Annotated in this window: 105 protein-coding genes, 1 other RNA gene and 3 pseudogenes (1 of these 109 running past the window's edge); 43 read left to right on the top strand and 66 right to left on the bottom strand. The window is 49.8% G+C overall.

What is annotated here, in order from left to right:
• The 7 genes from bamA to frr form a co-directional block, all read right to left on the bottom strand.
• On the bottom strand, positions 1-1392 hold the 5' portion of the coding sequence (bamA, locus tag ACTHS4_RS03930) for an outer membrane protein assembly factor BamA (RefSeq protein ID WP_070826747.1). Its footprint begins 1011 nt before the window's first position; the window shows 1392 of its 2403 coding nt (coding positions 1-1392); the start codon lies at positions 1390-1392; the stop codon falls past the left edge of the window.
• Positions 1393-1395: 3 nt separating this feature from the next.
• Positions 1396-2736 carry an RIP metalloprotease RseP gene (rseP, locus tag ACTHS4_RS03925; RefSeq protein ID WP_440365523.1) on the bottom strand — a complete coding sequence of 447 codons (1341 nt, stop codon included), beginning with the start codon at positions 2734-2736 and terminating at the stop codon, positions 1396-1398.
• Between the two features lie 85 nt (positions 2737-2821).
• The gene (gene ispC, locus ACTHS4_RS03920; RefSeq protein ID WP_070826795.1) at positions 2822-4048 is read right to left on the bottom strand and encodes a 1-deoxy-D-xylulose-5-phosphate reductoisomerase; all 1227 of its coding nucleotides are present in this window, start codon (positions 4046-4048) and stop codon (positions 2822-2824) included.
• Positions 4049-4165: 117 nt separating this feature from the next.
• Positions 4166-4915, bottom strand: a complete 750-nt coding sequence (locus ACTHS4_RS03915; protein WP_070826743.1) for an SIMPL domain-containing protein — start codon at positions 4913-4915, stop codon at positions 4166-4168.
• Between the two features lie 33 nt (positions 4916-4948).
• Positions 4949-5743, bottom strand: a complete 795-nt coding sequence (locus ACTHS4_RS03910) for a phosphatidate cytidylyltransferase (protein ID WP_070826742.1) — start codon at positions 5741-5743, stop codon at positions 4949-4951.
• 5 nt (positions 5744-5748) lie between these two features.
• Positions 5749-6495 (bottom strand): isoprenyl transferase, encoded by a 747-nt coding sequence (locus ACTHS4_RS03905; RefSeq protein WP_003686603.1) that lies wholly within the window; start codon positions 6493-6495, stop codon positions 5749-5751.
• 57 nt (positions 6496-6552) lie between these two features.
• The gene (frr, locus tag ACTHS4_RS03900; protein WP_063068560.1) at positions 6553-7110 is read right to left on the bottom strand and encodes a ribosome recycling factor; all 558 of its coding nucleotides are present in this window, start codon (positions 7108-7110) and stop codon (positions 6553-6555) included.
• Positions 7111-7687: 577 nt separating this feature from the next.
• Between frr and ACTHS4_RS03895 the strand changes: the two genes are divergently transcribed.
• Positions 7688-8140: a hypothetical protein gene (locus ACTHS4_RS03895; protein WP_036493924.1), complete on the top strand. Its 453-nt coding sequence runs from the start codon at positions 7688-7690 to the stop codon at positions 8138-8140.
• 91 nt (positions 8141-8231) lie between these two features.
• Here ACTHS4_RS03895 and ACTHS4_RS03890 read toward each other — a convergent pair whose 3' ends face one another.
• From ACTHS4_RS03890 to truC, 19 genes are all read right to left on the bottom strand, one after another.
• The gene (locus ACTHS4_RS03890) at positions 8232-8531 is read right to left on the bottom strand and encodes a DUF2818 family protein (RefSeq protein WP_070826738.1); all 300 of its coding nucleotides are present in this window, start codon (positions 8529-8531) and stop codon (positions 8232-8234) included.
• 219 nt (positions 8532-8750) lie between these two features.
• On the bottom strand, positions 8751-10193 hold the full coding sequence (gene nuoN / locus ACTHS4_RS03885; protein ID WP_070826735.1) for an NADH-quinone oxidoreductase subunit NuoN: 1443 nt from the start codon (positions 10191-10193) through the stop codon (positions 8751-8753).
• A 9-nt stretch (positions 10194-10202) separates the two neighbouring features.
• Positions 10203-11699 carry an NADH-quinone oxidoreductase subunit M gene (locus ACTHS4_RS03880; protein ID WP_070461043.1) on the bottom strand — a complete coding sequence of 499 codons (1497 nt, stop codon included), beginning with the start codon at positions 11697-11699 and terminating at the stop codon, positions 10203-10205.
• A 94-nt stretch (positions 11700-11793) separates the two neighbouring features.
• Complete coding sequence (gene nuoL, locus ACTHS4_RS03875) at positions 11794-13818, bottom strand: NADH-quinone oxidoreductase subunit L (RefSeq protein ID WP_070826734.1); 2025 nt, start codon at positions 13816-13818, stop codon at positions 11794-11796.
• A 2-nt stretch (positions 13819-13820) separates the two neighbouring features.
• Positions 13821-14126, bottom strand: a complete 306-nt coding sequence (gene nuoK / locus ACTHS4_RS03870; protein WP_003759427.1) for an NADH-quinone oxidoreductase subunit NuoK — start codon at positions 14124-14126, stop codon at positions 13821-13823.
• Positions 14123-14794 carry an NADH-quinone oxidoreductase subunit J gene (locus ACTHS4_RS03865; RefSeq protein ID WP_049332989.1) on the bottom strand — a complete coding sequence of 224 codons (672 nt, stop codon included), beginning with the start codon at positions 14792-14794 and terminating at the stop codon, positions 14123-14125. The genes nuoK and ACTHS4_RS03865 overlap by 4 nt, the downstream gene beginning before the upstream one ends.
• Before the next feature lie 11 nt (positions 14795-14805).
• Positions 14806-15285 carry an NADH-quinone oxidoreductase subunit NuoI gene (gene nuoI / locus ACTHS4_RS03860; RefSeq protein ID WP_002218650.1) on the bottom strand — a complete coding sequence of 160 codons (480 nt, stop codon included), beginning with the start codon at positions 15283-15285 and terminating at the stop codon, positions 14806-14808.
• A gap of 80 nt (positions 15286-15365) precedes the next feature.
• Positions 15366-16442, bottom strand: a complete 1077-nt coding sequence (nuoH, locus tag ACTHS4_RS03855) for an NADH-quinone oxidoreductase subunit NuoH (protein ID WP_003676991.1) — start codon at positions 16440-16442, stop codon at positions 15366-15368.
• Positions 16443-16444: 2 nt separating this feature from the next.
• Entirely contained in the window at positions 16445-18706 is a 2262-nt protein-coding gene (gene nuoG, locus ACTHS4_RS03850) for an NADH-quinone oxidoreductase subunit NuoG (RefSeq protein WP_070826732.1), read from the bottom strand.
• 58 nt (positions 18707-18764) lie between these two features.
• The gene (gene nuoF, locus ACTHS4_RS03845) at positions 18765-20060 is read right to left on the bottom strand and encodes an NADH-quinone oxidoreductase subunit NuoF (protein ID WP_070826731.1); all 1296 of its coding nucleotides are present in this window, start codon (positions 20058-20060) and stop codon (positions 18765-18767) included.
• A 65-nt stretch (positions 20061-20125) separates the two neighbouring features.
• A complete protein-coding gene (locus tag ACTHS4_RS03840; RefSeq protein WP_070826729.1) occupies positions 20126-20551 on the bottom strand; it encodes a hypothetical protein in 426 nt (141 codons plus the stop codon).
• Between the two features lie 40 nt (positions 20552-20591).
• Positions 20592-21065, bottom strand: a complete 474-nt coding sequence (gene nuoE / locus ACTHS4_RS03835; protein ID WP_049332996.1) for an NADH-quinone oxidoreductase subunit NuoE — start codon at positions 21063-21065, stop codon at positions 20592-20594.
• A complete protein-coding gene (gene nuoD, locus ACTHS4_RS03830; RefSeq protein WP_070826728.1) occupies positions 21065-22321 on the bottom strand; it encodes an NADH dehydrogenase (quinone) subunit D in 1257 nt (418 codons plus the stop codon). Before nuoD ends, nuoE begins: the two co-directional genes overlap by 1 nt.
• Positions 22311-22904 carry an NADH-quinone oxidoreductase subunit C gene (locus ACTHS4_RS03825; RefSeq protein ID WP_440365522.1) on the bottom strand — a complete coding sequence of 198 codons (594 nt, stop codon included), beginning with the start codon at positions 22902-22904 and terminating at the stop codon, positions 22311-22313. The genes nuoD and ACTHS4_RS03825 overlap by 11 nt, the downstream gene beginning before the upstream one ends.
• A gap of 12 nt (positions 22905-22916) precedes the next feature.
• A complete protein-coding gene (locus ACTHS4_RS03820; RefSeq protein WP_002215610.1) occupies positions 22917-23399 on the bottom strand; it encodes a NuoB/complex I 20 kDa subunit family protein in 483 nt (160 codons plus the stop codon).
• Entirely contained in the window at positions 23390-23746 is a 357-nt protein-coding gene (locus ACTHS4_RS03815) for an NADH-quinone oxidoreductase subunit A (protein WP_070826726.1), read from the bottom strand. Before ACTHS4_RS03815 ends, ACTHS4_RS03820 begins: the two co-directional genes overlap by 10 nt.
• A gap of 334 nt (positions 23747-24080) precedes the next feature.
• Positions 24081-25538, bottom strand: a complete 1458-nt coding sequence (locus ACTHS4_RS03810; RefSeq protein ID WP_070826725.1) for an oligopeptide:H+ symporter — start codon at positions 25536-25538, stop codon at positions 24081-24083.
• 199 nt (positions 25539-25737) lie between these two features.
• Positions 25738-26841, bottom strand: a complete 1104-nt coding sequence (prfB, locus tag ACTHS4_RS03805; protein ID WP_070826724.1) for a peptide chain release factor 2 — start codon at positions 26839-26841, stop codon at positions 25738-25740.
• 97 nt (positions 26842-26938) lie between these two features.
• A complete protein-coding gene (truC, locus tag ACTHS4_RS03800) occupies positions 26939-27655 on the bottom strand; it encodes a tRNA pseudouridine(65) synthase TruC (protein ID WP_440365521.1) in 717 nt (238 codons plus the stop codon).
• A gap of 140 nt (positions 27656-27795) precedes the next feature.
• Between truC and ACTHS4_RS03795 the strand changes: the two genes are divergently transcribed.
• Positions 27796-28524 (top strand): TIGR00730 family Rossman fold protein, encoded by a 729-nt coding sequence (locus ACTHS4_RS03795; protein ID WP_003747857.1) that lies wholly within the window; start codon positions 27796-27798, stop codon positions 28522-28524.
• Positions 28525-28634: 110 nt separating this feature from the next.
• Here the strand turns inward: ACTHS4_RS03795 and ACTHS4_RS03790 are convergent, their stop codons facing one another.
• The 4 genes from ACTHS4_RS03790 to ACTHS4_RS03775 form a co-directional block, all read right to left on the bottom strand.
• Complete coding sequence (locus tag ACTHS4_RS03790; protein WP_440365520.1) at positions 28635-30491, bottom strand: ABC transporter ATP-binding protein; 1857 nt, start codon at positions 30489-30491, stop codon at positions 28635-28637.
• A gap of 114 nt (positions 30492-30605) precedes the next feature.
• Positions 30606-31895: an ISL3-like element ISPpu12 family transposase gene (locus tag ACTHS4_RS03785; RefSeq protein ID WP_049331821.1), complete on the bottom strand. Its 1290-nt coding sequence runs from the start codon at positions 31893-31895 to the stop codon at positions 30606-30608.
• 21 nt (positions 31896-31916) lie between these two features.
• Positions 31917-32429, bottom strand: a complete 513-nt coding sequence (lspA, locus tag ACTHS4_RS03780) for a signal peptidase II (protein WP_003821921.1) — start codon at positions 32427-32429, stop codon at positions 31917-31919.
• A 3-nt stretch (positions 32430-32432) separates the two neighbouring features.
• The gene (locus tag ACTHS4_RS03775) at positions 32433-33329 is read right to left on the bottom strand and encodes a cation transporter (protein WP_440365519.1); all 897 of its coding nucleotides are present in this window, start codon (positions 33327-33329) and stop codon (positions 32433-32435) included.
• Between the two features lie 95 nt (positions 33330-33424).
• On the opposite strand from ACTHS4_RS03775, the gene cadR reads away from it, so the two are divergent.
• On the top strand, positions 33425-33832 hold the full coding sequence (cadR, locus tag ACTHS4_RS03770; RefSeq protein ID WP_440365518.1) for a Cd(II)/Pb(II)-responsive transcriptional regulator: 408 nt from the start codon (positions 33425-33427) through the stop codon (positions 33830-33832).
• Positions 33833-34098: 266 nt separating this feature from the next.
• On the opposite strand, the gene sstT is transcribed toward cadR, so the two are convergent.
• Positions 34099-35322 (bottom strand): serine/threonine transporter SstT, encoded by a 1224-nt coding sequence (gene sstT, locus ACTHS4_RS03765; RefSeq protein WP_101755695.1) that lies wholly within the window; start codon positions 35320-35322, stop codon positions 34099-34101.
• A gap of 447 nt (positions 35323-35769) precedes the next feature.
• On the opposite strand from sstT, the gene ACTHS4_RS03760 reads away from it, so the two are divergent.
• Together ACTHS4_RS03760 and ACTHS4_RS03755 are read left to right on the top strand one after the other, a co-directional pair.
• Positions 35770-37611 carry an autotransporter assembly complex protein TamA gene (locus tag ACTHS4_RS03760; protein ID WP_440365517.1) on the top strand — a complete coding sequence of 614 codons (1842 nt, stop codon included), beginning with the start codon at positions 35770-35772 and terminating at the stop codon, positions 37609-37611.
• 78 nt (positions 37612-37689) lie between these two features.
• Positions 37690-41838: a translocation/assembly module TamB domain-containing protein gene (locus tag ACTHS4_RS03755; protein ID WP_440365516.1), complete on the top strand. Its 4149-nt coding sequence runs from the start codon at positions 37690-37692 to the stop codon at positions 41836-41838.
• 239 nt (positions 41839-42077) lie between these two features.
• On the opposite strand, the gene ACTHS4_RS03750 is transcribed toward ACTHS4_RS03755, so the two are convergent.
• The 9 genes from ACTHS4_RS03750 to ACTHS4_RS03710 all read right to left on the bottom strand — a co-directional run bounded on the left by ACTHS4_RS03750 (position 42078) and on the right by ACTHS4_RS03710 (position 48898).
• A complete protein-coding gene (locus ACTHS4_RS03750) occupies positions 42078-42251 on the bottom strand; it encodes a zf-HC2 domain-containing protein (RefSeq protein WP_141745160.1) in 174 nt (57 codons plus the stop codon).
• Between the two features lie 12 nt (positions 42252-42263).
• Positions 42264-42842, bottom strand: coding sequence for a sigma-70 family RNA polymerase sigma factor (locus ACTHS4_RS03745; RefSeq protein WP_070826719.1), 579 nt, complete (start codon positions 42840-42842; stop codon positions 42264-42266).
• Positions 42843-42984: 142 nt separating this feature from the next.
• Positions 42985-43671, bottom strand: coding sequence for an HvfC family RiPP maturation protein (locus tag ACTHS4_RS03740; protein WP_070826718.1), 687 nt, complete (start codon positions 43669-43671; stop codon positions 42985-42987).
• Entirely contained in the window at positions 43661-44503 is an 843-nt protein-coding gene (locus ACTHS4_RS03735; RefSeq protein WP_070826717.1) for an HvfB family MNIO-type RiPP peptide maturase, read from the bottom strand. Before ACTHS4_RS03735 ends, ACTHS4_RS03740 begins: the two co-directional genes overlap by 11 nt.
• 86 nt (positions 44504-44589) lie before the next feature.
• Positions 44590-44907: an HvfA family oxazolone/thioamide-modified RiPP metallophore gene (locus ACTHS4_RS03730; RefSeq protein WP_003686668.1), complete on the bottom strand. Its 318-nt coding sequence runs from the start codon at positions 44905-44907 to the stop codon at positions 44590-44592.
• Between the two features lie 83 nt (positions 44908-44990).
• Positions 44991-45440 carry an HvfX family Cu-binding RiPP maturation protein gene (locus tag ACTHS4_RS03725; RefSeq protein ID WP_070826716.1) on the bottom strand — a complete coding sequence of 150 codons (450 nt, stop codon included), beginning with the start codon at positions 45438-45440 and terminating at the stop codon, positions 44991-44993.
• Between the two features lie 223 nt (positions 45441-45663).
• Positions 45664-47973 (bottom strand): DNA helicase RecQ, encoded by a 2310-nt coding sequence (recQ, locus tag ACTHS4_RS03720; RefSeq protein WP_070826715.1) that lies wholly within the window; start codon positions 47971-47973, stop codon positions 45664-45666.
• A 214-nt stretch (positions 47974-48187) separates the two neighbouring features.
• Positions 48188-48523, bottom strand: a complete 336-nt coding sequence (locus ACTHS4_RS03715; RefSeq protein WP_070734955.1) for a zinc ribbon domain-containing protein YjdM — start codon at positions 48521-48523, stop codon at positions 48188-48190.
• Between the two features lie 60 nt (positions 48524-48583).
• Complete coding sequence (locus tag ACTHS4_RS03710) at positions 48584-48898, bottom strand: hypothetical protein (protein WP_440365515.1); 315 nt, start codon at positions 48896-48898, stop codon at positions 48584-48586.
• A gap of 466 nt (positions 48899-49364) precedes the next feature.
• Between ACTHS4_RS03710 and ACTHS4_RS03705 the strand changes: the two genes are divergently transcribed.
• Positions 49365-50321, top strand: a complete 957-nt coding sequence (locus ACTHS4_RS03705; RefSeq protein ID WP_070606476.1) for a DUF2167 domain-containing protein — start codon at positions 49365-49367, stop codon at positions 50319-50321.
• A gap of 65 nt (positions 50322-50386) precedes the next feature.
• Here the strand turns inward: ACTHS4_RS03705 and gltX are convergent, their stop codons facing one another.
• Positions 50387-51781, bottom strand: a complete 1395-nt coding sequence (gene gltX / locus ACTHS4_RS03700) for a glutamate--tRNA ligase (protein WP_070584445.1) — start codon at positions 51779-51781, stop codon at positions 50387-50389.
• Between the two features lie 159 nt (positions 51782-51940).
• On the opposite strand from gltX, the gene ACTHS4_RS03695 reads away from it, so the two are divergent.
• Together ACTHS4_RS03695 and ACTHS4_RS03690 are read left to right on the top strand one after the other, a co-directional pair.
• A complete protein-coding gene (locus ACTHS4_RS03695) occupies positions 51941-53035 on the top strand; it encodes an ABC transporter substrate-binding protein (protein WP_070826713.1) in 1095 nt (364 codons plus the stop codon).
• A gap of 117 nt (positions 53036-53152) precedes the next feature.
• The gene (locus ACTHS4_RS03690) at positions 53153-53404 is read left to right on the top strand and encodes a hypothetical protein (protein WP_070826712.1); all 252 of its coding nucleotides are present in this window, start codon (positions 53153-53155) and stop codon (positions 53402-53404) included.
• Positions 53405-53474: 70 nt separating this feature from the next.
• On the opposite strand, the gene ACTHS4_RS03685 is transcribed toward ACTHS4_RS03690, so the two are convergent.
• Together ACTHS4_RS03685 and arsC are read right to left on the bottom strand one after the other, a co-directional pair.
• Entirely contained in the window at positions 53475-54131 is a 657-nt protein-coding gene (locus ACTHS4_RS03685; protein ID WP_070826711.1) for a YdcF family protein, read from the bottom strand.
• A 25-nt stretch (positions 54132-54156) separates the two neighbouring features.
• Entirely contained in the window at positions 54157-54516 is a 360-nt protein-coding gene (gene arsC, locus ACTHS4_RS03680) for an arsenate reductase (glutaredoxin) (protein ID WP_070826710.1), read from the bottom strand.
• 169 nt (positions 54517-54685) lie between these two features.
• Here arsC and ACTHS4_RS03675 point away from each other — a divergent pair, with 169 nt between their 5' ends.
• Positions 54686-55168: a TlpA disulfide reductase family protein gene (locus tag ACTHS4_RS03675; RefSeq protein ID WP_049349226.1), complete on the top strand. Its 483-nt coding sequence runs from the start codon at positions 54686-54688 to the stop codon at positions 55166-55168.
• Positions 55169-55243: 75 nt separating this feature from the next.
• Here ACTHS4_RS03675 and ACTHS4_RS03670 read toward each other — a convergent pair whose 3' ends face one another.
• The 4 genes and pseudogenes from ACTHS4_RS03670 to ACTHS4_RS03655 all read right to left on the bottom strand — a co-directional run bounded on the left by ACTHS4_RS03670 (position 55244) and on the right by ACTHS4_RS03655 (position 62372).
• Positions 55244-58264: a type I restriction endonuclease subunit R gene (locus tag ACTHS4_RS03670; protein ID WP_070826709.1), complete on the bottom strand. Its 3021-nt coding sequence runs from the start codon at positions 58262-58264 to the stop codon at positions 55244-55246.
• Positions 58265-58358: 94 nt separating this feature from the next.
• Positions 58359-59645, bottom strand: coding sequence for a restriction endonuclease subunit S (locus ACTHS4_RS03665; RefSeq protein ID WP_070826708.1), 1287 nt, complete (start codon positions 59643-59645; stop codon positions 58359-58361).
• Positions 59646-59779: 134 nt separating this feature from the next.
• Positions 59780-59998 (bottom strand): annotated as a pseudogene (locus tag ACTHS4_RS03660) (hydroxyacid dehydrogenase); the annotation flags it as partial.
• Positions 59991-62372, bottom strand: a complete 2382-nt coding sequence (locus ACTHS4_RS03655; RefSeq protein WP_440365514.1) for a type I restriction-modification system subunit M — start codon at positions 62370-62372, stop codon at positions 59991-59993. The gene ACTHS4_RS03655 and the pseudogene ACTHS4_RS03660, both read right to left, overlap by 8 nt.
• A 342-nt stretch (positions 62373-62714) precedes the next feature.
• Here ACTHS4_RS03655 and ftsE point away from each other — a divergent pair, with 342 nt between their 5' ends.
• From ftsE to ACTHS4_RS03610, 9 genes are all read left to right on the top strand, one after another.
• Positions 62715-63365, top strand: a complete 651-nt coding sequence (ftsE, locus tag ACTHS4_RS03650; protein ID WP_003681151.1) for a cell division ATP-binding protein FtsE — start codon at positions 62715-62717, stop codon at positions 63363-63365.
• Positions 63362-64279, top strand: a complete 918-nt coding sequence (gene ftsX / locus ACTHS4_RS03645; RefSeq protein ID WP_003747810.1) for a permease-like cell division protein FtsX — start codon at positions 63362-63364, stop codon at positions 64277-64279. The genes ftsE and ftsX overlap by 4 nt, the downstream gene beginning before the upstream one ends.
• 196 nt (positions 64280-64475) lie before the next feature.
• Positions 64476-65729 carry a UDP-N-acetylglucosamine 1-carboxyvinyltransferase gene (murA, locus tag ACTHS4_RS03640; protein WP_070504121.1) on the top strand — a complete coding sequence of 418 codons (1254 nt, stop codon included), beginning with the start codon at positions 64476-64478 and terminating at the stop codon, positions 65727-65729.
• Between the two features lie 115 nt (positions 65730-65844).
• Positions 65845-67542, top strand: a complete 1698-nt coding sequence (locus ACTHS4_RS03635; RefSeq protein WP_070826705.1) for a type IV secretory system conjugative DNA transfer family protein — start codon at positions 65845-65847, stop codon at positions 67540-67542.
• A 608-nt stretch (positions 67543-68150) separates the two neighbouring features.
• Positions 68151-68627 (top strand): hypothetical protein, encoded by a 477-nt coding sequence (locus ACTHS4_RS03630; RefSeq protein WP_440365513.1) that lies wholly within the window; start codon positions 68151-68153, stop codon positions 68625-68627.
• Positions 68628-68887: 260 nt separating this feature from the next.
• A complete protein-coding gene (locus ACTHS4_RS03625; protein ID WP_070826703.1) occupies positions 68888-69571 on the top strand; it encodes a hypothetical protein in 684 nt (227 codons plus the stop codon).
• A 20-nt stretch (positions 69572-69591) separates the two neighbouring features.
• Positions 69592-70635, top strand: a complete 1044-nt coding sequence (locus ACTHS4_RS03620; RefSeq protein ID WP_070826702.1) for a hypothetical protein — start codon at positions 69592-69594, stop codon at positions 70633-70635.
• Between the two features lie 156 nt (positions 70636-70791).
• Positions 70792-72849, top strand: coding sequence for a methionine--tRNA ligase (metG, locus tag ACTHS4_RS03615; RefSeq protein WP_070826701.1), 2058 nt, complete (start codon positions 70792-70794; stop codon positions 72847-72849).
• A gap of 23 nt (positions 72850-72872) precedes the next feature.
• A complete protein-coding gene (locus ACTHS4_RS03610) occupies positions 72873-73067 on the top strand; it encodes a virulence regulator (RefSeq protein WP_070826700.1) in 195 nt (64 codons plus the stop codon).
• A gap of 108 nt (positions 73068-73175) precedes the next feature.
• Here ACTHS4_RS03610 and rsgA read toward each other — a convergent pair whose 3' ends face one another.
• A complete protein-coding gene (gene rsgA, locus ACTHS4_RS03605; protein WP_070826699.1) occupies positions 73176-74042 on the bottom strand; it encodes a ribosome small subunit-dependent GTPase A in 867 nt (288 codons plus the stop codon).
• Positions 74043-74193: 151 nt separating this feature from the next.
• Between rsgA and ACTHS4_RS03600 the strand changes: the two genes are divergently transcribed.
• From ACTHS4_RS03600 to ACTHS4_RS03580, 5 genes are all read left to right on the top strand, one after another.
• Complete coding sequence (locus tag ACTHS4_RS03600; RefSeq protein WP_049349212.1) at positions 74194-74811, top strand: tellurite resistance TerB family protein; 618 nt, start codon at positions 74194-74196, stop codon at positions 74809-74811.
• 99 nt (positions 74812-74910) lie between these two features.
• Complete coding sequence (locus ACTHS4_RS03595; RefSeq protein WP_070826698.1) at positions 74911-75831, top strand: patatin-like phospholipase family protein; 921 nt, start codon at positions 74911-74913, stop codon at positions 75829-75831.
• Between the two features lie 108 nt (positions 75832-75939).
• Positions 75940-77796, top strand: coding sequence for a ribonuclease catalytic domain-containing protein (locus tag ACTHS4_RS03590; RefSeq protein ID WP_371460203.1), 1857 nt, complete (start codon positions 75940-75942; stop codon positions 77794-77796).
• A 136-nt stretch (positions 77797-77932) separates the two neighbouring features.
• Positions 77933-78160 carry an exodeoxyribonuclease VII small subunit gene (locus ACTHS4_RS03585; RefSeq protein ID WP_440365512.1) on the top strand — a complete coding sequence of 76 codons (228 nt, stop codon included), beginning with the start codon at positions 77933-77935 and terminating at the stop codon, positions 78158-78160.
• A complete protein-coding gene (locus tag ACTHS4_RS03580; protein ID WP_440365511.1) occupies positions 78144-79040 on the top strand; it encodes a polyprenyl synthetase family protein in 897 nt (298 codons plus the stop codon). The genes ACTHS4_RS03585 and ACTHS4_RS03580 overlap by 17 nt, the downstream gene beginning before the upstream one ends.
• Positions 79041-79196: 156 nt before the next feature.
• Here the strand turns inward: ACTHS4_RS03580 and ftsY are convergent, their stop codons facing one another.
• Positions 79197-80717, bottom strand: coding sequence for a signal recognition particle-docking protein FtsY (gene ftsY / locus ACTHS4_RS03575; protein ID WP_141761487.1), 1521 nt, complete (start codon positions 80715-80717; stop codon positions 79197-79199).
• Between the two features lie 145 nt (positions 80718-80862).
• Here ftsY and msrAB point away from each other — a divergent pair, with 145 nt between their 5' ends.
• Complete coding sequence (msrAB, locus tag ACTHS4_RS03570) at positions 80863-82431, top strand: bifunctional peptide-methionine (S)-S-oxide reductase MsrA/peptide-methionine (R)-S-oxide reductase MsrB (protein WP_440365510.1); 1569 nt, start codon at positions 80863-80865, stop codon at positions 82429-82431.
• Between the two features lie 130 nt (positions 82432-82561).
• Here msrAB and purB read toward each other — a convergent pair whose 3' ends face one another.
• A complete protein-coding gene (purB, locus tag ACTHS4_RS03565) occupies positions 82562-83932 on the bottom strand; it encodes an adenylosuccinate lyase (RefSeq protein ID WP_070826694.1) in 1371 nt (456 codons plus the stop codon).
• A gap of 210 nt (positions 83933-84142) precedes the next feature.
• Here purB and ACTHS4_RS03560 point away from each other — a divergent pair, with 210 nt between their 5' ends.
• On the top strand, positions 84143-84583 hold the full coding sequence (locus tag ACTHS4_RS03560) for a surface-adhesin E family protein (protein ID WP_070826693.1): 441 nt from the start codon (positions 84143-84145) through the stop codon (positions 84581-84583).
• A gap of 385 nt (positions 84584-84968) precedes the next feature.
• Here ACTHS4_RS03560 and ACTHS4_RS03555 read toward each other — a convergent pair whose 3' ends face one another.
• Entirely contained in the window at positions 84969-85538 is a 570-nt protein-coding gene (locus ACTHS4_RS03555; RefSeq protein ID WP_039861929.1) for an L-threonylcarbamoyladenylate synthase, read from the bottom strand.
• Between the two features lie 72 nt (positions 85539-85610).
• Positions 85611-86882 carry a phosphoribosylamine--glycine ligase gene (gene purD / locus ACTHS4_RS03550; protein WP_070826692.1) on the bottom strand — a complete coding sequence of 424 codons (1272 nt, stop codon included), beginning with the start codon at positions 86880-86882 and terminating at the stop codon, positions 85611-85613.
• A 140-nt stretch (positions 86883-87022) separates the two neighbouring features.
• Here purD and ACTHS4_RS03545 point away from each other — a divergent pair, with 140 nt between their 5' ends.
• Entirely contained in the window at positions 87023-87334 is a 312-nt protein-coding gene (locus tag ACTHS4_RS03545; protein WP_003747758.1) for a DUF4298 domain-containing protein, read from the top strand.
• Positions 87335-87388: 54 nt separating this feature from the next.
• On the opposite strand, the gene ACTHS4_RS03540 is transcribed toward ACTHS4_RS03545, so the two are convergent.
• The 5 genes from ACTHS4_RS03540 to ACTHS4_RS03520 form a co-directional block, all read right to left on the bottom strand.
• Complete coding sequence (locus ACTHS4_RS03540; protein ID WP_070826691.1) at positions 87389-88000, bottom strand: IMPACT family protein; 612 nt, start codon at positions 87998-88000, stop codon at positions 87389-87391.
• A 61-nt stretch (positions 88001-88061) separates the two neighbouring features.
• Positions 88062-88994: an electron transfer flavoprotein subunit alpha/FixB family protein gene (locus ACTHS4_RS03535; protein ID WP_070826690.1), complete on the bottom strand. Its 933-nt coding sequence runs from the start codon at positions 88992-88994 to the stop codon at positions 88062-88064.
• Positions 88995-89004: 10 nt separating this feature from the next.
• On the bottom strand, positions 89005-89754 hold the full coding sequence (locus tag ACTHS4_RS03530; protein WP_070826689.1) for an electron transfer flavoprotein subunit beta/FixA family protein: 750 nt from the start codon (positions 89752-89754) through the stop codon (positions 89005-89007).
• A 184-nt stretch (positions 89755-89938) separates the two neighbouring features.
• A complete protein-coding gene (gene waaC, locus ACTHS4_RS03525) occupies positions 89939-90907 on the bottom strand; it encodes a lipopolysaccharide heptosyltransferase I (protein WP_440365509.1) in 969 nt (322 codons plus the stop codon).
• Between the two features lie 46 nt (positions 90908-90953).
• Positions 90954-91589 carry a nicotinamidase gene (locus tag ACTHS4_RS03520; RefSeq protein ID WP_440365508.1) on the bottom strand — a complete coding sequence of 212 codons (636 nt, stop codon included), beginning with the start codon at positions 91587-91589 and terminating at the stop codon, positions 90954-90956.
• Between the two features lie 170 nt (positions 91590-91759).
• Between ACTHS4_RS03520 and tsaA the strand changes: the two genes are divergently transcribed.
• Positions 91760-92434 carry a tRNA (N6-threonylcarbamoyladenosine(37)-N6)-methyltransferase TrmO gene (gene tsaA / locus ACTHS4_RS03515; protein ID WP_440365507.1) on the top strand — a complete coding sequence of 225 codons (675 nt, stop codon included), beginning with the start codon at positions 91760-91762 and terminating at the stop codon, positions 92432-92434.
• A gap of 95 nt (positions 92435-92529) precedes the next feature.
• Here the strand turns inward: tsaA and gap are convergent, their stop codons facing one another.
• The gene (gene gap / locus ACTHS4_RS03510) at positions 92530-93534 is read right to left on the bottom strand and encodes a type I glyceraldehyde-3-phosphate dehydrogenase (RefSeq protein ID WP_003747744.1); all 1005 of its coding nucleotides are present in this window, start codon (positions 93532-93534) and stop codon (positions 92530-92532) included.
• A 649-nt stretch (positions 93535-94183) separates the two neighbouring features.
• On the opposite strand from gap, the gene lpxC reads away from it, so the two are divergent.
• Positions 94184-95098, top strand: a complete 915-nt coding sequence (gene lpxC, locus ACTHS4_RS03505; protein ID WP_070606547.1) for a UDP-3-O-acyl-N-acetylglucosamine deacetylase — start codon at positions 94184-94186, stop codon at positions 95096-95098.
• Positions 95099-95333: 235 nt separating this feature from the next.
• On the opposite strand, the gene ggt is transcribed toward lpxC, so the two are convergent.
• Positions 95334-97103 carry a gamma-glutamyltransferase gene (ggt, locus tag ACTHS4_RS03500; protein WP_070825742.1) on the bottom strand — a complete coding sequence of 590 codons (1770 nt, stop codon included), beginning with the start codon at positions 97101-97103 and terminating at the stop codon, positions 95334-95336.
• 482 nt (positions 97104-97585) lie between these two features.
• Here ggt and gnd point away from each other — a divergent pair, with 482 nt between their 5' ends.
• The 5 genes and pseudogenes from gnd to ACTHS4_RS03475 all read left to right on the top strand — a co-directional run bounded on the left by gnd (position 97586) and on the right by ACTHS4_RS03475 (position 102719).
• Positions 97586-99034: a decarboxylating NADP(+)-dependent phosphogluconate dehydrogenase gene (gene gnd, locus ACTHS4_RS03495; protein WP_070825741.1), complete on the top strand. Its 1449-nt coding sequence runs from the start codon at positions 97586-97588 to the stop codon at positions 99032-99034.
• Between the two features lie 537 nt (positions 99035-99571).
• A pseudogene (locus ACTHS4_RS03490) lies at positions 99572-100226 on the top strand (IS1595 family transposase).
• A 118-nt stretch (positions 100227-100344) separates the two neighbouring features.
• The gene (locus tag ACTHS4_RS03485) at positions 100345-100812 is read left to right on the top strand and encodes a CinA family protein (RefSeq protein ID WP_070826392.1); all 468 of its coding nucleotides are present in this window, start codon (positions 100345-100347) and stop codon (positions 100810-100812) included.
• Positions 100813-100947: 135 nt separating this feature from the next.
• Positions 100948-101634 (top strand): hypothetical protein, encoded by a 687-nt coding sequence (locus ACTHS4_RS03480; RefSeq protein WP_070826393.1) that lies wholly within the window; start codon positions 100948-100950, stop codon positions 101632-101634.
• A 23-nt stretch (positions 101635-101657) separates the two neighbouring features.
• Positions 101658-102719 carry a hypothetical protein gene (locus ACTHS4_RS03475; protein WP_070826394.1) on the top strand — a complete coding sequence of 354 codons (1062 nt, stop codon included), beginning with the start codon at positions 101658-101660 and terminating at the stop codon, positions 102717-102719.
• 72 nt (positions 102720-102791) lie between these two features.
• Here the strand turns inward: ACTHS4_RS03475 and efeB are convergent, their stop codons facing one another.
• The 3 genes from efeB to efeU form a co-directional block, all read right to left on the bottom strand.
• Entirely contained in the window at positions 102792-104057 is a 1266-nt protein-coding gene (efeB, locus tag ACTHS4_RS03470; protein ID WP_107848557.1) for an iron uptake transporter deferrochelatase/peroxidase subunit, read from the bottom strand.
• A gap of 135 nt (positions 104058-104192) precedes the next feature.
• Positions 104193-105359: an iron uptake system protein EfeO gene (gene efeO, locus ACTHS4_RS03465; RefSeq protein WP_049335642.1), complete on the bottom strand. Its 1167-nt coding sequence runs from the start codon at positions 105357-105359 to the stop codon at positions 104193-104195.
• A 12-nt stretch (positions 105360-105371) separates the two neighbouring features.
• Complete coding sequence (gene efeU, locus ACTHS4_RS03460; RefSeq protein WP_440365506.1) at positions 105372-106196, bottom strand: iron uptake transporter permease EfeU; 825 nt, start codon at positions 106194-106196, stop codon at positions 105372-105374.
• 383 nt (positions 106197-106579) lie between these two features.
• Here efeU and ACTHS4_RS03455 point away from each other — a divergent pair, with 383 nt between their 5' ends.
• From ACTHS4_RS03455 to ACTHS4_RS03445, 3 genes are all read left to right on the top strand, one after another.
• Positions 106580-107755, top strand: a complete 1176-nt coding sequence (locus tag ACTHS4_RS03455; RefSeq protein ID WP_049333127.1) for a cytochrome-c peroxidase — start codon at positions 106580-106582, stop codon at positions 107753-107755.
• Between the two features lie 138 nt (positions 107756-107893).
• Positions 107894-108223, top strand: coding sequence for an FKBP-type peptidyl-prolyl cis-trans isomerase (locus ACTHS4_RS03450; RefSeq protein ID WP_094192864.1), 330 nt, complete (start codon positions 107894-107896; stop codon positions 108221-108223).
• Positions 108224-108349: 126 nt separating this feature from the next.
• On the top strand, positions 108350-108598 hold the full coding sequence (locus ACTHS4_RS03445) for a BolA family protein (protein WP_003686612.1): 249 nt from the start codon (positions 108350-108352) through the stop codon (positions 108596-108598).
• A gap of 145 nt (positions 108599-108743) precedes the next feature.
• On the opposite strand, the gene ACTHS4_RS03440 is transcribed toward ACTHS4_RS03445, so the two are convergent.
• Positions 108744-109538 carry a class I SAM-dependent methyltransferase gene (locus ACTHS4_RS03440; protein WP_296183998.1) on the bottom strand — a complete coding sequence of 265 codons (795 nt, stop codon included), beginning with the start codon at positions 109536-109538 and terminating at the stop codon, positions 108744-108746.
• A gap of 55 nt (positions 109539-109593) precedes the next feature.
• On the bottom strand, positions 109594-110340 hold the full coding sequence (gene bioH, locus ACTHS4_RS03435) for a pimeloyl-ACP methyl ester esterase BioH (RefSeq protein ID WP_070646425.1): 747 nt from the start codon (positions 110338-110340) through the stop codon (positions 109594-109596).
• On the opposite strand from bioH, the gene ACTHS4_RS03430 reads away from it, so the two are divergent.
• The 7 genes from ACTHS4_RS03430 (at position 110339) to rnpB (ending at position 114459) form a co-directional block, all read left to right on the top strand.
• Positions 110339-111055 (top strand): ComF family protein, encoded by a 717-nt coding sequence (locus ACTHS4_RS03430; RefSeq protein WP_440365505.1) that lies wholly within the window; start codon positions 110339-110341, stop codon positions 111053-111055. The two genes, bioH and ACTHS4_RS03430, sit on opposite strands and share 2 nt — an antisense overlap.
• Positions 111056-111119: 64 nt before the next feature.
• Complete coding sequence (gene trmL, locus ACTHS4_RS03425; protein WP_070461542.1) at positions 111120-111584, top strand: tRNA (uridine(34)/cytosine(34)/5-carboxymethylaminomethyluridine(34)-2'-O)-methyltransferase TrmL; 465 nt, start codon at positions 111120-111122, stop codon at positions 111582-111584.
• A gap of 48 nt (positions 111585-111632) precedes the next feature.
• Positions 111633-112352: a septal ring lytic transglycosylase RlpA family protein gene (locus tag ACTHS4_RS03420; RefSeq protein WP_250581134.1), complete on the top strand. Its 720-nt coding sequence runs from the start codon at positions 111633-111635 to the stop codon at positions 112350-112352.
• Between the two features lie 98 nt (positions 112353-112450).
• On the top strand, positions 112451-113035 hold the full coding sequence (gene ruvA, locus ACTHS4_RS03415; RefSeq protein ID WP_188211324.1) for a Holliday junction branch migration protein RuvA: 585 nt from the start codon (positions 112451-112453) through the stop codon (positions 113033-113035).
• 13 nt (positions 113036-113048) lie between these two features.
• Positions 113049-113282 (top strand): methionine-binding protein, encoded by a 234-nt coding sequence (locus tag ACTHS4_RS03410; RefSeq protein WP_070587853.1) that lies wholly within the window; start codon positions 113049-113051, stop codon positions 113280-113282.
• Positions 113283-113336: 54 nt separating this feature from the next.
• Positions 113337-114044 (top strand): hypothetical protein, encoded by a 708-nt coding sequence (locus tag ACTHS4_RS03405; RefSeq protein WP_440365504.1) that lies wholly within the window; start codon positions 113337-113339, stop codon positions 114042-114044.
• Between the two features lie 53 nt (positions 114045-114097).
• Positions 114098-114459: RNase P RNA component class A (rnpB, locus tag ACTHS4_RS03400), an RNA gene on the top strand.
• Between the two features lie 363 nt (positions 114460-114822).
• Here rnpB and ACTHS4_RS03395 read toward each other — a convergent pair.
• A pseudogene (locus tag ACTHS4_RS03395) lies at positions 114823-115135 on the bottom strand (carboxylating nicotinate-nucleotide diphosphorylase); the annotation flags it as partial.
• On the bottom strand, positions 115136-115279 hold the full coding sequence (locus tag ACTHS4_RS03390) for a hypothetical protein (RefSeq protein WP_371460598.1): 144 nt from the start codon (positions 115277-115279) through the stop codon (positions 115136-115138). It lies immediately after the preceding pseudogene.
• Between the last annotated feature and the right edge of the window lie 64 nt (positions 115280-115343).

The following is a 115343-nucleotide window of genomic DNA, read 5'->3' as shown; positions in this document are numbered from 1 at the left end:
TTTACTGCGGGAAGCGCGCAGGGCAACGGATTTACCCGTACCGAACAGGTTGTCTTGAGCCACGCCGGCAGACATTACCAAACCGGTATCCTGAACCCAACCCGCGCTCAAGTCGAGCGATCCGGTAGAACGTTCGGTCAGGCTCATGTTCAGGTCAACTTGGTCAGGCGTATTGGCCACAGGAACCGCATCAAATTGAACGTTGTCGAAGTAGCCCAACAACTCAACGCGCTCTTTAGAACGTTGCAGTTTGGCAGAGTCGTAAGGCGCCGATTCCATTTGACGCAACTCGCGGCGGATGACTTCGTCACGGGTTTTGTTGTTGCCGGTAATATTGATTTCGTTTACATAGATTTTGCGGCCCGGTTGAACGGTCAGAACAAAATCAACGGTATGCGTTTCGGCATTTGGAATCGGTTGGACATTGATTTCGCTAAATGCGTAACCTGCCTGACCCATGCGGTTTTGAATGGCTTCGAGCGAATTGGACATTTGCGCGCGCTCGTACCATTTGCCCGGCTTCATGGTCAGCAGTTTTTCCAAATCTTCTTTCGGCACTTCCAGCGTATCGCCTTCGATGCGTACATTGCCCCAGCGGAAGCGGTCGCCTTCGCTGACGGTTACTTTAATGGTTTGCTTGGTTTTGTCTTCGTTGGTTTGGATGTCGGTATCCAAAATACGGAAGTTGAAGTAGCCGTTGTTTTGGTAGTAATTGGTGATTTTTTCCATGTCCTGAGCAAATTTTTGCTCATTGAACTGGTTGCTCTTAGTGATCCAAGTCCACATACCGCCTTCGCTCAGGGACATTTGTTTCAGCAGGCGGCGGTCGGAATAAACTTCGTTGCCTTCAAATGAAATATCGGTAATCTTGGTAGATTTGCCCTCTTCGATGGCAATATCGATAGATACGCGGTTACGGGCGAGTTTGGTTACAGTCGGAGTGATTTGGACAGACTGTTTGCCACGGCTCAAATACTCTTCTTTCAAACCGGCAACGGCTTGGTTTAGCGTTGCTTGGTTGAAGTATTGGGATTGCGACAAACCAAATGCTTCAAGGTTTTTCTTGATGGCATCGTTTTGCAGCATTTTTGCGCCGGTAATATTGAGCGAGCTGATGGTCGGACGCTCAATCACGGTCAGCAGGACTTGATTGTCCATGGTTTCGACGCGTACGTCGTCAAAGAAACCGGTTGCGTAGAGTTTTTTGATGATTTCTTCACTGCGCGCATCATTGAAATTATCACCGACTTTAACGGGCAGGTAGTTGAAGACGGTACTCGGCTCGGTGCGTTGCAGGCCTTCGACGCGGATGTCCTGAATGGTAAAGTCAGCCAATGCCATTGGCGACAGGCTCAATACCATTAAAGCGGAAGCAATCTGGTTCAGTTTCATAAATTATCCAAACAAACGGTTGATGTCATTAAAGAAAGCCACAGCCATCATCAAAAGCATGGCTGCCAGTCCGAAGCGCAGGCCGACTGCCTGTATGCGCTCGCTCAAAGGCTTTCCGCGTATCCATTCGGCGGTATAGAAAACCAGATGTCCGCCGTCTAAAACGGGCACGGGCAAAAGGTTCAACACGCCTAAGCTGATGCTGACCAAGGCCAGAAATTCGAGGTAGCTCTGCAATCCGAGTTTGGCGGATTGTCCGGCGACATCGGCAATGGTCAGGGGGCCGGAAATATGGTTTAAAGAGGCATTGCCTGTAACCAGTTTTCCAAAAAATTTGAGGGTCGTCCACGAATAGTTGACGGTTTTGTTCCAACCCAATTCAAAGGCTTGGGCAACGGAAGGCGTATAACGGTAGCGGATGGTTTTATCCCACTCTTTATCCGCCTGGGCGGCAAGCCCGGCTCTACCCACCAGCACGCCTGCCGACTGCTCGACGCTGTCCGGCCGGATAGCGGTCGCCAGTATTTTACCGTCGCGCTCGTAAGTCAGTTCGATTCGTTTGCCGGGGCTGGCGCGGAAGAGTTCCGTCCATGCCTGCCAGCTTTCGATGGACTTCCCATCGGCGGTCAGCAGTTTGTCGTTTTCCTTCAAACCTGCTTTTTCGGCCGGACTATTGGCCAAGACTTTGCCGATACGGTTAGTAATTCTAAAAGGCAAAAGGCCGATGTTGCCTTGGCTTTTCGCAACTTTACCTGCTTCAGGCGTGCCGGCGGCATCAATTATGCGGATGGCTTGGGTATTTGAGGCCGTCTGAACAGCGACTTTTACAGGGCCGGCTTCAAGGTTCAACACCATCTCGGTTTGCGCATCGCTCCAGTCTTTAACGGCGATTCCGTTAACCGATACAATTTTATCGCCCGCCTGAAAACCTGCTTTGGCGGCAATACTACTAGGCTCAACCATGCCGACATAGGGGCGCAACTCGGTCACGCCAAAGGAAAAGCTCAAACCGTAAAGCAAAACGGCCAAAATCAAATTGGTCAAAGGGCCGGCGGCGACAATGGCGATGCGCTTGGCCGGATGCTGCTTGTCAAAGGCGTACGGCAAATCTGCCTCTGCCACCTCGCCTTCGCGCGTATCGACCATTTTAACGTAACCGCCCAGCGGAATCGGGGCAAGACACCACTCGGTATCGCCACGTTTTCGGGTAAAAAAGGGCTTACCGAAGCCGACAGAAAAGCGCACGACTTTAACGCCGCACCAGCGGGCAACAATATAGTGTCCGAACTCATGCAGGCTGACCAAAATCAGAATGGCGACGATAAAGGCTAAAAAGGTTTGCAAAAAAATCCCCTGAGTGGAATGTAATAATCAGCGGATAAGGCCGTCTGAAAACCGATTATAAAGGCAGTTGTTCCATTTTGTCTGCCTAAATGCCAAGCGGTTGGCGTTTCAGACGGCCTGTCATTGAAGCCTTATATTTACCGATAAAGGCTTCTGCCTGTCTGCGTGTTTGCGCGTCTTGCGCCAGCAGGCCTTCGATACCGTGACGGCCGTCTGAAAAATCCTGGGCAAGGCAGTGGGCTACGATTTGGGCAATATCGGTAAACTTGATGCGTTTATCCAAGAAAGCGGCCACGGCCACTTCGTTTGCGGCGTTCAACACGCAAGGCGCGGCGCCGCCTGCATTCATGGCCTGATAGGCAAGTTTCAAACACGGGAAACGGTCAAAGTCAGGCTTTTGGAAGGTCAACGCGGACAATGCGCCGAAATCCAGCTCGCCCACGCCGGAATCGATACGTTCGGGCAGACCCAAACAATAAGCAATCGGCGTACGCATATCGGGATTGCCCAATTGCGCCAATACCGAACCATCGCGATAACGCACCATGCTGTGTATCACAGATTGCGGATGAATGACGACTTCCAGCTTTTCCGGCGGACAGTTAAACAGCCAATGCGCCTCAATCAATTCCAAGCCCTTATTCATCATTGACGCGGAATCGACGGAAATTTTGCGCCCCATGCTCCAATTCGGATGCTTGACCGCCTGCTCGGGCGTAATGCTGTCAAATGTACTTAAATCGGCGTTAAGGAAGGGTCCGCCCGATGCGGTCAGGATAATCGAATTGATACCGTGCTCATTCAGACGGCCTGTGTAATCCCTTGGCAATACTTGGAAGATGGCGTTGTGTTCGCTGTCAATCGGCAAGATGGTGGCGCCGTTTTGACGGGCGGTTTCCATAAACAATGCGCCGGAAACCACCAGCGTTTCTTTGTTTGCCAGATAAATGGTTTTGCCTTTTTGAGCGGCAGCCAAAGCCGACGGCAAGCCGGCCGCGCCGACAATGGCACACATCACGCCGCTGACTTCATCGGCGGAGGCGACATCAATCAGGGCTTGAGAACCATATAAAACCTGCGTATTGATGCCTTCTTGTTTGAGTTTCTTTTCCAGCTCGGCAGCATGGCCGGCATCGCCGACAACGGCATATTCCGGGCAGAACTGTTTGCATTGCGCCGCCAGCTTGTCCACCTGCCTATGCCCTGCCAGCGCGAACACGCGGAATTTTTCGGGATGGCGGGAAACAACGTCTAAAGTGCTTTCGCCTATGCTGCCGGTACTGCCTAATATGGTCAGAACTTGTTGTGTCATGGTGTGTTCTTTGTGTGCTGTGCAAACGGTATTCATTGTGTTTGAAATAGATTTCTTTGCCGTTTCCAATTTTCAGACGGCCTTTTACCTCCCGGCTAAACAGGCCATCTGAAAGAATTACTCAATGCCGTATTCGATGGTAACAACCAGTCGGACTTGTTTGCCGACGGTGCTTTTATCGTAAGAACCGCCGTATTCATCATCCTCGCTGCTGCCGGTGTCGGCATAGATGTTGAACGAACCTTGCGAAGCAGAACGCATGGCGCCCACTTTACCGCCGCCGGTTTTGGCAAATTCGACCGCGCGTTTCTGCGCATCCTCAGTCGCCTGCGTAATCAAATCACGTTTGATGGTTTCCAAATTGCCCAGCAAATATTGCGGATTGTCGAAGCGGATGAATTCATTTTGCGCACGGAAATTCAAAATGGCACGCTGGGCGGCTTGGATTTTGTCCAATTTTTTGGTGTTGACCACAATATTGAGGTCGCCATCGTAGCCGTTGGGCGTGCGGGTTACGTTGCCCAGTTCGTCACGGGTTTCATTGAAAACGCGCGACACTTCGGGCAGGCCCACTTTCATTTCAGCCGCCGCAAAGCCTTGCTCACCCAAAAACTTAGACAGCTTCTTGCGTCTTGCCGTCAGTAAATCCAAAACTTCCTGATAGCTCTCGCCGTGCGCGTTCACCCCCGTATTCCACGTCGCGCTGTCGGATTGGAAGTTTTTCTCCGCCAGACCTTTTACAGTAATCGTCCCCGGCTGGCGCAGATTCTTAAACTGCACGCCCAAAATAAACGCCGCAGCCATCAATCCCAATGCCAACAATACGCCCAAGATCGATAAAGATGAAATCTGTTTTTGTTCGGACATAATCAGCTCCCTCAACCACGTCAGACAGGCGGTTTAAAACAAATATACAAAAGCGGCATAAATGCTGATAACGGCAATCAGGCTGTCCACACGGTCGAACACGCCGCCGTGTCCCGGCAACAGATTGCTGCTGTCTTTGATACCGGCCGCACGTTTGAGCCAGCTTTCCAGCAAATCGCCGCACACGCTGACAACGGTCAGAATCAAGCCGATCAAAATCGTTTTGAACCACCCGGCTTCAAAAGCCAGCCAACCGGCTTTCCATACGATGGTCATGTACACGACAACGCACAATGCACCGCCGATCGCACCTTCCCAGCTTTTACCCGGGCTGATGGTCGGCGCAATTTTGCGCTTGCCAAACGACTTGCCGCAGAAATACGCGCCAATATCGGCCACCCACACCAAACCCATAATCGCCAATAAAGACAGCGCGTCTTCAGGCTGAGGGCGCAGGTAAACCAGTGCGAACCAAAACGGCATCACCAACAACCAACCGACTGTGTAAGCCTGCCAGCCGCCGTTTAACTTCCATTTTGCTTTCAGCCACCAAGGCATGACAATCAGCCAAAACGCCAATACGACATACCAAACCAAATCAGGCAACTGCCAACCGCCGGCATAGGCAATCACGCCGAACACCAGCGTTGAAGCCAAATAATGGTTGATTTTCAGCTTGTCCAAGCCACTCATGCGGGCATATTCCCACAAAGTTAGCATGGCAATCAGGCCGCAAAACGCAGCCCACAGCCACATAGGTGCATAAAACAGCATACCCAGCATCAGCGGCAAAAGCCACAGCGCTGTCAAAATCCGTTGTTTCAACATAGTCCTCAACCCCGTTGCTGCTCAACCGGCAGCTGCTCGGAAGTCCGCCCGAAGCGGCGCTCCCGTTTTTGGAACGAAGCAATCGCCTCGTTCAGCGATTTTTCATTAAAATCAGGCCACAGCGTATCCGTAAAATACAATTCCGCATACGCCATCTGCCACAGCAGGAAATTACTGATGCGCGTCTCGCCACCGGTTCGGATAAACAAATCCGGCTCGGGTGCATCGCCCAACATCAAGTAACGCGACAACGCCTCTTCCGTAATCTCAGTTACACCTTCGGCAATCAACTGATTTGCCGCCTGCAAAATATCCCAGCGGCCGCCATAATCGGCGGCAATGCTCAAAGTCAAACCGGTATTATTTGCCGTCAACGCCTCGGCCGCCTCAATCCCCTTCAGGATTTCAGCATTAAACCGCTCGCGGCTGCCGATGATCCTCAAGCGCATATTGTTATCGTGCAAACGGCGCACCTGCTTTTGCAAAGCCTGCAAAAACAGCCCCATCAGAAAAGAAACCTCTTCCTCGGGGCGTCGCCAGTTTTCAGTCGAAAAAGCAAACACGGTCAAATACTGCACACCCAGTTCAGCACAATGCTTCACCATGTTCTCCAGCGCATCCAAGCCGCGCTTATGCCCCATTACACGGGGAAGAAAACGCTTCTTTGCCCAACGTCCGTTGCCGTCCATAATCACAGCAATATGTCGGGGGATGGCAGAGTGTTCCAAAATCGTCTGCGTACTGCTTTTCATGTCTGCCTTTCAAGGAGCAAACCGTCCAAAGGCCGTCTGAACGGTTTGCACACAGGATTAAATCGCCATCAAATCTTCTTCTTTGGCAGCCAAGAGCTTGTCTGCCTCAGCAATGTATTTGTCGGTCAACTTCTGAACCGCTTCCTCGCCACGGCGGGCTTCATCTTCAGAAATCTCTTTGTCTTTCAACAATTTTTTGATATGGTCGTTTGCATCACGGCGCACATTGCGGATAGACACACGGCCCTCTTCCGCCTCACCGCGCACTACTTTGATCAAATCCTTACGGCGTTCCTCAGTCAGCATAGGCATAGGGACACGGATCAAATCACCGACAGAAGCAGGGTTCAGACCCAAATTGGAATCACGAATCGCTTTCTCAACTTTTGCAGCCATATTGCTCTCGAAAGGTTTCACACCAATCGTACGCGCATCCAAAAGCGTCACGTTTGCCACTTGGCTCACAGGCACCATACTGCCCCAGTATTCCACTTCCACTTGGTCGAGCAGGCCGGTATGCGCACGGCCGGTACGCACCTTAGCCAAGTTTTCTTTCAACACTTCCAGAGAACGCTGCATTTTGCCTTCAGCTGTCTTTTGAATATCATTAATCATCTTATACTTTCAATTTCATAGGAATAAAACAGGATTAACCGAGAATAGTACCGTTAAACCGCCCCCACGACAAGGCTTTACGCCCCAACAGCCTTGTTTTCTAACCGATATTTAACATCAAACAAAATAAAGGCCGTCTGAAAATCTTTCAGACGGCCTTTATTGTTTCAAGCAACTACATCAACTCGGCCTTTTCCTGAATTTATTTGGAAACTAAGCTTCTATCTTGAGACCATTGTTTCCATCCACACAAAGAACGAATTTTATTGCTAATAGATATAAACAACTCTACTCTTTTCAATCGAAATGAATTTCCTCGGGAAATATACCGATAATCGGTTATAATGACCGATTATCTAAATTGATTAAACATATCAAATAACTGTAGCATTGAATTTACTATGTTACAATGTTTGCAAATGTTACACATAACTACGTAAAGAAATCTCGATATGAGATTTCTTTTTAATCACTTTTAAAGACTTATATTTCATTCAACCATTGAGAGATAAAAAATGAAAAAAGCCTTTTCTATCTTTTCCATCAGTCTTCTGACTCTAAATACGGGGTATTAATTATGCGAAAACTTATTTTTACAGTTCTATTCATCCTCCCCTCTTTTTCTTTGGCTGGAAACTTACATTGTAAAAAGCCCGTAGAAGAAATGATTGGGGAAAGCCAAAGATGCTTTTACCAAGGGGGACTAAGCGATGCCATTACTGCTTTTAGCAAATATTCTGCTCAATGGAATAAAAAGAAAGGTGAGTCCATCCCTTTTCTTTGGTTTCCCATTTTAAAAAACGGCATACCCAAAACAACCGTAACAATGGCACAATTACCAAAATCTCGTTCTGTAACGCCTTTCTCAGAAACTAAAGACTATCCTTTGGAGACCATTGTTGCCGGTATTGAATGGAAAAACAAAAATAAAGTCAAAATTATGGGATGTGTTTATGAGACAGATTATTGTCTCTCCGCTACTTTTATCCAAAAAGAAGATAAAGTCTTTATTGAATCCATATCTACCTAACTCAAAGATGTAGTCATTGCCACCTACATTCTCAAATACAAGGCCGTCTGAAAATCTTTCAGACGGCCTTTTCCTTATTTAAATCCAATTCCTACTCTCTATTTCGCTCATTCCAAAAGTAACGCCATACGAAGCATGGGAAGGCAAAAATCAGGTAGAGGCAGACAACGGTCGCGTAAAACTCCCAATCTTGGGCATGTACGGCTCCTGCGCGCGATTCGAGGATATAAGCGAGGATTGCAGTAAGAAGGAAGCCTGCCAGCAATTCGATCAAGTGATGGCCGATGTGTTTGCGTTTCAGGGCGATGATGCCGAAGAATTTGGTGGTAATAAATGGTGCGTTGGCAAAGATAATTGCCAACAGCAAAAGAATGTACATGGATGCGGTCATGATGGTCTTTCTGTTTTCAGACGGCCTGTATGTGATTTTAACATGTTAAATGGGCATTCTTGCCCATCATTATCCGTGGAATATTCAATATCTTGATGATACCCGCTTGATGATTGTTCAAAGGCTTGAGGCCGTCTGAACTTGGGTATTTTTCATCCGAATGCGAATCCTAACAAAAACGGCGACTTTGGAACAGCCGCCGTTGGTTTTGTTTGAAGTTTACAGGGTATTTTCCAATGCTTTGGCACACCAGTCGATAACGGTTTGCGGCATGATACCCCACAGGAGCAGCAGGAAGGCATTGACCGTCAGGACAAATTTGGCGGCATAGTTGCTGCCGACCGGCTGATCATGGTCAGGCGCATCGAAGTAGATGACTTTGACCACGCGCAGGTAGTAGAACGCGCCAATCAGCGACATGATGACGGCAAACACTGACAACCAAACATGACCTTGTTTCAAGAGTGCCATAATCACGCCGAATTTGGCGTAAAAACCCATCAGCGGCGGAATACCCGCCATGGAGAACATGGACAGCAACATCAAGAAGGCAAACCATGCATGGCGTTGGTTAAGGCCTGCGAGGTCTTTGATGTCTTCACACTCAATGTCTTTGGTAGACAATACCATCAAAACACCGAAGCTGACTGCCGCCATCAAAGCATAGGTAATGGCGTAATACAAACCTGCGGTAAAGCCGACCGCACCTGCCATAAACGCCAACAGGATAAAGCCCATGTGCGATACGGTGGAATAGGCAAGCATGCGTTTGATATTGGTTTGCATAATGGCGGCAAGGTTACCGACTACCAACGATGCAACGGCAAGAATGGCCAACATCGGCGCCCAGTCTGAATGTACTGTACCCATGCCGGTCACAAGAATACGGAACGCAAAGACAACGGCGGCAATTTTCGGAGCCGTGCCCACAAAGGCGGCAACGGATGTCGGCGCGCCATCGTACACATCGGGTACCCACATATGGAATGGAACCGCACCCAATTTAAATGCAATGGCGACCACAATAAACACCATACCTAATTTCAACAACCATTCATTGGCCTGCTCATTGAAAGCAGAAGCCAAGACGGAAGCAAAATCAAGAGAACCGGTGGCGCCGTAAACCATGGAAATACCATAGAGCAGCAAACCGGAGGCCAACGCGCCCAATACGAAGTATTTCAGCGCAGCCTCGGCAGAACGGCCGGAATCGCGGCGCAGGGCAATCATGGCGTACAGCGACAAAGACAACAATTCCAAACCGATATACGCTGTCAGGAAATGTGCCGCGCTGACCATGACGCTCATGCCCAACAGGGCAAACAGCGACAGGGTGTAAAACTCGCCTTTAAAGATTTGGCGGTCTTGGTTGTACGGTTTACTGTAAATAAACAGACCAAACGTCAGCGCATACAGCACCAGTTTTGCCAAACGGGACATGCCGTCTGCAATATACATACCGTGAAAGGCATCGACACTGCCCTGCTCCCATACCGCCAATTGGGTAATAGCCACAATAATGACCGTTCCCAAACTCATCAGATGGGTTAAATAGCGGTTTTTATCGCAAATCCACAAGTCTGCCAGCAATACGACACCCAATAGCGCAAGCAGCACGATTTCGGGCATGGCGGGCATTAAATTCAAATCAGACCAGTTCATTTACACACCTCAAATCTTGCTTTGTGCCACATGGGCAATCAAATCGTTTGCCGCTTGATGTACCACTTCGATAAACGCTTGCGGATACAGACCCATGCCCAAAACAGCAACCGCCAAAATCGCCAAAATCGCAAATTCGCGGCAATTGATGTCTTTCATTTCGGCAACGTGCGGATTGTGGATCGCACCAAAAATAACGCGTTTGTACATCCACAGGGTATAAGACGCACCGTAAATCAAGGTCATAGCAGCCAACGCGCCTACCCAGAAATTCACTTTAACCGCACCCATAATCACCATAAACTCGCCCACGAAGCCGGAAGTTGCAGGCAGACCGGCATTAGCCATACCGAACAACATCATAAACGCCGCAAACTTAGGCATCACATTGACCACGCCGCCATAATCGGCAATATTGCGGGTATGCAGGCGGTCGTACATCACGCCGATACACATAAACATCGCGGCAGACACAAAACCGTGGGAAATCATTTGAATGATTGCGCCTTTCAATGCCCAGTCATTCAGTTGGCCGTTCACAAACAGGAACATGCCTAAAGTGACAAAACCCATATGGCTGATGGAAGAGTACGCCACCAGTTTTTTCATATCGGTTTGCACCAAAGCCACCATACCGATATAAATCACGGCAATCAGGCTCAATACGATGATTACAGGGGCAAAATAGCGTGCCGCATCCGGCATAATCGGCAGGATAAAGCGCAAGAAACCATACGCACCCAGTTTCAGCGTAATCGCCGCCAACACCATCGAACCGCCAGTCGGCGCTTCAACGTGGGCATCCGGCAACCAAGTGTGCACGGGGAACATCGGCACTTTTACGGCAAATGACAGGAAGAACGCCACAAACAAAAGCTGTTGTACGCCCAACGGAATCTGTTTGATGTTTTGGAAATCGACAATAGAGAAGCTGCCTGTTTGATAGTACAGGTAAACCATGGCAACCAGCATCAAAAGCGAACCCATCAGCGTATAGAGGAACAGCTTGACCGACGCATAGACACGGCGCGGGCCGCCCCATACACCGATAATCAGGTACAGCGGAATCAGCATACCCTCGAAGAACACATAAAACAGAATCGCATCCTGAGCGGCAAACGCGCCGTTAATCAAACCCGACATCATCAGGAATGCCGCCATATACTGCGCCGGACGTTTCTGAATGACTTCCCAACCGGCCAATACCACCAGCAGCGTAATAAACGCATTCAAGATGATAAAGAGCACTGAAATACCGTCCACGCCCAATGCGTAGTTGATTTTCAGCAGCGGAATCCACTCGTGGAACTCGGTAAACTGATAGCCGCCGCTCAAACGGTCGAAACCGGTAAACAGGGGCAGCGTTACCAAGAAACCGGCAAGCGCACCCATGAAGGCAAGCACACGCGCCAGCGGCGCACGGCTGTCTTTACCGGTCGCCAAAACCAGCACACCTGCGGCGATGGGTATCCATATTGCCAAGCTGAGTAGGTAGTTGGAAAACATAGTGGTTAACCTGTGGTTAAAATAAAATGTGTTTATGTGGATATTTCTTCGTTTCAGACGGCCTGAAGGTTTAAGGCCGTCTGAAGCCTCATCCTTATCGGAACAATCCCCAGAAGGTCATGCCGAGCAGTACCAATACGCCGAATACCATAGCGGCGGCGTAGGTGTAGATAAAGCCGGTTTGGGCTTTACGCACTTGCGCGGCAATCGCGCCGACCAGTTTGGCGGAGCCGTTGACGATGCCGTTGTCGATAATGGCGGTATCGCCGACTTTCCAGAAGAAGTTGCCCAATGCGCGTGTGCCTTTGGCGAAAACGTTGAAATACAGGGCGTCGAGGTAGTATTTGTTTTCAAACAAAACGTAAATCGGACGGAACGTCTGTGCAATTTTCGCAGGCAGGTGCGGCAGTTTGACGTACAAAAGCCATGCGCTCAATACACCTGCGATAGCAAGGTAGAGTACAGGAGAATGCAGGCTGTGCGACACCATTGCCAATGCGCCGTGAAACTCTTCCTTCATGATGTGCATGGTCGGATGCGCGTCGGCATTGACGAAAATCACGTCTTTGAAGAAATCGCCGTAAAGCATAGGCTCGATGGCAACATAGCCGATGATGACGGACGGAATGGCAAGCAAAATCAAAGGCAGGGTAACAACCAGCGGGCTTTCGTGCGGATTATCGTTTTTGCCCAAGCCGTGATGCTCTTCGCCATGATGATCGTCATGATGCTCAGGCAGGCTGCGCCATTTCTCTTCGCCGTGGAACACCATAAAGTATTGGCGGAACGCGTAAAACGCGGTAACAAACACACTGGCAAGGACGGCAAAATAAGCAAAGCCGCTGCCCGGCAGGGTGCTGTATTTCGCTGCTTCGATAATCGAATCTTTAGAATAGAAGCCGGAGAAGAACGGCGTACCAATCAGCGACAAGTTACCGATCAGCATAGTCAGCCAAGTAACCGGCATATATTTTTTCAGGTTGCCCATATGGCGCATATCTTGGTCGTGGTGCATACCGATAATCGCGCTGCCTGCCGCCAAGAACAGCAAGGCTTTAAAGAAAGCGTGGGTCATCACATGGAACATCGCCACGGAATAGGCGGACGCGCCCAAAGCCACGGTCATGTAGCCCAGTTGCGACAGGGTGGAATACGCAACCACACGTTTGATGTCGTTTTGAATCACGCCCAAGAAACCCATAAACAGGGCGGTAATCGCACCGATTACCATGATGACAGACAGCGCAGTGCTGCTCATCTCATAAATCGGCGACATGCGCGACACCATGAACAGACCCGCCGTAACCATGGTTGCGGCGTGAATCAATGCAGAAATCGGGGTCGGGCCTTCCATCGAATCGGGCAGCCAGACATGCAGCGGGAACTGAGCCGATTTACCCATCGCGCCCACAAACAGGAGCAGGCAGGTTACGGTAATCAAAGACCATTCCACACCGGGGAACAATTGAATGGTGGCCGTCTGAACATTAGGCAGATAAGCGAATACATCTTGATAGCGCAAGCTGCCGCCGAAATAGGCAAGCACCAAACCGATACCGAGCAAAAAGCCGAAGTCGCCGACACGGTTGATCAAAAAGGCTTTCAGGTTGGCAAATGTTGCACTTGGACGTTTGAAATAGAAACCGATCAAAAGGTACGATACCAAGCCCACAGCTTCCCAGCCGAAGAAGAGCTGGATGAAGTTGTTGCTCATAATCAGCATCAACATGCTGAATGTAAACAAAGAAATATAGCTGAAGAAGCGTTGGTAGCCGACTTTTTCATCGTGCATATAGCCGATGGTGTAGATATGCACCATCAACGACACGCCCGTTACCACGACCATCATCATCGCCGTCATCGTATCGACCAAGAAGCCGACGGAGAAATCCAAGCCGCCCATTGTCAGCCAGGTATAAACGTTCTCGTCAAACTTGGTACGGCTGCCATTGAGGAATCCCCACAGCACATAAGCCGACAGCACGGCAGATACAGCGACACCGAGTATCGTCACAGTATGCGCGCCGGCACGTCCGATTTTGTTGCCGAACAAACCCGCAATCAGCGAGCCTGCCAACGGAACAAGGGCAATTATCAAATATAAAGTCATATCGTTCATGATTACCCTTTCAACTCATCCAAATCGGCAACGTTGATTGTTTTTCTGTTACGGTACACCAATACCATAATCGCCAAACCGATGGCGGATTCGGCAGCGGCAACAGTCAGTACGAAGAATACGAAAATTTGTCCGGCGGTATCGCCCAAATGTTGCGAGAAGGCGATAAAGTTGAAGTTCACCGCCAAGAGCATCAGCTCGATCGACATCAGCAATACCAGCACATTTTTGCGGTTCATAAAGATACCCATTGCGCTGATACCGAACAGGAGCGCACCCAATACCAGATAATGCGTCAAGGTAATCATGCTTTGCCCTCCCCTTCCGGCTTGAGGCCGTCTGAAACTTCGCTTTCTTCGGCAGATTCGACTTGCGGTTTGACCGCTTCCATTTTCACCAAACGCATACGGCCTTGATCGGCGCGTACTTTAACTTGGTCGGCAGGATCCATGCGTTTCGGATTGGTGGTTTTACGGTGAACCAGCGCAATCGCGGCCACCATGCCCAACAGCAGCAATACCGCCGCCAATTCAAACGGCAACAGGTATTCGGTATAAATACGGCTGCCCAAATCACGGATATTGTTGTAATCGGCGGGAATGTCTTTCATCAGACCAAATGCGGCCAGGTCGGTTTTCGGGTTGACCAAAATCAGAATCAGGGCAACCGCCAACAATGTGCCGACCACGCCGGCAACCGGCGCATGACGCCAGAAACCGGCGCGCATTTCTTCAATGTCGATGTTCAACATCATCACGACGAACAGGAACAACACCATCACGGCGCCGACGTAAACCACCACCAGCGTCACACCCAAGAATTCGGCCTGCATCAGCATCCAAAGCATCGCGCTCACGCAGAAGGTCAGCACCAGATGCAAAGCGGCGTGAACAGGGTTTTTAGCGGTAACGGTACGAACCGCACCGTACAAAACGATGGCGGCAAGGATATAGAACAGAATCGCGGAAAAAGTCATTCGTCTGCTCCTTAACGATACGGCGCGTCAGCGGCTTTGCGTTTGGCGATTTCAGCTTCGTATTTATCGCCAATGGCCAAAAGAATCGGCTTGGTCATGTGCAAGTCGCCTTTTTTCTCGCCGTGGTATTCAAAAATATGGGTTTCCACAATCGCATCGGTCGGGCAGGCCTCTTCGCAGAAACCGCAGAAGATGCACTTGGTCAGGTCGATGTCGTAACGCTTGGTGCGGCGGGTGCCGTCTTCGCGTTCTTCCGATTCGATGTTAATCGCCATTGCCGGACAAACTGCCTCACACAATTTACACGCAATACAGCGCTCTTCGCCGTTCGGATAACGGCGTTGCGCGTGCAAGCCACGGAAACGCACGGATTGCGGCGTTTTCTCTTCGGGGAAATAAATTGTGTCTTTGCGGGCAAAAAAGTTTTTGAGCGTTACGCCCAAGCCTTTTACCAATTCGCCAAGCAGAAAGGTTTTTACTAAGTTAGCCATATTATGTTCCCTCAAAACAGGGATTTCGTTAGGTATTCAAAATCACTTTGTTCAGACGGCCTCAAGATGCCGTCTGAAACTTATTTCCACAAATTCAGCGGCGAAATCATCCACACGCCCAAAATCACGATGTAGGCGAAGCCGATCGGAATCAGCACTTTCCAGCCCAAACGCATGATTTGGTCGTAACGGTAGCGTGGGAAGGTTGCACGGATCCACAGGTACCAGTACAGCACCGCCGCCATTTTCACAAACATCCAGAATGCGGAAGGTGCACCGATAAAGCCCCAGCTTTGTGGAAACGGAGACAACCAGCCGCCGAGGAACATCAGTGATGTCAGCGCGGCAATCAGAATCATGAAAATGTATTCGGCAAGGAAGAACAGCGCGAATGCGAAGCCGGAGTATTCAACGTGGTGACCGGCAACGATTTCGGATTCGCCCTCTGCCACGTCAAACGGCGCGCGGTTGGTTTCGGCAACGGCGGAAATCAGATAGACGATGAAGATGGGGAAGAGCGGCAGCCAGTTCCAAGAGAATACGGAACCGCCGGCAATACCTTTGGCTTGTGCGGCAACGATGTCGGAGAAGTTCATGCTGCCCGATACCATCACGACGCACACCAGCGCGGCACTCATGGCAATTTCGTAGGAAATGCTTTGTGCGGAAGCACGCATTGCGCCCAAGAACGAATATTTGGAGTTGGAAGCCCAGCCCGCAATGATCACGCCGTAAACCGACAGCGAGGTAATCATCAGGATGTACAAAAGGCCGATATTGATATTGGTCAGCACCCATTCTTCGTTGAACGGAATCACTGCCCACGCCGCAAAAGACGGGGCGAGCGACATAATCGGGCCGATGTAGAACAGGGCTTTGTTTGACAGCTTCGGACGGGTTACCTCTTTAAACAAGAGTTTGAACACATCGGCAAACGGCTGAATCAGACCCCACGGGCCGGTCACGTTCGGGCCGACGCGAAGCTGCATAAAGCCGATGACTTTACGTTCGAAATACGTCAGGTAGGCAACGGTCAGAATCAGCGGAATCAGGATAATCACGATTTTGACGATGACGGATACCACCAAACCTACGGTGATACCCAAATCGCCCAGACCGAGCGTTGCGGCAAAGAGGTTTTGGAACCATTCTTGCATGATCAAGCTCCCGCCAGTTCAATAGTGTCCATCAACGCACCCAGCGCGGCATTTTCGGTATGCAGCGGCAGATGCACCACGTTTTCAGGCAAACCGGCATCGGCTTTGACTACAACCGATACGCTTGCGCCGTTTTGTTTGGCGACAGCGGTTTGTCCGTCTTGCAGGCCCAAGCGTGCCAATGTGTTCGGATTTACGCGCGCGGCAGGCACGGCGGCATGGCTGGTTTCTTGCAACGGTGCGGAACGGCGCACGATAGCATCAGTGTGATAAATACCGACGCCGCCGACACGGACGAGGCGGTCTGAGGCCGTCTGAACGCCCTCCCCTGTCCATGTGCTGCGGTTGTCCAGTTTGGACGGCAGGCTTTCTGTATCCAGCGCATCTTTCAGAATCGCAGCGGTATCGTGGTATTCAAAACCTTTCAGATCAAACAGGTTGCCCAATACGCGCAACACTTTCCACATCGGACGCGAATCGCCGAAGCCTTGTACCACGCCGTGGAAAGATTGCAGACGGCCTTCCATATTGATGAAGCTGCCCGAGGTTTCGGTAAACGGCGCAATCGGCAACAATACGTCGCACACATCCAGCAGCGTTTCGCTGACAAACGGCGTAAACGCCATCACGCTTTTCGCCTGTTTCAATGCGGCCACGGCTTTTGCACCGTCAACCGTATCGATTTCAGGCTCGACGTTGAGCAGCAAGACTGCCTGTTTCGGCGCATTTGCCATTTCGACAACGCTCTCGCCCGAGTTCACGCCCAAAACGTCAGCACCGACGCTGTTGGCGGCTTGCGGCAAAATGCCCAGCACTGCGCCGGTCGCGTCTGCCAGCTCTTGCGCGGCGGCATAAATGGCGGCGTAATCAGGATGGTTTTGCACTTCCGCTCCCAAAATCACCGCTGCTTTTTCAGCGTTTTTCAGGCTGGCGGTAACGGCGTGTTCCGCATTCGCAGACAGGTTTTTCAGACGGCCTGCCCATTCGTCGGGATGTGCGGCTTCTTGAGACAGAAGCGGCATAAACAATTCTTCTTTACTGCTGGCCAATACGCTCAAAGCCATGCGGTCTTTGGCGGCGCGGCGCAGGCGGGCGGTCAGAAGCGGCTGTTCTTTGCGCAGGTTCGCGCCGACTACCAATACGGCATCGTTGTCAGCCAAAGATTCAATGCCTTGTCCCAACCATTGCGCACCTTTAAGGCCGTCTGAAAGACGTTTGTCCTGTTGGCGCAAACGGGTTGCAAAGTTTTTAACACCCAAGCCGTCGGCAAGTTTTTTGGCCAGATACAGCTCTTCAACCGTATTCATCGGATTGGCCCAAATGCCGACTTGGTTTTGGTTACCGTCTTTGGCGATACATTCAATCGCGCTGCGGACATATTCCAACGCGGTTTTCCAATCCACGTCCATCCACTCGCCGCCCTGTTTGATTTTCGGGTTTCTCAGACGACTTTCGTGATACAGACCTTCGTAGGCGAAACGGTCGCGGTCGGACAGCCAGCATTCGTTAATGGCTTCGTTTTCCAACGGTAACACGCGGCGGACGGTATGGTCTTTGGTTTGCACAATCAGGTTGCTGCCCAAAGCATCATGGGCGGAAACGGATTTGCGGCGGTTCAGCTCCCAAGTACGCGCGTTGAAGCGGAACGGTTTACTGGTCAGCGCGCCGACGGGGCACAAATCGATGACGTTGCCCGACAATTCGGTTTCCACTGCTTTGCCGATAAAAGGCATGATCTCGGAATGTTCGCCGCGGTTGGCCATGGCGATTTCTTGCACGCCGGCGATTTCTTCAGTGAAACGAACGCAACGGGTACAGTGGATACAACGGCTCATTTCCTCGGCGGAAACCAAAGGACCCATGTCTTTGCCGACGACAGAACGTTTTTCTTCGGTATAACGGCTGGTAGTTTTGCCGTAGCCCATCGCCAAATCCTGCAACTGGCATTCGCCGCCTTGGTCGCAGGTCGGACAATCAAGCGGATGGTTGATGAGCAGGAACTCCATCACGCCTTCTTGCGCCTCTCGGGCTTTTGCCGAATGCGTACGCACAATCATGCCGTCTGTAACCGGCGTGGCACAGGCGGGCAGGGGTTTAGGAGCTTTTTCCACGTCCACCAGACACATACGGCAGTTGGCGGCGATGGAAAGTTTTTTGTGGTAACAGAAATGCGGAATATAAGTACCGAGCTTGTGCGCGGCTTCAATCACCGTCGCGCCCTGCTCCACAGATACCTGTTTGCCGTCGATTTCGATTTGTAACATGGTTCGTTCCTAGTTACGGGTATTTAATAAATAATTCTTTTAGAGGCCGTCTGAAAACTTAGCACCACTTATTCGGTTTCATCGGTCCGCCGTGTTCGATGTAATGCACAAACTCATCACGGAAATGCTTGATAAAGCTGCGGACAGGGAAGACGGCGGCATCGGCAAGGGCGCAGATAGTGCGGCCTGCCATTTGGTTACCGACAGAATCCAGCAGATCCAAGTCTTCCATGCGGCCTTTGCCTTCTACGATGCGGTGGACGATGCGGTAAAGCCAGCCCGTACCTTCTCGGCAAGGCGTACATTGGCCGCAAGACTCGTCGTAGTAGAAGTAGCTCAGGCGCTCAAGGGCTTTCACCATACACACGTCTTCGTCCATGACGATAATCGCGCCGGAACCCAGCATCGAGCCTGCTTTGGAAATCGAGTCATAGTCCATATTAGTCTGCATCATGATATCGGCAGGCAACACGGGCGCGGACGAACCGCCGGGAATAACGGCCTTGAGTTTTTTACCGCCGCGCATACCGCCCGCCATTTTCAGAACTTCGGCAAACGGCGTACCCAATGGCACTTCATAGTTGCCCGGACGCTCGACATGACCGGAAATACAGAATAATTTGGTACCACCTGCATTCGGAATACCTTTATCGGCAAACGCCTGTCCGCCGTCACGGATAATGAATGGAACGGAGGAGAACGTTTCGGTATTGTTGATGGTAGTCGGTTTGCCGTAGAGGCCGAACGAAGCAGGGAATGGTGGTTTAAAGCGAGGTTGGCCTTTTTTGCCTTCCAACGATTCGAGCAATGCGGTTTCTTCGCCGCAAATATATGCGCCGTAGCCGTGGTGGGCAAAGAGTTCAAATTCAAAATCCGAACCCAAAATATTTTTACCCAAAAAGCCTGCGGCACGCGCCTGCTCCAAAGCGACTTCAAAACGTTGGTAGCCTTCGAAAATTTCGCCGTGGATGTAGTTGTAGCCGGCTTTCGCGCCCATCGCGTAACCGGCAATAATCATGCCTTCAATCAGTGCATGAGGATTGAACATGATGATGTCACGGTCTTTAAATGTACCCGGCTCGCCTTCGTCGGTGTTGCAAACCACATATTTCTCGCCCGGGAAGGAACGGGGCATAAAGCTCCATTTCAAACCGGTCGGGAAGCCCGCACCGCCACGACCGCGCAAGCCAGAGGTTTTGACTTCGTCAATCACATCGGTTTGCGAGATGTTTTCGGACAGGATTTTACGCAGGGCGGTATAACCGCCACGTTTGACGTATTCGTCCAATGTCCAGCAATCGGGATTGGCGGTATCCACTTGGTCAAAAATCACGCCTGATTGGTAAATAGCCATTTTTGGTTTTGCCTAACTTAACTTTTAGGGTTTCTTTTTTATTTTCAGGTAACCGGAAAATTTATTTAGCGTACACGCTTATAATCATCCAATTTGATAATGCCATTTTTTTCTACAACTTTTACATCAGTAACGCCTTTGTGCCCCATGTCTCGATAACTCACACGGTACCAACCTTTATTTTTAATAATAGGCTGGATATTAGATAAAATACTCGTGCCGTCACCATCTTGCGCTTCTGTCCGTAGTTCCCAAGTGCCATAACAAGGAGCATCTTCACAATCATATTCAGCACTATAAGCACGTTCTAATTTTTTCAAAAAGCGAGATGTCCCGAAACGTTGCGCATCGACACCTAATTCTTCGTTACCAAAAACATACTGCTTATAAAATTGAGAAATAATTTCGTTGGCTTCACTATCTGTAAAATCTGCAAACGCATAATTGGTTGTAGCAACAAATAATGAAATAGCTAAAATAACTTTTCTCATAATTTAAAGCCTTCCTTATCGAAAAGTTTCAGACGGCCTTTTATTTCAGTTCGGCAAGTTTCTTGTCAATTGCTTCTTCGGTCATAAAGCTGCACATGCTGTGGTTGTTGACCAGCATGACCGGAGCGTCGCCGCATGCGCCCATGCATTCGCCTTCGACAAGGGTAAATTTGCCGTCGGGCGTGGTTTCGCCGTAGCCGATACCGAGTTTTTGTTTGAGGTATTCGCCGGTCGCCATACCGCCGCGCAGGGCGCAGGGCAGGTTGGTACAAACGGTCAGTTTGTATTTACCGACAGGCTCAAGGTCGTACATATTGTAGAAAGTAGCGACTTCGTAGGCTTGTGCAGGCGAGATGCCGATATAGTCTGCGACAAAGGCGATGGTCTCGGGAGCAAGCCAGCCTTTTTCAGTCTGGGCAATACGCAATGCGCCCATAATGGCGGAGCGGCGTTGGTCGGCAGGATATTTTGCCAACTCGATGTCAATTTGTTTTAAAGATTCTGCGGATAACATTATCGGTCAACCTCCCCGAATACGATGTCCTGCGTACCGATGATGGCAACGACGTCGGCCAGCATGTGGCCTTTTGCCATTTCGTCCATGCCTTGCAGGTGGGCGAAGCCGGGTGCGCGGATTTTCAGGCGGTAGGGTTTGTTTGCGCCGTCTGAAATGATGTAAACGCCGAACTCGCCTTTCGGATGTTCGACAGCGGTGTAGCTCTCGCCCTCGGGAACGTGCATACCCTCGGTAAAGAGTTTGAAATGGTGAATCAGGTCTTCCATACCTGTTTTCATTTCGGTACGTTTGGGCGGAGCGAATTTGTGGTTTGTGGTAATGACCGGACCCGGATTGACACGCAACCACTCGGAACATTGTTTGATGATGCGGACGGATTGGCGCATTTCCTCCATGCGACAGAGGTAGCGGTCGTAGCAGTCGCCGTTGACGCCGACTGGGATGTCGAAATCCATTTTGTCGTACACTTCGTAAGGCTGTGTCTTACGCACGTCCCATTCCACGCCGGAACCGCGCAACATCACGCCGGTAAAGCCTTTTTGCATGGCGCGCTCAGGAGTGACAACGCCGATGCCGACGGTACGCTGTTTCCAAATACGGTTGTCGGTCAGGAGGGTTTCAAGTGTATCGATGTTTTTTGGGAAACGTTCGCAGAAGGCATCGATAAAGTCGAGCATGGTGCCTTCACGGGATTCGTTGAGCTGCTTCAATACTTTGGCGTTACGGAATTTGCTGCTCTCGTATTTAGGCATGAAGTCGGGTAGGTCGCGGTAAACACCGCCGGGACGGAAGTAGGCTGCGTGCATACGCGCGCCGGACACGGCTTCGTACAAGTCCATCAGCTCTTCGCGATCGCGGAAGGCGTAGAGAATGGCGGTCATCGCGCCGATGTCGAAGGCGTGCGAACCGATGCCCATCAGGTGATTGAGGATGCGCGTTACTTCGGCGAACATGACGCGGATGTATTGGGCGCGGATAGGCACATCAATTCCGGCAAGTTTTTCTACCACCAAGCAATACGCCTGCTCGTTGACCATCATGGAAACGTAGTCCAGCCTGTCCATATAAGGCAGAGCTTGCAGATAGGTTTTGGTTTCAGCCAGTTTTTCAGTACCGCGGTGCAGGAGGCCGATATGCGGGTCGGCGCGGACGATGGTTTCGCCCTCCAACTCCAAAATCATACGCAATACGCCGTGCGCCGCAGGGTGTTGCGGGCCGAAGTTGATGGTGTAGTTTCTTAATTTATTGGCCACCGTAGTTCTCCTCACGGACGATACGCGGCGTGATCTCGCGCGGCTCAATGGTAACAGGTTGGTAAATCACGCGTTTTTGCTCTTCGTCGTAACGCATTTCCACATAGCCGGAAATCGGGAAGTCTTTGCGGAACGGATGTCCGACAAAGCCGTAATCGGTCAGGATGCGGCGCAAGTCCGGGTGGTTGTTGAACATAATGCCGTACATATCGAAGGCTTCGCGTTCGTACCAATCCGCGCTGTTGTAAATATCGACTACGGATTCGACTACGGGGAAATCGTCGTCTGAAACCCAGACGCGCACGCGGATGCGCTGATTGTTTTTAACAGAAAGAAGCTGACTGACAACGGCGAAGCGTTTGCCCTGCCATGCTTCGTTTTTGTAAGTGCTGTAATCGACACCGCACAAGTCAACCAGAAGCTCGAAATGCAACTCTTCATGGTCGCGCAATGCGGTCATGACTGAAATATAGTGCTCAGGCAGACACTCGACGGTAATCTCGCCCAAAGCTGAAATGACTTTGCTTGCTTGATCGCCAAGCACGCCGATGACGGTCTCGTATAAGTTTTGAATGCTTGCCATATCGTCCTCTCCTTACTCGTCACGCGCGATGGTGGAAGTGCGCTTGATTTTTTGTTGGAGCTGAATCAGGCCGTAGATCAGGGCTTCCGCAGTCGGCGGACAACCCGGCACATAAACGTCTACCGGCACGACGCGGTCGGCACCGCGCACAACGGAATAAGAGTAGTGATAATAGCCGCCGCCGTTGGCACACGAGCCCATAGACAATACCCAGCGCGGCTCGGCGAGCTGGTCGTATACGCGGCGCAGGGCTGGCGCCATTTTGTTGGTCAGCGTACCTGCCACAATCATCAGGTCGGCCTGACGTGGGGACGGACGGAAAATGATGCCGAAACGGTCAAGGTCATAACGCGCCATACCCGCATGCATCATTTCCACGGCGCAGCAGGCCAAGCCGAAAGTAACCGGCCACAATGAACCGGTACGCATATAGTTCAACACCGTATCCGCGCTGGTGGTGATGAAACCTTTTTTCAAAACGCCTTCTATTCCCATTCCAGCGCACCTTTTTTCCATTCGTAAACAAAGCCTACCGTCAAAACGACGATAAACACCAGCATAGACCAGAAGCCGTATGTACCCAATTCTTTAAATACCACTGCCCACGGCAACATGAACGCGACCTCCAAATCAAACAGGATGAAGAGGATGGCGACGAGGTAATAGCGCACGTCGAACTTCATCCTTGCGTTTTCAAAGGCTTCAAAACCGCATTCATAAGCCGCGTCTTTTTCGGCATAGTGACGCTTCGGGCCTAAAATTGTGCCGAGCAGAATAAACAGCACGCCGGCCGCAAGACCGACGAGGATGAATACGAGGACGGGAAAATAACTGGCCAACATGGTCGTACCTAACTGGTTGACAGACAAATCTTAAAAATAGATTACCATTTTATCGAATTTCAAAAGCCATTTAAAGGTAAATATCAGCAAATCAGCAAAAAAACCCTAATAAATTCAATAAAGTTATGATAACAATTCTTATTCTTATTTAATATTTCACAATTTTAATTTCAGTTTAATCATGTATCATTTAATTCGGATTTTCTGCCTGTCCGATTTACTTCAAAAATATGGAAAACCACCCTTTTCCAAACCTCAATAAAAACATTAGGCCGTCTGAAAACTGATTCTTTTCAGACGGCCTGTGTACATCACATTATTTTAAATAGAAAAATCAATCGACACCTTTGAGCATGCGATTCAATACCGGGGTAAGTACCAGCAGGATACCGCAGGTTACTGCGCCGATGGTGGCCAGCATCCAGTAGAAATCCAATGGCGACTGAGCATTGTAGTAGTCTTTAAACAACACTCCGCCCAAGGTAAAGCCGATGGACAATGCTAAGAAATTCAACGCAACCATTTGTGTTTTAAACATGCTCGGTGCGATTTTGGTGGAGAACGACAACGAAATCGGCGACAGCATCAACTCGCCTATCGTAATCGCCAGCAACACCAGCATAAACACGATAATCGGCATCGGGGTTCCGGATGAAATATACGGAATGAAACACAAATAAGAGACGCCGGTTACCAACATGGCCAGCGCAAACTTCAACGGCGTTTTAGGTTGGCGCTTGCCCATTTTCGTCCACACCGCCGCCATCACGCCGGAAAAGAGGACCACCCACATGGCCTGTATCGAATCTTTCCATGAAACAGGCACGGTAAAGCCGAAGAAAGTACGGTCCACCGTTTCGTCAAAATAAACCGTTGCAACGGTGTACACCTGAAACCAAACCGCCCAGAACATACAAATGGTCAAAAACAGCGGAATATAGGCCACAATATAGCGTTTATTGGCCGCTTCAACGTGACTGCTGCCCAGCAGGCGCGCGAAATAAGCGACGACGGTAACGATAACCACGCCCAAGAGCCAGCGGGAAAAGTTTTCAAGGGTGAGTGCGCCGGAAGCAATCACGCTGCCCAACACCAAAACCAGCAACACGCCGACAGCCATGGCGGTCTGCACCTTTTCAGGACGCAACGGATTGGGAACCGGCGTATGCGGCAGGTTTTTACGGCCGCGCGAATACCACAGCAGGCCGAATGCCATGCCGACGGCCGCTGCGCCGAAACCGTAATGGAAACCCATCCTGTCTTGCAAAATACCGGTCAACAACGGGCCTAAGAAGCCGCCGATATTGATGGAAATATAGAAAATAGAGAAACCGGCATCGCGCAATTCGCGCAGGTCTTCCCGTTCATACAAAGAACCGACCATCGAACCGGCAGACGATTTCACGCCGCCGCTGCCCAGCGCGATAAACACCAAGCCCAGCAGCAATCCCATCAAACCCGGCACAATCGCCAATAAAATATGGCCGGTCATCACGACGATGCCGGCGATAAACAGGGTACGCTCCGCACCCCAAATGCGGTCGGCCAACCATGCACCGAGAATGGTGGACAGGTAAACGCTGCCGCCGTACGCGCCAACGATACCGCCGGCCAAGGCTTTATCCATACCCAAACCGCCTTGACTCGCGGTGTAATACAGATAAATCAGCAGGATGCCCTGCATACCGTAGAAGGAAAAACGCTCCCACAGCTCAATATGGAATAGGGTGGATAATTGCAAAGGATGGCCGAAGAAAGTTTTCTCGGCAGAAGACAGCTTTTGACCGGACATTTAATAAGTTCTCCTAATATATCGGACAGGATCAGGCTTCAGACGGCCTATTGCACCTACCAATCATTTTTATAGAAACTATATATTACCGCCAATCTTTGCATTTGCAAAACATGTTTTAATATTTGCAAAATAATGTTTCTTTCAAACTGAAAAATGCCGTCTGAAATCTTTCAGACGGCATTTTATGTTTTACGGTTTATACGCCTTGTTTCAGGCTGGCTTCGATAAAGCCGTCCAAGTCGCCGTCCAATACGGCTTTGGTGTTGCCGACTTCGTAGCCTGTACGCAAGTCTTTGATGCGTGAGGAATCCAAAACGTATGAGCGGATTTGGCTGCCCCAACCCACATCGGATTTGCCTTCTTCCAATGCCTGTTTCTCTTCGTTGCGTTTGCGCATTTCCAACTCGTACAGTTTGGATTTCAACATTTCCATCGCGGCCGCTTTGTTGGCGTGTTGCGAGCGGTCGTTTTGACATTGCACCACAATACCGGTCGGCTCGTGGGTAATACGCACGGCGGAGTCGGTTTTGTTAATGTGCTGACCGCCGGCACCGGATGCGCGGTAGGTGTCGATACGCAAATCGGCCGGGTTGATTTCGATTTCGATGGAGTCGTCGATTTCGGGGTAAACAAACACGGATGAAAAAGACGTGTGGCGTTTGTTGTTGGAGTCAAACGGCGAATAGCGTACCAGGCGGTGAACGCCAGTTTCGGTGCGCAGCAGGCCGTAGGCGTATTCGCCTTCCACGCGGATGGTGGCGCGGTTGATGCCTGCGATTTCGCCGTCGTCTTCCTCAAGGATTTCGATTTTGAAGCCTTTACGCTCGGCGTAGCGGCTGTACATGCGGAACAACATGCCTGCCCAGTCTTCGGCTTCGGTACCGCCCGCACCTGCGGTGATATCGATAAAGCAGTTGTTCGGGTCGGCAGGCTGGTTGAACATTCGTTTGAATTCGAGGTCGGCCATTTGTTTTTCCAAACCGGCCACATCTTCCTGCACGGCGGCGAAACCTTCTTCGTCGTTTTCTTCGACGGTCATTTCGATCAGCATGCGGTTGTCTTCGATGCCTGTGGCGATGTTGTCGAGGGCCACCACGATGCCTTCGAGGATTTTGCGCTCTTTGCCGATTTCTTGGGCGCGTTTGGGGTCGTTCCAGAGTTCCGGGTCTTCGGAGAGGCCGATGACTTCTTCCAATCGGTCTTTCTTGCCCTGATAGTCCATATAGACACGGATGTCTTCGCTGCGCTTCTCCAAGTCGTTTAGGGTGTTGTTAAGCTGGTTGATTACTTCGGCTTCCATGATTCTTGTGTTCTTTCAAAATTTTAGGGGCGTATTGTAAGGGATTTGCCTGTTTTTTTCCATGACCGGGCCGTCTGAAAATGTGCGGTTTGGCTTTTCAGACGGCCTCAATTTTGAATTTTTCCATCCAAAGCCGCCAGTCGTTGTCTATCGGCGCTTGTACGGTCATCCGGCTGCCGTCTTCTATGCTTTGAAAACTGAGGCTTCGCGCGTGCAACATCAGGCGTTGCGTGCCGATATGTTCGGCAACGGCATGGTTTTGGCGCAAATCGCCGTAGTTGGTGTCGCCGACGATGGGGTGGAAAATGTGTTTCATATGGCGGCGGAGTTGGTGTTTGCGGCCGGTGTGCGGCGTAAGTTCGGCCCACGAATAACGCGAGGTCGGATAACGCAGGGCGGATTGGAACGGCAACTCGGTTTGTGCCAGACAGCGGTAGGCGGTTTGTGCTTCCTGCAAAGTGGCTTCGGTTTGCGCTTCGGCGATTTTGTCGGGCATATATTTGAGGGCGTAATCAATCAGGCCGTCTGAAGGCAGATAACCGCGGACAATCGCCCAATAAGTTTTCTCGATAGTTTTGTTTTCAAACTGCTGCGTCAATAACCGTGCGGCTTCCGTATCGAGGGCAAACAGCAAGACGCCGGAAGTCGGGCGGTCGAGGCGGTGGACGGGATAGACGTGTTGCCCGATTTGGTCGCGCAGGGTCTGCACGGCAAAACGGGTTTCGTGTTTGTCTAACCAGCTTCGGTGCACCAGCATTCCGGCAGGTTTGTTGACGGCGATGGTACGGCTGTCGCGGTGGATAATATCGAGCATGGCGGAGCAGTTGAATAAAAGCAGATATTGTAACGGGCTTTTGAAAATGTGGCAGGCACACTTGCCGCCGAAACCCGACTTTCAGACGGCCTGCCCCTTTCGGGTTACAATACGGCACATAAAAACACGAAGGAAAAGCCGTGAGCCTGCTCAAAAAACTGCCCAAACCCATGCTGCCCGACGAAACACGCCGCGATATTCAGGCGCGCGAGTCGTATCATGTATTGAAGATTATTTCCGAATTTGTCGAAGCCGGCGAAGAATTGCGCGCCATTCAGCCGGCCGTCAGCATTTACGGCAGCGCGCGCACGCCCGAAAACCATCCCGACTACGCATTCACATTGCGCTTGGCACGCAAGCTGTCGGATGCCGGATTTTCCGTCATTTCCGGAGGCGGGCCGGGCATTATGGAAGCGGCCAACAAAGGCGCGTTTGCAGGCGCAAGTCCGGCGGTAGGGCTGAATATCGTGTTGCCGCACGAGCAAAAAGCCAATCCGTATCAAGATTTGTCGATTAAATTCCAACACTTCTTCCCGCGCAAAGTCATGTTCGTCAAACACGCCGTGGCGTATGTCGTCATGCCCGGCGGTTTCGGCACGTTGGACGAATTGTTTGAAAGCCTGACCTTGGTGCAAACTGGCAAAACGCCCGACCGCCCGATTATCTTAGTGGGCAAAGCATTTTGGGCGGGACTGTTGGACTGGATACGCGAGCAGTTGCTGGGCAGAAACCTGATTTTGGAAGAGGACTTGAACCTGATCCGCGTCATCGACGACGAAGACGAAATCATCGAAGAAATCTTCGCCCATTACGAAAACCGCTTGGAAGACTTGTCCGAACACCAAAATGCTTGGTCGCTGGGGCTGTAAAAAACTAAGGTTTCAACTGAAAAGGGCGGTTATCCCGCCTGCCCTTTGCTTCATGAATAAAGGCCGTCTGAAAATGTTTTCAGACGGCCTTTTATCTTCTTTCAAAGCGTTTAATTGTTTTCCCACTCGACATGCTCACTCAAGAAACCGCCGCTTTGGTGCGCCCAAAGTTTGGCGTACAGGCCTTGTTTCGCGAGCAACTCGGTGTGGCTGCCTTCTTCGATGATGCGGCCTTTGTCCAAGACGATGAGGCGGTCCATCGCGGCGATGGTGGAGAGGCGGTGGGCGATGGCAATCACGGTTTTGCCTTCCATCATTTTGTCGAGGCTTTCTTGGATGGCGGCTTCGACTTCGGAGTCGAGCGCGCTGGTGGCTTCGTCAAGCAACAGAATCGGCGCGTCTTTGAGCATAACGCGGGCGATGGCGATGCGTTGGCGCTGGCCGCCGGAAAGTTTCACGCCGCGTTCGCCGACATGTGCGTCATAACCGCGCCGGCCTTTGGCGTCGGAAAGGTTGGGGATGAAGTCGGCGGCTTCGGCGCGTTCGGCGGCGGAAATCATTTCGGCGTCTGTGGCATCGGGGCGGCCGTAGATAATGTTGTCGCGCACGGAGCGGTGCAGCAGGGAAGTGTCTTGCGTTACCAGACCGATTTGGGCGCGCAGACTTTCTTGGGTTACGCTGTCCACGTTTTGGCCGTCGATCGAAATCGTGCCGCTTTGCGGTTCGTAAAAGCGCAGGAGCAGGTTGACGATGGTGGATTTGCCTGCGCCGCTGCGGCCGATCAAGCCGACTTTTTCGCCGGGTTTGATGTTCAGATTAAAGCCGTTGAGGAGCGGTTTGCCTGCTTCGTAGGAGAAATCGACGTGTTCAAACTTGATTTCGCCTCGGGTAACTTTCAGCGGCAGGGCTTGCGGCTTATCGAGGATGGTGTGGGGTTTGGACAGGGTGGCCATGCCGTCGTTGACGGTACCGATGTTTTCAAACAATCGGGCGGATTCCCACATAATGTATTGCGACAAACCGTTCACACGCAATGCCATGGCCGTGGCGGTGGCTACCGCGCCCACGCCGACTTGACCGTGATACCAAAGCCAAATGCCCAAAGCGGTTGTGCCGACGGTCAGCGAGCTGTTGACGATAAAGCTGCAGGTATACAGCAGCGTTGCCAAACGCATTTGGGCATGGACGGTTACCATAAACTCTTCCATCGACTGCTTGGCATAAGCAGCCTCGCGTGCGCCGTGGGAGAAGAGTTTGACGGTGGCGATATTGGAATATGCATCGGTAATGCGTCCGGTCATCAGTGAGCGCGCATCAGCCTGACGCGCAGCGGTTCTGCCGAGTTTGGGAATCAGGAAACGCATAATCATGGCAAATCCAATCATCCAGCAGATAAACGGCACGATAAGCCAGGCATCGAATGAGGACAGAATCACGCCGGAAGTGATGAAGTACACCAACACATACACAACCATATCGGCAACGGTCATCACAACATCGCGCAACGCCAGCGCGGTTTGCATGACTTTGGCGGACACGCGGCCGGCAAACTCGTCCTGATAAAAGCCCAGGCTTTGTCCCAGCATCAGGCGGTGGAAATTCCAGCGCAGGCGCATGGGGAACACGCCTTGCAGGGTTTGCAGGCGTACATTGGAAGCGAAAAAGGTCCAAACGGCAAAAAATGCCACCATGGCCATCATGCCGATTAATGCATGGCCTTTTTCAACAAAAAGCGTTTGCGGCGTATAAGTGCCGAGCCAGTCGACCACCTTGCCCATAAACTGGAACATCAAGGCTTCCATGATGCCGACGCCGACCGTAAACACGGCCAACACGGCAATCCATTTGCGCACGCCTTCAATATTGCTCCAAATAAACCGCCACAACCCTTTTTCAGGCGTTTTCGGAGCGGCTTCAGGATAAGGATCGATGCGGGACTCGAACCATGAGAATATTTTTTTAATCATTGTTTTTGCAAATTTGATAAGACGGCCAGGCCGTCTGAAAAGGATAACTCAAATACGGGTATACGGATTTAATGGTTGATGGGGCACCTTCACCCCATCAATCTGATACCACCCTCAGATGGTTGATAGATCGACTCCGTAGTTGAGTTCCTCTGCGAAGTCCGGCAGTCCGTAACCGATGGTTTTCTTGTAGAAAGGAGAGACCTTCGCAGTCGGTGCCTTCTTCTTGTGCTTCGTGGTGTAGAGCATTCGTGCCCGCATCACCTCGAAGGAGTAACCGCGCCCTTCACGGTTCTTGTCCTTGGCCAGTCGGTTGATGGACTCCGTGTAAGCGTTGGTGACGGGCATGTCCATCTCGAAGTAGGTCATGGTCTCTTCACGCCAGTTTCCCACTGCCCTGACCAGATCGCTCCAGACTTCCTTTTGGCCCTTCGGGATGGTGGCTATCCACTCGTCCAGGGCGGCTTCTGCCTGGAGCCGTGTGGTGGCGTCCCAGATGCCGTAGAAGCGCTCCTTGTGCTCGTAGGCGGCCAGCAGTTGCGGGAACGCGCCTGTCCAGGTCTCCATGATGAGGCGCTCCCGGTCTGAGACTTCGTGAGCGCGTTTCAGCAGGATTTTCCGGTCTCCCTTGAGAGTCCGGCTCTGGGACGGTTTCAGCTCCTTTCTGAGGCCCTTGCGCACTCTCTCTAGGGCATCGTTGGCCATGCGCACCACATGGAACTTATCGACCACGATACGGGCCTGGGGCAGTACAGCCTTGACCGCTGCCCGGTAGGGGTTCCACATGTCCATGCTGACGATCTCGACCTTCTGCCGGTCTTTCAGCTTCATCAGGTAGTTGGTCACCACGTCCTGGCGGCGGGTGGCCAGCAGGTCGAGCAGGGTTCGCTCCTCAATGTTGGTCAGAATGCAGCGGTAGCGCTTGTTCAGGTATAGCTCGTCAATGCCCAGGATGCGGGGCGTCTCGAAGCGGTGCCAGCGCCCCAAGAACTCGGCGCGGGCGTTGAAGATGTCGCGCACCGTCTTCTCGTCCAGGCCGGTCTGTGCCGCCACAAAGGTGTAGGGGTGGTTGAAGGATTCCTTCTCCACGTACTCATGCAGCCGCAGTGTCATACGGAATCCGTCCACCATCTCCGGTAGCTGGGGCCTGAATGTTGTCTTGCAGGCCCGGCAGGTGTATCGGCGGCGGACCACCCAGAGAGTGACCCGCTTGCCGTGGATGGGCAGATCACGATAGGGAACGTCACGCTTGCCGAACCGTACGAACTCACCCTGCACGCCGCATTCCTCGCAGGCGATGGGATCGGGCACGTCCACCTGGAAGTGCATTTCGTCGTCGGTTGATTTGCAGCCCAGTACTTGGTATTGCGGCAGGTGAAGGATGTTGTCGGGAAGTTCGGTCATGGTGTTGTATAGGCGTAGGTGTCAGTCAGATCCATCCGACTCGGCATTGGTGTTTGCTTTTTTACCCAACAAGCTGCTGGAAACGAAAAGTAAGGCACCGAGGACAATTGCAATATCAGCCAGGTTGAAGGCCGGCCAATGCCAGTCTCGCCAATAGAAATCAAAGGAATCCACAACATAGCCGCGAAAGACCCGGTCAATCAGGTTGCCCATGGCGCCACCGAGGATAAGACTGTAAGCGATGGCTTCTCCTTTATGACGATTTTCAAGGATCAGCTTGATCAGAAAAATCGAGACCACTACCGCGATTCCGATAAAAAAGTAGCGCTGCCAGCCTCCACCATTCGCAAAAAGACTGAATGCGGCACCGGTGTTCCATAGGTGCACCCAGTTAAAGAACGGGGTCACCGAAACATACTCGCCATAGGCCATTGATTGCTGCACCAGCCACTTTACAGCCTGATCAGACGCTGCCAGCAGGCCCGATATGGACAATAGGGCATACGGCGAGAGCTTTTTGCCAATAATGAGCATTATTTAACCCTTCAACGCCAAAATGCGTCTGGCACCGTTAAGTACAATCACCCCCGTGATGGTGCCGATAATCAGATCTGGATAATTGGAACCGGTCCACGCGACCAGGGCGCCGGCGGTGATGCCCCCCAGGTTGATCACCACGTCGTTGGCCGAGAATATCAAGCTTGCCTTCATGTGCGCCCCGCCTTCCCGATGTTTGGATATGAGCAGCAGACAACTGGTATTGGCAATCAATGCGACGAATGCGATAGCCATCATCACCAGAGATTCAGGCTCACTACCGAATACAAAGCGTCTCACCACCTCTACGAGCACGCCCACAGCCAAGATCAGTTGCAGTACACCAGCAAGATGCGCGGCACGTACCTGCATTTTCACGCTATGTCCAACCGCATAAAGGGCAAGCCCGTACACCGCCGCATCGGAAAAATTGTCCAGGGATTCTCCAATCAGGCCGGTGGACTGGGCGATCAGACCGGCAGTCATTTCCACTACGAACAGAAGTGCATTGATGCCGAGCAACCAGCGCAGGGTCCAGGATTCTTGCTTAGCAGAAGCTGCCGAAAACTCGGCGGCCTTGATGGTCTCTGGATTTGCAGCGACGGTTTCCTGAAGCGAGGCGCCTAGCCCCAAGGTCTTCAGTTTCGAGGTGACGGGCTCGATCTCGCCGTCATGCACGACCTTCAGCCGGCGGTTCGACAAGTCGAAGGACAGCGCCCGAATCTCCTCAAAGCCGTTCAGGGCTAGGCGAATCATTCGTTCTTCTGATGGACAGTCCATCTTCGGCACTGCATAAACACTGACCCATCTCCCTGTCGCCTCGGAGGAGGCCTGTATATCGGTATCCGCTACGGACGTTGCATCACCGCCACAGGCGCCACCACAGGATTTGCTCATAATATGACTCCACTTGAACAATGTTGTGGTACCATTTTAAACTATAAAGCTACTATAAGGTCAATAGAGTAAAGAATCCGTTGGGGAGGAGGCTGATGCGCATTGGTCAGTTGGCGCAGTTGGTAGGGGTCGAAACACAGACGATCCGCTTCTATGAACAGCAGGGCTTATTGCCTCCGCCTGATCGGCAGGACAACGTTTACCGTGTCTATACCGAGAAGCATGGTGAGGGGCTGGCCTTCATCCGTCGCTGCAGAATCCTGGGCCTGTCACTGGCTGAGATTCACGAACTACAGAGCTATCAGGACGACCCTCATCAGCCTTGTACCGCCGTCCACGCCTTGCTCGATGATCACATCTCTCATGTGCGGTCGCAGATAACCGCTCTGCAAGCGCTTGAGAAACAACTCGTTTCACTGAGAGCGAGTTGCAACGATGACCGGGAAGTTGAGGCGTGTGGGGTTCTTGCTGGAATTAGCGAAGGAAACATGCACCAGCAGTAGGTGAAGCATCAACCAGATAATCCGATGAGATGCTAGTCTGTCTCACTCTCATGCAAAGGTAAGATCAACCATTTAATCCGCTTACCCTCAAATACATTCAAGACTGTATTTTACGGGAAAAATCCGACTGATGACAGCGGATACCGTCAGTCCGACCAAAACAATCTATCGGCTTGACCATCTAAAAATCCCTTTTATTTGCATAAAACAAAGGCCGTCTGAAACTTTTCAGACGGCCTTTGCCGGGTTGAGCTTAAACCTAAAAATTACTCTTTACGTTGGCGGCCCAAATCGGCAGCGGCAGTAAACAAAACGTCGGTGGAAGAGTTCAACGCAGTTTCTGCAGAGTCTTGAATCACGCCGATGATGAAGCCGACGGCAACCACCTGCATGGCCACATCGTTGTCGATACCGAACAGGCTGCACGCCAACGGAATCAGCAGCAACGAGCCACCGGCCACACCGGATGCACCGCACGCGCTGACGGTAGCCACCAGGCTCAGCAGCAAGGCAGTGGCGAAGTCAACCGTAATGCCTTGCGTGTGCGCCGCAGCCATCGCCAAAACGGTAATGGTGATTGCCGCACCGGCCATATTGATGGTTGCACCCAATGGAATGGAGATAGAGTAAGTGTCTTCGTGCAGACCCAGTTTTTTCGCCAATGCCATGTTCACAGGGATGTTGGCGGCGGAAGAACGGGTAAAGAAGGCATACACGCCGCTTTCGCGCAGGCAGGTAAACACCAGCGGGAAAGGATTGCTGCGGATTTGCGTCCACACAATAATCGGATTGACCACCAAAGCGATAAACAGCATACAGCCGAGCAATACGGCCAACAGCTGCATATAACCGGCAAGCGCTTCAAAACCGGTTTCCGCAATAGTAGAAGATACCAAGCCGAAAATACCCAGCGGCGCAAAACGGATAATCCATTTCACAACGGTCGAAACGGTATCGGCCAAGTCGGCCGCCACTTGGCGGGTCGTATCCGAACCGTGATGACGCAAAGCCGCGCCCAATACCAAAGCCCAAGCCAAAATGCCGATATAGTTGGCATTGGCCAGCGCGTTAATCGGGTTGGCCACCAAATTCATCAGCAGCGTTTTCAACACTTCGACAATGCCGGAAGGCGGCGCAACGGACACATCGCCTGCCGCACGCAGAATCAGCGTGGTCGGGAATGCCATACTGGCGACAACCGCCACCACAGCGGCTGCGAACGTACCAAAAATATACAAAATCAAAATCGGTTTGATGTGGGCCTGATTGCCTTTTTGGTGTTGCGCAATGGCGGCAGTCACCAAAACGAATACCAAAATCGGTGCGATAGCCTTAAGCGCACCGACAAACAGGCTGCCCAGCAGTCCTGCGCTGATACCGACTTGCGGCGCAACTGCGCCCACAAGAATACCTAAAACCAAGCCGATGGCGATTTGTACCACCAGGCTGACGCTGTTGATCGCGTTTAAAAGCGGATTGCCACTTGCCATATCCGTTCCTTCAATTTAAAGATATGTTAAAAAAGTCTTACATTCTAAAATAAAAAATCATTTGTCGGCGAGGTTTTCATGCACACCTCACAAAAACAGCATTAAAGTTTAGCATTTATGACACAGTTGGCACTTTATACCAAAAATACAGTCAAACCCGCTCAAACCCTACTTTAAAGTATGCCCATACCGTTGCTTTACTTCTCTATATCTTGCTTTCAGACGGCCTGAAATCTGCGCCATAAGGCCGAATACAAAGGCAACTTCATCAATCAAAATACAAAAACATAAATATTACAATCAGATAGAAACAAACCAAAATCCGCCCTTACGTCACATTTTGCAACATTATCGCGCTAAATTTCCGTTTATAACCATAGCCTGAAACCTTGCAGAAATAATGTTAAAATCCCCAAACTGAAGAATTGTCGCTGTCGAACACACATCATGACCAAACTGACCTACCCTGTTTTATTTGCATCATTGGCGCTCGCCTACGGACACGCGTTGGCAGTAGATACTTCCGTTCCCAAAGCGGAAGACTACGAGGCCGTTCCCGAATCCGAAATGCCCAAGCAGCCCAAAGACGACCAAACAGGCAAACTCAAGCCCAAATTTCCCGTCAAAATCGACACCCAAGACAGCGAAGTCAAAGAAATGCTTGAAGAATACCTGCCGCTGATTACCCAGCAGCAGGACGAAGAGCTGGATAAAGAGCAGGTCGGCTTCCTCGCCGAAGAGGCGCCCGACAACGTCGAAACCATGCTCCGGACCAAAGGCTATTTCAACAGCAACGTCAATATTCAAGACCACGGCGAGAGCTATACCGTCAACGTTACCCCCGGTCCGCGCACCAAAGTCGACAACGTCAGCGTGGCCATCCTCGGCGACGTATTGAATGACGACAACTTGGCCGAATACTACCAAAATGCAATGGAAAACTGGCAACAGCCCGTTGGCGAAAACTTCGACCAAGACGGCTGGAGTGCAAGTAAAACCTCCGTCCTCAGCGCGGTAACACGCAAAAAATATCCATTGGCAAAACTCACCACCACCCAAGCCACCATCAATCCCAATACCCAAAAGGCCGACTTAAACGTCATCGTGGAAAGCAACCGCCCGATTTACTTTGGCGAGTTCCAAATCACCGGCACGCGCCGCTACCCTGAGAGCGTGGTTTCCGGCATGGCGCGCTTCCAACCCGGTTCGCCTTACGACTTAGACAAAATCCTCGACCTGCAACAGGCGCTCGAACAAAACGGCCACTACTCGGGCGCGTCCGTACAGGCCGACTTCGACCAACTGCAAGGCGACCGCGTTCCCGTCAAAATCAACGTGACCGAAGTCAAACGCCACAAACTGGAAACCGGTATCCGCTACGACTCCGAATACGGAATCGGCGGCCGCATCGCCTACGACTATTACAACCTCTTCAACAAAGGCTACATCGGCTCGGTCGTTTGGGACATGGACAAATACGAAACCACGCTGGCCGCCGGTATCAGCCAACCGCGCAACAACCGCGGCAACTACTGGACAAGCAACGTTTCCTACAACCGCTCGACCACGCAAAACCTTGAAAAACGCGCCCTGTCCAGCGGCATTTGGTATGTCCGCGACCGCAACAATATCGATGCCCGCTTCGGCCTCGAATTCATTACCGAAGACCGCAAAGTCCCCGACACCAGCTACGATTTGGGCCGAAGCCATGCCACCATGCTGACCGCCTCATGGAAACGGCAAAGCATCGAAACCGAGCTGCATCCTCAAAACGGCTACTACCTCGACGGCAAAATCGGCTCGACCTTGGGCAAATTCCTCTCCTCCACCCAAATGGCGCGCGCTACGGCACGGGCAGGCTATTTCTTCACGCCTGAAAACAAAAAAATCGGTACATTCATCGTACGCGGACAGGCCGGCTACGTTTATGCCCGCGAAGGCGAAGAAGTGCCTTCCAGCCTGATGTTCCGCACCGGCGGCGCGACTTCCGTACGCGGTTACGAACTCGACAGCATCGGTTTGGCCGGCCCCAACGGCTCCGTCCTGCCGCAACGCGCCTTGGTGGTCGGCAGCCTCGAATATCAATTCCCGGTTACCAAAAGCTTCTCCGGCGCCATCTTCCACGATGTCGGCGATGCGGCAAGCAACTTCAAACACATGACCTTAAAACACGGTACCGGCTTGGGTGTGCGCTGGTTCAGCCCGGTTGCGCCGTTCTCCTTCGACATTGCCTACGGCCACCACGACAAAAAAATCCGCTGGCACATCAGCTTGGGCACAAGGTTTTAACAAACATACACCATCCATTCTTTCAGACGGCCTCAGCCATTCCAGGCCGTCTGAACAACAGACAAACAGAAAAATATCATGACCGATACTGCAAACACTTCCACGCCGTCTGAACAACAGCCCGCCCCGCCAAAGCGCAAAAAACGCCTGTTGCGCGGCTTTGTCCTGTCCGCCTTGGGCGTATTGACCGTTTCTGCCGGCGCAATCGGCTGGCTGGTCGGTACGGAATCGGGTTTGCGTTTCGGTTTGTACAAAATCCCGTCATGGTTCGGCGTCAAAATCTCTTCGGACACGCTGAAGGGGACGCTGATTGAAGGTTTTGAAGGCGATAAATGGTTGATTGAAACAGAAGGTGCGGACATCAAAATCAGCAACTTCCGCTTTGATTGGAAACCGTCCGAGCTGTTCCGTCCGTCTTTGCATATTACCGAAGTCGTGGCCGGCGACATCGCCATCGTGACCAAGCGCACGCCGCCCAAAGAAGAAGAGCCTTCAAAAGGGCTGCCCGACAGCATAGACCTGCCCGTTACCGCCTATCTCGACCGTTTGGAAACCGGCAAAATCAGCGTGGGCAAGCGTTTTGACAAGCAGACCGTCTATCTCGACCATCTGCACGCGGCCTATCATTACGACAAAAAAGAACACCGCCTCCACATCAAAACCGCCGACACGCCCTGGAGCAGCTCGACAGGCGCGGTGGTGCTCGGTTTGAATAAACCCTACGTCCTCAATACTGCCATCTACACCAAAGGCCAGCTTGAGGGCGAAACCATACACGGCACGGTGCGCCTGTGGGGCAGTCTGCAAGACGTGTACACCGACCTGCTGCTCGACGGCGACAACGTTCATTTGTCTGCCAAATCCACCATCCACCCATTCGCCGACAGCCTCAACGAAACCGTCGGCGAAATCCTGGTTAAAGGTTCCAACATCAATCCGCAGGCCTTCCTGCCCACCCTGCCCAAAGCGCGCCTGAATTTCGACGCCACCACCATTCCGTCCTTTACTGACGGCGTTGCGTTGGAAGGCTCGATTGACTTGGAAAACGACCAAGCCGGTTTTACCGATGAAAACCATATCCCCGTCAAACGCATCCTCGGCGAATTCATCGTCGACGACAAAGGCACGGTCAAAATCGAAGACATCGGCGTCGGCCTGCTCAAAGACGGCAGCATCGATGTATCCGGCTCTATCGACACCGCCCAAGACCAGCTCAAACTCGCACTGGGCATCAACAATACTGGCGCGGACGACTTTGTCCGTCAAAACATCGCAGGCCGTCTGAACGGCAGTATCGACGTCAAAGGCGAAACCTCCTCCCCTGTCGTCAACTGGAATCTCGACAGCGGATTTGCGCGTACAGACGGCATGCTGTTTTTCCAAACCGACAAACAGCTCGGCCAGCGCACGCTCAAGCTCGACAAAGTCCGCCTGGTTCCGCAAAACGGCGGCGAACTCAACGCCAAAGGCTCGCTCGAACTCTTCAAAGACCGCAAACTGCAACTGGACATCGTCAGCAAAGCCTTCAACCCTGCGCGCATCGATCCGCAGCTTCCGCAAGGCAGCGTCAACGGCAACATCAACTTGACCGGCATACTGGCGCAAGAAAAATTCGCCGGCAAAATGCAGTTCGCACCGAGTACGCTCAACGGCGTTCCGCTCAGCGGCAAAGCCGACGTCGCCTATGAAAACAAACACCTCTCGCGCGCCCTGACCGACCTGACCCTCGGCAGCAACATCGTCAAAACCAACGGCAGCTTCGGCAAAAAAGGCGACCGCCTCAACCTCAACATTACCGCCCCCGATTTGTCGCGTTTCGGCTTCGGCTTGGGCGGCCTGCTCAACGCGCGCGGCTACATCTCCGGCAGCTTTTCAGACGGCCTCAAAACCCTTGAAGCCGATTTGAACGGCGAAGCGCGCAACTTCAAAGTCGCCGATGCCGTCAACATCCGCACCCTCGACTTCAAGCTCAAAGGTTCGCCCGACACCAACCGTCCGTTGAGTGCCGACATCAAAGGCGAACACATCGCCGTCTCCGGCGGCGCGGCCATGATCGACAACGTCAACCTGCTCATCAGCGGCACCGGTTCGCACCACCACATCCGCGGTAACAGCAACATGGCGGTGGACAGCAAACGCTACAAGCTCGACCTCGACGCCGCCGGCGGCCTCAACAAAGACCAAACCCAATGGAAAGGCACGGTTGACACGCTCGACATCAGCGGCGCGTTCAACCTCAAACTGCAAAACCGCCTCAACCTCGAAGCCGGCAGCGAACGCGTTTCCCTCAGCAGCGCACGCTGGGCGGCCATGGGCGGCAGCCTCAACCTGCAAAATTTCGTTTGGGACAAAAAAGCCGGCATTACCAGCAAAGGCAGCGCGCAAAATCTGCACATTACCGAGTTGCACAACTTCTACACCCCGCCCATCGAACACAACCTCGTCTTGGGCGGCGACTGGGATTTGGCGTACAGTCAAAACGCGCGCGGCTTCCTCAACATCAGCCGACAAAGCGGCGACATCATCCTGCCGAGCAAAGACCCGAAAAACAAACAGCCTTTGGGACTTTCCGCACTCGCCCTGCGCACCCGTTTCCAAAACGGCCGCATCGACAGCACGCTGGAAGGCAACACCCGCTTCGGCAAAGTTGACGGTACGCTCGGCATCGCCCAACAGTTCGGCAACAACATCAACAACGCCCCCGTCAGCGGCAAGGTTAATATCAGCGTTCCCGATTTGGGCTCGCTCAAATCCTTTATGCCGGCCACAGCCCAAGGCATTGCAGGCCATCTGAACGCGACCACCACCATCGGCGGCCGACTCGGTTCGCCCACCGTCAACAGCAACCTCGACCTCCAAACCAATTACGGCCGGGCCGATGGTACCGTCAACATCGGTCAGGGCAGCAGCTTCGACACCGCCCCCCTGAGCGGCAAGCTCAACCTGAATGTTGCCAACCTCGAAGTCTTCCGCAACTTCCTGCCCGTCGGCCAAACCCTCAAAGGCCGTCTGAACGCCGCCGTCAACTTGGCAGGCCGTCTGAACGATCCGCAACTGAGCGGCCAGATTAACGGCGACAACCTCTATTACCGCCATCAAACCCAAGGCCTGATTCTCGATAACGGCGTCTTGCGTTCACGCCTGCAAGGTCAAAAATGGGTCATCGACAGCCTCAAATTCCACCGAGGCGGCACGATTGAACTCAAAGGCGCGGTCAACCTTGCCAACGCCAACCCCGATGTCGACGTAGACATCGTCTTCGACAAATACCGCACCCTCTCGCGTCCAAACCGCCGACTGCAGCTCTCCGGCGCGGCCAAAGTCCTCTACAATCCGGAAAAAGGCATATCGCTCAACGGCACGCTCAACACCGACTACGGCATGTTCGGTTCGCAAAAATCCTCCATGCCAACCCTCGACGACGACGTGGTCGTACTGGGCGAAACCAAAAAAGAAGCAACGGCCACCACGCCCATCAACATGAACCTTACCCTGAACATCAACGACAATGTCCGTTTTGTCGGCTACGGCGCAGACGTTACCATCGGTGGCAAACTGGCCATCACGTCCCGTCCGGGCGAAGCCGTCCAAGGCGTCGGTACCGTGCGCGTTGTCAAAGGCCGCTACAAAGCCTACGGTCAAGACCTCGACATCACCAAAGGATCGGTTTCCTTTGTCGGCCCGCTGACCAATCCAAACCTCAACATCCGTGCCGAACGCCGTCTCTCCCCGGTCGGTGCAGGTGTCGAAGTCCTCGGCAGCCTCAGCAATCCGCGTGTGACCTTGGTTGCCAAGGAAGCCATGAGTGAAAAAGACAAACTCTCCTGGCTCATCCTCAACCGTGCCAGCAGCGGCAGCGACGGTGACAATGCCACGCTCTCTGCGGCCGCCAGCGCGCTGCTTGCCGGCCAAGTCAACGACCGCATCGGCCTTGTCGATGATTTGGGCTTTACCAGCAAACGCAGCCGCAACGCCCAAACCGGCGAGCTCAACCCTGCCGAACAAGTCCTGACCGTCGGCAAACAGCTTACCAACAACCTCTACGCAGGTTACGAATACGGCATCTCCAGCGCCGAACAATCCGTCAAACTCGTGTACCAACTAACCCGCGCCATCCAAGCCGTTGCCCGCATCGGCACGCGCTCCTCCGGCGGCGAGTTGAAATACACCATCCGCTTTGACAACTGGTTCGGCAAAGACGAACCCGAGCCGGAAGAACAACACTAAAAGCCGTGAAAAAGGCCGTCTGAAATCTATCTTTCAGACAGCCTTTATCTTGTTCTACCGTATCAGAATCTTTCTCCCATGCCTCAAAAGACAAAGGACAACGGCGCAAGTTTGAAAACAAATACTGCTAAAAAAGTGAGTGGCAAACCATGGCTTATTCAAGGTTAGCGATAAATTAAGCAGATACAAAAAGGCCGTCTGAAACTGACAGGGGTGGGTTTCAGACGGCCTTTTTTGAATCATCGAAATATCTTGTGCATGGCGTTGCTGATTAATTCGAGCTGTTTCTTATATTCGCGGCAACGGGGGCAGAGCGACAGGTGCACGGCAAGGGCAATGCGGTTAAAAAGACTGAGACGCACTTGGTCTTGCTGTTTGGAAATCAGATCGGTTATTTTGCGGCATTTTTTCATGGCGTTTTCCTGTCAGGCATGGGAGAACCATTTGATTTGCAGGCACTGGCGCAAGGTTTCGCGCGCGCGGTGCATGATGGTGTGGTAGTTGGCATGGCTGATGCCGCATTGTTCGCGGATTTCATCGCTTGAAAAACCGAGAATTTCTTTCATGGTAAACACGCGGGCGGTGTTTTCCGGCAGATGGTAGAGGCAGGTCTGTAAAACTTGGTAGAACTCTTTATTGTTCAAACTGGCTTCGGGCGAGTCCCAACCCTGAGGCTGTCCTTCGTCCGTCCAATGCCCGTCGGCGACAAAATGTCCTTCAAAGGCTTCATCCAAGGCTTCCTCGTCGCGCGTGACGAAAACTTGGCGTTGCCGCCCGATTTGGCGCAGGCAGTCGGTAATTTTGTTTTTTAAGATTGCAAACAGCCAGCTGCTCACTTGGGCGCTGCCTTTAAAACCCTCGGCCGCACGGTAGGCGGAAAGCATGGTTTCCTGTACGAGGTCTTCCGCCAAATCGGGGCGGTCGGGAAGCTGGATATGGGCAAAGCGCAGCAGCAGTTTACGGGATTCGGCAAGCTCGGCATCGGTCAGTTCGGGTAGGGCCATAATGTATCAGAATGAAAGGAATGATCAATATACTTTTGATTTTACGCTGATACGGCAAGAGCATGCGATTGAATCTATAAACGATTTCAGTAGTATTTTTGTTTTACCGAAACCGACTGCGCCCGTTTCAGACGGCCTTGATTTATGCCGCAACCAAAATGCCCTGTTTCAGCCAATCCGTCCATTTCTGCCTTAATGCGTCCTGCCAAGCGTTTTCAGACGGCATGAACTCTGCCAGCATGGTTTGCAGGCCGTTTAGGGAAGTGGGCGTCTCTGCCAGCGTTTCCAGCAATAATGCGTCAAAATCGTCGAGCGTTTGATACATCACGTCGTCTTCCTTATCGCGCCACACCAAAACGGCAGTTTCCGCCTCCTGCAATTCGTCGGTCACATCATACGGATAACGGCGCACAAAGGCGGTGGGAGAAAGGGTATACGCTAAATCGTCTGAATCTGTATGGACTGCTTGGCTGTCGGTTTGAGCGGTTTCGGCGAGCAGCTGGGTGTGTTCAAAGTCCATCAATGCCAAGAGGTCGTCTGAAAGCGGCAGGCTTTGGCAATATCGGAGGAACTCGCCGGGGATTTCTTGAAAATAGGGCGTTTGGGCACGTGCGTCGCGGACGAAACCTTCTTTCAGACGGCCCCATTCTTCGCTGTCAAAGTAATGCAGCGTTTCGGTATAGCAGCGGTCGATAAAGCTGTGAATATTGTTGCGTATCAGGCGGATATAGACGTTCAACCGCTCTTGCGGCAATCCGGCGGCGGCTTTGCCTTCGCGTATGGCCTGGGCAAAGCGGTGTTGGTATTGGGCGGAGGTTTCAGGCTGCACGACGGTATTCCTTTCTGGCACGCGTTTGATAGTCGGCGATTTTGGCGACTTCGGCTTCGAGTTCGGCAAAAGGCGGGAAATTGAAATCGCGTTCCAACAGTGTGGGCGGAATTGTCGGCAGCTTGGCATAGGCCAGTTCGAGCAAGTCCCAAACCGTCGGCAAAACCGCCGCGCCATGCGTATCAATCAACAATTCCGGCGTTTCCACGTCGTGTCCGGCAATGTGGATATAGCACACGCGCTCTGCGTCCACATTTTCTAAAAAGGCTTCAGGCGACAACAGGCCGTGATTGACGGCGTTGACGTAAATATTGTTCACGTCCAAATGAATGCCGCAGTCGGCTTCACGGGCAACAGCGTTGAGGAACTCGACTTCGTTCATTTCGGCAAGCGGGGAATGCAGGTAGTAGGAGGTGTTTTCTACGGCGATGCGGCAGCCCAATCGGTCTTGCACTTCGCGGATACGGCGCGCGGTATGTTGCACCATTTCTTCGGTGAAAGGCAGCGGCAACAAATCGTAAAGATGACCGCCGTCGTGGCAATAGCTCAAATGGTCGGAGAAAAACGTGCAGTCATAACGGCGCATCATTTCTTTGATTCCGTCTATCAAGTCGGTATCCAGTGGGGCTTGTCCGCCCAATGACATGGATAATCCGTGCAACGCCAGCGGCAGCCGTTCTGCCACGCGGTCAAACTGTTTGCGCGCCCTGCCGCCCATTTTCAGCCAGTTTTCGGGGGCGGCTTCGATAAAGCGTATCGGGCTGTCGTCTGAAAGCGAGAGGAAGTCTTCCGCCAAGTCGCGGCGGTAGCCCAAGCCTGCATGTTGAATCATGGTGATGTCCTGTTATGGTGCCGTATGAACGACAAAGTCGCATTTTCGTTTATAAAATGCGACTTTGTTAAAGGTATATTGCAGGATTATTTAGAACCGCATTTACCTTCGCCGCATTTGCCTTCTACTACTTTGGCAGCTTTGGCTTTAGATGCTTTGCCTTTTTTAGCGTGAGTTTTTTCCACGGTTGAACCGCATTTGCCTTCGCCACATTTGCCTTCGCTTGCTTTAGAAACAGCGCTTGCACCGCATGAACCTTCACCGGCTTTAACCGCACCGCAAGAGCCTTGAGCAGATTTTTGAACACCTGCTTTGCTGCTTAACGGTTTATCAGCGGCAACAACGCCGGCAGCCAGAGACAGGGACAGTGCACCGGCCAGAGCAGCAGCTACATTTTTTTTCATTTTAACTTCCTTTTAAAAATATGGGTTTAAACAAATCAAGGGATAATATCGGGCATTTAAAGTCGGCCCGCGACCGTGAATCATTAAAGAAAATGCTTGATGCGGTAACAGCGTTTCTTCAGCAGGGCATCCAAAGACAGACGGCCTGCGCCCTGCAATAGGACAGGAAATAAAACCACCAAATAAATCAGTGCCATTTTATAACCGTTGTCGCACACATTGTACCCCAAGCCGGCATGTACCGCAGACCATGCGACAGCCGTTACAACCATCAATCCCAGTGCGGACAGCCGCGTTGCCAAGCCGACGATGAGCAGCGCAGGCAAAACCAGTTCCGCCCACATGGCCAAATTCCAGTTGACCGTATCCGGCAACAAATTGAATGGAAAGGGAAATTGACTGTTGATATCTGCAAACCAGTTTTCCCCGTTCCATTTTTCCAGGCCGGACTCAAGAAATTCATACGCGGCAAAAAGCCTGAGCGTCAACAAGCCGAAAGCGGCCTGCCAAGAGGGGTTGGCTGAGGTGTTCATTTATTTTCCTTATCGATGTGTGTCAAATGGGCTGGGACGAAAAATCAATCGGCACCATCCCATATTTCATGCCTGTTTAGACGAGACAGCTTTGGAAAACTGACAAAACAAATAAAGTTATTTTCTTATTCATTGTTTTATAAAGATTAAAATTTCAAAAAGGCCGTCTGAAACACCATGCTTGATTGGGCTTCAGACGGCCTTTGACAATAAACGCGATCAATTAATCCGCTTGTTTGCACAATTCGACAATTTCCGCGCCATATTTGTCGGTTTTCTCCGCATTCATGCCGTGGATTTCCGCCAGCTCCGCCAAATCTTGCGGCCGTCGGGCGGCAATCGCGCGTAGGGTAACTTTGCTGCATATCTGATAGGCTTCGAGGCCTTCATGGCGGGCAGTATCGATGTTCCACTGAAGCAGACGGCGCATCAATCGGCGTTTGCGTTTATCCTCTTCGCTCAGGCCGTCTGAAAACGGGCGGCAGATGTTTAAAATGCCCTCTCCGTATTGCTCGATACGTTTTTCGCCGAGTTTATACATGCCCAAAAGGTCGATGGGTTCGGCAGGCGTATTGGTCAGCAAATCGTCCATGCTTTCGTTGGAGAATACCGTACCCAGCGTTACTTGATCGGCACTTGCCTGCTGCTCGCGCCAAGTTTCCAAAGCCTGTTTTAAGACCTGTTCGCGCTCGTCCAAGCTGTGGATAACTTGTGCGCTGTCTGTGGAAACTGTACCGGCTTCGGCCGTTTCGCAAACGTCGAGTATTTCCAAACCGAATTTATTGATTTTCGCCTCGCCCAAGCCGTAGATTTGATGTAAATCCTCCAAACTTCGGGGCATTTTCTCGACAATATCGCGCAGGGTTTTGTCGCCGCAAACCACATAGGCCGGCACTTCCTCTGCCCGGGCGCGTTGTTGCCGCCATTGGCGCAATGCCTGCCACAAACGCTCTTCGCGCTCGGTACGCAACCAATCGTCTTTCGGCTTTTGGGTGGCCGTTTTTTCTCGGCGCAGGGGGCGCAGCATGACTTCGGTTTCGCCCTTGAGGACTTTTTTTGCCGCTTCGGTCAACTGCAGGGCTTGGTGCTGCTCGACATTGACGGTGAGATAGCCCAAGCTGATGCACTGGCGGATGACGCTGCGCCATTCTTTGTCGGTCTGTTCGCTGCCGATGCCGAATGTGGATAACTTGTCATGGCCGTTGCGCTGTATCCAATCGTCGCTTTTGCCGCGCAAAAGGTTGGTGATGTAACCGGCGGCAAAACGTTGTCCGGCGCGGTACACGCAGCTGAGTAATTTTTGCACCAACACCGTTCCGTCAAACCGCACGGGCGGATGCAGGCAGTTGTCGCAATGGCCGCAGGGTTCGGATTCTTCGCCGAAATGTTTGAGCAGCAGTACGCGGCGGCAGGCGGCGGTTTCGCAGACGGAAAGCATGGCATCGAGTTTTTGCATTTCGATTTGCTTTTGCACCTCGTCGCTGTTGCCCTCGGCAATCCGTTCGCGCAGCAACACCCAATCGTTCAAACCGTAACACAGCCAGCTCACGGCAGGCAGCCCGTCCCGGCCGGCGCGCCCCGATTCCTGATAGAAATGTTCGACACTTTGGGGCATATCGAGATGGGCGACAAAGCGCACATCGGGTTTGTCTATGCCCATACCGAACGCCACGGTCGCCACCACAATAATATTGTCTTCATGCGTAAAGCGGCGTTGGTTTTCCTCGCGCACGTCCATGCTCAAACCGGCATGATACGGAATCGCCTCCAAGCCGTTTTCACACAAAAACTGCGCCACATCCTCGACTTTTTTGCGGCTTAAGCAATACACAATGCCGCTTTGCCCATGCATCTGCTTGCGGATGAAATCCAGCAATTGTTTTTTGCCATTATTTTTTTCGATAACCTGATAATAAATATTCGGACGGTCAAAGCTGGAGATAAATTCGGGCGCATTGTCCAAGTGCAGATAATGCTTGATGTCGGCTCGCGTGGCCGCATCGGCGGTAGCGGTCAGGGCGATGCGCGGGACGTTCGGATAGCGTTCGGCAAGCAAGCCGAGCTGTTGATATTCGGGGCGGAAATCGTGTCCCCATTGGCTAACGCAATGCGCCTCATCAATGGCAAACAGACTGACGGTTTGTTGGTCGAGAAAACGTAAAAAGCGGTCGGTAACCAAGCGTTCCGGAGCGACATAAAGCAGTTTCAGACGGCCTTGGGCAAGCTTGTCGGCAATATCGCGTGCCTCATCTGCCGATGTGCTGCTGTTGACTGCCGCTGCTTCAATCCCGGCCACATGCAGGCTGGCCACTTGGTCGTTCATCAACGCAATCAGCGGCGATACGACAACCGCCACGCCTTCGCGCATCAGCGCCGGAATCTGGTAACACAAAGACTTGCCCCCGCCCGTTGGCATCAGCACCATCAAACTCTCGCCGCCGGCCAAAGCATTGACGATAGCCTCCTGCTTGCCACGAAATTCGGGATAACCGAATACTTCGTGCAAAATCTGTTTGGCGGTCGGCTGAGGCATAATGGTTCCGTAGAATAGGGGAAAGCGTTATTTTAACGGTTTTGCACCCGCGTATGTGCGGAACATTTTGCCGCCGCTTTTCAGACGGCCTGAAATTTAACCCTATCAAAGTCATTTAATTTTAAATAAATATTTATTTTATTTTGAATGAATAGATAAAGGCCGTCTGAATCCTAATCTTCGGATTTCAAACGGCCTTTCAAAAATAAAATCTTTAGGCTTTTTTGACGAACTCAGATTTCAAGTTCATCGCGCTGCCATCGATTTTGCAACCGATATTGTGGTCGCCCTCTTGCAGGCGGATGCCTTTGACTTTGGTGCCTTGCTTGATGACCATAGAGCTGCCTTTGACTTTCAAATCTTTAATCAAGACTACCGTATCGCCATCTTGCAAGACCGCGCCGTTGGCATCTTTGACTTCCAAGGCATCATCGCCGGCAGCCACAGCATCGGCTTCGTTCCACTCATGGGCGCACTCAGGGCAAACGTATTGAGCTCCGTCTTCGTAAGTGTATTCCGATTGGCATTTCGGGCAGGGAGGTAGGGACATGAGGTTTCCTTATAAACTATGATAAAAGAAGCATAAAACGCAAATAATACAATGTCTAAATTATTGATTCGCCTTGCTGCCGCCTACGCCGTAAACGGCATTCCAAGCCGCGTCCAACATCTGGCCGGCTTGTTGCAGCTTGGCATTTTGCTGCTCTTTCTGAGCCAAGGCCGTCTGAATTTCGCCTTTCAAACGGTCAATATCGGATTGTGCGGCCTGTAAACGGCGCTGCGCGCTTTCCAAATCGCTTTGCAGGGAAATGATTTTGCTGTCGTTGCTGTTTTGCTCATGCAAAGCGGCACGGTAAACCGATTGGACGGACAGCAAACGGTCTTCCGCCTCACCGGCATACGCGGCGGCGGCAGATAGCATCATCAGGCAAGTAAGGTTTTTTTCATGGGTTTTCCTTTAAAGTTGTTGATTTGTAAAGTAAAGTGCAGAGCCGATTTTTCAGCCGCCAAGTTTACATAATATGCTTGTTGGTCTTTGTTCTTGACGGCTTATTTTATCCAATCCGGACATTCAGGCTGCCGATAAAAGTTAATTCAATCAACTGTTGTGGCAGGCAGGCGGCTATTATTTTCTCATATTCTCCGCCTTATTCCATTATTTTCTGGTTTTATTATAAAAGGCCGTCTGAAAAATTTTCAGACGGCCTTTTTGAGTTTCACAATGATGGCTCTGCCTCTCGTCAAAAAGCTTTCCTGTATTTTTTAAATTACAGTCATATTTAAATATGTAAATATGATTTATTTATTGTAAAATTTACCCTTTAGTCATGCCGGAGCATATGGTGTTGCGGCTGTCTGCATCTTTTTAATTCTTCTTTCATGAGAACCCTATGATGAAAAGCAACCGTCTCGCCTATGCCGTTTTGGCAGCCCTACTATCTATCCAAACCCTACCGGCTTCTGCAGCCAACGCTGATACCGCTTCTGCCGTCGAGGCATCCGGGCAAGAAGCGCAACAAGCCTCAGACTCTATCGCAAACTACGTTGACGACCAGATCGTCCAAGGCCCAGCAACCGTTGATTTGGGCAATCAGGCCAAACTGAAACTGCCTGCAAAAATGGTCTTTGTGAAAAAAAATCGCGCCAATGCCATGATGAGGGAAGCAGGCAACGCCACAGACCCCAACCGCTACGGCCTGATTCTCCCCGAGTCGGAAAACGAGGACGGTGATACTAATTGGATGGTAGACCTAACCTTTACCGATTCCGGCTATATCAAAGACGATGATGCCAAAGAATGGGATGTTGAGGCCATGCTCGAGCAACTGAAAGAAGGCACCGAGGAACAAAATAAAGAGCGTGCCTCCCGCAACCTGCCGGAATTGGAAACACGCGGCTGGGTAGAAAAACCGCAATATGATGCAAAGACCCATCGTCTGATTTGGTCGATTGACGTTCTGAATAAAAACGAACCCGATCCCAATCCTGCCATCAACTACAATACTTTCCAGCTGGGACGCGAAGGCTATATTGAATTGACTATGATCACCGATTTGAAAAGCATAGATCAATACAAACCTATTGTGCAAGAATTGTTGGGTAATATCGAATTCAATGAAGGCAAGCGCTACAGTGATTTCAATGCCGCAACCGACAAAGTGGCTGAATACGGACTGGCTGCCTTGGTTGGCGGTATCGCTGCAAAAAAACTGGGATTATTAGCTTTGGCCGGCGCATTACTGGCTAAATTCGGCAAACTGATTATTTTTGGTGCTGTTGCAGCAGGTGCATTGTTTAAAGGCCTATGGCGCAAAAAAGATAAAAACAAACCGAACGAAGAAGAATAAATAAATCCTGTTCAAAATAAAAAGGCCGTCTGAAACATTTCAGACGGCCTTTTATCATTCATGCCTTACGAACGAATCCGTTTCAACACTTCTTCTTTGCCGATTAATGCCAATACGGCATCGACGCTTGGGGTTTTCGCCGTACCGCAGACAGCGAGGCGTAGGGGCATACCGAGTTTGCCCATTTTAATGCCTTCTTCGTCGCAAAAAGGTTTGAAGAGGTCGTGGATGGCTTCAGCTGTCCAGTCTTCCAGCCCTTCGAGGCGTTCGGCAAAGCGCAGCATACGGGCGGCGGCTTCGTCGTCCCAGTGTTTCTGCACGTCTGCTTCGGCAGGGGTTTGTTTGACGTAGAAGTAGAGGCACTCGTCGGCAAGTGTGTTCAGGTCTTGGGCGCGGTCTTTGACCAATGCCAACACGTCTTCCAAAGCAGGCTTGCTTGTTTCATGGATATCGCGCAGAGCGAGACGCGGTTTCACCATTTCGGCCAGTTTTTCGTTAGCGGTGATTTTGATATGTTCGCCGTTAATCCAGTAGAGTTTCTTCAAGTCCATACGGCTTGGAGACGGGGAAACGTCTTTCAAATCAAACCATTCGATAAATTGTTCCATTGTGAAGAATTCATCGTCGCCGTGCGCCCAGCCCAAGCGTGCCAGATAGTTGAGCATGGCTTCGGGCAGGATACCCATTGCGCCGAAATCGGTGATGGCAACGGTATCGCCGCTGCGTTTGGAGATTTTTTTGCCTTGTTCGTTAAGAATCATCGGCAGGTGGCCGTATTCGGGCAGGGTGGCGCCAATGGCTTTTAAAATATTGATTTGTTTCGGGGTGTTGTTCACATGGTCGTCACCACGGATAACGTGGGTAATGCCCATGTCGTAGTCATCCACGACAACGCAGAAGTTGTAGGTCGGCGTGCCGTCGGCGCGGGCGATAATCAGGTCGTCGAGTGCTTCGTTGGGGATGGAGATTTCGCCTTTGACCAAGTCCGTCCATTTCGTAACGCCGTCCAAAGGCGTTTTGAAGCGGACGACGGGTTGAACGTCGGCAGGGATTTCGGGCAGAGTTTTGCCTTCTTCCGGACGCCAACGGCGATCGTACGTCGCCGTGCCTTCTTTTTCTGCTTTCTCGCGCATGGCTTCCAGCTCTTCTTTGCTGCAATAGCAGTAGTAGGCATGGCCTTTTTCTAAAAGTTCGGCGATGACTTCTTTATAGCGGTCGAAACGGCGGGTTTGGTACACGACGTTGTCGGCGTTGTCGTAGTTCAGGCCGACCCATTTCATGCCGTCGAGGATGATGTTGACGGATTCGGCAGTAGAGCGCGCCAAGTCGGTGTCTTCGATACGCAATAGGAACTCGCCTTTATGATGGCGGGCAAACGCCCATGAAAACAAGGCGGTACGTACGCCGCCGATGTGCAGGTAGCCGGTGGGGCTGGGGGCGAAACGGGTTTTGACGGTCATGATGGCTCCAGAGTCTTTGAAAACAGGTATTTTACTTTTTCGGCAAGGTTTAAACAATGTAAGGCCGTCTGAAAATAATGTCGGCGCAGAAGGACCGTCTGGGAACTTTTCTCCTGAAAACAAAACTAATGATAATCATTTCTTTGAAAGTATCCGCTCATGAACAAACGCGCTTTATTTGCCGCCCTCTCCCTCCTGCCCATTTTTGCCCAAGCCGAAATCAAAACTATCAAAGACGTATTGGGACGCGAAGTCAAAGTCGATGTCCCTGTCAAACGCGCGGTTTTGGCGTTTTACTATCCCGACTATATCGCGGTAACGGGCGCAGACAAATTTAAAAACGTCATCGGCATTTCGCGTGAGTTTTGGGAGAAATTCAATCCCGGCAGCTGGGCGATGTTCAAACAGAAGCTGCCTACGCTGCAAAACATTGCGGACATCGGCAACATCAGCACCGGCACGTTTTCACTGGAGAAAACGCTCGCGCTCAAGCCGGACGTATTGATTCTGGCCGACTGGCAGTATAAGGCCGTCGCCACCCACCTGCCGCGCATTAAAGCGGCAGGCATACCCGTCGTCGTGGTCGATTTCAACGCCGAAACCGTCGCGCGGCACACGCGCAGTGCGGAAATTTTCGGCGAACTCAACGGTACGCAGGCGCGCGCCCAAAAAATTGCCGCCGAATACGCCCGAGGCATTGCCGATATCCAAAAACGCGTCGCGCGCGCCAAGCAGTCCAAACCGAAAATCTATATCGAGTTCGGCGACAAAGGCCCGTCCGAATACAGCTACACCTTCGGCAAAGATATGTGGGGCGCGATTGCCGACACAGCAGGCGGCAACAATATCGCCGCGCCTTACGTTAAAAACTGGGGACCGATAAACCCTGAAAAATTCCTGACGGCCAAACCCGACGTCATCGTCATTTCGGGGACGGAAAACGGCCATAAAGACAAGCCTGGCATTATGGCGATGGGCATAGGCATCAGCCAGGCCGATGCGCAACGCCGCCTGGCCGGATTTGTCAAACGCAAAGGCTGGGCAGACATTCCTGCCGTCAAAAACAAACGCGTTTACGGCATCTACCACACCGCCTCCCGCTCGCTCACCGATTTGGCCAGCGCGCAATTTATCGCCAAAACTCTGTATCCGCAGCAGTTTGCCGACATAGACCCAAACAAGACCTATCTGGACTTCTACCGCAAATACCTGCCCGTCGTGCCGGACGGTACGTTTTACATCCGATTGAAATAGCGGCTGCAAAAATCATAGGCTCAGGCCGCCTGAAGATTCAGACGGCCTGAACATGCTATGCCGATAAAGATTTAATGAGTATAATTACTGTTCTTTCAACAAAATTACTGGGTACGTATGAACGGACAAAACCAAATCGACCAGCCTCAGGCTCCGGTCGTCAGCATCAAAGAATGGTTGCTAACAAACTTGATTTTGATGATTCCGCTAGTCAATATAGTTATGACGCTTGTATGGGCATTCGGCTCAAACACCAATCCGAATAAAGCCAATTATTTCAAGGCTGCCTTGATTCTGTTTGTCATCTATCTGGTACTGGCTGTAGCTGTAGTCATTTTTGGCAGTGCAGCTGCAAATCAATATCAATAAGTAAGTATACATTTAGGCCGTCTGAAACCTAAAAGGATTCAGACGGCCTTTTACATGGATTACCGAAGGCTCAACCACCTATCCAATTCCAAACCGCATCGCTCCATTTGCCGATACGGTAGAGAAACAAAGAATAGCTCTCCTGCATCAGAAACTTGGCTTTCTTGCTGCGCTCGTCAAAGCGCGTGGTCGGAGTGGCGGAGAACTGCGCGTCTGACAAGCCCAAATCGGCGGCCATTTCTTCGGCACGCGCCAAATGATACGGGTCGCTGACAACGATAATGCTGCCGACTCCGTTGGCGTGCATGATGGGGATGATATTGCGCAGGTTTTCGTAAGTGTTGCGCGACATGTTTTCAAACAGGATATTGTGCGCCGGTATGCCCTGCTTGAGCGCGTATCGGCGCCCCACTTCGGCTTCGGTCATAAATCCTTTTTTGGGCGTACCGCCGGTGAAAATGATTTTGCCGACCCGATGGCTTTGGTAGAGCGTGATGGCATGGTTGATGCGCTCACGGAATACCGGCGACGGGCGTTTGTCCCACGCCGCCGCACCTAACACCACCGCCGCATCGGCATGAACGTCCTTCGGCAAGGTTTGCAAACCTGTCCGGTAAATCTGCCATGTGCCGCTCAAAAAAATACCGCACACCAGCAAAACGCTCAAAGCAAGGCCGCGAAACAGGTAATATCGCAGGCCATTGCGGCTTTTAAGCAGGGAAATCATCTTCAGACGGCCTTATCCAACCCCGTCAGCCGAGTAGGGCGGCAATGTTTTCCAACGGACGGCCGATGGCTGCGCGCGTAGGCGTTACCAAAACGGGACGCTCGAGCAGGGCAGGGTGTTCGGCAATTGCCTGAAGCAGGGCGGCATTGTCCAAATCAGGATTATCCAAACCCAATTCTTTGTACAAATCGTCTTTCGTGCGCATCATGCCGCGCACCGATTCGATGCCGAGTTTGGCAAACATATCCTGCAAAGTCGCCAAATCGGGCGCGGTATCCAGATATTTGACCACGTCGGCGGCAACGCCTTTTTCTTCGAGCAAAGCCAGCGCGGCACGCGATTTGCTGCAACGCGGGTTGTGATAAAGTGTGAATTCAGATGACATGAAAGTCTCCGTATTATTGCAAAATCATTCAATGATGGCGGTTATTATCGTCTGCAACTGATTTTTACTCAAACTTTTTACCTGATATCTTGATACGAATCGGTAGGCATGCCCACCAAACCGTTTTACAATAAACACAATTTCGATTGGCAACCTCAAGGATACAACCATGAAAGCCTTAACCGCCCTTCTCTTGTCCGCCACCGTTTTTACCGCTGCGCCGGCCTTTGCCGCCGATGAAACGGCAGGTTGGCAGGACAACAAACCGCAAAGCCTGGAATCGCTCAAAGCCCCCGTCCGCGTGGTCAACCTTTGGGCAACCTGGTGCGGCCCCTGCCGTAAAGAAATGCCCGCCATGTCCGCATGGTACAAAGCGCAGAAAAAAGGCAGCGTCGATATGGTCGGCATCGCGCTGGATACGACCGACAACATCGGCAAGTTCCTGAAACAAACACCGGTCAGCTACCCGATTTGGCGTTACACCGGCGCCAACAGCCGCAACTTCATGAAAGCCCACGGCAACAACGTCGGCGTATTGCCCTTCACTGTCGTCGAAGCGCCGAAATGCGGCTACAAACAAACCATCACCGGCGAAGTCAACGAAAAAAGTCTGACCGCCGCCGTGAATTTGGCCAAGACCAAATGTAAATAAAACAGCGGATAGGGTGCTTAACCTGCGCTGATACCGAGGCCGTCTGAAACCCAACCGTTCAGACGGCCTTTATTTCTACCTAGCCAACGCTCGTTGCAAACTCTGCGTCCAAGCGGTTCTAAATGCGGCATCTGTGGCAAAGAGTTTGTACAGTTCCAATTTAGCTATGCGGCTTTCGTTCATCACCTCGTTCACAATGGCTTGAAAAGCCAATTCACGGGTATGGATATCAGGGTTATTCAGATATTTCTGCTTAAAATCTTTATGTTTGCAGATGCGATTTTTAGTACTGATAAACTCCACCCGTTGTTCATCCGGCGTTGCGCTCCAACCTTGAAACCATCTTTCGTTAAAGACACGAATAATTTCATCAATCGGATCTTTTTCTTTATCTTCACCATGCGTGCCGCGTGGATTTGGATTTTGTGGGTCAAGCTCTGTTTCTTCATCATCTAATTTAATGCTGTAATTCAGTTTGGTGCGCGCCAAGCCGTAAGAGCTTAAATCCACAGCATCTAAAATTTCATCAAATTCATCCATCGGATCTTGTACTTTTAATTTTGGTACTAAGAATTTGAGGAACCAATAGAGCTTTTCCCAAGCGATATTTTCAAAATTAATGATAGAGGCCATTTGCCCGTAAATTTTTAAAAACTGTTTTGCCTTGATTTTAAAATCGACTTTTTGGGTTGGCTCAAGCGCCAACTCATGGTCGAAACGTTGAACCGCTACATCAATGATACTGCTTAATTGTTGTGCGTCTTTATTGGCAAAATAGCCTTCAGTAAAGTCGTTGACCTCCGCTTGTTCATACACGCCGGTTTCATCCAACTGATCTTTCAAATCATGCAAGACATTGACATCGGTTGCTTGCGACAACGACGTAGAAGTATAAAACGGCTCAAATGCTTGCTGAATATCTTCAACGCTGTTAAAAAAGTCCAACACAAACAAATCTTCCGTGCGTTTACCCAACTTATTCGCACTGCGATTTAAACGAGATAAAGCTTGCACACAAAGTACGCCGGAGAGTTTCTTATCCACATACATCGCACACAATTTCGGCTGGTCGAAACCAGTCAGATATTTATTGGCAACCACCAGCAAACGATATTCATCTTGATCGAAATACTCTTTGGTTTCACTTTCTGCAAACCCATTCATTTCCGCTTCGGTGTATTCAACGCCATCAACCACTTTACTGCCTGAAAACGCAATCGCAATTTTAAATGGATTGCCTCGCTCAGCCAGCAAGCGGTTTAACGCCTGAAAATAGCGAATGGCGGTTTCAATATTTTGCGTTACCACCATTCCCTTGGCTTTGCCTTTGAGCTTTTTACGGTTAAAGATTTGCTGGATAAAATGATCCAGCATCACCTCCGCTTTAGTATCAATCGTTTGTTGCGAACGCTCTACATAAGCTTTCAGACGGCTTTGTGCCTTCTTACTATCAAATTCCGGATTATCTTCAATCGATTTAGTGATCTCATAAAAACTTTTATAAGTAGTGTAATTCGCGATTACATCCAAAATAAAGCCTTCTTCAATCGCTTGCTTCATGGAATAAAGGTGGAACGGCTTAAATTTACCATCCGCCTGTTTCTCGCCGAATTTTTCCAAAGTGCTGTTTTTCGGTGTGGCGGTGAAAGCAAAATACGACGCATTGCCGCGCATTTTGCGGGATTGCATGGCTTGTAAAATCAAATCTTGCACATCTTCGGCATCAAGGTCTTCCGTTTTGCCGATGGCTCGGTTCATATTGTCGTGTGCCGAACCGGATTGTGAGCTGTGCGCCTCATCAATAATCACCGCAAATTGTTTATCACTCAAATCAGCGATGCCATCCACAATAAACGGGAATTTTTGAATCGTGGTGATGACGATTTTCTTACCCTGCTCAAGCGATTGCCGCAATTCTGCCGAACTCAACGCCGGCGCAACAATGTTTTTCACTTCTGAAAAATCTTTGATATTGTCGCGCAGTTGCTTATCCAGCAGACGGCGGTCGGTTACGACAATCACCGAATCAAAAATCGGGCGGTCTGCCTCTCTACCGTTTGCCGCCTTTTCATTGCGCGGATAAGCTTCAATCAACTGATACGCCAGCCAAGTAATGGAATTAGACTTGCCCGAACCGGCAGAATGTTGAATCAAATAACGTTTACCCACGCCTTGTTCGCTGACATCAGCAATCAAACGGCGCACCACCTCTAATTGATGATAGCGGGGGAAAAAGAGCGAGCGTTTCTCCAGCGGATCTTTGGTTGAACCATCTAAACGCATAAAATGCTGAATAATGTTGGCAAGGCTGGCTTTGCTGAACACCTCTTGCCATAAATACGACGTGCGGTGTCCGTTTGGATTCGGCGGATTGCCCTTACCGCAGTTGTTGCCCAAATTAAACGGCAAGAAAAACGTAGCAGGCCCCGCCAATTTGGTGGTCATATAAGCTTCTTCCGTATCTAAGGCAAAATGCGCCAAACAACGCCCGAAATGAAACAGCGTTTGGCTTAAATCTCGGTTGCGATATTGTTTTTGGGCATCAATGGCCGTCTGACCCGTCCAATGGTTTTTCAGCTCAAGAGTAATAATCGGCAAGCCATTGACAAACAGCACCATATCCACCGTTTCATTGCTTGAGGCAGAATAAGGCACTTGGCGCATACAGCTAAACCGATTCTGTTCAAAACGCTGCTTGACCTTTTCGCCGCTGCTGGCAAGTGGAACGGGGTAGAGCAAATCAAAATGGGCGCTATCAATATCCAAGCCTTTTTTCAGCAGGTGCAACACGCCGTTTTTCTTTATTTGGCGGTCTAAACGCTCTAGAATTTTACGCTGCCAGTCGTTTGGGTTGAGCTGTCGAAAACGGGCAAGTTCTGCCTCTTGGCTGGTTTGCAGGAATTGCCAAAACAGGCGCGTGTCAATCGCAAACTGCGCATCAAAATCCTGTGAAAATGCCAGCTCAAAACCATGATGGCACGGCAGGTATTCCGCCTTCGGCTCGCCCAGCTTATTTTCCATGTTTTCACGCCAAGTGCCGGTTAAGGCTTTTTCGATGGCAATTTCTAAATCTTTTTCCTTAGTTCCTGAAACCATTTTTCACCCTTTTGTGAATTTTTTAAAATTTATTCATTACGCCCAAGTTGTAGCGCCAATATTCAAAATCCATCGGATTTTTTGGCCGCACTTTTCACACCGATACCCGCACCTTGCCGGTTACCGCATAGTCAATTAACACGCTTTTGTATTCTTTTAGCTTTTCAATATGGGCTGTTTTTAATGCGATGGCTTGGTCAATTTTAGCGGTTTGTTTGTCTAGGTAGTCTGCGATTTGTTCTTGCTCGCTCGCATTTGGAAAAGGCAACTTTAGACTTTTTATTTTTTCTTGGCTTATATTAGGTTGACCACCGCCATAAGACATAGCAACTAAACTTTCTTTTATTCCCTGAAATAGATAAAAAACATACTTCATTTCTATATTCAAAGCTGTGCTTAATACACAACAAGCTTGATTTGTTGTTGTCTCAATTTGCAGTAATCCAACTTTTCCTATTGTTGCTCCATACATAGCAATTACAAGACTATTTTTAGGATAAATTTTCAGAGTTGAATAAGCTTGTAAGGCTTTATGAGTAATTGTTTTGCTGGTTTTATAAATATATCCATCAGTTAAATCACCCGTTTGCAACCAATTAATATTTCCCTCATAAAAACTAGGATCACTAGAGTTTGGTGTTGTACCACTACCAATATTTGGGAAAATATGAGTAATTTTCTTCACTTCCCAATGCTCCGGCACTTGCCCTATCCATTCCACACCGGAATCTTTTAACGGCACATCAGGGTTTAAGCCTCGGGTTACGGCATTTTGAATCAGAATCTGCTTGTGCTCTTTCAACAGGGCAATCTGCTTTTCCGCCAAATCCACCGCCTGATCGATTTTAGCGGTTTTATCGTCTAGGAATTGTGCGATTTTTTGTTGTTCGGAGAGAGGAATATCAATAATAGGTAACCGTTTAAAGTCTAAAAAACTTAAATTCTGTCTCAGTCCAGAACCAAATTTATAAAGTACTTTAGTAATGTCTAAAGTATGAAGATAATAATGTAAAAATTTAGCAGAATAATTATTTATAACCTTTAAATTCAGATAAGCACTCGTAATAATACCTTTATCTTTTGCTAACCCTGTTCGTAAACTAGTTTGATCGTTTTGCAAATCAGTACAACGAATAATAATATCGTTTGGTTCTACAATCTGATAGGTTTCAAATGATTCAGGAACAAGGCCAACTAATTTTTCCTCAGGTTTTATAATTATTTGACCATAACTCAATGAAAGAACAGTTTTTTCTTTCATTCCTTTATTATCACGTTTATTTTCTCTGAATACATTCATTCCTATAGTTAATCCCCAATGGCTCGGCACTTCCCCCAGCCATTCCACGCCCGAATCTTTGTAACTCTCGTATCGTCTCATTTGCAAAAAATCCTTAAAATCTGACCGCTTGTATAGGATGCATAGCTTTAACTACCGTTTATCTTTTAACTGTTTGATTTCTTTTTGCCAATTTTCTAATATTTTTAAATCTTCACTGTCTGCTTGGCGTTGTTTTTGCCGTCTTGAGCAGTTATTAAATAATCCTTAATAACTGAATTTTCATATAACTCTTTGTCTTTTAATATGTTTTTTATGTGGGTGGTTATATTTGGTACAGAGGTGTCAAAAAGTTCTGCCAACTGATTTTGTGTAAGCCACGCTTCGTTTTCCATCACTAATAACGCAACATTGGCTTTGCCGTCATCAGTGTTATAAATAATTAAATCACTCATAGATTTCCCCTAAAATCTCACTAATCAAGCCGTCAGCCTGTTTTTCTAACGCCAAAATATCTTGGGCCACTTCTGCAAGGCTGCGTAATGGTTTATGGCGGTAGAAGTATTTATTGAAGCTGATTTCATAGCCGATTTTCACGCTTTCCATATTCAGCCATGCTTCGCTGATGTGCGGCTGCACTTCGGCCTTGAAATAGTCGTGGATATTTTGTTTAAGCGGTATGGATTCACTGTCGCGTAAGTCGCTGCTGGTTTCATATAGGATATATTCGCCTGCTTTGCCGGTGGTGTAATAGCCAAAGTCTGCCAGCTCGTCGGCTTGGCATTGGTAGCGTTGGCAAAGGGCATCCAATTCATTTGGTTTGAGCTTAAGCGTTTTGGCAATCACTTTGGCGGCATCTTCGTTGTACCAGCTTACGGCATTGAAAATGGCTTTTTTCTCTGTGGCAGACAGGGCGATTTTTTCGGCTTTCAGACGGCCTTCCACGGCTTGTTTGAATTGGTTGAAATCGTCAAATTGGGTTGAACCGAAATGTTCGAGCAAGGTTGAGGCCGTCTGAAAAAGTGCGGCGGCTTTTTCCCACGTTTTGACATCCAGCAGTTTGGCTTTGTTTTTGTTGTTTAAGGCAATGCCCTGCGCTTCACACCAAGCGCTGATTTCTGGCTCGGTTTTAGCTAAAAATTCGGCGTTGTAAACTTGTTCGCCATGTTGCTGATAAAGATATTGCATCGGCTCAAACAAGGCTTTGTCAAAACGTAAAGACGCAATATTCTCTGCGGTAAATTGGGCAGAGCGACGATCCGGGCGTTCAATAGTGACTTTGTAATAGCCGAAATCTTGATTGTCAAAAATTTGCGAAGCCAAGCCGACCGCTTCATTTTGGCTGTCGGTTTCGCGTGCTTTGGCGCTGAAATCAAGATAGTTTTGGGTAATTTCCGCAATATGCTCCGGCGCAAATTCGCAGTTTTTTTCGCCTAGTTTTTTACGCAGCTTACGGAATAAGAGGCTGGCATCAATCAGCTGTACTTTGCCTTTGCGCGCTTCGGGTTTGTTGTTGGACAGCAGCCAAATGTAGGTGGTAATGTCTGTATTGTAGAATAGCTTGTTGGGCAGCTGTACGATGGCCTCCAGCAAATCGTTCTCAATGATATGGCGACGGATATTGCTCTCCCCCGAACCTGCATCGCCGGTAAAAAGGCTTGAGCCGTTGTGCACGGAGGCCACTCGGCTGCCGATTTTGTTGTCATTCGGCGATTTCATTTTGCTGACCATTTCCATTAGGAATAATAGCTGTCCATCACTAGCACTCGGGGTGGCATTAAGAGTTTCTTCATTGCCCCAGTAGTCAGGCAGGGAGACTTTGAAGCGGCTGTCGATAACCTCTTTGCCATCTTTAATATATGCTTGGTCATTGCTCCAGTTTTTGCCGTATGGCGGATTGGAAAGCATGAAGTCAAAGTGTTCGCCTTGGAAGCTGTCGGTGGCAAGGGTGGAGCCGACTTTGATGTTTTCGGGATTATCGCCTTTAATCATCATGTCGGATTTGCAGATGGCGTAAGTTTCGTCGTTGATTTCTTTACCGAATAAGAAAATTGAGCGCTCAACTTGCGATTCTGGCAGCGGATATTTTTGTTCAATAAAGTTTTGTGATTCGGTCAGCATACCGCCGCTGCCGCAAGCCGGGTCGTAAATCGTAATAGCCGCCGGGATTTGGTTTTTGAGCGGATCAAAGACCAAATGCGTCATCAACTCAATCACTTCGCGTGGGGTGAAGTGTTCGCCGGCTTCTTCGTTGTTTTCTTCATTAAATTTACGGATCAGTTCTTCAAATACATAGCCCATGCCCAAATTGCTCAAGGCGGGCAATTTGTTGCCATCCGGGTCTTGTTGCTCTTTAGGCGTCAGGTTGACGTAAGGGGAGACAAATTTTTCCAACACACTCAGCAAAACATTTTTATGGGACATGTGGCGGATTTGTTCACGCAGCTTGAAGCAGTTGATAATTTCCTGCACGTTGGCACTAAAACCATCAAGATATTCTTCAAAATTGGCCAGCATATACTGCGGCGTATTGCTGGCGGTTTGATAGAGGGATTTTAATGTCCATTTTGAGGTGTTATAAAAAACATGGCCGGTAATTTTTTTAAGGGGAAGGTCATCCAATTCGGTGAATGCCAATTCTTCTTTTTGAAAGCGTACTTCTTCCAATACCGCTTCTTTGCTTGGCTCAAGCAAGGTATCCAAACGGCGAAGTACAAACATCGGCAAGATTACATCACGATATTTACCGCGTACATAGACATCGCGCAGACAGTCGTCTGCAATGCTCCAGATAAAAGAAACCAGCTTGTTATGAACGGAATGATCCATATTTATTCCCACTTAATATTACGAAATTATTCTGGGTATTGTTGCCTATTTTGAATAAGGATTCAATTAGAAACATTGCTTATCTTTGTTTGTATTCCTACTTTTGGGGGAATACGCCGATAAACTCAAAAGGCCGTCTGAAACCCAATCGTTCAGACGGCCTTTTTTCAAACCATATTGCTTTGTGTTGCAAACCGGCAGTGTATCCACAGGCAGAACCGGGGTTTCACTATCAAAAAGCAGCCGAAATATTTATAATCTGTGAATATCCCCATTTTTTCAGACGACATGTTGCCCTATCGATGACGCCGGCCGTCTGAATCCCTATTTTCAGGAAAACCCATGATCCGTTTCGAACAAGTTTCCAAAACCTATCCCGGCGGTTTCGAAGCCCTGAAAAATGTCAGTTTCCAGATTAACAAAGGTGAGATGATTTTTATCGCCGGCCATTCGGGCTCGGGCAAATCCACCATTTTGAAGCTGATTTCAGGCATTACCAAGCCTACCAAAGGCAAGGTTTGGTTCAACAATCAAGACCTCGGCACCTTGAGCGACAATCAGATCGGCTTTATGCGCCAACATATCGGCATTGTCTTCCAAGACCACAAAATCCTCTACGACCGCAATGTCTTGCAAAACGTTATCCTGCCTTTGCGGATTAGCGGCTATCAGCCGCGCAAAGCGGAAGAGCGCGCGCGTATTGCGATTGAGAAAGTCGGCTTGAAAGGCCGCGAAAACGATATGCCCATCACTTTGTCCGGCGGCGAACAACAGCGTTTGTGCATCGCGCGCGCAGTGGTTCACCAACCCAGCCTGCTGATTGCCGACGAGCCGTCCGCCAGCCTCGACCGCGCCTACGCGTTGGATATTATGGAATTGTTCAAAACCTTCCATGAAGCAGGCACGACCGTGATTGTTGCGGCGCACGATGAAACGCTGATGGCGGATTACGGCCACCGCGTCTTGCGCCTGCAGAAAGGACGTCTCGCATGAGCATGATTCATTACATCTCGTTACACGTCGAATCGGCACGCGCCGCGCTCAAAGAGCTTTTGCGCCAACCCATCGGCACGCTGCTGACCCTGCTCATGCTTGCCGTTGCCATGACCTTGCCGCTTTTTATGTATTTAGGCATCCAAAGCGGTCAAAGCGTATTGGGCAAACTCAACGAGTCGCCGCAAATTACGGTTTATATGGACACCGATGCGGCAAGTTCTGATGCCGATACGGTGAAAAACCTGCTCCAACGCGACAGCCGTATCGATAAAGTCCGCTTTATCAGCAAGCAGGAAGGTTTGGAAGAATTGCAGACCAATCTCGACCAAAACCTCGTTTCCATGCTCGATGGCAACCCGTTGCCCGACGTCTTTATCGTTACGCCCGACCCTGCCACTTCTCCGGATCAGATGCAGGCCATCTATAAAGACATTACCAAACTGCCGCGCGTCGAATCGGCAACCATGGATACGGAATGGGTACAAACCCTTTATCGTATTAACGAATTTATCCGCAAGATTTTGTGGTTCCTCTCGCTGACTTTGGGCATGGCCTTTGTCTTGGTGGCACACAACACCATCCGCCTGCAAATCCTCAGCCGCAAGGAAGAGTTGGAAATCACCAAGCTGTTGGGTGCGCCCGCTTCCTTCATCCGCCGTCCTTTCCTTTATCAGGCAATGTGGCAGAGTATTTTCTCCGCCGCCGTCAGCTTGGGCTTGTCGGCTTGGCTGCTGGCAGAAGTACGGCCGCTGGTGGACGCGATTTTCAAACCCTACGGCCTGAACATCGGCTGGCGTTTCTTCACATTTAGCGAAGTGTCGCTGGTATTCGGCTTCGTCATCGCGCTGGGCGTATTCGGCGCATGGCTGGCCACCACGCAACACCTCTTAGGCTTCAAAGCCAAAAAATAAGCCTTGGCAAACAGGCCGTCTGAACCATTCAGACGGCCTGAAATCTTATCCTTTCGCAACTTAAACAAACCTTGTGAAAATTTAATACTGCCAAATCTAACAGCAAGGGCATAATCCCTTATAATTGATGGTTTATTATTCATCTCATTTCATTTGTGCGGCATAAACCGTGCAGACAAATAACGAAAGACATCCTGTGGACAAACTCAAAATCTCTGCCAACGGCCCCCTCAACGGCGAAATCATCGTATCCGGCGCAAAAAACGCCGCCCTGCCGCTGATGTGTGCCGGCCTGCTGACTTCCGGCACTTTACGCTTGAAAAACGTACCCATGCTCGCCGACGTCAAAACCACCCAAAAACTGCTGCAAGGCATGGGCGCACGCGTTTTGACCGACAACATCTCCGAATTTGAAATCAACGGCGGCACTGTCAACAACACCTGCGCACCTTACGAGCTGGTAAAAACCATGCGCGCATCCATCTTGGTTTTAGGCCCGACCCTCGCCCGCTTCGGCGAAGCCCAAGTCAGCCTGCCCGGCGGCTGCGCCATCGGTTCGCGTCCGGTTGACCAACACCTCAAAGGCCTCGAAACCATGGGTGCGGAAATCACCATCGAACACGGTTACGTCAAAGCCAAAGGCCGTCTGAAAGGCACGCGCGTTACCATGGATGTCGTGACCGTAGGCGGCACTGAAAACCTGTTGATGGCGGCCACACTTGCCGAAGGCACCACTATCCTCGAAAACTGCGCCATCGAACCCGAAGTCGTTGATTTGGCCGAATGCCTTGTCAAAATGGGCGCAAAAATCAGCGGCATCGGTACAGCAACCATGACCATCGAAGGCGTAAAAGAGCTGCACGGCTGCGAACACAGCGTCGTTCCCGACCGCATCGAAGCCGGCACCTTCCTCTGCGCCGTCGCCATGACTGGCGGCAAAGTCGTCCTGCGCAATGCCGCTCCCAAAACCATGGAAGTCGTGTTAAACAAATTGACCGAAGCCGGCGCCATCATCGAAGCCGGCGACAACTGGATTTCCATCGACATGCAGCAACGCCCCAAAGCCGTGGACATCCGCACCGTCGTCCACCCAGGCTTCCCAACCGACATGCAGGCACAGTTTATGGCCATGAATGCCATTGCCGAAGGCAGCAGCCGCGTAGTGGAAACCATTTTTGAAAACCGCTTCATGCACGTTCCCGAACTCAACCGCATGGGTGCAGACATCACCACTGAAGGCAACACCGCCTACATCAAAGGCGTGGAAAAACTCTCCGGCGCCGTCGTGATGGCAACCGACCTGCGCGCCTCCGCCAGCCTCGTCATGGCCGGTTTGGTCGCAGATGGCGAAACCATCGTCGAACGCATCTACCACCTCGACCGCGGCTATGAATACATCGAGAAAAAACTCGGCGGCGTAGGCGCAAAAATCGAACGCGTACGCGGTTAAGAACCTTGTGTAAAAAAGGTCGTCTGAAAGCTTTTTCAGACGACCTTTACTGCTAAAGATTGCTTATTGATTTCTAAAACCGATTTAATCATCTAAAGTTAAGAGGCATATAAAAATGACCCTACGCAACAAATTCATCATTACGGCAATTTTATTGCTGCTTTCCTTGGTTGCCGGCAGCTACCTTTCCGGCTTTATCTTACTGCAATGGCTGGGACTGGATAAAACCCCGCTGGTACTGACGACATGGTTCAAATATTTCAATACGCTGCATCTTCCTCAGGTTGCAGCGTATTCTTTACAAATTAAGACATCAGGTATAGCCGGCTTCGGTCTGCCGCTGCTGGCCTACCTGTTCAGCCTCGTTCCCATATGGAGGACAGCTTCCCCCAGCCTGCACGGCGAGGCAAGGTTTTCAGGAATGTCGGACCTGGTAAAGGCAGGCTTTTTCAAGCAATCCGATACATCGTTAGTCGTCGGCAAATACAACGGCAAGCTGTTGCATTACAGCGGCCAGCAGTTTGCATTGCTGGCGGCACCGACCCGCTCGGGTAAAGGTGTCGGTATCGTGATACCGAACCTGTTGAGTTACAAAAGCTCGGTCGTAGTTTTGGATATCAAACAGGAAAACTTCAACCTGACCAGCGGCTACCGCAAAAAGGTATTGGGTCAGGAAGTCTATCTGTTCAACCCTTTTGCCGAGGATGGTAGGACGCACCGTTGGAACCCGTTTACCTATGTTTCTTCCGATCCCGACCAGCGGGTATCGGATTTGATGTCGATAGCGGCAATGCTGTATCCGGACGGGGACAGCCGGGATAAGTTCTGGGTGGCTCAGGCAAGAAATGCGTTTTTGGCGTTTTCGTTATACCTGTTCGATAAGCACGCATACCGCAAAAAAGCAAGCAACAACGGCATCTTATTGTCCAATAGTCAGCCTCCGTGCACTCTAGGCAAGATTTACCGCCTTTCTTCAGGCAACGGTACCGAACTCAAAGAATACTTTACCTCCCTGTCTCAAAAAACCTTCCTGAGTGAAGCAGCCAAAACCGCCTTTTCCGGTTTAATCTCCCAAGAGAAGGAAACCTTCGGCTCCATCATGGGTACCTTTAAAGAACCGCTCAACCCGTGGATCAACCCCGTCATTGACGCCGCCACCTCCGCCGATGACTTCCTGCTCACCGACGTGCGCAAAAAGAAAATGACCGTCTATATCGGCATCCTGCCCAACAAGCTTGCCGAATCGAGGGTCATCGTCAACCTGTTCTTCTCCCAACTTATCAACCAAAACACCAAAGAGTTACCGCAGGACAATCCCGATTTGAAACACCAGTGCCTGTTGCTGATGGACGAATTTACCAGCATAGGCAGAGTGGAAATCATTGCCCATTCCGTCAGCTACATGGCGGGCTACAACATCCGCTTGTTTCCGATTATCCAATCCGTCGCCCAACTGGACGCCGTTTACGGCAAAGAATACGCCCGCACGATCATCACCAACCATGCGCTGCAAATCATCTATACGCCGAGGGAGCAGCAGGATGCGAACGAATACTCCGAAATGTTGGGCTATACCACAGTAAAACGCAAAAACGTCAGCCGCGGACGCGAACGCAGCGTTTCGGAAAGCGAAGAGCGCCGCGCGCTGATGCTGCCGCAGGAATTGAAAGGAATGAGTCAGGACAGTGAAATCATCATTTACGAAGGTATGGCACATCCGGCGAAGGTAAACAAGATTCGCTACTATCAGGATGGAATGTTTACCAAACGGCTGAAGGGGGCGGTGAAGGTAGCCTCGTTGAAAGGTGGGTAGCAATAAGTAAAGTAAGGTCGTCTGAAAACGGGTTAGGATTGGTTTTCAGACGAATTGCTGTTATTCTGATATAAAATAGAAAGCAATGATTGAATCGATATTTTTCTTGGGAATTAGTAAATGAAAACATTTATACCAGAATTTTTTAAAATAACTTTGTATGGGTTTGCTGGTATTATATTATAGCGCTATTGATAATATTCCTGATTAGAAACTATATGTTACATGAATCTCCGCACAGTTTAAAAATATGGCATGATACATCTGCAAAAAATGTTATTCTGGAGAAGTTAACAGTTAATAATAGAGAGGTTTTTAACGCAATAGGATATAGATTGGATAAAAAGGACTGGAATAGTATGCAGGTGGAAAGTCCTGAAATTAAGATTTCTTCCTCGAGTCAAAATATATCTATTCAATTTAATCTATCTGTGGATGGAAAACTTGACAGGCGCAATGTAAAGTTCAAACTGAAGGACAATTTGTTCGATACGAGTAACTTTTGTAAATTCCAAAAACGTAAATTGTGTATGTGATGGAATGGATTATTAATTTAGATTAAATAAGGTAACTTATGTCAAAAAAAACCGTCCCTTATTGGTGAACGTATGAAGCAACCAATAGCTTTAGAAAAGAAGATTGCTATTGTAAGCGTTGTTCTGAGTCTGTTATTGCCTTTGGCTTATTTAATCTATATCAACATAAGATACTATGAATACTTTTCGATAGATCGGAGTCTTATTGAAAATTTACTTGGTTTTTGGGTTTCTATTGCAGCGAGTTATTGCCTATATATGCGTTTACGCAGCGGGGCAGTAATTGGCGCAATATTTCTTTCATTGGTTTTGTATTGTTGGATGGCATACGATATTTTGACTTCTATAGATACCAAAGCAGGCATTGCATGGATTTTCTATTATATTTGGGGACTGTTTTGTTTTATAAGTTCAATTTATCCTTCAATTAAGAAGCCAAGATTTTTTACAAAATCAGCATGGAGTGCATTTTTTGCAGCGATTGCAACCAATTTATTCGGTACAATTTTAATAATTTTCCTCTGTATATTAGGAAAACAAATATTATAGTCAAATTTTTTTCAAGGATAAATCATGGTGGACGGATTAAAAAAATATACTGTAACAGTTTATATTGCTGCTCTATAGATCACGAAGACTATCTTTCAACCAATATTATCGTAGCAGGTTTTTTAATACAGGATATAGGGGGATATTACAAACTTACGGTTAGACCGTTGAAGCAATATCCCGATTATCCCAAGTTGAAATTAGGTATTTATGTCAATATAGAACGTACCCCAAAATGATTTTACAGAAAGGAAATTATTATGAGCGGAAAAAGATGTACCCTGACGATTTTGGGATTTCTAACAGCCCTTTTAAGTGCCTGTTCCCAATACGGCGACCCGTACAAAGACGTGCCGAAAGAGGTTGACGGACATCCGGTGTACGAAGTGCCGTTTGAGCAGCCGTTGGTTATCGATCCGAAGAAGGAGCAGGTGTTTTATTTCAAATTGAAGAAAAAATATCTTCCTAAGAATCAGGCTCGTAATCAAACCATATATATTATGACAATGTATCCGTATGAAGATAAAAAATATTTTGACATTGATAATGGGATTATCATGAATGATATTTTAATTAAAAATAAATTGCTAAAATTTGAGACAAAACTTGCCCATTTCGATAAAAACGGAAAGAAAACCCAAATTGGACTGAGCGACAGCCATATCTATCGTTCGGATTTGTTTGATGCTCCTCTCGAGGCAGTCAATATACCTCGATTTCAAAGCAATCAGACACAATTTATAGCAGATACTGCTATCAGCAGTCCGTCTCCAAGAGTATTTGACGGTGAAGAATACAGCATTTATGAAAATTCGATGGCGTATTTCCTAATACAGGAAAAAGGAGGCTATTACCGCCTATCAATCCGAGCCTTACACCAATATCCTGACTATCCGAAGCTTAAATTGGCGGTATATGTAAGTTTTCCACCTAGCGGCAAATAATTTTTTAAACAGGAAATGTAATGAATAACAAAAAATACACTTTGACCATTTATGTGGCTGCACCCGGCACACCTCTATTTGATATAGACACGGGGAAACCTCAATTGGATGAGGAAACAAAGCAGCAAAAAACCTCCCTGCCCGGTCATGTATTCTACGGCATCAGCGAAGATGGCGGACGTACCATCCATTCCTACGGTTTTGCTCCGCCTAAAGATACCGAGAAATATCATTGGTATCATCCCGACAAACCGGGGGATGTACAAAAAGGCGAGCACAAAGAGTACCGAAATCCGGTTTACGAACGCACTATGGAGATTACCGTAGAACAATATAAAGCATTACAGAAATTTGGGGAAAACCCTCAAAATTACGGTTTCAACAGAAGCACTTATAACTGGACGACCAACAGTTGCATCGACTTTACTTTTACCGCCCTCTACCGCAGCGGAATATATAAGGGTAAGGAATACATCCATCATTTCGAGGGGGTAGAGGTGGGCAGAACCCGTAATAATTCGCACGAAGGGGCAATCAGGGTATTGCCGAATATTGAAGAGTTCGACAAGATTCCCAACCAGATGCCCGACAGCAATTTGAACCGCACCATCAAAAGAGAAATGCCCAGCCGTACTTTCGGACAGTGGCTTATCAGTGAAAACGAACGCGAACAGCCGTATCAATATGCGCAGGCGGCAGGTGGCTTTTCCCCCGACGTGCAACCCCTATACGAAAAAGCCAGAATCCTGCTTACCGAACTCAACCAAAGGGAAAATGTCTACCAATCCGCTACGGAATTCAACAACACAGCCGCCTTCATTACCGTCGCCATGCAAAAAGCGAAAATGACCGATGCCGACGTTATCGGTAGGGTGGACGGCAAACTCCACGTTATCCATGATATGGAAGAATTGGATGTCGCCATCGTCGATCCCAAAACAGCGGCTCAGACGCCTGTTGCCGACAGCGTGGCTCAAAGTAAGCAAACGGAACAACAGTTTGAATATGAAACGCAACAAAGGCAGTTGGCGCAATCCCAATCGCGCGGGATGATGATTTCGTAAGCGAAGATGCTGAACCGAATCGAAAGGTCTTAATCTTTCTGCTAAGTCTCAAAAGGCCGTCTGAAACACCGGCAATCGGGTTTCAGACGGCCTTTGCGTATTGTTTTGCGGTATAATTCCCGACATCTTTATCCATTGTTTTTAAAAGCACAAACCATGACACGCAAAATCCTTGTCACTTCCGCGCTGCCGTATGCCAACGGCAGCATCCACCTCGGCCACATGGTCGAACACATCCAAACCGACGTTTGGGTACGCTTCCAAAAACTGCGCGGCCACGAGTGCCACTACTGCTGCGCCGACGACACCCACGGCACGCCCGTAATGCTTGCCGCGCAAAAACAAGGCATCGCGCCCGAAGACATGATTGCCAAAGTGCGCGAAGAGCACCTCGCCGACTTTACCGGTTTCAACATCGGCTACGACAATTATTACAGCACCCATTCCCCTGAAAACAAACAGTTTTCCCAAGACATTTACCGCGCGCTGAAAGCCAACGGCAAAATCGAAAGCCGCGTCATCGAGCAGCTTTTCGACCCTGAAAAACAAATGTTCCTGCCCGACCGCTTCGTCAAAGGCGAATGCCCGAAATGCCACGCCCAAGACCAATACGGCGACAACTGCGAAGTCTGCGGCACGACCTATTCCCCGACCGAACTGATTAACCCGTATTCCGCCGTATCCGGTGCCAAACCCGAATTGCGCGAATCCGAACACTTCTTCTTCAAACTGGGCGAATGCGCCGACTTCCTCAAAGCATGGACTTCCGGCAACAATCCGCACGACGGCAAGCCTCATCTGCAACCAGAAGCCCTCAACAAAATGAAAGAATGGCTGGGCGAAGGCGAAGAAACCACCCTGTCTGACTGGGACATTTCCCGCGACGCGCCGTATTTCGGTTTTGAAATCCCCGACGCGCCGGGCAAATACTTCTACGTCTGGCTGGACGCGCCCGTCGGCTACATGGCATCGTTTAAAAACCTGTGCGACCGCATCGGCATCGATTTTGACGAATACTTCAAAGCCGACAGCCAAACCGAGATGTACCACTTCATCGGCAAAGATATTCTCTATTTCCACGCCCTGTTCTGGCCTGCCATGCTGCATTTCTCCGGCCACCGCGCCCCAACCGGCGTGTACGCACACGGCTTTTTGACCGTCGACGGACAAAAAATGTCCAAATCGCGCGGCACCTTCATCACCGCCAAATCCTATCTGGAACAAGGCCTGAACCCTGAGTGGATGCGCTACTATATTGCCGCCAAACTCAACAGCAAAATCGAAGACATCGATTTGAACCTGCAAGACTTTATCAGCCGCGTCAACAGCGACCTCGTCGGCAAATACGTCAACATCGCCGCACGCGCATCAGGTTTCATCGCCAAACGCTTTGAAGGTCGTCTGAAAAACGTTTCAGGCAGCGCATTGCTGGCAAAACTCGCCGCCGAAAGCGACACCATCGCCGAGCAATACGAAAACCGCGAATACGCCCGCGCCCTGCGCGACATCATGGCATTGGCAGACGCCGTGAACGAATACGTCGATGCCAACAAACCGTGGGAGCTCGCCAAACAGGAAGGCCAAGACGAACGCCTGCACGAAGTATGCAGCGAACTCATCAACGCCTTTACCATGTTGACAGCCTACCTCGCCCCCGTATTGCCGAAAGTGGCCGAAAACGCCGCCAAATTCCTGAATTTGGAAGCCATCACTTGGGCAAACACACGCGAAACCTTGGGTGAACACGCCATCAACAAATACGAACATTTAATGCAACGAGTGGAGCAAAAACAAGTGGACGATTTAATCGAAGCCAACAAACAAAGCATCGCCGCCGCAGCCGCGCCTGCCGCCGAAGAGAGCAAATACGAAAAAGTCGCCGAACAGGCGAGCTTCGACGACTTTATGAAAATCGACATGCGCGTCGCCAAAGTATTGAACTGCGAAGCCGTCGAAGGCAGCACCAAACTTTTGAAATTCGACCTCGATTTCGGTTTTGAAAAACGCATCATCTTCTCCGGCATCGCCGCGTCTTACCCAAATCCTGCCGAATTGAACGGCCGCATGGTTATCGCCATCGCCAACTTCGCCCCGCGCAAAATGGCAAAATTCGGCGTATCCGAAGGCATGATCCTCTCCGCCGCCACGGCAGAGGGCAAACTTAAGCTCCTCGATGTTGATGCAGGCGCACAGCCTGGGGATAAAGTGGGCTAAGTATCAAATCTTAAGGAGAAACCATGTTAAACCTTTCCGCACCGATACTTAAAGAAATTGAGTTGCTTCATGATGCAGGCTTATCGGTTGGCGCTATTGTTGCAGTGTTGCGTCTGAAATTTCCGGTAGAGCTCCATGATCGGGAGGACAAAAAAATTGAAGAAGCCGTTCTTCTCATGATCAATCCGCCACGAAAAGCACCGTCTCTTTCCCGCTAAGGTAGCGATACCGGTTGAAAGGTAAATTTGATTATGCTTCAACAAAAGGCCGTCTGAAATTTTCAGACGGCCTTTTTATTTATCCAAACACTTATTTCCGTTAAAACTTTATCTCAACAATTCATCGGTAACGCGTTGCAGAAATTCGATGCGCTCGGGTTTGGCTTCACCTGATTCGGCAGCGGCTTTGACGGCGCAGCCGGGTTCGGCGCGGTGGGTACAGTTGTGGAAACGGCACTGGCCGATGAGGTGGCGCAGGTCGGGGAAGTATTGTAATAAATCGGCGGCTTGGAGATGGTGCAGGCCGAATTCTTGCAGGCCGGGGGAGTCGATGAGTCGGGTTTCTGCATTTAAATCGTATAGTTGGGCGTGGGTGGTGGTGTGTTTGCCGGAGTCGAGCGCGGTGGAAATGTCGCCGGTTCGGGCGGCCTGGTTGCCGAGTAGGGCGTTGGTCAAGGTGGACTTGCCCATGCCGCTTTGTCCGAGCAGGATGTTGGTTTGCCCTTCTAATATGGGACGCAGGATGTCGGCGTTTTCCAATGCGTTGGTTTCGACCACGGAGTAGCCGAGGGTTTCGTAGAATTTGAGTTTCTCGCGCCATTGGGCGGTTTCGGGGAGGTCGGCTTTGTTGAGGACGATAACGGCGTCGATGCCGGCCGCTTCTGCCGCGAGGAGGGCGCGTTGCAACAGGGCTTCGCTAGGTGAGGGGCTGGCAGCGGTGACGATGAGGAGTTGGGTAACGTTGGCGGCAATCAGTTTGGTTTTCCACGCGTCTTGGCGGTAGAGCAGGCTTTCGCGTGGGAGATAGTCTTCAATCACGACTTGTTCGCCGTTGATGGGGCTGATGCGGACTTGGTCGCCGCAGGCGAAATCGACGCGTTTTTTGCGGGTGGTGGCGTCATATGTTTGGCCGTCGGTGGTGCGGACGATATAACGGCGGCCATAGCTGGTAATGATTTGGGCGGTATCGGTCATGATGGGGTTTATTGTTTGGAATGGTGTGATTGTACCGAAAGTCGGCTATGGCCGTCTGAAAACTTGTTTGCACCTTTTAACTTTCTTTGGCTTGGTTTTTTGGTGTTTCTGCCCTATATTTGCAATGTATTTGTTTTCAGGAGATTTTTTTATGGATTTCAGTCAGTTGCTCAATCAGGTTTTGGGTGCGGCTCAAAAAGGCGGCAAAGCGGTTGCAGACAGCCCGCTCAATTCTTTCGGCGGTGGCGCGCTGACGGGTGCTTTGGCATCGATGCTGTTGAAAAAGAAAAATACGAAGAAGCTGGTAAAGGCCGGCTCGGTCGCTGCTTTGGGTTTTCTGGCTTATAAAGGCTATCAAAACTGGAAACAAAACCGCCAGCAGGACGAATTGCCGCAAAGTGCGTTCCAACCTGCCGGTCTGATTGGCGAAAACCACAGCCGTGTAATTTTGCAAACGATGATTGCGGCGGCGGCTTCAGACGGCCTGATTGACGATGCGGAACGCGCGGCGATTGAGCGTGAAAGCGGCAGCGATGCGGAAACGGCGGCATGGTTGCAGGCGGAATATGCGCAACCGGCCTCTATCGAGCAAATTGCCGCTTCAGTCGGCAGCGACGAGGCTTTGGCAGCTGAAACTTATCTGGCGGCCCGATTGGTCTGCGCGGACTTGTCGCGCAAGGAAATCGTGTTCCTGAGCCGTTTGTCCCAAGCTTTGAATTTGGACGACCAACTGGTCGAAAGCTTGGAAAAACAGCTCGAATTGGCTTGAGCTTGATTTAAAAGGCCGTCTGAAACCTGATTTCAGACGGCCTTTCGACTTAATTTCAGAGTAAAATAACCCTTTCGACATATTAAAGGCTGTCTGAACATGAATAAACTTTTTTCCACATTCAAAACGTTTTTAGCCGCTTCGTCCGTCTTGGTATTTGCCGCCTGTCCGAGCAGCAACGCGCCGCAATCCAAACCTTCTACGCAGGGTCAAAATACGGTTTCGCGTCCTGCACCCAAACCGAAAGCCACGGTTGCGCTGGCTTTGGGCGGCGGCGCGTCCAAAGGCTTTGCCCATATCGGAATTATTAAGGTTTTGAAAGAAAACAATATTCCGGTCAAAATTGTTACCGGCACATCCGCCGGCTCGATTGTCGGCAGTATGTACGCTTCGGGAATGTCGCCCGACCGCCTCGAATTGGAAGCGGAAATTTTGGGTAAAACCGATTTGGTGGATTTGACCTTGTCCACCAGCGGCTTCATCAAAGGCGAAAAACTGCAAAACTACATCAACCGCAAAGTCGGCAACCGCCCGATGCAGCAGTTCCCCATCAAATTTGCCGCCGTTGCGACCGATTTTGAAAGCGGCAAACCGGTGGTGTTCAACGTAGGCAATGCCGGACAGGCCGTCCGCGCTTCTGCTTCGATTCCGAACGTGTTCCAACCAGTCGTTATCGGCAGCCGCAAATATGTGGACGGCGGCCTGTCGCAGCCCGTACCGGTCAGCGCGGCGAAAAAACTGGGGGCAAACTTCATCATTGCCGTCGATATTTCCGCCCGTCCGGCCAAAAACGTCAGCCAAGGCATGTTCTCCTATCTTGACCAAACCTTCAACGTAATGAGTCAAACTGCGTTGCGCCAAGAATTGGGACAAGCCAATGTGGTCATCAAACCGCAGGTTTTGGAGCTGGGTTCGGTTGGCGGTTTCGACCAAAAACAACGCGCCATCCAATTGGGCGAACAGGCCGCACGCGCCGCCCTGCCTGAAATCAAACGCAAACTGGCGGCATATCAGTATTAATCATCCGCCGTTTGAACAGGCCGTCTGAAAGTATGTTTTTCAGACGGCCTTTCTTGTGCAAATCTGCTAAAATCACGCGTTTCCTACAAATCATAAAATCCTAAAAAAATGAATATCTTTTACGAAGAGTCCGGCCAATTCAAAGTTGCCTCCATCGTCCAAAAAAACGACGCCACCTACCAAGTCGATACCCAACACGGCAAACGCACCAAAGTGAAGGCAAACAATGTCTTTGCCGAGTTTAACGGCGATATGGCTGCATTTTTGGAGAACGCGCAGGCACAGGCGGCGGACATCGACACCGATTTATTGTGGGAAGTATGCGGCGAAGAGGAATTTACCGCCGAAGCCATCGCCGAAGAATATTACGGCCATGCGCCGACCAAAACCGAGCTGGCGGCGACTTTGATTGCGCTGTACGCCGCGCCGATGTATTTCTACAAAAAAGCCAAAGGCGTGTTCAAAGCTGCGCCCGAAGAAACCTTAAAACAAGCGCTTGCCGCCATCGAACGCAAAAAACAGCAAGACGCGCAAATCGACGCTTGGGCAGAAGCCTTGAAATGTGGCGAGATGCCGTCTGAAATCGCGGCGGATTTGAAAACCATCTTACACGCACCCGACAAGCAGTCGCTGACCTACAAAGCCTTTACCAAAGCCGCCGATGCGCTGAAAATCTCTGCTTACGAACTGGCGAAAAAGACAGGCGGCATTACGTCCATTCCCCAATACCTTCAAGACGGGTTTGAAATCAAATACTTCCCCAAAGGAACAGGCTTCCCCGACCTTCAGCTTCCTGAAATGCCCGACTTACCCAAGGCCGACGTTACCGCCTTTTCCATTGACGACGAATCGACCACCGAAGTGGATGATGCCTTGAGCCTGACCGATTTGGGCAATGGCATGAAACGCGTCGGTATCCACATTGCCGCGCCGTCACTTGCCATTAAGCAAGGCGACAAAATGGAAAAAAACATCATGGAACGCTTGAGCACGGTTTATTTCCCCGGCGGTAAAATCACCATGTTGCCCGAAAACTGGATTGCCGCGTTCAGCCTCGATGCGGGCGCGTACCGTCCTGCCGTCAGCATTTATTTCGATGTGGACAGCGAATTCAACGTCGGTGAGCCGACCTGCAAAATCGAAGCCGTCAATATCGCCGAAAACCTGCGCATCCAAGCCATCGAGCCGCATTTCAACGCCGAAACCGGCTTGGACGAAGCGGGCGAAATGATGTTCGCCCACCATCAAGACCTGATTTGGTTCTATCAATTTGCCATCGCCTTACAAAAAGCGCGCGGCAAATACGAGCCCGACCGTGCGCCGCAATACGATTACAGCATCGAATTGGATGAGGAAGGCAACGTATCCGTCGTCCGCCGCGAACGCGGTTCGCCCATCGATACGCTGGTCAGCGAGATGATGATTCTTGCCAACAGCACTTGGGCGCAAATGCTGGACGAAAACGAGCTGCCCGGCCTTTTCCGCGTCCAACCGGCAGGCAAAGTGCGCATGAGCACCAAATCCGAGCCGCACATCGGCATGGGCGTACAGCATTACGGCTGGTTTACCTCGCCGCTGCGCCGCGCCGCCGACTACATCAACCAAAAGCAGCTGATCAGCCTGATCGACGACTCTGCCGAGCCACTGTATCAAAACAGCGATGCCGAGCTTTTCGCCGCGCTGCGCGACTTCGATGCCGCCTATACAGCCTACGCCGACTTCCAACGCCAAATGGAAGCCTACTGGAGCCTCGTCTATCTGCAACAGCAAGGCACGAGCGAGCTGACGGCCACCATCCTCAAAGAAGACCTCGTCCGCATTGAAGGCCTGCCGCTGGTAACGCGCGCGACCGGTATCCCGTTTGACGCGCTGCCCAAATCACAGGCATTGTTCAAAATCACCGAATTGGATGCCGAGAAGCAGTTTATTGCGCTCAACTATCAAAAAGCCGTTTTACCGGGCTGATAACGTTATTCCGTTTGAAAAAAGGCCGTCTGAACGCAGAAACAGAAATCTTTGATTTCGTTTTCATCCCCTGTTCAGACGGCCTTCATCATCTAAAAATGCTACAATTCCCCTTTTCTGCCCATCATTTCAAACCATGAAAAAAAACGTCCCCCAATCCTTTGAAGAAGCCTTATCCCGCCTCGAAACCCTGACCCAAGCCATGCAAAGCAGCGAAATGCCGCTGGAAGACGCCCTGGCCGCCTATCAGGAAGGCAACGAATTGGTCAGATACTGCCAAACCAAATTGGCGGAAGTCGAGCAGAAACTGCAAGTCTTGGATGCCGGCGAACTGAAGGAGTTGAACCTTGAACCCGGCGAATAAACTCAAAACATGGCAGCAAAAAGCCCAAGCGCAAACCGAATTGCTGCTGGCGCATTTCTTGCCGTCTGAAAGCCAAGTGCCGCACACGCTGCACGAAGCCATGCGTTACGTTACCCTCGACGGCGGCAAACGGCTGCGCCCGCTCTTGGTGCTTGCCGCGTCCGAATTGGGCGAAGCAAACCAAAATGCCGTCGAGCAGGCGATGGCAGCCATCGAAATGGTGCACGTCTATTCGCTGGTTCACGACGATATGCCGGCGATGGACAACGACCGCCTGCGCCGCGGCAAACCGACCTGCCATGTGCAATACGATGAAGCAACCGCCCTTTTGGTCGGCGATGCGCTGCAAACCCAAGCCTTTGATGTATTGAGCCGTCCGACAGGCCTGTCTGCCGAACGCCAGCTTGCCATGTTGTCCACGCTGGCCCAAGCATCAGGCAGCCTCGGCATGGCGGGCGGACAAGCCATCGACCTTGCCAATGTCGGTAAAGCCATGAATCAGGCCGAATTGGAACAGATGCACAGCCTCAAGACCGGCGCACTCATCCGCGCGGCCGTGGCCTTAGGCGCACTTTCCTGCCCGGACTTAACACCGGCGCAAATCCAAACCTTAGATCACTACGCCGCCAAATTGGGCCTGGCTTTCCAAGTGATCGACGATGTATTGGACTGCGAAGCCGATACCGCCACCTTGGGCAAAACCGCCGGCAAAGACTCGGACAACGACAAACCGACCTACGTCAAACTGATGGGCCTGCAGGCCGCACGTACTTACGCAGAAACGCTGATTGCAGAAGCCGTTGCCCTGATCGAGCCATTCGGCGACAAAGCCCTGCGCCTGCGCCAACTGGCCGAGTTTGTTACCGCACGGAAAAACTAAACCTGTAAATAAATAAAGGCCGTCTGAAACCTGATTTTGGGTTTCAGACGGCCTTTTTAACAGCCTGTTTGGCTGGTATCAACCGAATGCAGAGTCATTCAAAATACAACTCAAAAATCCCCCGCAAACTGCGTTGACAAGCCTCAGCCTATCTGTTTAATCCAATAGGGCATCTACAAACGCTTTGGCATTAAACGGACGCAAATCGTCGATGCCTTCGCCTACGCCGATGTAGCGGACAGGAACAGGGCGGTCAGAGGCAAGGGCGGCAAGGATACCGCCTTTGGCTGTACCGTCGAGTTTGGTTACGATAAGGCCGGTCAGACCCAGAGCTTCGTCAAAGGCTTTGACTTGGTTGACGGCGTTTTGACCGATGTTGGCATCAAGCACGACGATGATTTCATGTGGCGCATCAGGCATGGCTTTTTGCAACACGCGTTTCACTTTTTTAATTTCTTCCATCAAATGAAGCTGCGTCGGCAGACGGCCGGCGGTATCAGCAAGCACGATGTCGATCCCGCGCGCTTTGGCGGCTTGGACGGCATCGAAGCAAACGGCTGCGGAATCGCCCGTAGTTTGCGAAATCACGGTCACATTATTGCGCTCGCCCCAAGCCTGAAGCTGCTCACGCGCGGCGGCACGGAAAGTATCGCCTGCCGCCAGTAATACAGATTTACCCTGAGCTTGGAAGTATTTGGCAAGTTTGCCGATAGACGTGGTTTTACCTGCGCCGTTGATACCGGCAAGCATAATCACGAAAGGCTCCTTGGTTTCCGGCAAGACCAAAGGCTTCTCCAGAGGCTTAATCAAGTCGTACAGCGCATCTTTCAGTGCACCGCGTAATTCGTTGCCGTCTTTGAGGCCTTTGAGGCTGACACGGTCGCGCACATCTTTCATCAAGTATTCGGTGGCTTCCATGCCCATATCGCTGGTAATCAGCACGGTTTCCAGCTCTTCGTACAAATCCTCGTCGATTTGTCCGCCGCCAAACACGCCGGCCAACGATTTTGCCATTTTGTCGCGTGATTTGGTCAAGCCTTGTTTCAAACGCGCGGCCCAACTGAGCTTTTGTTCTTCTACCGGAGCAGGGGCTTCGGCTGAAGCCTCTGCAACAACTTCTTGAACTTGCTCGACAGTCTCGTTAACTGCCTCAACAGCTGCTTCTTTTACCGCTTCAGCCTGTTCTGCTGCTTCCTCAGCAGCCTCGGCCACTTCAGACGGCATTTCGGCAACGGTTTCTTGAACCTGTTCAACAGTCTCGCTGACGGTTTCAACAGTCGCTTCTTTTGCCGCTTCAGCCTGTTCTGCTACTTCTTCAGCAACCTCAGCCGCTTCAGACGGCATCTCGGCAACGGTTTCTTGAACCTGTGCAACAGCCTCGCTGACGGTTTCAACAGCCGCTTCTTTTGCCGCTTCAACGTGTTCTTCTACTTTTTCGACTGTTTCAGACCGCGTTTCAGTCAAAGCTTCCCGAACCTGTTCGACGGTTTCGCTGACAGTTTCAACAACTGATTCGACCTGCCCTTTGACGCTTTCTGCTAAAGATTCGACATTTTCTTTAATATTTTCAACTACTTGAGCAACTTCAGATTCTACTTTTGCTGCGATTTCCTGAACTTGAGCCTCCTCAGGAGCCGGAGTTTCCTGTTTTTTATTGCGACGGAAGAAGCTGAACATTAAATTTTCCTTTTAATTTTAGAAACTTGAAATAGGGAGTATTGTAGCGTATTTTACGTGGCAAGGTCGTCTGAAAATCAAGGTTGTCAGGTTTTGGCATTTCCAACGTCTAATAAGACAAACCATCCATACAGGAAACATAGAGATGAATCCCCGCACATTATTTTCACTTTGCACCAAGTTCGGTTGCCTGCTTGCGCTTGGCGCCTGCTCATCCAAAATAATGGATACCGAAGCCGCGACCGTGCCGCACACTTTGTCCACTTTGAAAACCGCGGACAACCGCCCCGCTAGCGTTTATTTGAAAAAAGACAAACCGACCCTGATTAAATTCTGGGCAAGCTGGTGTCCTTTGTGTTTGTCCGAATTGGAGCAAACCGAAAAATGGGCGCAAGATGCAAAATTTGGTTCCGCCAACCTGATTACCGTTGCCTCGCCCGGTTTTCTGCACGAGAAAAAAGACGGCGACTTTCAAAAATGGTATGCCGGTTTGAACTATCCTAAGCTGCCCGTCGTTACCGACAACGGCGGCACCATCGCCCAAAGCCTGAATATCGGCGTTTACCCTTCGTGGGCATTAATCGGCAAAGACGGCGACGTGCAACGCATCGTCAAAGGCAGTATCAACGAAGCGCAGGCATTGGCGTTAATCCGCGATCCCGATGCCGATTTAGGCCGTCTGAAAAACACATTTTACAAACCCGACACACAGAAAAAGGATTCAGCAATCATGAATACACGCACCATCTACCTCGCCGGTGGCTGCTTTTGGGGCTTGGAAGCCTATTTCCAACGCATAGACGGCGTGGTTGACGCAGTATCAGGCTACGCCAACGGCAAAACGGAAAACCCAAGCTACGAAGACGTTTCCTACCGCGATACGGGCCATGCCGAAACCGTCAAAGTCACCTATGATGCCGACAAACTCAGCCTCGACGACATCCTGCAATACTATTTCCGCGTCGTTGACCCGACCAGCCTCAACAAACAGGGTAACGACATCGGCACGCAATACCGCAGCGGCGTGTACTACACCGACCCCGCCGAAAAAGCCGTCATCGCCGCCGCGCTCAAACGCGAGCAGCAAAAATACCAACAGCCCCTCGTCGTCGAAAACGAGCCGCTGAAAAACTTCTACGACGCCGAGGAATACCATCAGGACTACCTGATTAAAAACCCCAACGGCTACTGCCACATCGACATCCGCAAAGCCGACGAACCGCTGCCGGGCAAAACCAAAGCCACCCCGCAAGGCAAAGGCTTTGACGCGGCAACGTATAAAAAACCCAGCACTGCCGAACTCAAACGCCTCCTGACCGAAGAACAATACCAAGTTACCCAAAACAGCGCGACCGAATACGCCTTCAGCCACGAATACGACCACTTGTTCAAACCCGGCATTTATGTGGACATCGTCAGCGGCGAACCCCTGTTCAGCTCTGCCGACAAATTCGATTCCGGCTGCGGCTGGCCGAGCTTCACCCATCCGATTAATGCCTCCGCCGTTACCGAACACGACGATTTCAGCTACAACATGCGCCGCACCGAAGTGCGCAGCCATGCCGCCGATTCGCACTTGGGACATGTCTTCGCCGACGGCCCGAAAGACAAAGGCGGCCTGCGCTATTGCATCAACGGCGCAAGTTTGAAATTCATTCCTTTGGAAGAAATGGACGCTGCCGGCTACGGCGCATTGAAAGACAAAGTGAAATAACAGATTGAATCGAAAAAGGCCGTCTGAAAAATATTTCAGACGGCCTTTTTAATTTGTCGGATGCAAAGGGTTGGTTTCTTATCTATCAAAAAATCTCAATAACTAAGAAAGTGCGCCCTACAAAAACCTTTTAAATTCGTTTTGCCAACTCTTCGGCCTTACCCACATACAACGCAGGGGTCAGCTCAAGCAATTTGGCTTTGGCTTCTGCCGGAATTTCCAACGATTCGATAAAGAGTTTCAACACTTCAGGCGTAATGCCGTCTTTACCGCGTGTCAAGTCTTTCAGCTTCTCGTAAGGATTGGCCACGCCGTAACGACGCATTACAGTTTGAATCGGCTCGGCCAACAGCTCCCAAGTAGCGTCCAAATCGGCAGCAAGGGCGGCAGGATTCGGCTCAAGCTTGTTTAGACCGCGCAGATGGGCGGCAAAGCCCAATACGGTATAGCCCACGCCCACGCCCATATTGCGCAATACGGTGCTGTCGGTCAGGTCGCGCTGCCAACGGGAAATCGGCAGTTTTTCGGACAAAAAGCCCAATACGGCATTGGCCATACCGAGGTTGCCTTCGGAGTTTTCAAAGTCGATCGGATTGACTTTGTGCGGCATGGTGGAAGAACCGACTTCGCCTGCTTTGACTTTTTGTTTGAAGTAACCCAAAGAAATATAGCCCCAAACGTCGCGGTTGAAGTCGATCAGAATCGTGTTGACACGGCTGATGGCTTGGAAAAATTCCGCCATATAGTCGTGCGGCTCGATTTGAATAGTGTAGGGGTTGAAGGTCAGGCCGAGGCTGATTTCAACGAAGTTGCGGCAATGGTTTTCCCAATCCACATCAGGATAGGCGACCATATGGGCATTGTAGTTGCCGACTGCGCCATTGATTTTGCCGAGGAACTCTTGCGCTTGCAGGTTTTTAAACTGACGTTGCAGGCGGTACACGACATTGGCAATTTCTTTACCCAGTGTGCTTGGTGTAGCAGGCTGGCCATGCGTGCGGCTCATCATAGGGACGGCAGCCAACTCATGCGCCATGCCGGTCAGTTTTTCGATAATTTCGGCCAGTTTCGGCAGTAAAACAGCCTCACGCGCTTCTTGCAGCATTAAAGCGTGGGACAGGTTGTTGATATCTTCGCTGGTGCAGGCAAAGTGGATGAACTCGCTGGCAGCAGCCACTTCAGGCACGCCGGAGAAGCGTTCTTTAAGCCAATATTCGATGGCTTTGACGTCGTGATTGGTAGTCGCCTCAATGGCTTTGACGGCGGCGGCATCTTCAAGTGAGAAGTTTTCGATCACTTTGTCGATTTCGGCAAGCGTAAAATCGCTGAAAGCAGGAACTTCTACAATCTTAGGCTCGGCGGCAAGGGCTTTGAGCCAGTTTAATTCAACTTTGACACGCGCACGCATCAGGCCGTATTCGGAGAAAATCGGACGCAATGCTTCAACGGATTTGGCGTAGCGGCCATCTAATGGGGAAAGTGCAGCGATAGGGTTAATCATGTCGGATCTTCCTATGGGATGAAAACCAAATTGTTTGCAATTATACATGATTTTACACTCCAAGGCCGTCTGAAAGACAGGTTTCAGACGGCCTTTTCAGCGTATTTTTCATAAAATGCTTTTCAGAGGTTCAACTTTGCAAAATCGATTTACGATATATGCCATCTTCACGGATAATATCGACTGACTTTTTGTAAATAATGAGGTTTTATGAATATCAAACGTTTTTCCCTAGCTACAACCGTATTTGTGGCTTTGATGTTGAGTGCCTGTGAAACAACCACCACTTCAAGCGGCGGCGGTAGCTGGACCAACATCGGCACCATCTCTGAAGGCAATATCAAAGTGGCCATTGATAAAAGCAGCATTAAAAGAAATGGCGCACTGGTTACTTTCCGCGATAAAAAAACTGTTTCCAAACTGAAAGAGGAACGTTTCGTCAATACGCCTGCCTATAAAACGGCTATAGGCAGCTGGGAAATTCATTGCTCAAACAAAACCTATCGCTTGGCAGCGCTGCAACTGATGGATGAACACGGCCGGGTGATTTCCAACCAAAGCTATACGCCGACCAGCATCCGCCCAATGAGCGTCATGAGCGGCACGATTACTGAAAAACAATACGAAACTGTGTGCGGACATAAGCTTTAATACACACTTATTCACAAAGTTATCCACAGTTTGAATATTTAAAAGGCCGTCTGAATGCTTTGAATATCAAGTTTCAGACGGCCTTTTTATGTTTTTATGGAAATTTATCTTCAAATTTATCCACAAAATTTGTTTATTCAAAAATAATTTATTACAGCGATTCATTTACGCTCAAAGTTTGCTTCATTCTTTGCAAGAGCATTTCACAAAATACTGCTTTATACTCTATTTATTGACTTACTATCTGCTTAATCGATCTGTATTTACAGACTACTATGTATCAAACTGGATCTGCACTAAATGCTTTTCACACAGGTATTCCAATCTTTTGGAAAAAATTTGCTTCTTCAAATAAATACCTTTCCTTTGATGATACAACCCTTCTTTAACGCAGCCTTGCCCCTGTTTCTCCGTCAATAATCTGGCTAGGCGTTTTCTGCTTACCTATCAATCCGCCTACAACCCAGACTTTCCTACCAAACTGTCTTCTGACTTCCCTTTCCGTTTTGCATGCCCGTTTTCCTGCACGATTGCATGAAGTAGAGACTAAAGGCATTTCCAAAACCTGACACAAACGCCTTGCACCTGCGTGCGCAGGAACCCTGACAGCCAATTTACTGCGTCTTTTTCCCCGCAATGAGGGCAATACTTTTTTGCCGGCCGGCAATAAAAAAGTTTTCGGAGCAGGCCATGCTTCATGCAGCATGGTTTGGATATTTTCAGACGGCCTTTGCAACAAAGGTTGCAACTGTTCCAAGCTATGGCCAATGACAATCATGCCTTTGTGTTGCGGTCGTTTTTTCAGATGAATCAGTTGATTGAGTGCTTTAGGCAAAGTAGGGACACAGCCCAAGCCATAGCAAGACTCGGTAGGATAGGCGACCAAACCGCCTTTTTTAAGATGCGCCTGCAACCTGCGTTGGGCTGCAGCCGATAAAATTCTGGGGAACATCATCATAATACCAAGGCCGTCTGAAACTGCGATTGTCGGACAATCTGTGTTCAGATGGCCTATTTCTATTCATTATTAACGGTTGATGGCTTTATCGGCAATGTCTTTACGGTATTGCATACCGTCAAAACGGATGGTTTCCAATGCCTCATAAGCCTTGCTTTTAGCTTGTGCAACATCATCGCCCAAACCGACAACACACAATACACGGCCGCCGTTGGTTACAACTTCGCCTTTTTCATTCGTTGCAGTACCGGCATGGAAAACTTTACCGATTTGATTGGCCTTATCCAAGCCGAAGATCACATCGCCTTTTTTTGGAGAGTCAGGATAATTTTGTGCGGCCAACACCACGCCTACTGCAGTCTGCGGATTCCATTTGGCAGCAACACTATCCAGTTTACCGTCGATTGCCGCTTCAACCAAATCCACCAAATCGCTATCCAAACGGCTCATAATCGGCTGGGTTTCAGGGTCGCCGAAACGGCAGTTGAATTCGATAGTATAAGGTGCACCGGTTTTATCAATCATCAAGCCCGCGTATAAAAAGCCGGTAAATTCATGACCTTCTGCTTTCATACCGGCCACAGTCGGCAAAATAATTTCATTCATCGCGCGCTCGTACACGTCAGGCGTTACCACCGGAGCAGGGCTGTATGCGCCCATACCGCCGGTATTAGGGCCTTTGTCGTCATCCAGCAGGCGTTTATGGTCTTGGCTGGTTGCCATCGGTAAAACATGATTGCCGTCCACCATAACGATAAAGCTCGCTTCCTCGCCTTGCAGGAAATCTTCAATCACGACGCGCGCGCCTGCATTGCCCATTTTATTGCCCAACAACATATCGTCGATAGCGGCATGGGCTTCATCCAAAGTCATGGCGACAATCACGCCTTTACCTGCAGCCAAACCATCCGCCTTAATAACAATCGGCGCACCTTTTTGGTTGACGTAATCATGTGCCGCATCGGCATTTTCAAAGGTTTGGTATTGCGCGGTTGGAATCTTATATTTTGCCATAAATGCTTTAGCAAAATCTTTTGAGCTCTCCAGCTGGGCCACGTATTGAGTCGGGCCAAAAATCTTCAACCCGGCAGCACGGAAATCATTCACCACACCGGCAGCCAAAGGCGCTTCAGGGCCGACTACGGTAAAGGCAATATTTTCATTACGGCAAAAATCAATCAAATCTTGATGTGCTGTCAACGCTATATTCTGCAGTTTAGGCTCAATTGCCGTTCCAGCATTACCAGGTGCAACAAAGACAGTTTCTACTTTAGACGACTGCGCCAATTTCCAAGCCAGTGCGTGTTCACGTCCACCATTACCAATAACGAGCAATTTCATACCATCTCCTTGAAGAATAGATGTTGTAAATAAAATTTAATCAATGGAATATTGTTCCATCTTGCATAGCTGTTTCAAATTAAGAATAATATTGCACCAAGACAACCATACTCTAATTTCAAACAACGAAAGGACAAATCATGCAAAAACGTATTGATGAAATTCAAAGCAAATACCGCGAATGGTGCGAATTACTGCCGCAACTGGAAGCAGATATCGCCCGCTGGAAACATGCTGCAAGCCTCATGCAAGACATGGATGACTTCTATACCAACGAATACCAAGCATGCCATCAAGCCATTGAAGAAGGGGCAGATGTTGATTTGCGTACACAGGGCGAATACAGCATTATGAGCGAAGATGCCCTATGGAACGCACTAGGGGAATTTCATCAACTGGCTTGGGAACACCTGCGCTCAAGCGTAAATGCTTTAGACAGATACCAAGGCTAAAACATCAAAGGCCGTCTGAAACTTTTGATTTCTCAAATATGTTCAGACGACCTTTTATTCAAACGGCTTCTCAGTATCTACTTCAATTTGACGCGTATTTTTCCAAGCAGCAATACAAGCTTCATAATTGGCCAACGCTATTTTCACTGTCAACTTACAATCCAGCTGCAAATCCTGTTCCACAATATCGGTCTGATATTGTTTGGCAATCCGTATAGCCTCATTCAAAACAGGATATTCACACTTCAACCAAACTGTCTTTTCGACATTCTTTTCAACAACTTCTGCTATTGCCAGTGCCTGAGCCGTTGATTCCTTATACGCATGAATCAAACCGGGAACACCCAATAGCGTACCACCAAAATAACGCACAACCACAACCAACACATCCGTTACACCGACAGAATCAATCTGCCCCAAAATAGGGCGGCCTGCGCTTCCGGACGGTTCTCCATCATCGTTTGCGCGAAACTGCATTCCATCCACACCCAATCGATAGGCGTAGCACCAATGTCGTGCCTTGTGATGCTCTTCCTTTAATGGGTCGAGATATTTCTTCACATCGGCCAAAGTGCGGATCGGATAGGCGTATGCGATGAAGCGGCTGCCTTTATCTTTAAATTCAGCCTGTGTCGGTGTGATAATGGTTTTATAGGTCGTAATCATGCCAAAATATTTTCAGACGGCCTTTGTTGTAAAAGGCCGTCTGAACGTTTCACGTGAAACATCAGTTTTTCAGTGCTTCAGTCAGTTGAGGCACAACTTCAAACAAATCACCAACCAAGCCGTAATCTGCCACATTGAAAATCGGAGCGTCAGCATCTTTGTTGATGGCAACAATCACTTTACTGTCCTGCATACCGGCAACGTGTTGGATAGCACCGGAAATACCGATAGCGAAGTACAGTTGCGGCGCAACCACTTTACCGGTTTGACCAACTTGAGCATCGTTTGGCGCATACTCGGCATCCACTGCCGCACGGGAAGCACCAATCGCCGCACCCAAAGCATCCGCCAAAGGAGTCAATACTTCATTGAATTTTTCAGCACTACCCAATGCACGGCCACCGGAAACAATCACTTTTGCCTGAGTCAATTCAGGGCGGTCAGACTGGGAAAGTTGACGACTTACGAAACGGCTCAGGTTTTGAGCAGGCGTTGCCTCAACATTGACCACTTCTGTATTACCGCCTGGTCCGGCAGCATCAAATGCTGTCGCACGGAAAGTCAGTACCAATTTTTCAGAATTGGATTGAATAGTTTCAAATGCATTACCGGCATAAATCGGACGAACAAATGTCGAGTTATCCACAACTTCGGTTAAATCGGAAACTTGTGGTACATCCAACAGGGCAGCAACCCGGGGCAACAGATTTTTACCAAACGCAGTTGCAGTCGCAGCCACATAGCGGTAATCCGCAGCCAGTTTAACAACCAAAGGCGCTAATTCTTCTGCCAAACCTTCAGCGTAATAAGGCGAATCGGCTACTAAAACTTTCGCTACGCCTGCAACCTGTTTCGCCTCTTCAACCACCGCAGCAGCATTACTGCCGGCAACCAATAAATCTACATTACCCAATTTGGCGGCAGCCGTTACCGCATGCAAAGTGGCAGGATTCAAATGTTGGTTATTATGTTCCGCAATAATCAATACGCTCATTTCATACTCCTTAGATCACTTTGGCTTCGTTTTTCAGCTTTTCAACCAACTCGGCAACATCAGCCACTTTCACACCGGCTTGACGTGCTTTAGGTTCGGCAAATTTCACGGTATTCAAACGCGGAGAAATATCCACAGCCAAATCGGCAGGACTCAATTTTTCTAAAGGTTTTTTCTTTGCCGCCATGATATTAGGAAGTTTGACAAAGCGTGGTTCGTTCAAACGCAAATCTGCACTGATGACCGCAGGCAGTTTCAATGCAACAGTCTCTTCGCCGCCGTCAATTTCACGGGTTACCAATGCTTCTTCGCCTTCAATTTGCACTTTTGATGCAAAAGTACCTTGAGCCGCATTCAACAACGCAGCCAGCATTTGGGCAACTTGGTTGGCGTCATCGTCAATTGCCTGTTTACCCAGCAGTAAAATTTGCGGATTTTCTTTATCCGCAACAGCTTTCAGCAATTTCGCAATGGCCAAAGGCTCCAACTTCGCATCAGTCTCAACATGAACCGCACGGTCGGCACCCATCGCCAAAGCAGTACGCAACGTTTCTTCGCATTTTTTCTCGCCAAGAGAAACAGCAACAATCTCGCTTACTTTTCCGGCTTCTTTCAAACGGACAGCTTCTTCTACCGCGATTTCATCAAACGGGTTCATCGACATTTTGACATTACCGATATCCACATCGGAACCATCGGCTTTCACACGAACTTTGACGTTATAGTCCACTACGCGCTTTACTGCGACCAGTGCTTTCATTCAATTCTCCTAAAAAGAATGTCCATCAAATCTAGCATACTGCTTTTGATACATTCTTTATATAAAATCCAATTCGGTTTTCACCAATATGATAAAACCAAATTTGTATAAATCTTGGTAAATAGAGCGGAATTATATCATTTCTAAAGCATTTACTCAGAAAATAAATTCAACTCCCCAGCAATTATTTACCATATGCTGCAACACAATCCATCAAGGTTTGATAAACCTCGTCAACATTTGGGATTTGAGCAATACCACCTAAATTTTTTGCATAAGCCGAAACTTGAACGCCGGTCTTGGCCGGATCTGTATCTGTATAAATTCCTACAACAGGCTTTTCCAACGCATTGGCAAGATGCAGTAGTCCGGTATCTACGCCAATAATACCTTCTGCGTTTTTCAATAAAAATGCGGCCTGTAATAAATTCATTTTGTCGCAGACGAAAGCAAACGGTAAATCGCTTGCAATCTGTTCGGCACGCATTTTTTCGGTTTCATTTCCCCACGGCAGATATACGGTGCATTGTTGTTCTTCATTCAACTTTTTCAATAATGCACGCCAGTGTTCTACAGGCCATAATTTACTGTCGCGACTGGTTGCATGCAAAGCAACGTAATAGGGGGATTGCACATTTTTCAGACGGCCTGATTCAGGAACCGACAAACCAAACACCTGCGTTTCAGGCATTGTATAACCAAATACTTGAGCGAATAATTCACGGTTTCGCCAGACCGCATTTTTACCTTTCGGCACGGCAAATGTTTTACCGTATGCAAGGGCAGCCAAACTTTCACGCGCGCTGTGTTTATCCAAACCGTAAATAGGGGATTTCGCCATTTTGGCAAAACATGCGCTTTTAATCAGTCCTTGACTATCTAAAACAAAATCAAAAGATTCAGCCTGTAAATCCGTTTTCAGACGGCCTATTTCACGCCACGTTTCAGCCTGAAAAAGGTGCTTGCGCCATTGCCGCCATTTCATTACATGAACTTTTTTGACAAAAGGATGTAAGCGCGCAATATCTGCAAACCCTACCTCACACAGCCAATGGAGCTCTACCTCAGGACATTGTCGCGCCAAATCTTCAACTGCAGGCAACGTATGAATTAAATCGCCCATACTGGACAAGCGGACAAGTAAAATCTTCATATTTTGAAAGATGTTTCACGTGAAACAATAGGATTTAAAATATATTTTATTGATTATTAATGTGTTTTTTTATTTCTTCAGCGTTTTTTAAAATAATAGCCCCGGCGGAACGCATTTCCTGCCATGCAGATTCAACCGTTTCCGGAGCAATGCCACGGCAAGCCGCCTGATTGACGATGACTTTCCAAGCCCCGCCTTTAAGCAACTGTAAAACCGTTGTCTTCACACAATAATCCGTTGCCAAACCGCCGACAATAACTGTATCTGCATTTTGACAGCGCAACCATTCGATCAAACCTGTACTGAGTTTTTCTTCAATATCGTGAAAACATGCGCCGTAAGGATGCAATTCAGGATCAACGCCTTTCCAAACACAATAATCGTATTCCTTGGCTGAAGGCAGGCCATCCAACAATTCATAGCCATATGTTCCAACCATCGCATGCGCCACCCAAGTCAAATCCGCATCAGGCAAACCCGTCGGTTTCAACATATAAACAGGATTATCCACAAGCCATTTTGCCGCGGCATGATGTGCATCTTTCGTCATCACGCGCAAATCCGCCAATGCAGCTTGTGCATTGAGTTCATCCGCAATCAGATGACCTTCGGCAACAGGCAATTCTTTCGGGCACAAAGGCGTAAACGTTTTTTGTGCATCTACATCGATAGAAACAATCATGGAATAATATAACCTATTGATTTTATTTTAAATAATTTAAATTTTGCATTTATTGCCCATGTTCGGACATTTGGAATAAATGCTTTGTATTATAACAAATTACGACTGCAAAATGTGGGAAAACATCTGTGATATGATGACAATTTGCACAGTATATTTATCCACAAATTATGTCCTATTCGATTACGCCTATTGCAACCGTTTATTCCCCCTACAAGCAAAAATTCGGCATTGCCCGCCAACCCGGCTTGGTTCCTGCGGCAGAAATTTGTATTGAACTCACTCCTGAATTTACCGCAGACAGCGTTCGGGGCTTGGAAGATTTCGACTATGTGTGGATAAGTTTTATTTTCCACGGCGTATTGGATGAAGGTTGGGCACAAATGGTGCGTCCGCCACGGCTCGGAGGCAAACAAAAAATGGGCGTATTTGCCACGCGCAGCCCACACCGCCCTAATCATCTCGGTTTATCCCTGCTGAAACTCGAACGCATCGAAACAGGCAAACCTGTCCGCATTTATTGCAGCGGCGCAGACCTGTTGGACGGTACTCCGGTAGTGGATATCAAACCCTACATCCCGTTTGTCGAATCCAAACCAGACGCATCATCGGGCTTTGTCAGCGGCAAACCTGAAGAATTGAGCGTAGTCTGGGCAGAAAGTACACTTGCGGAACATTTATCCACAGAAGAAAAACATCTTATTGAGCAAAGCATTGCCCAAGATCCCCGTCCTGCCTACCAAGATATTCCCGAACGGATTTATGTGATGAATATTGCGGATTATGAAGTGCAGTTTAGGATAGAAAACAAATGTGCCACAGTGATTAAACTATCCAAAATCTGATTACAAATTGAATCTTTCTACAAACAAAAGGCCGTCTGAAATGTTCAGACGGCCTTTGAGTTATCCACAGACTGATTGATTCAGCCTGTTATCCTTTAGATTTTGCTGGCAAAGAATTCCAAGGTACGAACCAATTGGCAAGTGTAAGACATTTCATTGTCGTACCAAGCAACAGTTTTCACCAATTGTTTGTCGCCTACTGTCATCACGCGGGTTTGAGTGGCATCGAAGAGTGAGCCGTATTCAATACCGATGACGTCGGAAGAAACGATTTGATCTTCAGTGTAACCGTAAGACTCGCTGGCCGCAGCTTTCATCGCGGCATTGATTTCTTCTTTGGTCACAGGACGCTCAAGAACAGAAACCAGTTCGGTCAAAGAGCCGGTGGCTACGGGAACACGTTGGGCAGAACCATCAAGCTTGCCGTTCAATTCAGGAATAACCAAGCCGATGGCTTTAGCGGCACCGGTGCTGTTCGGTACGATATTCAAGGCAGCGGCACGGGCGCGGCGGAAGTCGCCTTTGCGGTGTGGCGCGTCAAGGGTGTTTTGGTCGCCGGTATAGGCGTGGATGGTGGTCATCAAGCCTTCGACAATACCGAATTCTTTTTGCAATACCGCAGCCATAGGAGCCAGACAGTTAGTCGTACAAGAAGCGGCGGAGATGACGGTTTCGCTGCCGTCCAAAATATCTTGGTTTACGCCGTATACAACGGTTTTCACATCATTGCCGCCAGGTGCGGAAATCACAACTTTGCGCGCACCGGCACGGATATGGGCTTCAGCTTTGGTTTTGTTGGTAAAGAAACCAGTACATTCGAGGACAACGTCCACACCCAGCTCGCCCCAAGGCAATTCTTCAGGATTAGGATTGGCAAATACTTTGATTTCTTTGCCGTTAACAACAATCGCATCATCTTTCAATTCAGCAGAGCCTTCAAAGCGACCTTGAGTACTGTCGTATTTAAAGAGGTGCAGCAGCATATCGGCAGGAGTCAAGTCGTTAACAGCAACGACTTCGATACCTTGAGCTTTTTCAATTTGACGCAATGCCAGACGACCGATACGGCCAAAACCATTAATCGCTACTTTAATACTCATTTTGCTACTCCTATTAGATGGAATGGGAAAAATTTTTCAGTAAGGCCATTGTATCCTGAAATAAAATTACTTTCTAGGATTACAGATGATTAGTTTTAAGTTGTTTGATTTAAATAAAGAAAACATGAAATTCTTGTTTGTAGGAAAATATCAGACAAATCGGATTAGTTCTGGTTTTTGATATTTTATTTCATAAAAACCATTTTCCAATCTTAAAATTTTCATAAGTTTATGAAAATCATGAACTTAGTTCTATTTCTTATATTTTGCCATTTTTGTGTTGATCATTCAGTGTTTTCTTCAAATCATAATATTTTAATTTTTAAAATGATGATTTTGATGAAGAACTAAACCATCTGTGGATAACACAATAACTTTCTTTAAAACCAATTTGATAGTTACTTTTTATCTTTGAGGCCAACCCCAACTGAATGCCGGAATAAAAAAGGATAGAATCTTAGTTTCCCTATTTATCTGTGGATAAAAACCAAATTACCCACTTCAATTTCACATACTATTGTGGATAATTAAAATTTTGAAATTCACCCCCGCAAAACATCCATATTGGCAAATACTATTAAAAATGATGGCTTGTTTTTTCCTTTTTAACGTATCATTTGCCCATCAGACTTTTTTAAAGGAAGCAATTATGCTGCAACGAACTTTAGCCAAATCAGTAAGCGTTACCGGCGTTGGCCTGCATTCGGGCGAAAGGGTCGCTCTGACTTTGCATCCTGCCGAAGAAAACAGCGGTATTTCGTTCCGCCGTACTGATTTAAGTGGGGAAATGGGTGAAGTAATCAAATTGAATCCTTATTTGATCAACGATACCCGCCTCTCTTCAACCATCGTTACCGATAAAGGCGTGCGCATCGGCACGATTGAACACATTATGTCGGCTCTGTCTGCCTACGGCATTGATAATGCCTTGATTGAATTGAACGCGCCTGAAATTCCGATTATGGACGGATCCAGCCTACCGTTTATTTACCTTTTACAAGATGCAGGCGTGGTGGATCAAAAAGCCCAAAAACGTTTTTTGAGAATCCTCAAACCCGTTGAAATCAAAGAAACCGGAAAATGGGTGCGCTTTACGCCTTATGACGGCTTTAAAGTTACTTTAACCATCGAATTTGACCATCCCGTATTCAACCGCAGCGCACCTACTTTCGAAATTGATTTTGCAGGAAAATCCTATATCGATGAGATTGCCCGCGCCCGTACCTTCGGCTTTATGCACGAAGTAGAAATGATGCGCGCCCACAATCTCGGACTGGGCGGCAATTTGAACAACGCCATCGTGATTGACGACATGGACGTTTTGAATCCGGAAGGTTTGCGCTATCCCGATGAATTTGTCCGCCACAAAATCCTGGATGCGATTGGCGATTTGTACATTGTCGGCCATCCGATTATCGGTGCATTTGAAGGTTACAAATCAGGACATGCCATCAATAATGCGCTGTTGCGTGCTGTTTTGGCAGATGAAAGCGCTTACGAATGGGTTGAGTTTGCCGATGACGAAGACTTGCCCAGTGCTTTTCACGAGCTGCCGGCAGCCTGATAGAAAATAGATAAAACAGTTCAATAAAAAGGCCGTCTGAAAGGTTCAGACGGCCTAAATCATGTTGTTTTCCACAAGTAATTATCCACATATTCATCCATTTTATCCTATTGAAAAATAAAAATATTAAAATTTAACGTTATTCTTATACACATCTTATCCATATATTTTCCAAAACTAAAAAGGCCGTCTGAATTTGGTTTCAGACGGCCTTTTTCATGTCAAACCGACAATATCAATCGCCCATGACCTTGCCTTCACGGCGCGGGTCGGCGCCTCCGAGCAAACCGTCTTTGCCGATCACAATGCCTTGCACGCCGGAATTCAAATCACGGATTTGGACTTTGTAGCCCAGTTTTTCCAACGCAGCCGCTTTATCCGCTGCAGCGGTTTTTTCCTCGATCTCATACTGGCTGCCGCGATTGAGCATATTCGGCAGTGAAATTGCCGTCTGAATGTCCATACCCCAGTCGATATGTGCCACCAACGTTTTAGCAACGAAACCGATAATGCGGCTGCCGCCCGGCGAACCGACCGCCATATAAGGTTTTCCGTCTTTCATCACAATGGTCGGCGCCATCGAAGAACGCGGGCGTTTGCCGCCTGCCACGCTGTTGGCCACCGTTTTACCGTCCTCTCCGACAGGATTGAAGGCAAAATCGGTTAATTCGTTGTTGAGCAGATAGCCGTTTGCCATCAGCCCCGAACCGAACGCGTTTTCAATCGAAGTCGTCATCGATACGACGTTGCCGTCTTTATCCACAACCACCAAATGACTGGTGGACGGTAGCTCGACCGCCATGCCTTGCGCGTATACCTTGCCAAACTTGCCTGCCTGAATAGTTTCCAATGCCTTGTCAGCCTTGCGGATTTTTTCGGCACGCGGTTTCAAATAAGCCTGAGAAATCATGGCATGGGTCGGAACATTCACAAACGCAGGATCGCCGACATAATAATCACGGTCGGCAAAAGCAATCCGCGACGCATCGCCTATCCAGCGCCAACTGTGGATATTTTCCGCGCCCAACGCCTTCATATTCTGATTTTGCAATACGCCCAAAATCTGCCCCAAAGCAATCGCGCCCGAACTTGGCGCGCCCATACCGCAAACTTCATATTCACGATACGGCGCACAAACCGGCTTACGCTCGATAACTTGATAGTTTTTCAAATCCGCCATGCTGATTTTGCCAGGATTATCCACAGCACTGGTAACGGCACGAACAATATTCTGCGCCTGCATTCCCTGATAAAACGGCGCACTGCCTTTTTCCGCCAACAGGCGCACAGAACGCGCAAATTCAGGATTTTTCAAAACTGTTCCCGCAGCCAAAGGTTTGCCGTCGGGTAAGAAATAGGCAGCAGTTTGCGGATAACGTTGCAAGGGTTCCAAATTTTGTTCGATGGATTTCGCCATACGCGGAGAAACAGCAAAACCCTGTTCCGCCAAAGTAATCGGTTTTTCAAACAAACTTGCCCACGGCAATTTTCCGTAACGCTTGTGGACATCTTCGAGCAGCTTCGGAATCCCCGGCACACCGACCGAACGGCCGCCGACCACAGCTTTCATAAAGCCCATCGGTTTGCCGTTTTCGTCTAAGAAAAGTTCTGGCGTTGCCGCTTTCGGCGCCGTTTCACGGGCATCAAACGTCGTCAGCTTTTTCGCCTTATTGTCCCAATACACCAAAAACGCACCGCCGCCCAATCCGGAAGACTGCGGCTCAACCAGTCCCAAAGTTGTCTGCATGGCAATCATCGCATCTATCGCACTGCCGCCGCGCTTCAAAATTTCATAACCGGCTTCAGTTGCCAGCGGATTGGCAGACGCCGCCATATAATGCTTGGCACGGATTAACTTCTGCTCCGTCAGCCCTGTTCCTTGCTCCGGCGCATGGTTATCCACAGATACGGAGGGCAGGGCAACTTGAGGCTTTTGAACCGGCCGTTGCGCACAAGCGGCCAAAATAAAAACGGATAACAGGTTAATACTAAAGGAAAACTTCATATGTACACCCTTATTGAAATATTTTCAGACGGCCTTTTCCCAGCTTAAACAAAAGGAAATATGAAAATAGTTTGAAATAAAAAACCATTTGACTATTTCTCTAGTCAATCAGTTCCGATTGGAGAAGTATAAAACAAGCTAAGATTGTGCACAGGCAAAAAGTTACCCACAGAATGGAGCAGCAGAAAAAATTTATCCACACCTACAAACAAGGCCGACCATACTTTATCCTCATCAAAAAATATCAGCTAAGTATTTGAAAAATTGTTTTAATCAAAGTTATCAACAAGCTGTGGCAGCACTCAATATCATCTTCTATTTATTATTTAAAATCTAATTTATAGTTTGTTTTCCCAAAGGTAAAGGCCGTCTGAAACGTAAAGGCATCTTTTCAAAAAATTAAAAAGTTAAGGATTGTTAAAAAGTTGTAAATCAGCTAGAGTTACGCTTGATAAATTTAATCAATAATGGAGTTTCACCAAATGAAAGGCGACATTGGCGTTATCGGCCTTGCCGTAATGGGGCAAAACCTGATTCTCAACATGAACGACAACGGCTTTAAAGTTGTTGCATACAACCGGACGACTAGCAAAGTAGATGATTTTTTAAACGGCGCAGCCAAAAATACCAATATTATCGGCGCATATTCACTGCAAGATCTGGTTGATAAATTAGAGAAACCACGTAAAATCATGATGATGGTACGCGCTGGTTCTGTTGTTGACGATTTTATCGAGCAACTCGTTCCGCTTTTGGACGAAGGCGACATCATTATTGACGGCGGCAATGCCAACTATCCTGATTCCACCCGCCGTACACACGAGCTGGCGGCAAAAGGCATCCGCTTTATCGGTGCCGGCGTATCTGGTGGCGAAGAAGGCGCGCGTCACGGCCCATCTATCATGCCTGGCGGCGATGAAGCCGCATGGCCTGCCGTCAAACCGATTTTCCAAGCCATCTCCGCCAAAACGCCTCAAGGCGAGCCTTGTTGCGACTGGGTTGGCCGCGATGGTGCGGGCCACTTCGTCAAAATGGTGCACAACGGCATCGAATACGGCGATATGCAGTTGATTTGCGAAGCGTACCAATTCATGAAAGACGGCTTGGGTCTGAGCTACGACGAAATGCACCGCATTTTCAGCGAATGGAACCAAACCGAACTGAATTCTTATCTGGTTGAAATTACCGCCGCGATTTTGGGTTACAGAGATGAAAACGGCGAACCTTTGGTCGAAAAAATCCTTGATACCGCAGGTCAAAAAGGTACAGGTAAATGGACCGGCATCAATGCCCTCGATTTGGGTATCCCGTTGACACTGATTTCCGAAGCCGTGTTTGCACGTTGCGTGTCCGCGTTTAAAGACCAACGCATCCAAGCAAACAGCCTGTTTGGCAAAACCATTATCCCGATTGAAGGCGATAAAGCCGCATGGGTAGATGCTTTGCGCCAAGCCCTGTTGGCATCCAAAATCATTTCTTATGCACAAGGCTTTATGCTGATCCGCGAAGCCAGCGAAAACAACGATTGGGCATTGAATTACGGCAACACCGCCCTCTTGTGGCGTGAAGGCTGCATCATCCGCAGCGCGTTCTTGGGCAACATCCGCGACGCATACGAAGCCAATCCTGATTTAGTCTTCTTGGGTTCCGATCCTTATTTCAAAGGCGTATTGGAAACCTGTCTGCCTGCATGGCGCAAAATCGTTGCCAAAGCGATCGAATGTAGCATTCCGATGCCTTGCATGGCTTCCGCCATTACCTTCCTTGACGGCTACACTTCCGCGAGCCTGCCTGCCAACTTGTTGCAAGCCCAACGCGACTACTTCGGCGCGCACACTTACGAGCGTACCGACAAACCGCGCGGCGAGTTCTTCCATACCAACTGGACAGGTAAGGGCGGCGATACCGCTTCAACCACATACGATATTTAATTTGCCTGAGTAAACAAAAGGCCGAATTAGGAAGAACAACCAGTTACAGAAGGCATTATGTGTAAATGCTCTCTGAAGGTAGATGTGTTTAAACTTGTTGAAAGCCGTTAACAGGCAGAGCCTTTGCAAAAAACTCTTTATCCGACAGCCGAATCCCAAACACAGGATTTCGGCTGTTTTCGTTCTAAAATCTTCCTTTATTTTCCCAAAATTATCCTTTCCTTCTTCGGATACCTAATCATTAGGTATTCGGATCGTTTTTTAGGCGTAAATAGGCGTACTAGCTTATGGACGGTTTTCAGTAAGTTCAAACAAACCTACCTTCAGAGGGCTTTACGTATAATGCTATCTTGTAAGTAATCCTCTTCCAAATATTGCTGGTTTTCCATACTGTCGTAGCCTTTGTTGGCATAAATTGTCATAGCTTCTATTAGGTCTTCAAAAAAAGGAAATAGGTTTAAGAAAACAAAGCATTATTTACATAGCAGGTTAATAAAAGGGGCTGTACTAGATTAGCAGATATGTTACCCTCGAAATATGAAGATAACACACTGCAAATTAAAGAAAAAAAGTACAGAAAGAACTGCTCCGTTTTTTTGTGCTGGAAGTTACCGCCCGTTCTGCGGCCGATATTTTGGGTATCCATCCCAATTCAGCAGCACTGTTCTACCGTAAAATCCGCACGGTTATAAACTATCATTTGGCCTTGGCTGCCGATGAGGTTTTCGAGGGCCCTGTCGAGCTGGACGAAAGCTATTTCGGCGGACGGCGTAAAGGCAGACGTGATCGCGGTGCGGCAGGAAAAGTGGTTGTCTTCGGCATTCTGAAACGCAACGGACGGGTCTATACCGTTGTGGTGGATAATGCCAAGTCTGAAACGTTATTCCCTGTCATCAAAAAGAAAATCATGCCGGACAGTATTGTTTACACGGATAGCCTGAGCAGCTACGACAAGTTGGACGTGAGCGGTTTCATCCATTACCGTATCAACCATTCCAAGGAATTTGCCGACCGTCAGAACCACATTAATGGCATTGAGAATTTTTGGAATCAGGCAAAACGTGTCTTGCGAAAATACAATGGAATCGATCGCAAATCTTTCCCGCTGTTCTTGAAAGAATGCGAATTTCGATTTAACTTCGGCACACCGTCCCGGCAGCTAAAAATTCTGCGGGATTGGTGTGGAATTTAGAGCTAATCTACGTCAGCCCCCAAAAAAAACGCTAGAATTTCTTACATCTTAAGCCTCTCTGAAACATAAGCAGGTTAAACTCTCACCTAAATCTCACCCTTTTCCATAAGGAGCCGCCATGTCCCATCTGCAAACCATCGCCGAACACCTGACCAGCCGCCGCCAAACCGTTACCTGCGCCGAGTCCTGCACCGGCGGCCTGCTTGCAGGTGCGCTGACTTCCCTCTCCGGCAGCTCGCAGTGGTTTCACCAAAGCTTCGTCACATACAGCAACCAAGCCAAACAAGACCGCCTCGGCGTCATGCCCGATACCTTGCTGAAACACGGTGCGGTCAGCCGCGAGACCGTCTATGAAATGGCACGCGGCGCAAAGGCCGTCGCGCAAGCCGATTACGCCTTGAGTATTTCCGGCATCGCCGGCCCCGGCGGCGGCAGCGCGGCCAAACCGGTCGGCACAGTCTGGTTCGGCCTGGCCACGCCCGAAGGCTCGTTTGAGCAAACCGCGCTTTTCACAGGCGACCGCGAAGCAGTAAGGGCGCAAGCCGTCGAATACGCATTGGCTTTCTTGGCGGAACATTTGGTTTGATAGCAAAAACACAGGCCGTCTGAAATCTGGAAATCAGGTTTCAGACGGCCTTTCATAAATTAAGATATTTAAAACTTTAATGGTATATACTTAATCATATTTTTTACTATCAACCGAAAATATAAAGGAAAAATAATGAACAAAACAAAAAAATATACACTAGCTCTTTTAGGCTTTTTTGCAACTTTTTTAAGTGCCTGTTCCCAATATAATGATCCATACAAAAATGGACCTAAAGAGATTAATGGACATCCCGTATACGAAATACCATTCGAACAACCTTTAATTATCGACCCCAAAAAGGAGCAAGTGTTTTATTTTAAATTGAATAAAAAGCCAAAAGCACCTGAAACTAATTATGTTATCTATATTATGACAATGTATCCAATTGATGATAACAAATATTATGATGCTTCAAAAGGCCTAGATACGAATGATATTTTAATTAAAAATAAAATGTTGCAGTTTGAAGCCAATCTATCTCATTTTGATAGTAACAATATAGAAACTAAAATTGGTTTAAGTAATGAATGGATATATTATCCTGATTTACTTCAATATAAAAACAAAAATAAAAATGGAACAGTCCCCCGTTTTCAAAGAGAACTAACTCAGTTTACTGCTGATTTAGCCTCCAGCATTCCTCCATTAAGGATATTTGACAATAAAAAGTACGGCGTTCATAAAAATGAGATGGCATATTTTTTAATACAAGAAGAAGGGGGATATTATCGTCTTTCCATTAGGTCATTGAAAAAATTTCCAGACTACCCAAAACTTAAATTATCTGTATATATCAGTACAGAACGAACCCCAAAGTAAACTTTAAATAAAAAGGAAGTCTTATGAATGATGATAACAGATACACTTTAACCATCTATGTAGCTGCACCCGGTACCCCTTTATTTAAGGATGGAAAACCTTGGATGGAAAATGGTGAGCAAAAAACTTCTCAACCAGGCCATGTGTTCTACGGTATCAGCAAAGATGGAGGTCATACTATCGATTCATACGGTTTTGCCCCTCCCCTAGATACTGATAAATACCATTGGTATCACCCTGACAAACCAGGAGATGTCCAAAAGGGGGAACACAAAGAATACTTGAATCCAGTTTATGAACGAACTATGGAGATTACCAAAGAACAATATATGGCCTTACAGAATTTTGGCGAATACCCCCAAAACTACGGTTTTAATAAAGAAGTATACAACTGGGCTACCAACAGTTGTATCGACTTCACTTTTACAGCCCTCTATCGTAGTGGAATATACAAGGGTAAAGAATACATCCATCATTATGAGGGGGTGGAGGTAGGTAGAACCATTAATAATTCTTACGAAGGAACTATACGAGTATTGCCTAATATAGAAGAGTTTGACAAGATTTCTAATCAGATTCCCAATAGCGACTTGAACCAAACCATCAAAAGGGCGATGCCTAAACGTACTCCTATACAGTGGCTTATCAGTGAAAATCAACACGAACAACAATATCGATACGCACAGGCTGGTATTGATGGGAATATTCTACAAATCAACGATATGCCTAAAACTGCCCAGACCATCTTCCACCAGTGTAAACAGGCTTTTACTGACTTCTGTGATAAGAAAAATATTGCCTATGATACAAATGATGTAGATAAAATTGCTATGTCATTAACCTCAGCAGGCTATGCAAACAAAATGCAGGGCGTGTCTTTAATCAATATTAAAGATAATGGGGAAATATCTATCGGACACAAAGATCCTGGGTTGATAACAGCTTCTGCGAATATGAAAATAGCTGCAACTACACCCATCGAAGAAAGTTTAACCAAAATACAGGAGACCGCACAAAATTTTGAATATGAGGCGAAACAAAAACAAATGGTGCAATCCCAATCACATGGACTGATGCTTTCTTAACTAAAAAGGCCGTCTGAAATCTGGAAATCAGGTTTCAGACGGCCTTTTTATCTATTCAAACCATCGGCGGATTTATACGCCCAAAAGCTCTTTGCCGAGGAAGCTGCCTTTTTCGACACCCGGCAGGACGAAGAAATAGCCGCCGCCAAACGGGCTGATGTATTCCTCCAGCGGCTCGCCGTTGAGCAGGTTTTGCACGAAGATGAAGCCGTCGGCAAGGTTGGCCTGATAGCAGATGAACACCAAGCCGACATCAAGTTGGCCGTTGGCGGCTAGGCCGCGCGAGTAGTTGAAGGCGCGGCGGTAGAGCAGGTGTTTTTTCATGAACTCAGGATCGCGCGGATTGGCAAGGCGCATATGGCTGTCTTTGGGCGTGATTTTGCCGTCGGCGTCTTTGGCGAAATCGGCGGTGTCGCCTTCTTTTTTACCGTCCATGGGCGCACCGCTGTATTTGCGCCGGCCGAAAATATCGGTTTGTTCCTGCATCGGGGTGCGGTCCCAAAATTCGACAAAGTGGCGGATGAGGCGGACGGCCTGATAGCTGCCGTTTTTCGCCCATGCCGGTTCGTCCAAGCTGTTGGCGGCAACGCCCGTCCACAGAACTTGATCGGCGACTTTGGGATCTTCGACTTTGGGATTGCCTGAGCCGTCGCGGAAACCTAAAAGGTTGCGCGCGGCAATGGCGCCGGGTTCGGCTTTAGGGAGCCAACCGTCTATGCTCCAGCGGATGACGGCAAACTGGGCGGTGTTTTTGATGATGTCGCGCAGGGCGGCTTGGCAGGTTTCGGGGGAGAATGCGCAAATTTGCAGGCTGAGGTCGCCGTCGCACCAAGATTTTTGGAGTTTGTCGTTGGGGAAATCGCGCATTTCCTGCAGGTGTTTCGGCTTTTTGTCTTTGAGGCCGAAGCGGTCGTCAAAGAGGCTGCTGCCGACGCCGACGGTAACCGTCAGCCCGTCGGGACGGAATTGTTTGCCGAGGATGCCGCTGCCTGCAGGCGGGAGTTTGTCGTCGCCGTCTTGGTATTCGCCGCCTTGGGTGAGGAATTCGATGCGGGCGGTCAGGGCGCGGAACAGGTTTTCAAGTTGTTTGGCGTCTTTGGCGGTAACGTCAAAGGCACACATGATGCCGAAGAGCTGGTGTGGCGTGACGATGCCTGCCTGATGCTCGCCGTAACACGGATAGGCCAGCTCGGAATGTTGGTTGTTTTGGGTCTCGGCGGCGGCTTCGCCTTGTTTTTTACCGGCAAAATAACCAGCAACGCCGATGGCACCGGCGGCAAGGGCAGTTTTGAAAAGGGTTCGTTTTTCGGGTTGTGCCGGTTGTTTGTTTTGGCTCATGGTCTGCTCCTTGGCAGGGAACGGAAAGATTGCAATCGTGTGAAGTAAGGTCGGTTTTCAAGCATATTTTGTGTGGGCGTCAATAAGATTCAGACGGCCTTTCAATATCCAAAGGCCGTCTGAAAACGCGTTATCTTATTTCAAACCCAAAATACCGCGCAGTTTGGCCAAGTCTTCTGCCAAGGCATTAATCGGCGCCTGCAGGGCTTTGCGGTCTTCTTCGCTCAGTTTGTCATACAGCTCGAAACCGTTCGGGGTTTTGTATTTCGCCAAAATGTCTTCAACCTGTTTGAAGTTGGCATCGGTTTTTTCCAACAACGCTTTGTCTTTGGCTTCGATCAGCGGACGGAACAAATCAACGATTTTTTTGGAGCCTTCCACATTGGCTTGGAAGTCGCTCAAGTCGGTATGGCTGTAACGGTCTTCTTCGCCGCTGATTTTGCTGCCGGCCACTTCTTCAATCAGTTCGGACGCGCCGCCGACCACCTTACCCGGAGGGAATGCCAATGCGTCGATTTCTTTTTGTAGTGCTTCGACATCGGTCATCAGTTTGGCTGCAATTTCCTTCACGCCGGATACGTCTTTTTCTACCCAAAGGGCGTGTTCGATACGGTGGAAGCCGGTAAATCCGGCATCTTTCGCACCGTCTTTGAAGTCGTCTTCACGCGCATCGATGACGGGGTCGAGTTCGCTGAAAAGCTCGGCAATCGGTTCGATACGTTCGTAATGGACGCGGGTGGCGGCAAACAGGGATTTGGCCTTTTCAATGTCGCCGGCTTTAACGGCTTCGGTAAAGGTTTTGGTTTTCGCCACCAGCTCTTTAACCTCGCCTTGAACGTAAGCTTTATAGTCGGCGAGCGGTTGGGACAGTTTTTCCAAATCCGCTTCGTTGGCAGTATCTTTGAAGCCGCTGTCGGTAACAATCAGCTTACCGCGCGGATTGGTCAACAGGCCGCAAGTCATTTCATATTCGCCCGGCAGCAGGGTAACGGTCATTTTGTCGGATAAACCCGGGGCGATGTTTTCACGCTCGTCCACCACCATCACGCCTTTCAGGATTTCCCATTCCAGCTTGCGGCCGCTGTCGTTTTTGATGTTGAACACGACTTGGCCGCTGGGGACGGTCAATTCCATCGGTTCGCAGGCAGTATCGTTCACGCCGATATTGACCGAACCGTCGGCATTAGCGGCAGCGGATGCGCCTGAAGCGGCAGGCGCGGCTTTTTCGGCTTCAGGCGGCTGACACGCGGTCAAACCCAGAGCCAACATTACGGACAAAGCAGTCAGATTGAATTTTTTCATTTTACTTCCTTTTTATTTAGTTAACGTTTTTGCCGGCGCACTGCCGCGCAAAAACCAAATCATGACGGGAACCAGATACAGCAGCCAAATCAGGACTTCGCCTTCGGTCGGGTGGTCGGTATAACCGAAGAAACCGCCGAGCAGCACGCCTAAAGGGCTGTCTTCATGCAAATATTTCGATGTGTCGAAAGCGATGTCCTGCATCACATTCCATACGCCGGCCTCATGCAGCGCGCGAAACGAACCGGCCAGCAGACCGGCCGCCACCACAATCAGAAACGCGCCCGTCCAACGGAAAAACTTCGCCAAGTTCAGGCGCATACCGCCCTGATAAATCAGCGTACCGATGACAACCGCCACCAACAGCCCCAACACCGCGCCTATCGGCATAGACCACGTCGGGCTTTGCTGGAACACGGCAAGCAGGAAAAACACGCTCTCCAAACCTTCGCGCGCCACAGCCAAAAACGCCATGCCGACCAAGGCCCAACCCTGGCCGCTGCCGCGGTTCAAGGCCGATTGAACAGAATCCTGAAGATGCTGTTTCATCGAACGTGCGGCCTTTTTCATCCACAAAATCATGTACGTCAGCATGGCCACGGCCACCAGGCCGATGACGCCGACCATCAATTCCTGTTCTTTTTGCGGAATCTCGCCAGTAGCGGAATGAATGCCGTAACCAATACCCAAACACATGACCGAAGCCAAAAACACGCCCAGCCAAACCTTCGGCATCAGCTCGCTGTGTCCCGACTGTTTCAAAAAACTGGCAACAATACCGACGATCAGGGCGGCTTCGATGCCCTCACGCAGCATAATCAATAAAGCAATCAGCATAAAAAAAACTCTAAAGTGAAACGTTCATTTATTAACGCATTTATAACGCTTTATGCTTAATAACGCAAATTATTTTTATTTTTTAATAACCCCATATTTATTAAGATTTTTTAAAATAGAATAACGGACGTAATCAATAAAAACTAAAAGGCCGTCTGAATTTTATTTTTTCAGACGGCCTTAATTTATCTAAGCAATTGTAAATAAATAATAAAAAAGTTCCATAGTATAAATTTCCCTATCAGTGATATTTTCAAAATTTATCAAATTTAAAAGGTTGATTTACAACAAAAATTAAAACCGCCTTATCTTTTATAGTTGGCATATTGCTGGTGCAATCAGCAATCCATGACATAACAAACGCATAACAAAGGAACCCTCCTATGCCACGTTTAAAACTCCACCAAATCGCTTTGGCTTTGGCCGTTTCTGCCGCGTTGACCGCCTGCGGCGAGAAAACGGCTCAAACAACCGAAACCCCTCAAGCGGCTTCTGCCGCGAGCGCTGCCGATGCTGCCGCAAGCACCGCCGCTGTTTCGGCCCCTCAAAATTCCGCCGATGTTTCTGCCGAAGACAAAGCCCTGTTGGAACGCGCGCAAACCGTGTTCAAACCTTTGCCTGATGCGGCCGAAATGCAAAAAATCCGTCCGTTTACCGAAGAGCAGGTCAAACTCGGCCAACAACTTTGGTACGAAACCCGCCTGTCCAAAGGCAACACCGTCAGCTGTAACTCCTGCCACAACTTGGCAACTGCTGGCGTAGACAACATGCCGACCAGCGCGGGCCACAAAAGCCAATTCGGCGCCCGTAACCCCCCGACTGCCCTGAATGCCGCCTTGTTGGGAAGCCAATTCTGGGACGGCCGTGCCGCCGATGTGGAAGAACAAGCCGGCGGCCCATTGCTCAACCCGGTTGAAATGGCCAACGCGACCGAAGCCGATGCCGCCGCCAAAATCGCCGGTATCCCTGAATACCAAGAAAAATTCAAAGCCGCATTCCCTGAAGACGGCGCGGTTTCCTTTAAAAACATCACCACTGCATTGGGCGCGTTTGAACGTACCCTGCTGACTCCGACCCGTTGGGACGACTACCTGAAAGGCAACGTATCTGCCCTGAGCGAACAAGAACGCAAAGGCGTACGCGCATTTATGGACAACGGCTGTATCGCTTGTCACAACGGCGTCAACTTGGGTGGTACCATGTTCCAAAAATTCGGCTTGGTGGACGGTCCTTACTGGAAACACATCGACGATCCTAAACACGACAAAGGCCGTGCGGACGTAACCAAAAAAGCCGAAGACGAATTCTTCTTCCGCGTTCCCGGCTTGAGAAACGTCGAACGCACCTACCCATACTTCCACAACGGCAGCGTTTGGGAACTGGATAAAGCCGTCAACATCATGGCGAAAGCGCAATTGGGTAAAACCTTGGCTCCGGAAGACACTGAAAACATCGTTGCCTTCTTGAAAGCCCTCTCCGGCAATGTTCCAGAGTCTGCCCGAACCATGCCTGAGCTGCCCGTCTCCCACGATGTCAAATCCCAACCTGACAACAAATAAGGTTTAGCATAAAACAAGGCCGTCTGAAAATCCGTTTCAGACGGCCTTTTTGTTGCCGGCCATATGGGCGCATTTGTTTCACGATTCCACACAATATGGTAATCTTGAACCGATTTTCACCATACATCCGAAAGGAACATCATGAGCCTGATTATTGAAGACTTGCAAGAAGGCCACGGCAAAGAAGCCGTCAAAGGCAAAGAAATCACCGTACATTACACCGGCTGGTTGGAAGACGGTACCAAATTCGACTCCAGCCTCGACCGCCGTCAACCGCTGACCATCACTCTGGGCGTCGGCCAAGTGATTAAAGGTTGGGACGAAGGCTTCGGCGGCATGAAAGAAGGCGGCAAACGCAAGCTGACCATTCCTTCCGAAATGGGCTACGGCGCACACGGTGCCGGCGGCGTGATTCCTCCGCACGCAACTTTGATTTTTGAAGTCGAGCTGCTGAAAGTGTACGAATAAGCATTTGACGCTTCCAAAGGCCGAGGCCGTCTGAAACCCGAAGTTTGGTTTTTCAGACGGCCTGTTTTTATCAAGATTCGGTATAATGCCCTCTTTTACAAGCAAACCATTTCCCAAGGAACCCCCATGCTTTTACCCGAACAAGTCAAAACCCTGATTGAAGGCGTTACCCCTTGCGAACACGTCGAAGTCGAAGGCGACGGCCATCACTTCTTCGCCGTAATCGTTTCCTCCTCATTTGAAGGCAAAGCCCGCCTCGCCCGCCACCGCCTGATTAAAGACGGTCTCAAGCCGCAACTCGAAAGCAACGAATTGCACGCGCTGTCGATTTCCGTTGCCGCCACTCCGGCCGAATGGGCTGCCAAACAGGCTTAATTTGGAATCAAACAAAAGGCCGTCTGAAAAGTTTTCAGACGGCCTTTTTCATACATATTAATCAGCGCAGGCAATCGATACAAACGCCAAACCGCATTCGACAACACGCAATCGCGGCGTAAACCCTACCAGCACAACCGCCAAACTAGCCCTGCCTTTTCGGGAAAAACTGCACCACATTCTCCCCTTGAGGCAACACCAATTTTTTCACGGCATGGCCGTATACGGTTTCAAGCGTGATGTTCAGACGGCCTTCGTTGGCAAAAATCTGATCCACACATTCCTTGGCCGCTTGCGGATTGCTGAACTTCAACGCGTTCCATAATCCCAAGGTTTCCATGTCCTGCCAAAACGTCCCGGCTTTTTTATAGCTCAGCTCAAGCTTGGCCGTATCGGTTACCGGATCGTAAAAGCCGTTGTCGGCGAGCATATCGCCCAAATCGTGCATATCAATCAACGTGGGCGCTTCGCATTCGATGCCTTCATGGTTCAGACGGCCTGTCAGCTCGGTCAGGCTGTCGCGGCCAAAGTGTGTGAAAAACAATAATCCGTCGGTTTTCAAAGCAGCGGCCCAGTTTTTCAATACCGGCAAAATATCATCGGCGCGGCTGAGGCTGAGGTTGGCCCACAACATATCGGCGGATGCTTCGGGCAACGGCGCGGTCAGGGCTTGGCAATGCTGCGGGATGGTTTTGCCGGTCAGCTTCTGCCAGAAACCACCTTTGCGCGTGGCGGCGGCGGTTTTCAAAAAATCGGCATTCGGATCGTATTCTTCAAACACGGCGTCGGGATAACGCGCGGCCAGCAGGCTGCGGCTGATGTCGGCATCGGCACCAATCAGCATGATGCGTTTGGGTGCATTGCGGACCAGTTGCAGGCGCTCGTCGGTGTCTTGGGCGAGATGGCGGTGAATCTGCCAGCGTTTGTCTTGTTCGGTCATGGTGGGTCGTGTCAGCGGGCTTTGCCCAGCAATGTTTTTATGGTTTAAGTCTGTTTCAGACGGCCTTTTCGACAAAATTGCGGTAGGTTTCGGCAAATTCGTCGGCATGGCTTAAAAAGGGCGCGTGTGCGGCTTTGTCAATAAGGACCAGCTCGCTGTTGCTCAAATAGCGGTGTAAATATTCGCCCATGCGCGGCGGCGTGATGGCGTCTTTCTGTCCAAACACCAGCAATGACGGCGTTTGAATCAGCGACAACAGCGGACGCGCATCGGCATGGTTGACCGCTTCAAGCGCGGCCTGTAAGGCGGAGGGCGTGCCACAGCGCGCCAAATCGGGCAATACCCGGTTTAAGATTTCGCCTGAATGCGGCGTATGCAGCAGTTGCAGTTGTAGAAACTGTTTAATATGTTTGGCATAATCCTGCTGAAATGCGCCGACCATCTTGCCCAAGGCAGGTTGCGCCAAGCCTTCGGGATAATCCGTGTCGGCAGTCAATCGGGCAAAACTTGCCGTCAGGCAGAGCGATTGGATTTTGTCGGGATAAAGCGCGGTCAGATACAGGGCAACCAGTCCGCCCAGCGACCAGCCGAGAATGTGTGCCGGCGTGTCGATTTGTCCGGCGAAGGCTTCGGCAACGGCGGCAATATCAAACGGCTCGGTAAAAGGCGCATCGCCGTGTCCGGGCAAATCAAGCGCGCGGACGTCCCAATCGGCAGGCAGGCGCGGTATCAAATCGTCGAATACATGGCGGTTCGCCGCCCAACCGTGTATCAGATAAACTTTTTTGGCGGAGTGTGGCATGAATGTTCTTTCTTGGTGGCGCAGTTTGAAACAGCTCAATGCGCGACGTTGCGTATTATGCCACGATTCCGTTTCAGACGGCCTTTGCCGAGGCTGCGCAAACGATTTGACAGAATATTTTATCGACGCGGCACAAAGCTGCCCTTTGTGTTTCCGCCATGTCGCGGATGGGGCAGTGTGCGGCAGTTGTCAGAAAAAGCCGCCCGCATTTGATAGAATGTGGGCCTCGCTGTATTACGAACCGCCCGTCAGCAGCATGATACGCGAGCTGAAACACTTGGCGGATTTAGGTATGAGCCGTCCGTTGGCGGATTTGATGAGCCAAAACGCACCGGACTGGCTGACGACGGAACACTTCGATTTCGTCCTGCCCATGCCTTTGAGCAAAGAGCGGCGGCTCAAGCGCGGATTCAACCAAAGCGAGGCGTTGACGGATATTTTGGCGAAACGCTACGGCTGGACGCTACTGCCGCGCCACGCGGTTTTCAGACGGCACGGCGAGCCTCAAAGTACGCTGAAAAGCGACGAACGTCGGCGAAATATCAAGAATGCATTTAAAATCAAAACCGAATTGCCGAAGGCGTGTAATATTCTGTTAATTGATGATGTCTTCACCACCGGCTCGACTTTGGACGAATTGGCGAAAACGCTGAAAAAATCAGGCGCAGGTAAGATTTTTTGCTGGAGCTTGGCGCGGCCGCCAATGAAAAAATAGCTTAAAGTTTTTGACACCCATGGAACATTTCGGCATTATGCCACTCTATAAGTGATTGATTTATATGTTTACCATAGTTTTGTACCAACCTGAAATCCCGCCCAATACGGGCAATATCATCCGCCTGTGCGCCAATACCGGTGCCGATTTGCACTTGGTCAAGCCGCTTGGTTTCCCTCTGGATTCGTCCAAAATGAAACGCGCGGGTTTGGATTATCACGAGTTTGCCAAACTGACGGTACATGAGAATTTCGATGATTGCCTCAAGGCCCTTGAAGGCCGCCGTATTTTCGCGCTGACCACCAAAGGCTCTACCCGCCCCGACGAAGTTTCCTTCCGCGAAGGCGACGTGTTGCTGTTTGGTCCCGAAACGCGCGGCCTGCCTGCCGAAGTTCTCGACAGCCTGCCTGCTGGACAAAAAATCCGCCTGCCGATGATGCCCGACAGCAGGAGCATGAATCTTTCCAATACTGTCGCCGTTATTCTGTTTGAAGCATGGCGACAAAACGGTTTTGCCGGCGGCGTATAACAGGCCGTCTGAAACCGCTGCGTTATCAACTCAAGAACGGAACCCGTTTTGACTTTTACTAAAAAAACCCTCCTTTCCTTAGCCGCCGCCACCATCGGCGTCCTTTCCATCAATGCCGCTGTTGCCGACAGCGTGGTTCGAGTCGAAAAACTGCATCCTTCTGCCAACCGCAGTTACAAAGTTGCCGGCAAACGCTACACGCCGCTGACCAAAGTTTCCTCTTTCAGCCAAACCGGCAAAGCCTCATGGTACGGCAACCAATTCCACGGCCGTAAAACTTCCAGCGGCGAGCGTTACAATATGAACGCCCTCTCCGCCGCCCACAAAACCCTCCCTATTCCCAGCTACGCACGCGTGACCAATATGCAAAACGGCAAAAGCGTCATCGTCCGCGTCAACGACCGCGGCCCTTTCCACGGCAACCGCGTCATCGATGTTTCCAAAGCCGCCGCCCAACAATTGGGTTTCATCAACCAAGGCACGGCCAACGTCAAAGTTGAGCAAATCATCCCCGGCCAAACCGCCGCTCAAACCATTATTTCCCCAAACAACAAAGAATTTTTTGTTGATTTGAAATCCTTCGGTACCCAACGCGAAGCACAGGCTTATTTGAACCAAGCCGCACAAAACCTACCATCCGACAGCAAAATCACGCTTGAAAAACGCAACTACGAATACGTTGTCAAAATGGGTCCGTTCAGCAGCCAAGAACGTGCCGCCGAAGCAGGCGAACGCGCCCGTCATCTAAACCTGGCATCCGCCATCTGATTTCGTCCGCGTTACCGCTGAAGTTTGATACAATACAAGGCCGTCTGAAACCCGATTGCAAGGTTTCAGACGGCCTTTTTTAATCACAGGGGAGCACCATGATCAGCAGGCTTACAGGCAAATTGATTGAGAAAAATCCGCCGCAGGTCGTTATCGACGTCAACGGCGTCGGTTATGAAGCCGACGTTTCCATGCAGACTTTCTACAACCTGCCCCCCGTTGGCGAAACCGTCCATCTCTACACCCAGCTTGTCGTCCGCGAAGACGCGCATTTGCTGTTTGGTTTCGCCTCAGCCGAGGAACGCGCCACCTTCCGCCAACTGGTCAAAGTCAGCGGCATCGGTGCCAAAACCGCATTGGGCATTTTGTCTGCCATGAATGCCGACGAGCTGGCGCAAGCCATCGCCGAAGAAGACGTCAAACGCCTCTCCTCCGCCCCCGGCATCGGCAAGAAAACCGCCGAACGCATGGTGTTAGAACTGCGCGGCAAACTCGTGTCCCATACCGTTTCAGACGGCCTGTTTGTCTCTGATGCCGTTGCCGACGAAAGCCAAGACATCATCAACACCCTGCTTGCCCTCGGTTATAACGAACGCGAAGCCAAAGCCGCCACCAAAGGCATTCCCAAAGGCACGGAAGTCGGCGAAGGCGTACGCTTGGCCTTGAAAAACCTGCTCAAATAAGGCCGTCTGAAACATGAAGGCATTGGCCCTGAGCATCACCCTCTTTCTAAGCGCATGCATCTATACCGAGACCCCGTATGGACGCACCGCCGTCTTAGACCTGCCCGTCCACTCGCAAACCACCGTCAACAAAACCGTGACCATCAACGCCCCGCCCGGGACGACCGTCATCTATCAAGACAGCAAACCCGTCCGCAATTACCCGGCCTATCCCGTTTATCCCCGCCGGGTTTATCGTTATCGATAAACAACGCTGACCGTTTGAAACCATAGGTTCAGACGGCCTGTTGAGAGACCAACCATGAAATACATCCTTCCCCTGCTTTTACTCCTGAGCGCCTGCACACCGGACACCAAGACCACGGATGCCGCATCCGCCCCCAAAACACACGGCTTTGCACACCGCCTGACCGAAGGCGAAAAACTGCTGACCCAAGCCCTCATCAAACAAGACCTCGCCGCCTACTTCAAACACGAAACCGGCGGCGCATTTGCCGAACAAGCCCCCTTATTCTCGGCCCAACAACTTGCCGAACAGAAAAACATCCCTAAAAACGATGCCATCAGCGTTTACGGCAAAATCATCAAAACCCAAGGCCGCACCGCCTGGCTGCAAACCGACAAGCAAACCCTCAAACTCGATTTGGCCGAACCGTTGCAAGAAGCTCAAGGCGAAGTTACCCTTGTCTGCCAACACGAAAACACCGCATTCCAAGACTGCCAAACAGAAGAAAACTTCGCCCGACGCTTTACAGAACAAATTTTCTCGGCGGTCGAGTCCGGACGCGTATCCGCCCAAACAGACGCACCGGCCGAAGAAATCATGGCCGGCCGCCTCATTCCGTTTTTAAGTGCCGCCAGCGACTTTACCGGCAACTTCAAAGCCTGCGCCACCACCATGACCGAATACTGCACCAGCCGCCTGGCACGCGAAATGCCCGAATCCGCAGTTCGCAAAAAAGCACAGGAATTGGGTTTGACCGAAATAGCATTTAAAAAGAAAAAATAAATATTTAGGCCGTCTGAACCCTATGGCGGCTGTGTTATAATCCGCACCTCATACAGGTCGGACAGACAGTCGCCGCGTATCGCGTAAGGCATACGGGGAGGAAAGTCCGGGCTCCACAGAGCAGAATGCCGGCTAACGGCCGGGCGCGGCAACGCGACGGAAAGTGGAACAGAAAGCAATACCGCCGATGATTGCCTTCGGGCAAAACAGGTAAGGGTGAAAAGGTGCGGTAAGAGCGCACCGTGCATTTGGTAACAAAGCGCAGCAGGCTAAACCCCATTCGGAGCAAGACCAAACAGAACGCGATGACGCTGCTCGCCGAGCGTTCGGGTAGGTTGCTTGAGCACACCAGCAATGATGTGCCTAGAGGAATGACTGTCCGCGACAGAACCCGGCTTACCGTCCGAGCTGTATGTCCCCATACCGCGGCAGGTTTTAAAAACCTGCCGCATTTTTATAGAAATAAAAAGGCTGAGACCTTTGTAAAATCTTCTAAATTACTACCAAGCACACTTAGGGGCATTAGCACCCTTTTTTCAGTAAATTTACATAAGCCATGCCTATCAAGCACATCGACCGTTTACCCTTATTGAAGTTGGAGTAGATATTTGATTAGCAGTTGATCGAGCACTCCCTGAATCATTAAAGAACTCGTTACATTAGAGACCTCTATAGCCGTCCTACCTATCTCTTCTTATCCTTTTCAAAGCCACTCTGCTTGGCCAATAGCACAGCTTGAGACCTGTACCTTTATAGGCAATCGTTGTATTTTTGAAATTCACGCCACGAAATCCAATCCTATATCCAACGAGCGGCTGCTGTGGGTCAGATAGCCGAGGGCGATGCCGTCCACGCCGGTTTGTGCCACACGCTTCAGACGGTCGAAGCCGATGCCTCGCAATAGATAGCGTGGGAGTGGGCGATTTGTGTATAGCAGCGGTTTGCCGCTTCTTTCAAGGTTTTGTCTCCATGCTGTCCAGCAAAATCCGTTCCGCGCTTGCCGCGATGGCTTTGTCCAGTTGTGCCAACGTGTCCACTTCGATTTCTACGCAGGTCAATGCTCCAACCGCCTGTCTTGCCTGCCGAACGGCTTACCCGTCGTGGATTTCGGCTTGGAAGCGGATGTAATATCGCCTCGCCAGCAACTCCTTGCTCGAATGCATCGTTACCGCCAGGCTTGCCGCCCAAACCATCGCAGACGGACAAGCGTCACCCAAAGGCCGAGACCTTTGCAAAAAAGCCCTTCCTTCGACAGCTGAAACTCCAAAACAGGTTTTCGTCTATTTCCGCTCCTAATTA

Source organism: Neisseria sp. P0014.S009 (assembly GCF_051958155.1).
Lineage (GTDB): Bacteria > Pseudomonadota > Gammaproteobacteria > Burkholderiales > Neisseriaceae > Neisseria > Neisseria flavescens_C.
Note: the sequence above shows the minus strand (reverse complement) of the source record. Positions and strands in the feature narration are given on the sequence as shown.

Coding starts and splice junctions, on each gene's coding strand:
- ispC (WP_070826795.1), bottom strand. CDS start 4,048: ATGACACAACAAGTTCTGACCATATTAGGCAGTACCGGCAGCATAGGC.
- ACTHS4_RS03915 (WP_070826743.1), bottom strand. CDS start 4,915: ATGTCCGAACAAAAACAGATTTCATCTTTATCGATCTTGGGCGTATTG.
- ACTHS4_RS03910 (WP_070826742.1), bottom strand. CDS start 5,743: ATGTTGAAACAACGGATTTTGACAGCGCTGTGGCTTTTGCCGCTGATG.
- ACTHS4_RS03905 (WP_003686603.1), bottom strand. CDS start 6,495: ATGAAAAGCAGTACGCAGACGATTTTGGAACACTCTGCCATCCCCCGA.
- frr (WP_063068560.1), bottom strand. CDS start 7,110: ATGATTAATGATATTCAAAAGACAGCTGAAGGCAAAATGCAGCGTTCT.
- ACTHS4_RS03895 (WP_036493924.1), top strand. CDS start 7,688: ATGCGAAAACTTATTTTTACAGTTCTATTCATCCTCCCCTCTTTTTCT.
- ACTHS4_RS03890 (WP_070826738.1), bottom strand. CDS start 8,531: ATGACCGCATCCATGTACATTCTTTTGCTGTTGGCAATTATCTTTGCC.
- nuoN (WP_070826735.1), bottom strand. CDS start 10,193: ATGAACTGGTCTGATTTGAATTTAATGCCCGCCATGCCCGAAATCGTG.
- ACTHS4_RS03880 (WP_070461043.1), bottom strand. CDS start 11,699: ATGTTTTCCAACTACCTACTCAGCTTGGCAATATGGATACCCATCGCC.
- nuoL (WP_070826734.1), bottom strand. CDS start 13,818: ATGAACGATATGACTTTATATTTGATAATTGCCCTTGTTCCGTTGGCA.
- nuoK (WP_003759427.1), bottom strand. CDS start 14,126: ATGATTACCTTGACGCATTATCTGGTATTGGGTGCGCTCCTGTTCGGT.
- ACTHS4_RS03865 (WP_049332989.1), bottom strand. CDS start 14,794: ATGACTTTTTCCGCGATTCTGTTCTATATCCTTGCCGCCATCGTTTTG.
- nuoI (WP_002218650.1), bottom strand. CDS start 15,285: ATGGCTAACTTAGTAAAAACCTTTCTGCTTGGCGAATTGGTAAAAGGC.
- nuoH (WP_003676991.1), bottom strand. CDS start 16,442: ATGCAAGAATGGTTCCAAAACCTCTTTGCCGCAACGCTCGGTCTGGGC.
- nuoG (WP_070826732.1), bottom strand. CDS start 18,706: ATGTTACAAATCGAAATCGACGGCAAACAGGTATCTGTGGAGCAGGGC.
- nuoF (WP_070826731.1), bottom strand. CDS start 20,060: ATGGCTATTTACCAATCAGGCGTGATTTTTGACCAAGTGGATACCGCC.
- ACTHS4_RS03840 (WP_070826729.1), bottom strand. CDS start 20,551: ATGAGAAAAGTTATTTTAGCTATTTCATTATTTGTTGCTACAACCAAT.
- nuoE (WP_049332996.1), bottom strand. CDS start 21,065: ATGTTATCCGCAGAATCTTTAAAACAAATTGACATCGAGTTGGCAAAA.
- ACTHS4_RS03825 (WP_440365522.1), bottom strand. CDS start 22,904: ATGGCAAGCATTCAAAACTTATACGAGACCGTCATCGGCGTGCTTGGC.
- ACTHS4_RS03820 (WP_002215610.1), bottom strand. CDS start 23,399: ATGGGAATAGAAGGCGTTTTGAAAAAAGGTTTCATCACCACCAGCGCG.
- ACTHS4_RS03815 (WP_070826726.1), bottom strand. CDS start 23,746: ATGTTGGCCAGTTATTTTCCCGTCCTCGTATTCATCCTCGTCGGTCTT.
- ACTHS4_RS03810 (WP_070826725.1), bottom strand. CDS start 25,538: ATGTCCGGTCAAAAGCTGTCTTCTGCCGAGAAAACTTTCTTCGGCCAT.
- prfB (WP_070826724.1), bottom strand. CDS start 26,841: ATGGAAGCCGAAGTAATCAACCAGCTTAACAACACCCTAAACGACTTG.
- truC (WP_440365521.1), bottom strand. CDS start 27,655: ATGCTCGATATTATCCACCGCGACAGCCGTACCATCGCCGTCAACAAA.
- ACTHS4_RS03790 (WP_440365520.1), bottom strand. CDS start 30,491: ATGATTAAAAAAATATTCTCATGGTTCGAGTCCCGCATCGATCCTTAT.
- ACTHS4_RS03785 (WP_049331821.1), bottom strand. CDS start 31,895: ATGACCGAACTTCCCGACAACATCCTTCACCTGCCGCAATACCAAGTA.
- lspA (WP_003821921.1), bottom strand. CDS start 32,429: ATGCTCATTATTGGCAAAAAGCTCTCGCCGTATGCCCTATTGTCCATA.
- ACTHS4_RS03775 (WP_440365519.1), bottom strand. CDS start 33,329: ATGAGCAAATCCTGTGGTGGCGCCTGTGGCGGTGATGCAACGTCCGTA.
- cadR (WP_440365518.1), top strand. CDS start 33,425: ATGCGCATTGGTCAGTTGGCGCAGTTGGTAGGGGTCGAAACACAGACG.
- sstT (WP_101755695.1), bottom strand. CDS start 35,322: ATGGCAAGTGGCAATCCGCTTTTAAACGCGATCAACAGCGTCAGCCTG.
- ACTHS4_RS03760 (WP_440365517.1), top strand. CDS start 35,770: ATGACCAAACTGACCTACCCTGTTTTATTTGCATCATTGGCGCTCGCC.
- ACTHS4_RS03755 (WP_440365516.1), top strand. CDS start 37,690: ATGACCGATACTGCAAACACTTCCACGCCGTCTGAACAACAGCCCGCC.
- ACTHS4_RS03750 (WP_141745160.1), bottom strand. CDS start 42,251: ATGAAAAAATGCCGCAAAATAACCGATCTGATTTCCAAACAGCAAGAC.
- ACTHS4_RS03745 (WP_070826719.1), bottom strand. CDS start 42,842: ATGGCCCTACCCGAACTGACCGATGCCGAGCTTGCCGAATCCCGTAAA.
- ACTHS4_RS03735 (WP_070826717.1), bottom strand. CDS start 44,503: ATGATTCAACATGCAGGCTTGGGCTACCGCCGCGACTTGGCGGAAGAC.
- ACTHS4_RS03730 (WP_003686668.1), bottom strand. CDS start 44,907: ATGAAAAAAAATGTAGCTGCTGCTCTGGCCGGTGCACTGTCCCTGTCT.
- ACTHS4_RS03725 (WP_070826716.1), bottom strand. CDS start 45,440: ATGAACACCTCAGCCAACCCCTCTTGGCAGGCCGCTTTCGGCTTGTTG.
- recQ (WP_070826715.1), bottom strand. CDS start 47,973: ATGCCTCAGCCGACCGCCAAACAGATTTTGCACGAAGTATTCGGTTAT.
- ACTHS4_RS03715 (WP_070734955.1), bottom strand. CDS start 48,523: ATGTCCCTACCTCCCTGCCCGAAATGCCAATCGGAATACACTTACGAA.
- ACTHS4_RS03710 (WP_440365515.1), bottom strand. CDS start 48,898: ATGATGCTATCTGCCGCCGCCGCGTATGCCGGTGAGGCGGAAGACCGT.
- ACTHS4_RS03705 (WP_070606476.1), top strand. CDS start 49,365: ATGATGAAAAGCAACCGTCTCGCCTATGCCGTTTTGGCAGCCCTACTA.
- gltX (WP_070584445.1), bottom strand. CDS start 51,781: ATGACCGTCAAAACCCGTTTCGCCCCCAGCCCCACCGGCTACCTGCAC.
- ACTHS4_RS03695 (WP_070826713.1), top strand. CDS start 51,941: ATGAACAAACGCGCTTTATTTGCCGCCCTCTCCCTCCTGCCCATTTTT.
- ACTHS4_RS03690 (WP_070826712.1), top strand. CDS start 53,153: ATGAACGGACAAAACCAAATCGACCAGCCTCAGGCTCCGGTCGTCAGC.
- ACTHS4_RS03685 (WP_070826711.1), bottom strand. CDS start 54,131: ATGATTTCCCTGCTTAAAAGCCGCAATGGCCTGCGATATTACCTGTTT.
- arsC (WP_070826710.1), bottom strand. CDS start 54,516: ATGTCATCTGAATTCACACTTTATCACAACCCGCGTTGCAGCAAATCG.
- ACTHS4_RS03675 (WP_049349226.1), top strand. CDS start 54,686: ATGAAAGCCTTAACCGCCCTTCTCTTGTCCGCCACCGTTTTTACCGCT.
- ACTHS4_RS03670 (WP_070826709.1), bottom strand. CDS start 58,264: ATGGTTTCAGGAACTAAGGAAAAAGATTTAGAAATTGCCATCGAAAAA.
- ACTHS4_RS03665 (WP_070826708.1), bottom strand. CDS start 59,645: ATGAGACGATACGAGAGTTACAAAGATTCGGGCGTGGAATGGCTGGGG.
- ACTHS4_RS03655 (WP_440365514.1), bottom strand. CDS start 62,372: ATGGATCATTCCGTTCATAACAAGCTGGTTTCTTTTATCTGGAGCATT.
- ftsE (WP_003681151.1), top strand. CDS start 62,715: ATGATCCGTTTCGAACAAGTTTCCAAAACCTATCCCGGCGGTTTCGAA.
- ftsX (WP_003747810.1), top strand. CDS start 63,362: ATGAGCATGATTCATTACATCTCGTTACACGTCGAATCGGCACGCGCC.
- ACTHS4_RS03635 (WP_070826705.1), top strand. CDS start 65,845: ATGACCCTACGCAACAAATTCATCATTACGGCAATTTTATTGCTGCTT.
- ACTHS4_RS03630 (WP_440365513.1), top strand. CDS start 68,151: ATGAAGCAACCAATAGCTTTAGAAAAGAAGATTGCTATTGTAAGCGTT.
- ACTHS4_RS03625 (WP_070826703.1), top strand. CDS start 68,888: ATGAGCGGAAAAAGATGTACCCTGACGATTTTGGGATTTCTAACAGCC.
- ACTHS4_RS03620 (WP_070826702.1), top strand. CDS start 69,592: ATGAATAACAAAAAATACACTTTGACCATTTATGTGGCTGCACCCGGC.
- metG (WP_070826701.1), top strand. CDS start 70,792: ATGACACGCAAAATCCTTGTCACTTCCGCGCTGCCGTATGCCAACGGC.
- ACTHS4_RS03610 (WP_070826700.1), top strand. CDS start 72,873: ATGTTAAACCTTTCCGCACCGATACTTAAAGAAATTGAGTTGCTTCAT.
- rsgA (WP_070826699.1), bottom strand. CDS start 74,042: ATGACCGATACCGCCCAAATCATTACCAGCTATGGCCGCCGTTATATC.
- ACTHS4_RS03600 (WP_049349212.1), top strand. CDS start 74,194: ATGGATTTCAGTCAGTTGCTCAATCAGGTTTTGGGTGCGGCTCAAAAA.
- ACTHS4_RS03595 (WP_070826698.1), top strand. CDS start 74,911: ATGAATAAACTTTTTTCCACATTCAAAACGTTTTTAGCCGCTTCGTCC.
- ACTHS4_RS03590 (WP_371460203.1), top strand. CDS start 75,940: ATGAATATCTTTTACGAAGAGTCCGGCCAATTCAAAGTTGCCTCCATC.
- ACTHS4_RS03585 (WP_440365512.1), top strand. CDS start 77,933: ATGAAAAAAAACGTCCCCCAATCCTTTGAAGAAGCCTTATCCCGCCTC.
- ftsY (WP_141761487.1), bottom strand. CDS start 80,717: ATGTTCAGCTTCTTCCGTCGCAATAAAAAACAGGAAACTCCGGCTCCT.
- msrAB (WP_440365510.1), top strand. CDS start 80,863: ATGAATCCCCGCACATTATTTTCACTTTGCACCAAGTTCGGTTGCCTG.
- purB (WP_070826694.1), bottom strand. CDS start 83,932: ATGATTAACCCTATCGCTGCACTTTCCCCATTAGATGGCCGCTACGCC.
- ACTHS4_RS03560 (WP_070826693.1), top strand. CDS start 84,143: ATGAATATCAAACGTTTTTCCCTAGCTACAACCGTATTTGTGGCTTTG.
- ACTHS4_RS03555 (WP_039861929.1), bottom strand. CDS start 85,538: ATGATGTTCCCCAGAATTTTATCGGCTGCAGCCCAACGCAGGTTGCAG.
- purD (WP_070826692.1), bottom strand. CDS start 86,882: ATGAAATTGCTCGTTATTGGTAATGGTGGACGTGAACACGCACTGGCT.
- ACTHS4_RS03545 (WP_003747758.1), top strand. CDS start 87,023: ATGCAAAAACGTATTGATGAAATTCAAAGCAAATACCGCGAATGGTGC.
- ACTHS4_RS03540 (WP_070826691.1), bottom strand. CDS start 88,000: ATGATTACGACCTATAAAACCATTATCACACCGACACAGGCTGAATTT.
- ACTHS4_RS03535 (WP_070826690.1), bottom strand. CDS start 88,994: ATGAGCGTATTGATTATTGCGGAACATAATAACCAACATTTGAATCCT.
- ACTHS4_RS03530 (WP_070826689.1), bottom strand. CDS start 89,754: ATGAAAGCACTGGTCGCAGTAAAGCGCGTAGTGGACTATAACGTCAAA.
- waaC (WP_440365509.1), bottom strand. CDS start 90,907: ATGAAGATTTTACTTGTCCGCTTGTCCAGTATGGGCGATTTAATTCAT.
- ACTHS4_RS03520 (WP_440365508.1), bottom strand. CDS start 91,589: ATGATTGTTTCTATCGATGTAGATGCACAAAAAACGTTTACGCCTTTG.
- tsaA (WP_440365507.1), top strand. CDS start 91,760: ATGTCCTATTCGATTACGCCTATTGCAACCGTTTATTCCCCCTACAAG.
- gap (WP_003747744.1), bottom strand. CDS start 93,534: ATGAGTATTAAAGTAGCGATTAATGGTTTTGGCCGTATCGGTCGTCTG.
- lpxC (WP_070606547.1), top strand. CDS start 94,184: ATGCTGCAACGAACTTTAGCCAAATCAGTAAGCGTTACCGGCGTTGGC.
- ggt (WP_070825742.1), bottom strand. CDS start 97,103: ATGAAGTTTTCCTTTAGTATTAACCTGTTATCCGTTTTTATTTTGGCC.
- gnd (WP_070825741.1), top strand. CDS start 97,586: ATGAAAGGCGACATTGGCGTTATCGGCCTTGCCGTAATGGGGCAAAAC.
- ACTHS4_RS03485 (WP_070826392.1), top strand. CDS start 100,345: ATGTCCCATCTGCAAACCATCGCCGAACACCTGACCAGCCGCCGCCAA.
- ACTHS4_RS03480 (WP_070826393.1), top strand. CDS start 100,948: ATGAACAAAACAAAAAAATATACACTAGCTCTTTTAGGCTTTTTTGCA.
- ACTHS4_RS03475 (WP_070826394.1), top strand. CDS start 101,658: ATGAATGATGATAACAGATACACTTTAACCATCTATGTAGCTGCACCC.
- efeB (WP_107848557.1), bottom strand. CDS start 104,057: ATGAGCCAAAACAAACAACCGGCACAACCCGAAAAACGAACCCTTTTC.
- efeO (WP_049335642.1), bottom strand. CDS start 105,359: ATGAAAAAATTCAATCTGACTGCTTTGTCCGTAATGTTGGCTCTGGGT.
- efeU (WP_440365506.1), bottom strand. CDS start 106,196: ATGCTGATTGCTTTATTGATTATGCTGCGTGAGGGCATCGAAGCCGCC.
- ACTHS4_RS03455 (WP_049333127.1), top strand. CDS start 106,580: ATGCCACGTTTAAAACTCCACCAAATCGCTTTGGCTTTGGCCGTTTCT.
- ACTHS4_RS03445 (WP_003686612.1), top strand. CDS start 108,350: ATGCTTTTACCCGAACAAGTCAAAACCCTGATTGAAGGCGTTACCCCT.
- ACTHS4_RS03440 (WP_296183998.1), bottom strand. CDS start 109,538: ATGACCGAACAAGACAAACGCTGGCAGATTCACCGCCATCTCGCCCAA.
- ACTHS4_RS03430 (WP_440365505.1), top strand. CDS start 110,339: ATGAATGTTCTTTCTTGGTGGCGCAGTTTGAAACAGCTCAATGCGCGA.
- bioH (WP_070646425.1), bottom strand. CDS start 110,340: ATGCCACACTCCGCCAAAAAAGTTTATCTGATACACGGTTGGGCGGCG.
- trmL (WP_070461542.1), top strand. CDS start 111,120: ATGTTTACCATAGTTTTGTACCAACCTGAAATCCCGCCCAATACGGGC.
- ruvA (WP_188211324.1), top strand. CDS start 112,451: ATGATCAGCAGGCTTACAGGCAAATTGATTGAGAAAAATCCGCCGCAG.
- ACTHS4_RS03410 (WP_070587853.1), top strand. CDS start 113,049: ATGAAGGCATTGGCCCTGAGCATCACCCTCTTTCTAAGCGCATGCATC.
- ACTHS4_RS03405 (WP_440365504.1), top strand. CDS start 113,337: ATGAAATACATCCTTCCCCTGCTTTTACTCCTGAGCGCCTGCACACCG.